The 111,808-nt window shown below is 72.2% G+C and carries 106 protein-coding genes, 1 tRNA gene and 1 pseudogene (2 of these 108 running past the window's edge); 29 read left to right on the top strand and 79 right to left on the bottom strand.

The genetic code is table 11. The annotated features are described in order from the left end of the window. The 4 genes in view from ACJ5H2_RS02700 to ACJ5H2_RS02685 are tightly spaced (each overlapping or abutting the next) and all read right to left on the bottom strand, a layout consistent with a single transcriptional unit that may run on beyond the window. Positions 1–458: the 5' portion of a 3-hydroxyanthranilate 3,4-dioxygenase gene (locus ACJ5H2_RS02700; protein ID WP_408898023.1), read on the bottom strand. Its footprint begins 67 nt before the window's first position; only the first 458 of its 525 coding nucleotides appear in the window; its start codon is at positions 456–458; its stop codon lies off the left edge, out of view. Beyond that, positions 455–883, bottom strand: a complete 429-nt coding sequence (locus tag ACJ5H2_RS02695) for a RidA family protein (RefSeq protein ID WP_408898022.1) — start codon at positions 881–883, stop codon at positions 455–457. Before ACJ5H2_RS02695 ends, ACJ5H2_RS02700 begins: the two co-directional genes overlap by 4 nt. Continuing rightward, positions 883–1,668: a 2-keto-4-pentenoate hydratase gene (locus tag ACJ5H2_RS02690; protein ID WP_408898021.1), complete on the bottom strand. Its 786-nt coding sequence runs from the start codon at positions 1,666–1,668 to the stop codon at positions 883–885. Before ACJ5H2_RS02690 ends, ACJ5H2_RS02695 begins: the two co-directional genes overlap by 1 nt. Continuing rightward, positions 1,665–3,131 (bottom strand): 2-hydroxymuconic semialdehyde dehydrogenase, encoded by a 1,467-nt coding sequence (locus ACJ5H2_RS02685; protein WP_408898020.1) that lies wholly within the window; start codon positions 3,129–3,131, stop codon positions 1,665–1,667. Before ACJ5H2_RS02685 ends, ACJ5H2_RS02690 begins: the two co-directional genes overlap by 4 nt. A gap of 93 nt (positions 3,132–3,224) precedes the next feature. On the opposite strand from ACJ5H2_RS02685, the gene ACJ5H2_RS02680 reads away from it, so the two are divergent. Next, a complete protein-coding gene (locus ACJ5H2_RS02680) occupies positions 3,225–4,148 on the top strand; it encodes a LysR substrate-binding domain-containing protein (RefSeq protein ID WP_408898019.1) in 924 nt (307 codons plus the stop codon). Here ACJ5H2_RS02680 and ACJ5H2_RS02675 read toward each other — a convergent pair. Beyond that, complete coding sequence (locus ACJ5H2_RS02675; RefSeq protein WP_408898018.1) at positions 4,113–5,378, bottom strand: MFS transporter; 1,266 nt, start codon at positions 5,376–5,378, stop codon at positions 4,113–4,115. The two genes, ACJ5H2_RS02680 and ACJ5H2_RS02675, sit on opposite strands and share 36 nt — an antisense overlap. Beyond that, positions 5,375–6,247 carry an alpha/beta hydrolase gene (locus ACJ5H2_RS02670; protein WP_408898017.1) on the bottom strand — a complete coding sequence of 291 codons (873 nt, stop codon included), beginning with the start codon at positions 6,245–6,247 and terminating at the stop codon, positions 5,375–5,377. Before ACJ5H2_RS02670 ends, ACJ5H2_RS02675 begins: the two co-directional genes overlap by 4 nt. Before the next feature lie 178 nt (positions 6,248–6,425). Between ACJ5H2_RS02670 and ACJ5H2_RS02665 the strand changes: the two genes are divergently transcribed. Next, positions 6,426–7,745 (top strand): hypothetical protein, encoded by a 1,320-nt coding sequence (locus ACJ5H2_RS02665; RefSeq protein WP_408898016.1) that lies wholly within the window; start codon positions 6,426–6,428, stop codon positions 7,743–7,745. Between the two features lie 123 nt (positions 7,746–7,868). On the opposite strand, the gene ACJ5H2_RS02660 is transcribed toward ACJ5H2_RS02665, so the two are convergent. The 14 genes and pseudogenes from ACJ5H2_RS02660 to ACJ5H2_RS02595 all read right to left on the bottom strand — a co-directional run bounded on the left by ACJ5H2_RS02660 (position 7,869) and on the right by ACJ5H2_RS02595 (position 25,000). Then, a complete protein-coding gene (locus ACJ5H2_RS02660; protein WP_408898015.1) occupies positions 7,869–8,051 on the bottom strand; it encodes a DUF3073 domain-containing protein in 183 nt (60 codons plus the stop codon). Between the two features lie 155 nt (positions 8,052–8,206). Continuing rightward, positions 8,207–9,268 (bottom strand): phosphoribosylformylglycinamidine cyclo-ligase, encoded by a 1,062-nt coding sequence (gene purM / locus ACJ5H2_RS02655; protein ID WP_408898014.1) that lies wholly within the window; start codon positions 9,266–9,268, stop codon positions 8,207–8,209. A gap of 17 nt (positions 9,269–9,285) precedes the next feature. Then, the gene (purF, locus tag ACJ5H2_RS02650) at positions 9,286–10,770 is read right to left on the bottom strand and encodes an amidophosphoribosyltransferase (protein WP_408899581.1); all 1,485 of its coding nucleotides are present in this window, start codon (positions 10,768–10,770) and stop codon (positions 9,286–9,288) included. 11 nt (positions 10,771–10,781) lie between these two features. Further along, a pseudogene (locus ACJ5H2_RS02645) lies at positions 10,782–12,169 on the bottom strand (FAD/NAD(P)-binding protein). A gap of 227 nt (positions 12,170–12,396) precedes the next feature. After that, the gene (locus tag ACJ5H2_RS02640; RefSeq protein ID WP_408898013.1) at positions 12,397–13,749 is read right to left on the bottom strand and encodes a dipeptidase; all 1,353 of its coding nucleotides are present in this window, start codon (positions 13,747–13,749) and stop codon (positions 12,397–12,399) included. 49 nt (positions 13,750–13,798) lie between these two features. Beyond that, on the bottom strand, positions 13,799–15,595 hold the full coding sequence (locus tag ACJ5H2_RS02635) for an ABC transporter substrate-binding protein (protein ID WP_408898012.1): 1,797 nt from the start codon (positions 15,593–15,595) through the stop codon (positions 13,799–13,801). Positions 15,596–15,605: 10 nt separating this feature from the next. After that, entirely contained in the window at positions 15,606–16,487 is an 882-nt protein-coding gene (locus ACJ5H2_RS02630; RefSeq protein ID WP_408898011.1) for a hypothetical protein, read from the bottom strand. Positions 16,488–16,494: 7 nt separating this feature from the next. After that, entirely contained in the window at positions 16,495–17,148 is a 654-nt protein-coding gene (locus tag ACJ5H2_RS02625) for a hypothetical protein (protein ID WP_408898010.1), read from the bottom strand. Positions 17,149–17,161: 13 nt separating this feature from the next. Further along, entirely contained in the window at positions 17,162–17,866 is a 705-nt protein-coding gene (locus ACJ5H2_RS02620) for a hypothetical protein (RefSeq protein ID WP_408898009.1), read from the bottom strand. Positions 17,867–17,913: 47 nt separating this feature from the next. After that, entirely contained in the window at positions 17,914–18,141 is a 228-nt protein-coding gene (locus ACJ5H2_RS02615; RefSeq protein ID WP_408898008.1) for a hypothetical protein, read from the bottom strand. 90 nt (positions 18,142–18,231) lie between these two features. Next, the gene (locus ACJ5H2_RS02610) at positions 18,232–18,519 is read right to left on the bottom strand and encodes a WXG100 family type VII secretion target (protein ID WP_408898007.1); all 288 of its coding nucleotides are present in this window, start codon (positions 18,517–18,519) and stop codon (positions 18,232–18,234) included. Positions 18,520–18,690: 171 nt separating this feature from the next. Then, complete coding sequence (locus ACJ5H2_RS02605; RefSeq protein WP_408898006.1) at positions 18,691–23,187, bottom strand: FtsK/SpoIIIE domain-containing protein; 4,497 nt, start codon at positions 23,185–23,187, stop codon at positions 18,691–18,693. Between the two features lie 28 nt (positions 23,188–23,215). After that, positions 23,216–24,532: an RDD family protein gene (locus tag ACJ5H2_RS02600; RefSeq protein ID WP_408898005.1), complete on the bottom strand. Its 1,317-nt coding sequence runs from the start codon at positions 24,530–24,532 to the stop codon at positions 23,216–23,218. Between the two features lie 108 nt (positions 24,533–24,640). Next, a complete protein-coding gene (locus ACJ5H2_RS02595; RefSeq protein WP_408898004.1) occupies positions 24,641–25,000 on the bottom strand; it encodes a sterol carrier family protein in 360 nt (119 codons plus the stop codon). Between the two features lie 112 nt (positions 25,001–25,112). On the opposite strand from ACJ5H2_RS02595, the gene ACJ5H2_RS02590 reads away from it, so the two are divergent. Then, entirely contained in the window at positions 25,113–26,156 is a 1,044-nt protein-coding gene (locus tag ACJ5H2_RS02590; RefSeq protein WP_408898003.1) for a hypothetical protein, read from the top strand. Positions 26,157–26,186: 30 nt separating this feature from the next. Here ACJ5H2_RS02590 and purL read toward each other — a convergent pair whose 3' ends face one another. Beyond that, complete coding sequence (gene purL, locus ACJ5H2_RS02585) at positions 26,187–28,460, bottom strand: phosphoribosylformylglycinamidine synthase subunit PurL (RefSeq protein WP_408898002.1); 2,274 nt, start codon at positions 28,458–28,460, stop codon at positions 26,187–26,189. A 43-nt stretch (positions 28,461–28,503) separates the two neighbouring features. After that, positions 28,504–28,941 (bottom strand): hypothetical protein, encoded by a 438-nt coding sequence (locus ACJ5H2_RS02580; protein ID WP_408898001.1) that lies wholly within the window; start codon positions 28,939–28,941, stop codon positions 28,504–28,506. A gap of 132 nt (positions 28,942–29,073) precedes the next feature. On the opposite strand from ACJ5H2_RS02580, the gene ACJ5H2_RS02575 reads away from it, so the two are divergent. After that, positions 29,074–30,276: a glycoside hydrolase domain-containing protein gene (locus tag ACJ5H2_RS02575; RefSeq protein WP_408898000.1), complete on the top strand. Its 1,203-nt coding sequence runs from the start codon at positions 29,074–29,076 to the stop codon at positions 30,274–30,276. Between the two features lie 28 nt (positions 30,277–30,304). Here the strand turns inward: ACJ5H2_RS02575 and ACJ5H2_RS02570 are convergent, their stop codons facing one another. Next, positions 30,305–31,846 carry a PucR family transcriptional regulator gene (locus ACJ5H2_RS02570; RefSeq protein WP_408897999.1) on the bottom strand — a complete coding sequence of 514 codons (1,542 nt, stop codon included), beginning with the start codon at positions 31,844–31,846 and terminating at the stop codon, positions 30,305–30,307. A 118-nt stretch (positions 31,847–31,964) separates the two neighbouring features. Between ACJ5H2_RS02570 and ACJ5H2_RS02565 the strand changes: the two genes are divergently transcribed. Further along, on the top strand, positions 31,965–32,423 hold the full coding sequence (locus ACJ5H2_RS02565; protein WP_408897998.1) for a nucleoside deaminase: 459 nt from the start codon (positions 31,965–31,967) through the stop codon (positions 32,421–32,423). Further along, positions 32,420–33,727 carry a cytosine permease gene (codB, locus tag ACJ5H2_RS02560; RefSeq protein ID WP_408897997.1) on the top strand — a complete coding sequence of 436 codons (1,308 nt, stop codon included), beginning with the start codon at positions 32,420–32,422 and terminating at the stop codon, positions 33,725–33,727. The genes ACJ5H2_RS02565 and codB overlap by 4 nt, the downstream gene beginning before the upstream one ends. Before the next feature lie 59 nt (positions 33,728–33,786). On the opposite strand, the gene purQ is transcribed toward codB, so the two are convergent. Together purQ and purS are read right to left on the bottom strand one after the other, a co-directional pair. Beyond that, on the bottom strand, positions 33,787–34,455 hold the full coding sequence (gene purQ, locus ACJ5H2_RS02555) for a phosphoribosylformylglycinamidine synthase subunit PurQ (RefSeq protein ID WP_408897996.1): 669 nt from the start codon (positions 34,453–34,455) through the stop codon (positions 33,787–33,789). Beyond that, a complete protein-coding gene (purS, locus tag ACJ5H2_RS02550) occupies positions 34,452–34,697 on the bottom strand; it encodes a phosphoribosylformylglycinamidine synthase subunit PurS (protein WP_139621271.1) in 246 nt (81 codons plus the stop codon). The genes purQ and purS overlap by 4 nt, the downstream gene beginning before the upstream one ends. A 75-nt stretch (positions 34,698–34,772) precedes the next feature. Here purS and ACJ5H2_RS02545 point away from each other — a divergent pair, with 75 nt between their 5' ends. Beyond that, positions 34,773–35,279 carry a general stress protein gene (locus ACJ5H2_RS02545; RefSeq protein WP_408897995.1) on the top strand — a complete coding sequence of 169 codons (507 nt, stop codon included), beginning with the start codon at positions 34,773–34,775 and terminating at the stop codon, positions 35,277–35,279. A gap of 177 nt (positions 35,280–35,456) precedes the next feature. Here ACJ5H2_RS02545 and ACJ5H2_RS02540 read toward each other — a convergent pair whose 3' ends face one another. The 5 genes from ACJ5H2_RS02540 to ACJ5H2_RS02520 all read right to left on the bottom strand — a co-directional run bounded on the left by ACJ5H2_RS02540 (position 35,457) and on the right by ACJ5H2_RS02520 (position 41,137). Further along, positions 35,457–37,013, bottom strand: coding sequence for a long-chain-fatty-acid--CoA ligase (locus tag ACJ5H2_RS02540; protein ID WP_408897994.1), 1,557 nt, complete (start codon positions 37,011–37,013; stop codon positions 35,457–35,459). A 95-nt stretch (positions 37,014–37,108) separates the two neighbouring features. Next, complete coding sequence (locus ACJ5H2_RS02535) at positions 37,109–38,011, bottom strand: phosphoribosylaminoimidazolesuccinocarboxamide synthase (protein ID WP_408897993.1); 903 nt, start codon at positions 38,009–38,011, stop codon at positions 37,109–37,111. Between the two features lie 178 nt (positions 38,012–38,189). Continuing rightward, positions 38,190–38,972: a hypothetical protein gene (locus tag ACJ5H2_RS02530; RefSeq protein WP_408897992.1), complete on the bottom strand. Its 783-nt coding sequence runs from the start codon at positions 38,970–38,972 to the stop codon at positions 38,190–38,192. A 549-nt stretch (positions 38,973–39,521) separates the two neighbouring features. Next, positions 39,522–40,550, bottom strand: coding sequence for a hypothetical protein (locus tag ACJ5H2_RS02525; RefSeq protein ID WP_408897991.1), 1,029 nt, complete (start codon positions 40,548–40,550; stop codon positions 39,522–39,524). Then, positions 40,547–41,137, bottom strand: a complete 591-nt coding sequence (locus ACJ5H2_RS02520; protein ID WP_408897990.1) for an RNA polymerase sigma factor — start codon at positions 41,135–41,137, stop codon at positions 40,547–40,549. Before ACJ5H2_RS02520 ends, ACJ5H2_RS02525 begins: the two co-directional genes overlap by 4 nt. 93 nt (positions 41,138–41,230) lie before the next feature. Between ACJ5H2_RS02520 and ACJ5H2_RS02515 the strand changes: the two genes are divergently transcribed. After that, a complete protein-coding gene (locus tag ACJ5H2_RS02515) occupies positions 41,231–42,217 on the top strand; it encodes a sulfotransferase family protein (protein ID WP_408897989.1) in 987 nt (328 codons plus the stop codon). Between the two features lie 14 nt (positions 42,218–42,231). On the opposite strand, the gene ACJ5H2_RS02510 is transcribed toward ACJ5H2_RS02515, so the two are convergent. Next, positions 42,232–43,122, bottom strand: coding sequence for a hypothetical protein (locus tag ACJ5H2_RS02510; protein ID WP_408897988.1), 891 nt, complete (start codon positions 43,120–43,122; stop codon positions 42,232–42,234). A 93-nt stretch (positions 43,123–43,215) separates the two neighbouring features. On the opposite strand from ACJ5H2_RS02510, the gene ACJ5H2_RS02505 reads away from it, so the two are divergent. Further along, positions 43,216–43,578, top strand: a complete 363-nt coding sequence (locus tag ACJ5H2_RS02505; protein ID WP_408897987.1) for a hypothetical protein — start codon at positions 43,216–43,218, stop codon at positions 43,576–43,578. Positions 43,579–43,609: 31 nt separating this feature from the next. After that, positions 43,610–43,927, top strand: a complete 318-nt coding sequence (locus ACJ5H2_RS02500; protein WP_408897986.1) for an antibiotic biosynthesis monooxygenase family protein — start codon at positions 43,610–43,612, stop codon at positions 43,925–43,927. 29 nt (positions 43,928–43,956) lie between these two features. On the opposite strand, the gene ACJ5H2_RS02495 is transcribed toward ACJ5H2_RS02500, so the two are convergent. The 5 genes from ACJ5H2_RS02495 to mptB all read right to left on the bottom strand — a co-directional run bounded on the left by ACJ5H2_RS02495 (position 43,957) and on the right by mptB (position 48,546). Beyond that, a complete protein-coding gene (locus tag ACJ5H2_RS02495) occupies positions 43,957–44,355 on the bottom strand; it encodes an SRPBCC family protein (protein ID WP_408899580.1) in 399 nt (132 codons plus the stop codon). 5 nt (positions 44,356–44,360) lie between these two features. Continuing rightward, entirely contained in the window at positions 44,361–45,779 is a 1,419-nt protein-coding gene (gene purB, locus ACJ5H2_RS02490) for an adenylosuccinate lyase (RefSeq protein WP_408897985.1), read from the bottom strand. A gap of 39 nt (positions 45,780–45,818) precedes the next feature. After that, a complete protein-coding gene (locus ACJ5H2_RS02485) occupies positions 45,819–46,331 on the bottom strand; it encodes a GNAT family N-acetyltransferase (RefSeq protein WP_408897984.1) in 513 nt (170 codons plus the stop codon). Continuing rightward, on the bottom strand, positions 46,324–46,944 hold the full coding sequence (locus ACJ5H2_RS02480; protein ID WP_408897983.1) for a hypothetical protein: 621 nt from the start codon (positions 46,942–46,944) through the stop codon (positions 46,324–46,326). Before ACJ5H2_RS02480 ends, ACJ5H2_RS02485 begins: the two co-directional genes overlap by 8 nt. Positions 46,945–47,007: 63 nt before the next feature. After that, positions 47,008–48,546, bottom strand: coding sequence for a polyprenol phosphomannose-dependent alpha 1,6 mannosyltransferase MptB (gene mptB, locus ACJ5H2_RS02475; RefSeq protein WP_408897982.1), 1,539 nt, complete (start codon positions 48,544–48,546; stop codon positions 47,008–47,010). 148 nt (positions 48,547–48,694) lie between these two features. Between mptB and ACJ5H2_RS02470 the strand changes: the two genes are divergently transcribed. The 6 genes from ACJ5H2_RS02470 (at position 48,695) to ACJ5H2_RS02445 (ending at position 56,012) form a co-directional block, all read left to right on the top strand. Further along, entirely contained in the window at positions 48,695–49,276 is a 582-nt protein-coding gene (locus tag ACJ5H2_RS02470; protein ID WP_408897981.1) for an RDD family protein, read from the top strand. 88 nt (positions 49,277–49,364) lie between these two features. Beyond that, complete coding sequence (locus ACJ5H2_RS02465; protein ID WP_408897980.1) at positions 49,365–49,832, top strand: nitroreductase family deazaflavin-dependent oxidoreductase; 468 nt, start codon at positions 49,365–49,367, stop codon at positions 49,830–49,832. Positions 49,833–49,859: 27 nt separating this feature from the next. Beyond that, positions 49,860–52,424, top strand: a complete 2,565-nt coding sequence (locus ACJ5H2_RS02460) for a non-ribosomal peptide synthetase (protein WP_408897979.1) — start codon at positions 49,860–49,862, stop codon at positions 52,422–52,424. After that, on the top strand, positions 52,421–53,425 hold the full coding sequence (locus ACJ5H2_RS02455) for an iron ABC transporter substrate-binding protein (protein ID WP_408897978.1): 1,005 nt from the start codon (positions 52,421–52,423) through the stop codon (positions 53,423–53,425). The genes ACJ5H2_RS02460 and ACJ5H2_RS02455 overlap by 4 nt, the downstream gene beginning before the upstream one ends. Before the next feature lie 62 nt (positions 53,426–53,487). Beyond that, positions 53,488–54,954, top strand: coding sequence for an ABC transporter permease (locus ACJ5H2_RS02450; RefSeq protein WP_408897977.1), 1,467 nt, complete (start codon positions 53,488–53,490; stop codon positions 54,952–54,954). Next, positions 54,951–56,012, top strand: coding sequence for an ABC transporter ATP-binding protein (locus tag ACJ5H2_RS02445; RefSeq protein ID WP_408897976.1), 1,062 nt, complete (start codon positions 54,951–54,953; stop codon positions 56,010–56,012). Before ACJ5H2_RS02450 ends, ACJ5H2_RS02445 begins: the two co-directional genes overlap by 4 nt. On the opposite strand, the gene ACJ5H2_RS02440 is transcribed toward ACJ5H2_RS02445, so the two are convergent. From ACJ5H2_RS02440 to ACJ5H2_RS02430, 3 genes are all read right to left on the bottom strand, one after another. Then, positions 56,003–57,052 carry an LD-carboxypeptidase gene (locus ACJ5H2_RS02440; protein ID WP_408897975.1) on the bottom strand — a complete coding sequence of 350 codons (1,050 nt, stop codon included), beginning with the start codon at positions 57,050–57,052 and terminating at the stop codon, positions 56,003–56,005. The two genes, ACJ5H2_RS02445 and ACJ5H2_RS02440, sit on opposite strands and share 10 nt — an antisense overlap. Before the next feature lie 146 nt (positions 57,053–57,198). Further along, positions 57,199–57,708 (bottom strand): nuclear transport factor 2 family protein, encoded by a 510-nt coding sequence (locus ACJ5H2_RS02435; RefSeq protein ID WP_408897974.1) that lies wholly within the window; start codon positions 57,706–57,708, stop codon positions 57,199–57,201. A gap of 205 nt (positions 57,709–57,913) precedes the next feature. Beyond that, positions 57,914–57,995, bottom strand: a tRNA-Tyr gene (locus tag ACJ5H2_RS02430). Between the two features lie 118 nt (positions 57,996–58,113). Between ACJ5H2_RS02430 and ACJ5H2_RS02425 the strand changes: the two genes are divergently transcribed. Then, a complete protein-coding gene (locus ACJ5H2_RS02425) occupies positions 58,114–58,605 on the top strand; it encodes a YajQ family cyclic di-GMP-binding protein (protein ID WP_408897973.1) in 492 nt (163 codons plus the stop codon). Between the two features lie 175 nt (positions 58,606–58,780). Here ACJ5H2_RS02425 and ACJ5H2_RS02420 read toward each other — a convergent pair whose 3' ends face one another. Continuing rightward, positions 58,781–60,028, bottom strand: a complete 1,248-nt coding sequence (locus ACJ5H2_RS02420; protein ID WP_408897972.1) for an NHL repeat-containing protein — start codon at positions 60,026–60,028, stop codon at positions 58,781–58,783. 87 nt (positions 60,029–60,115) lie between these two features. Beyond that, positions 60,116–61,324 (bottom strand): L-2-hydroxyglutarate oxidase, encoded by a 1,209-nt coding sequence (lhgO, locus tag ACJ5H2_RS02415; protein WP_408897971.1) that lies wholly within the window; start codon positions 61,322–61,324, stop codon positions 60,116–60,118. Between the two features lie 43 nt (positions 61,325–61,367). Between lhgO and ACJ5H2_RS02410 the strand changes: the two genes are divergently transcribed. Beyond that, positions 61,368–61,856, top strand: a complete 489-nt coding sequence (locus tag ACJ5H2_RS02410; protein WP_408897970.1) for an SRPBCC domain-containing protein — start codon at positions 61,368–61,370, stop codon at positions 61,854–61,856. Here ACJ5H2_RS02410 and ACJ5H2_RS02405 read toward each other — a convergent pair. The 5 genes from ACJ5H2_RS02405 to ACJ5H2_RS02385 all read right to left on the bottom strand — a co-directional run bounded on the left by ACJ5H2_RS02405 (position 61,807) and on the right by ACJ5H2_RS02385 (position 66,135). Next, complete coding sequence (locus tag ACJ5H2_RS02405) at positions 61,807–62,262, bottom strand: hypothetical protein (protein WP_408897969.1); 456 nt, start codon at positions 62,260–62,262, stop codon at positions 61,807–61,809. The genes ACJ5H2_RS02410 and ACJ5H2_RS02405 overlap by 50 nt on opposite strands. Before the next feature lie 65 nt (positions 62,263–62,327). Beyond that, on the bottom strand, positions 62,328–63,326 hold the full coding sequence (locus ACJ5H2_RS02400) for a sulfate/molybdate ABC transporter ATP-binding protein (protein WP_408897968.1): 999 nt from the start codon (positions 63,324–63,326) through the stop codon (positions 62,328–62,330). 67 nt (positions 63,327–63,393) lie between these two features. Then, positions 63,394–64,242 carry a sulfate ABC transporter permease gene (locus tag ACJ5H2_RS02395; RefSeq protein WP_408897967.1) on the bottom strand — a complete coding sequence of 283 codons (849 nt, stop codon included), beginning with the start codon at positions 64,240–64,242 and terminating at the stop codon, positions 63,394–63,396. After that, positions 64,235–65,104 (bottom strand): sulfate ABC transporter permease subunit CysT, encoded by an 870-nt coding sequence (gene cysT / locus ACJ5H2_RS02390; RefSeq protein WP_408897966.1) that lies wholly within the window; start codon positions 65,102–65,104, stop codon positions 64,235–64,237. The genes ACJ5H2_RS02395 and cysT overlap by 8 nt, the downstream gene beginning before the upstream one ends. Then, positions 65,101–66,135, bottom strand: coding sequence for an extracellular solute-binding protein (locus tag ACJ5H2_RS02385; RefSeq protein ID WP_408897965.1), 1,035 nt, complete (start codon positions 66,133–66,135; stop codon positions 65,101–65,103). Before ACJ5H2_RS02385 ends, cysT begins: the two co-directional genes overlap by 4 nt. A 365-nt stretch (positions 66,136–66,500) precedes the next feature. On the opposite strand from ACJ5H2_RS02385, the gene ACJ5H2_RS02380 reads away from it, so the two are divergent. Further along, positions 66,501–68,468: a 2-oxoacid:acceptor oxidoreductase subunit alpha gene (locus ACJ5H2_RS02380; protein WP_408897964.1), complete on the top strand. Its 1,968-nt coding sequence runs from the start codon at positions 66,501–66,503 to the stop codon at positions 68,466–68,468. Beyond that, a complete protein-coding gene (locus ACJ5H2_RS02375; RefSeq protein WP_408897963.1) occupies positions 68,465–69,580 on the top strand; it encodes a 2-oxoacid:ferredoxin oxidoreductase subunit beta in 1,116 nt (371 codons plus the stop codon). The genes ACJ5H2_RS02380 and ACJ5H2_RS02375 overlap by 4 nt, the downstream gene beginning before the upstream one ends. A gap of 160 nt (positions 69,581–69,740) precedes the next feature. Here ACJ5H2_RS02375 and ACJ5H2_RS02370 read toward each other — a convergent pair whose 3' ends face one another. Beyond that, entirely contained in the window at positions 69,741–70,142 is a 402-nt protein-coding gene (locus ACJ5H2_RS02370; protein WP_408897962.1) for a hypothetical protein, read from the bottom strand. A 116-nt stretch (positions 70,143–70,258) separates the two neighbouring features. On the opposite strand from ACJ5H2_RS02370, the gene rarD reads away from it, so the two are divergent. Further along, on the top strand, positions 70,259–71,167 hold the full coding sequence (gene rarD, locus ACJ5H2_RS02365) for an EamA family transporter RarD (RefSeq protein ID WP_408897961.1): 909 nt from the start codon (positions 70,259–70,261) through the stop codon (positions 71,165–71,167). A gap of 317 nt (positions 71,168–71,484) precedes the next feature. Here rarD and ACJ5H2_RS02360 read toward each other — a convergent pair whose 3' ends face one another. The 22 genes from ACJ5H2_RS02360 to ACJ5H2_RS02255 all read right to left on the bottom strand — a co-directional run bounded on the left by ACJ5H2_RS02360 (position 71,485) and on the right by ACJ5H2_RS02255 (position 95,893). After that, a complete protein-coding gene (locus ACJ5H2_RS02360) occupies positions 71,485–72,501 on the bottom strand; it encodes a polyprenyl synthetase family protein (protein WP_408897960.1) in 1,017 nt (338 codons plus the stop codon). A gap of 22 nt (positions 72,502–72,523) precedes the next feature. Further along, positions 72,524–74,125, bottom strand: coding sequence for an NADH-quinone oxidoreductase subunit NuoN (nuoN, locus tag ACJ5H2_RS02355; RefSeq protein ID WP_408897959.1), 1,602 nt, complete (start codon positions 74,123–74,125; stop codon positions 72,524–72,526). Then, entirely contained in the window at positions 74,125–75,654 is a 1,530-nt protein-coding gene (locus tag ACJ5H2_RS02350; protein WP_408897958.1) for an NADH-quinone oxidoreductase subunit M, read from the bottom strand. The genes nuoN and ACJ5H2_RS02350 overlap by 1 nt, the downstream gene beginning before the upstream one ends. Beyond that, the gene (gene nuoL / locus ACJ5H2_RS02345; protein WP_408897957.1) at positions 75,654–77,600 is read right to left on the bottom strand and encodes an NADH-quinone oxidoreductase subunit L; all 1,947 of its coding nucleotides are present in this window, start codon (positions 77,598–77,600) and stop codon (positions 75,654–75,656) included. The genes ACJ5H2_RS02350 and nuoL overlap by 1 nt, the downstream gene beginning before the upstream one ends. A gap of 10 nt (positions 77,601–77,610) precedes the next feature. Then, positions 77,611–77,904, bottom strand: coding sequence for an NADH-quinone oxidoreductase subunit NuoK (gene nuoK / locus ACJ5H2_RS02340; RefSeq protein ID WP_408897956.1), 294 nt, complete (start codon positions 77,902–77,904; stop codon positions 77,611–77,613). Next, the gene (locus tag ACJ5H2_RS02335) at positions 77,901–78,746 is read right to left on the bottom strand and encodes an NADH-quinone oxidoreductase subunit J (RefSeq protein WP_408897955.1); all 846 of its coding nucleotides are present in this window, start codon (positions 78,744–78,746) and stop codon (positions 77,901–77,903) included. Before ACJ5H2_RS02335 ends, nuoK begins: the two co-directional genes overlap by 4 nt. After that, positions 78,743–79,333, bottom strand: a complete 591-nt coding sequence (nuoI, locus tag ACJ5H2_RS02330) for an NADH-quinone oxidoreductase subunit NuoI (protein WP_408897954.1) — start codon at positions 79,331–79,333, stop codon at positions 78,743–78,745. The genes ACJ5H2_RS02335 and nuoI overlap by 4 nt, the downstream gene beginning before the upstream one ends. After that, on the bottom strand, positions 79,326–80,684 hold the full coding sequence (nuoH, locus tag ACJ5H2_RS02325; protein WP_408897953.1) for an NADH-quinone oxidoreductase subunit NuoH: 1,359 nt from the start codon (positions 80,682–80,684) through the stop codon (positions 79,326–79,328). The genes nuoI and nuoH overlap by 8 nt, the downstream gene beginning before the upstream one ends. Further along, on the bottom strand, positions 80,681–83,164 hold the full coding sequence (locus tag ACJ5H2_RS02320) for an NADH-quinone oxidoreductase subunit G (RefSeq protein ID WP_408897952.1): 2,484 nt from the start codon (positions 83,162–83,164) through the stop codon (positions 80,681–80,683). The genes nuoH and ACJ5H2_RS02320 overlap by 4 nt, the downstream gene beginning before the upstream one ends. Beyond that, positions 83,161–84,471 (bottom strand): NADH-quinone oxidoreductase subunit NuoF, encoded by a 1,311-nt coding sequence (gene nuoF, locus ACJ5H2_RS02315; RefSeq protein ID WP_408897951.1) that lies wholly within the window; start codon positions 84,469–84,471, stop codon positions 83,161–83,163. The genes ACJ5H2_RS02320 and nuoF overlap by 4 nt, the downstream gene beginning before the upstream one ends. Next, positions 84,464–85,180, bottom strand: a complete 717-nt coding sequence (gene nuoE / locus ACJ5H2_RS02310; protein WP_408897950.1) for an NADH-quinone oxidoreductase subunit NuoE — start codon at positions 85,178–85,180, stop codon at positions 84,464–84,466. The genes nuoF and nuoE overlap by 8 nt, the downstream gene beginning before the upstream one ends. Further along, positions 85,177–86,526, bottom strand: a complete 1,350-nt coding sequence (locus ACJ5H2_RS02305; RefSeq protein ID WP_408897949.1) for an NADH-quinone oxidoreductase subunit D — start codon at positions 86,524–86,526, stop codon at positions 85,177–85,179. Before ACJ5H2_RS02305 ends, nuoE begins: the two co-directional genes overlap by 4 nt. Next, positions 86,526–87,269, bottom strand: a complete 744-nt coding sequence (locus ACJ5H2_RS02300) for an NADH-quinone oxidoreductase subunit C (protein ID WP_408897948.1) — start codon at positions 87,267–87,269, stop codon at positions 86,526–86,528. The genes ACJ5H2_RS02305 and ACJ5H2_RS02300 overlap by 1 nt, the downstream gene beginning before the upstream one ends. Continuing rightward, a complete protein-coding gene (locus ACJ5H2_RS02295; RefSeq protein WP_408897947.1) occupies positions 87,266–87,820 on the bottom strand; it encodes a NuoB/complex I 20 kDa subunit family protein in 555 nt (184 codons plus the stop codon). Before ACJ5H2_RS02295 ends, ACJ5H2_RS02300 begins: the two co-directional genes overlap by 4 nt. Positions 87,821–87,839: 19 nt before the next feature. After that, positions 87,840–88,196 carry an NADH-quinone oxidoreductase subunit A gene (locus ACJ5H2_RS02290; RefSeq protein WP_408897946.1) on the bottom strand — a complete coding sequence of 119 codons (357 nt, stop codon included), beginning with the start codon at positions 88,194–88,196 and terminating at the stop codon, positions 87,840–87,842. A 182-nt stretch (positions 88,197–88,378) separates the two neighbouring features. After that, positions 88,379–89,068, bottom strand: coding sequence for a demethylmenaquinone methyltransferase (locus tag ACJ5H2_RS02285; protein ID WP_408897945.1), 690 nt, complete (start codon positions 89,066–89,068; stop codon positions 88,379–88,381). 8 nt (positions 89,069–89,076) lie between these two features. Continuing rightward, on the bottom strand, positions 89,077–89,718 hold the full coding sequence (locus ACJ5H2_RS02280) for a hypothetical protein (RefSeq protein WP_408897944.1): 642 nt from the start codon (positions 89,716–89,718) through the stop codon (positions 89,077–89,079). A 48-nt stretch (positions 89,719–89,766) separates the two neighbouring features. Beyond that, a complete protein-coding gene (locus ACJ5H2_RS02275) occupies positions 89,767–90,405 on the bottom strand; it encodes an MBL fold metallo-hydrolase (protein ID WP_408897943.1) in 639 nt (212 codons plus the stop codon). Between the two features lie 23 nt (positions 90,406–90,428). Then, positions 90,429–92,294, bottom strand: a complete 1,866-nt coding sequence (locus ACJ5H2_RS02270; protein WP_408897942.1) for a Na+/H+ antiporter — start codon at positions 92,292–92,294, stop codon at positions 90,429–90,431. Between the two features lies 1 nt (position 92,295). Continuing rightward, positions 92,296–93,921 carry a 2-succinyl-5-enolpyruvyl-6-hydroxy-3-cyclohexene-1-carboxylic-acid synthase gene (gene menD / locus ACJ5H2_RS02265; RefSeq protein WP_408897941.1) on the bottom strand — a complete coding sequence of 542 codons (1,626 nt, stop codon included), beginning with the start codon at positions 93,919–93,921 and terminating at the stop codon, positions 92,296–92,298. Beyond that, a complete protein-coding gene (locus tag ACJ5H2_RS02260) occupies positions 93,918–94,877 on the bottom strand; it encodes an o-succinylbenzoate synthase (protein WP_408897940.1) in 960 nt (319 codons plus the stop codon). Before ACJ5H2_RS02260 ends, menD begins: the two co-directional genes overlap by 4 nt. After that, complete coding sequence (locus tag ACJ5H2_RS02255; protein WP_408897939.1) at positions 94,874–95,893, bottom strand: AMP-binding protein; 1,020 nt, start codon at positions 95,891–95,893, stop codon at positions 94,874–94,876. The genes ACJ5H2_RS02260 and ACJ5H2_RS02255 overlap by 4 nt, the downstream gene beginning before the upstream one ends. A 38-nt stretch (positions 95,894–95,931) precedes the next feature. Between ACJ5H2_RS02255 and ACJ5H2_RS02250 the strand changes: the two genes are divergently transcribed. Beyond that, entirely contained in the window at positions 95,932–97,257 is a 1,326-nt protein-coding gene (locus ACJ5H2_RS02250) for an MFS transporter (protein WP_408897938.1), read from the top strand. On the opposite strand, the gene ACJ5H2_RS02245 is transcribed toward ACJ5H2_RS02250, so the two are convergent. Further along, the gene (locus ACJ5H2_RS02245; RefSeq protein WP_408897937.1) at positions 97,247–97,693 is read right to left on the bottom strand and encodes a hypothetical protein; all 447 of its coding nucleotides are present in this window, start codon (positions 97,691–97,693) and stop codon (positions 97,247–97,249) included. The two genes, ACJ5H2_RS02250 and ACJ5H2_RS02245, sit on opposite strands and share 11 nt — an antisense overlap. Before the next feature lie 56 nt (positions 97,694–97,749). On the opposite strand from ACJ5H2_RS02245, the gene ACJ5H2_RS02240 reads away from it, so the two are divergent. The 5 genes from ACJ5H2_RS02240 to ACJ5H2_RS02220 are packed head-to-tail and all read left to right on the top strand — an operon-like array spanning position 97,750 to position 102,329. Continuing rightward, positions 97,750–98,721, top strand: a complete 972-nt coding sequence (locus ACJ5H2_RS02240) for a glutamate-cysteine ligase family protein (protein ID WP_408897936.1) — start codon at positions 97,750–97,752, stop codon at positions 98,719–98,721. Further along, positions 98,718–99,683, top strand: coding sequence for a hypothetical protein (locus ACJ5H2_RS02235; protein WP_408897935.1), 966 nt, complete (start codon positions 98,718–98,720; stop codon positions 99,681–99,683). The genes ACJ5H2_RS02240 and ACJ5H2_RS02235 overlap by 4 nt, the downstream gene beginning before the upstream one ends. Before the next feature lie 5 nt (positions 99,684–99,688). Beyond that, positions 99,689–100,084 carry an MAPEG family protein gene (locus ACJ5H2_RS02230; protein ID WP_408897934.1) on the top strand — a complete coding sequence of 132 codons (396 nt, stop codon included), beginning with the start codon at positions 99,689–99,691 and terminating at the stop codon, positions 100,082–100,084. A 60-nt stretch (positions 100,085–100,144) separates the two neighbouring features. Continuing rightward, complete coding sequence (locus ACJ5H2_RS02225) at positions 100,145–101,434, top strand: MFS transporter (RefSeq protein WP_408897933.1); 1,290 nt, start codon at positions 100,145–100,147, stop codon at positions 101,432–101,434. A gap of 10 nt (positions 101,435–101,444) precedes the next feature. Further along, positions 101,445–102,329, top strand: coding sequence for a 1,4-dihydroxy-2-naphthoate polyprenyltransferase (locus ACJ5H2_RS02220; RefSeq protein ID WP_408897932.1), 885 nt, complete (start codon positions 101,445–101,447; stop codon positions 102,327–102,329). 32 nt (positions 102,330–102,361) lie between these two features. Here the strand turns inward: ACJ5H2_RS02220 and ACJ5H2_RS02215 are convergent, their stop codons facing one another. Continuing rightward, positions 102,362–102,625 (bottom strand): DUF4229 domain-containing protein, encoded by a 264-nt coding sequence (locus tag ACJ5H2_RS02215; protein WP_408897931.1) that lies wholly within the window; start codon positions 102,623–102,625, stop codon positions 102,362–102,364. A gap of 82 nt (positions 102,626–102,707) precedes the next feature. Between ACJ5H2_RS02215 and ACJ5H2_RS02210 the strand changes: the two genes are divergently transcribed. Further along, positions 102,708–102,947, top strand: coding sequence for a hypothetical protein (locus tag ACJ5H2_RS02210; RefSeq protein ID WP_408897930.1), 240 nt, complete (start codon positions 102,708–102,710; stop codon positions 102,945–102,947). A gap of 15 nt (positions 102,948–102,962) precedes the next feature. Here ACJ5H2_RS02210 and ACJ5H2_RS02205 read toward each other — a convergent pair whose 3' ends face one another. From ACJ5H2_RS02205 to hemL, 8 genes are all read right to left on the bottom strand, one after another. Beyond that, positions 102,963–104,204, bottom strand: a complete 1,242-nt coding sequence (locus ACJ5H2_RS02205; RefSeq protein WP_408897929.1) for a phospholipase D-like domain-containing protein — start codon at positions 104,202–104,204, stop codon at positions 102,963–102,965. Between the two features lie 66 nt (positions 104,205–104,270). Beyond that, positions 104,271–105,017: a helix-turn-helix transcriptional regulator gene (locus tag ACJ5H2_RS02200; protein WP_408897928.1), complete on the bottom strand. Its 747-nt coding sequence runs from the start codon at positions 105,015–105,017 to the stop codon at positions 104,271–104,273. 55 nt (positions 105,018–105,072) lie between these two features. Further along, positions 105,073–106,080, bottom strand: coding sequence for a c-type cytochrome biogenesis protein CcsB (gene ccsB / locus ACJ5H2_RS02195; protein WP_408897927.1), 1,008 nt, complete (start codon positions 106,078–106,080; stop codon positions 105,073–105,075). Next, positions 106,077–107,711, bottom strand: coding sequence for a cytochrome c biogenesis protein ResB (locus ACJ5H2_RS02190; RefSeq protein ID WP_408897926.1), 1,635 nt, complete (start codon positions 107,709–107,711; stop codon positions 106,077–106,079). The genes ccsB and ACJ5H2_RS02190 overlap by 4 nt, the downstream gene beginning before the upstream one ends. Beyond that, positions 107,708–108,469, bottom strand: a complete 762-nt coding sequence (locus tag ACJ5H2_RS02185) for a cytochrome c biogenesis CcdA family protein (RefSeq protein WP_408897925.1) — start codon at positions 108,467–108,469, stop codon at positions 107,708–107,710. The genes ACJ5H2_RS02190 and ACJ5H2_RS02185 overlap by 4 nt, the downstream gene beginning before the upstream one ends. Continuing rightward, complete coding sequence (locus ACJ5H2_RS02180; protein WP_408897924.1) at positions 108,462–109,043, bottom strand: TlpA disulfide reductase family protein; 582 nt, start codon at positions 109,041–109,043, stop codon at positions 108,462–108,464. Before ACJ5H2_RS02180 ends, ACJ5H2_RS02185 begins: the two co-directional genes overlap by 8 nt. Beyond that, on the bottom strand, positions 109,040–109,732 hold the full coding sequence (locus ACJ5H2_RS02175) for a histidine phosphatase family protein (RefSeq protein ID WP_408897923.1): 693 nt from the start codon (positions 109,730–109,732) through the stop codon (positions 109,040–109,042). The genes ACJ5H2_RS02180 and ACJ5H2_RS02175 overlap by 4 nt, the downstream gene beginning before the upstream one ends. Next, positions 109,729–111,063, bottom strand: a complete 1,335-nt coding sequence (gene hemL, locus ACJ5H2_RS02170; RefSeq protein WP_408897922.1) for a glutamate-1-semialdehyde 2,1-aminomutase — start codon at positions 111,061–111,063, stop codon at positions 109,729–109,731. The genes ACJ5H2_RS02175 and hemL overlap by 4 nt, the downstream gene beginning before the upstream one ends. Before the next feature lie 232 nt (positions 111,064–111,295). On the opposite strand from hemL, the gene ACJ5H2_RS02165 reads away from it, so the two are divergent. Beyond that, on the top strand, positions 111,296–111,808 hold the 5' portion of the coding sequence (locus ACJ5H2_RS02165; RefSeq protein ID WP_408897921.1) for a lytic transglycosylase domain-containing protein. 723 nt of this gene lie beyond the right edge of the window; the window shows 513 of its 1,236 coding nt (coding positions 1–513); it begins with the start codon at positions 111,296–111,298; the stop codon falls past the right edge of the window.

The following is a 111,808-nucleotide window of genomic DNA, read 5'->3' as shown; positions in this document are numbered from 1 at the left end:
TGCTCGAAGACCGGCGGCAGGTCGGCGACGATGTCGCGGACCTGAAGCTCCACCTCGTGCACGAGGTGGTCGCACTCCATGCAGAACCACACGAACTTCTCGAGGGTGCCCTCCTCGCGGATCCGCTCGATGACGATGCCGATCGAGCGGGGGTCGGGGCGCTGGGGCGAGTGGTAGACGTTGCGCGGCAGCATCCACATCTCGCCCTCGCGGATGTCGACGCGCTGGATCCCGTCGTCGGTCATCAGGTTGACGTGCATGTCGCCGCGGTACTGGTAGAACCACTCCTCGTAGGGGTCGAGGTGGAAGTCGGTGCGCTGGTTGGGCCCTCCGACGACCTGCACGATGAAGTCGCCCATCGGCTCCCACATCTGCCGGTTGTTGACCGGCGGCCTGAGCTGGTCCTCGTGCTCGGCGATCCAGCGCTCGAAGTCGAGGACGGGTGGGATCGTGGTCATGACTCCTCCTGGGAGGTGGGTAGGGACGCAGTCGCCTGGATCTCGATGAGCAGATGGGGGTGCGGCAGCTGGTGGACGGCGACCGTCGTCCGGGTCGGCCCGGTCTCGTCGAAGTACTCCGCGTAGACCTCGTTGTAGCCGCCGAAGTCGTTCATGTTGACCAGGTACGTCGTGACCTGGACGAGGTCCTCGAGCCCGGCGCCCACGGCGCCGAGGATGTCCCGGATGTTCTCCAGCACCGCCCGCGTCTGCTTCCGGATGTCGAGGTCGGTGACCCCGAGGTCGTCGACGCGCACGCCCTCGAAGGTGTTGTCCGGGCGCCGGCTGCTGGTGCCGGAGACGAAGACGAGCCCGCCCACCACCTTGACGTGGGGGAACCGCCCGCGGGGGGTCGCCTTGCCGGCGACGACATGGGACTCGGGCATCACAGTTCTCCGCTCGTGGCGAGGTCCACCGCGCCGAGGCCGGCTACCGTGGCCGTGACGAGCACGCCGGCCTGGAGCGGTACGGCGGCCGTGGCGGCCCCGGCGAGGAGCACGCCCCCGCGGCGCAGCGGCTGTCCGTGCCGGGCCGCCATCCGCTGGAGCGCCGGCAGGGCGGCCCACGGATCGCCGAGGATGTCGGCGGTCGAGCCGCGCGCCGCCTCGACGCCGTCGACGTGGAGCACGACGGGGAGCGCGGCCAGGTCGAGCCGGGCCCGCACGTCGGCGACCGGCACCCACTCCCCCACGACGTACGCCGAGGCCGAGGTGTTGTCCGCGACGACGTCGGCGAGGCTGAACCGGAAGTCCCGATAGCGGCTGTCGATGACCTCGAGCGCGGGCGCGACGTGGGTGACGGCGGCGGCCAGGTCCGCGTCCGGCGCTCCCGGGTCGACGTCCGAGCCGAGCAGGAAGGCGACCTCCGGCTCCACCCGCGGGTGGATCGACCGGGTCAGGTCGAGCGTTCCGGTCGCGGCCATGGTGTCGGTGAGCGTCCCGATGATCACGTCCGAGACGCCCATCTGCGCCGCCTTGGCCCTGCTGGTGAAGCCCAGCTTGGCGCCCGCGACCCGCTCTCCGCGCTGTTCGCGAAGCGCGATGCCCGCGCGCTGGATCGCGTAGGCGTCCGCGAGGTCGAGCGCGCGGCCGTCGGACAGCTGCGGCACGGCCTCCCCGGTGCGCGTCGCCTCGTCGAGCACACGTGCCAGCTCGTCGTACCGGCCGGTCACAGCTGCACGCACACGTTCGTGGGCTCGGAGTAGAAGTGCAGGGAGTGACGACCGCCCTCGCGGCCGATGCCGGAGAGGCCTGCCCCACCGAACGGCGAGCGCAGGTCGCGCAGGTACCAGGTGTTGACCCACGCCATGCCGACCCGCATCTGCTGGGCCACCCGGTGGCCACGCTCCAGGTCGCTGGTCCACACGGCCGCGGCCAGCCCGTAGTCGGTGTCGTTCGCGAGCCGCACCGCCTCCTCCTCGGAGTCGAAGGGGATGAGCGCGGCCACCGGACCGAAGACCTCCTCGCGTACCACCCGTGCGCTGTTGTCGAGGCCGACCCACAACGTGGGCTCGACCCACGCCCCGCCGGCGAGCTCCTCGCCGAGGTCGGGGACGCCTCCTCCGACGACCACGGTGGCGCCCTCCTCGACGGCCAGGTCGAGATACGCCTGTACCTTCGCGCGATGCTCCTGGGAGATGAGCGGACCGGTCGTCGTCCCCGGGGCGTCGGGGCGGCCCAGCCGCAGCGCACCGGCACGCTCGGCCAGGCCGGCGACCACCTCGTCGAAGACGGACCGCTCGACGTAGACCCGCTCGGTGCACAGGCACACCTGGCCGGTGTTGAGGAAGATCGACCGCGCGAGGCCGTCGAGGGTCCGCGGGAGGTCGCAGTCGGCGAAGACCACCGCCGCGTTCTTGCCGCCGAGCTCGAAGGAGACCGGGCGCACCCGCGGCGCGGCCGCGCGCATGATCGCGGCTCCCGTGCGCGACTCGCCGGTGAAGGTGATCGCGTCGACATCGGCGTGCGTGGTCAGCTGCTCGCCCGCGGAGTCGGGGCCGAAGCCGTGCACGACGTTGTACACGCCGGCCGGTACGCCGGCCTCGACCATCAGCTCGGCGAGCAGGGTGGCGGTCGAGGGCGTCTCCTCCGACGGCTTGACGACGACCGCGTTCCCGCACGCCAGCGCCGGCGCCACCTTCCAGGTCAGCAGCAGGAGGGGGAGGTTCCACGGGACGACGACGGCGACCACGCCCAGCGGCTTCGGCACGGCGTAGTTGAGGGCCCGGCGCCCGTCGGGGAGGTCGGTGAGGAAGGAGTCCAGGCCGGTGGCGGCGACCGTGTCGGCGAAGGAGCGGAAGTTGAGCGCGGCGCGCGCGACGTCGAGCTCGCGGACGAGGTGCTCGGGCTTGCCGGTGTCGCGCACCTCCGCGGCGACGAGCTCCTCGCGTCGCTCGTCGATCCGGTCCGCGACCCGGCGCAGCAGGGCGACCCGCTCCGCGACGGTCATCGACCCCCACGGCCCGGCCAGCGCCGCACGGGCCGCGGCGACCGCTGCGTCGACGACCTCGGGTCCGGCCTCGTGGACCACGGCGACGACGGAGCCGTCCACCGGGCTGTGCTTGACGAAGGTGGCCACGCCGGCGACGGGGGCGCCGGCCACGTGGTTCAGGACGGACGGAGGGCTGCTGGCCATGTCCGCGAGCGTAGGAACGGCGTGCCATGCCCGTCCAATGCCATTCCTGGGCTTTCCTATGCCTTTTGCTGCAGGGCGGCTAGGGTGCGGAAGGTGCCCACGCCCCGCCTCCTCGACGGCCGCCTCAAGCTGCGCCATCTCATCCTCGTGGACGTCCTCACCGAGCGCGGCAGCGTCGTCAGCGCGGCCGCGGCCCTGCACGTGACCCAGCCCGTCGTCACCCGGGGCCTGCACGACCTGGAGGCGATCTTGGGCGTCCAGCTCTACGAGCGCGGCCCGCGGGGCGTCACGCCCAACGAGTTCGGGCTGGCCTTCACCGACCACGCGCGCGCGGTCCTGGCGCAGCTGAACCAGGCGGCGCGGCACATCGAGGAGCTGGCGGACGCCACCCGGGGCGAGGTCGTCGTCGGCACCCACCTGGCGGGCTCGAACCTGCTGCTCCCGCGGGCGATCGCGCACGTGAAGCGGGACCACCCGATGCTCAGGGTGAGCGTGCGCGAGGGGCTGCCCGACGCCCTGCTGGTGGATCTCACGGCGGGCCGGGTCGACCTGGTCGTGGGCAGGCTGGGCGGCGCGGTGCCCGAGAGCCTGAGCCGGGAGGCCCTCTACGAGGAGCACATCCGCATCGTGACCGGTGCCCACCACCCGCTGGCCGGGCGCCGAGGGCTCGCGCTGGACGACCTCGCCGACTACCCGTGGATCCTGCCGGGCAGGTCGACCCGGCTGCGCGACGAGCTCGAGGCCTACTTCGCCCGGCACGGCTTCGTCGCCCGTCCCGACCAGGTGGAGGCGACGTCCTTCCTGACCGTGCGCCAGCTGCTCATCGAGACCGAGATGGTCGCCGCCCTGCCCGGGCTGATCGGCGCCGAGGACCCCCGGCTGACCGTGCTGCCCCTGTCACTGGACCTCGTCGGCCACAGCGTGGGGATCACCCGGGCCACCGACCGCCAGCTCAGCCCCGCCGCCGGCGCGCTCATCGCGTCACTGCGCGCCGTCGCGACCGGCATCGGGGAGTAGCGCCGCCCGTCCCGTGCCGGGGCGGACTCCGGAGAACGCGAGGAGGCAGGCGCAGCCCAGGGCGACCAGGACCGGGACCGCCGCCAGGAGCATGACCGTCGTCGGCGCCAGGTGGGCGCCGATGAGCACGCCCCCGATCGCCGGCCCGACCACCGAGCCGACCCGGCCCACGGCGGCGGCCAGGCCCACGCCCGTCGTCCGCAGGGCGGCGGAGTAGACCGACACCGCCATGGTCAGCTGGCCGATCTGGCAGGCGACCACACCGAGCCCGGCGCCCAGGACCAGCAGGAGGAGCGGACGTCCCGACGCCTCGAGCGTCCCCAGCAGGACGAGGAAGACCAGACCCACCACCGCGACCACCACCATCGCCCGCGCGATGCCCAGGCGCAGGGTGAGAGCGATCAGGGTGAGACCGCCGAGCACCCCGCCGACGCTGAGGAAGGTGAGGCCGATGGGGGCGTCGGACACGCTGAACCCGTAGGAGACCAGGATCGTCGGGATCCAGCTGGTGAGCATGTAGGACGTGATGAACACGAGGAACGAGAACGTCCACAGCAGCAGGGTCGTCGTGCGGTACACGGGCGCCAGGAGCGCACGGACCTCGGCGGAGGGCGCCTCCTCGACGGCGGCCTCCTCGGTGCGCGCCGGTGCCCTGCCCAGCACCGCTGCGGCGAGCACCATCGACAGCAGCGTCGCGACGGCCGCGATCCAGTACATGCCGTCGGCGCCCCAGCCCCTCAGCACGGGCCTCCCGACCGCGCCGCCGACGGCGATGCCCGAGGCGAGGCCGAGGGTGACGACGACCGCGATCCGCTGCTTGTGGCGCGCCGGGTTGAGCGAGGTGGTGATCCCGATCGCCGTGGGCAGCACGACGCCGATCCCGAGCCCGGTGAGGATGCGGGCGGCCGTGAGCAGCGTCATCGACTCGGTGGGCAGCACGAGCGCGCTGAGCGCGCTGCCGACCATGGCCAGGAGGAGCCCACCCTGGAGAGCGCGCCGCTCGCCGAGCCTGACGCAGACCCAGCCCGCGGCGACATAGCCCAACGCGACGCCGGCATTGGTCGCGGCGATCGGATAGGTGAACGCCGAGGGGGCGACGCCCCAGTCGGCGGCCAGGCGCGGGACCACGACGGAGATCGTCGCGCTGTCGAAGCCGTCCACGAGGACCAGCACGAAGCCGACCACCACGACCGGGATGCGGACCCGCGCGCGGGTCAGGGTGCTCGTCATCGGGCGACCTCCTCGTGGCTGACGGCGGTCACGGCGCGCAGCGCCCGCTCGAACAGCGGGCTCCCCGCGGTGCCGAACGCCTGGGCCGTGCGGATGTGGTCGTGGTCGGGCAGCGGAACCTCGGCGACCGTCGCTCCGTGGGCGCGCAGGGCGCTCGCGAAGGCCTCGCCCTGGTCGGAGAAGAACGACGAGGGCGCCGCCACGGCGTTCAGCTCCGGCACGCCGTAGGCCACCACGGTCTCCGGCACGGAGCCCGCGACCTGGAGGGTCGGGCTGAGCGCCTCGCCGTCGGCACCCGACTCGTCGGCGCGGATGTCGTACACGCCGCTGACTCCGACCAGCGAGCGGACCGGAGCCGACAGCGCATCCCGCAGCAGGGCCTGGCCGTGGGCGGTCGCCGCGACCATGGCCGCGAGGTGCGCTCCCGCGGAGTGCCCCGCGAGGGAGAGCCGGGCGGGATCGCCGCCCCAGTCCGCCGCCCTCGCGACGACCCGGCGTACGGCGGCCGCGGCGTCGTCGACGGCCTGGCGCTTGGTCGCCTGCGCCTCGAGGCGGTAGCCCGCCGAGACGAAGACCACTCCGGCCTCGACCCAGGGCGCCGCCAGCGCGTCGTAGTAGTCCGGGTGGCCCTCGCGCCAGCGCCCGCCGTGGAAGAACACGAGGACGGGCGCGCCCACCGCGCCGGCCGGACGGAAGACGTTGAGCACCTGGTGCTCGTCGTCGCTGCCGTACCTCTCGACCGAGTGCGCGAACCGCGCCCGGACGCCCTGGCCCTCCTTCAGCGCCCGCTCGTAGAAGCCGGGCCAGTCGACGGCGTAGGCATCCGGGTGGAGGACAGTGGCGAAGCCGCTGTGCCTGGGAGTGGTCACGAGTTTCCCTCTCGTCCGCATGTCGGCCGCGTGTTCGACCAGCTCACTGAGCGTGCCCACGTCGCGTCCGAGCGTCCAATGCCCTTTCGCGGCGCAGGCATAGTCGGAACGCAATAGCCATCCGCTCCGGGCGCGAGCCGGACGGCGCCGGCCGAGCCTCTCCACGTAGGGTGCGCCCGTGCTGCCGTCGTTCGAGATCGCCGCCCGCCATCGCCCCGTGGCGCTGGTGGCGGCACCCGGCGCGTTCCCACTGCGTGCGCCCTTCGCCGCCGTCGAGGCTGCGCTGTCCGCTGCGCCGGCCGAGCTCGCTCTGGCCCACCCGGACGGGACCCGGCTTGCGGTGCGGCACGACACGGGCCGGGCATCGCTGAGCATCCGCGTGCGCGGCGGCGACCACACGCTGCGCAGCCGCCGTCACGGCCGCACCAGCGCGCCCGCGAGCCGCCTCGGCCTGACCCTGACCGGCAGCCATCTCGCCGTGCTGTGCCTCGAGCGGGAGGCGTGGGTGGTCCGCGGGCGGATCGACCTGCGCGAGCTCGACGGGCCGGACACCCGCGACCCCGCCTGGCTGGCCGGACTCCGGCCGGACGCCTCGGCGGGGACGGGCGAGCTGCGGGCCGGGCCCTTCGGCCAGCTCGGCCTGCGCGACGTCCGTCTGGTGTCGTACGCCGACGGGTCGCCGTACCGGGTCGGGCGCGAGGTGCTCTTCACCGCGACCAGCGCCGGCCCCGGCTTCTTCGACACCGCCCACACCTCGGTGTGGTCGCTGGCCGCGGACGGCCGTGTCGCCTGGCGCAGCGATCTCTTCTTCGAGCGCCCCGACCGGCCCGGTGTGTACGGCGACCATGCCACCCACCTCGTCCGCGACGGGGACCGGTGGCTCGTGGCGACGAGCACCTGGTCGGACTTCCCGGCGCGCAAGGCCGACCGGGTGCCCGGAGCGCTGGGCGTCACCCTCGCGGAGTCGAGCGCCGACCTGACGAGCGGGCGGCACGTGCTGCCCACCCGGCGGCTGGCGCTGCCGACCCACGGCGCGAGCGTCGGCGTGTGGGACCCGCACCTGGTGCGCACGGACGAGGGCTGGCTCGTCGGCTACGTCAGCGCGAGGCGCTTCTTCGACTTCCACCCCGTGCTGGCGGCCGGTCCGTCGCTGGACGAGCTGGCGCTGCGCGGCGCGGCCACCGACCGTCGCGCGACCGAGGGCACCACGCTGCTCCGGGTCGAGGACGGCTGGCGGGTGCTCGCCAGCGACGGTAGGGACAACCGGCGCGCGGTTCGCGGGCGCTTCCCCGTGTTCGACACGGCGCTGGCGGAAGTCGGCACGCTGGCGGCGCCGTACCCGACCAACATCCCCTGGCCGACCGTGGTCCCGCCGGACCCGGACCTACCCGGGGACCGGTGGCGCCTGGTCACCTTCGACGGCACGCGGTACGGCGGCAGGCTGGCCGGCTACGGCACCCACGGTGATCTCGTGGTGATGTCCCAGCGCGGTGCCTGACCGCGGGACGAGGGCAGGCGCCGTCAGCGAGGAGGCGACGACCCTCAGGCCCGGTCGGCCACGCAGGGGGGCACGGACGGCGTCTCGGACGGCCGCGGTGCGCCCTCCGGCGTCCGAGCCGACTCAGTCGCGGCGGTCGGCGTAGTCCGACCACTTCTCGAGCACCTCGGGCTCCACCTCGTCGGAGCTGGTCGCCGGCTCTCCATGGAGCTCAGCGGCCAGAGCCGAGAGATCAGTCTCGTGAGTGCGGTACTTCAGGTCGCGAGCGACCTTGGTCTGCTTGGCTTTCGCACGGCCGCGGCCCATAGGGTCCAGCCCCCTCGCACACTTGGCCGGTAGCCCTCCGGGCCCCGGACTGCTGAATACGTAGTCTCGTGGGTCCAACGGTACATGGCCGGTGGGTGTTCCCGCACGCTGGGAGCACCTTCCCGCGAGCCGTCAGGGCACGAATGAGGCGCAGGTCACCAGGTGGGGTGCTGACCGACCAGCTCCACGGTGCCCTTCTGCTCCGGGTCGACGGCGACCTCGCCGGCGACCCAGCTGTCGATGCCGAGCTCCGCGAGCCGGGTGCGGGCGGCGTCGACGGAGTCGGGAGGCAGCACGGCGACCATCCCGACGCCGCAGTTGAGCGTGGCCTCGAGGTCGGCCTGGGGGACGTCGCCGACCCTGCGGATGACGTCGAAGACCGGCGCGGGCACCCACGTGCTGCGGTCGAGGGTCGCCTTGAGCTCCGGGGGCATGACCCGCGCGAGGTTGTTCGCGAGCCCGCCGCCGGTGATGTGGGCCATCGCGTGGACCTCGGTCTCACGGGCGATCGCCAGGCACGGCTTGGTGTAGATCCGGGTCGGCTCGAGCAGCTCCTCGCCGAGGGTGCGGCCGAACTCCTCGACATGGCGGTCGACGGACCAGCCGGCCTGGGCGAAGAAGACGTGGCGAGCGAGGGAGTACCCGTTCGAGTGCAGGCCGCTGGCCGCCATCGCGACGACGACGTCCCCCGGACGGACCCGTCCCGGACCGAGCAGGGCGTCGGCCTCGACCACGCCGGTGGTCGCGCCGGCGACGTCGTACTCGTCGGGGGCGAGCAGGCCGGGGTGCTCGGCGGTCTCGCCGCCGACCAGGGCGCAGCCCGCCTCGACGCACGCCTCCGCGATGCCCTTGACGATCGCGGCGATCCGCTCGGGCACGACCTTGCCGGTGGCGATGTAGTCGGTCATGAAGAGCGGCTCGGCACCGCAGACGACGAGGTCGTCGACGACCATGCCGACCAGGTCGAAGCCGATCGTGTCGTGCTTGTCGACCATCTGCGCGACGGCGACCTTGGTGCCGACCCCGTCGGTGGAGGTGGCGAGCAGCGGTCGCCTGTACGACGTCAGCGCGCTCGCGTCGAAGAGCCCGGCGAAGCCGCCGAGGCCGCCCAGCATCTCGGGCCGGCGGGCCTTCTCGACCCACTCCTTCATCAGGTCGACGGCGCGGTCCGCGGCCTCGATGTCGACGCCGGCACGGGCATAGGCGTTCTCAGCCACGGTTCCCCTTGGTTCGCTCACGGGTTGTTGAAGACGGGAAGCGCCTCGCCGTGCGTGCTCGGCTTGAGCGTCGCCTCGAGGAGGTGCTTGCCGAGCAGGCTCTCGTCGGGGAGCTCGATCGGGTAGTCGCCGGTGAAGCAGGCGGTGCACAGGCTGGTCTGCGGCTGGCCGGTCGCCTCGACCATGCCCTCGAGCGAGATGTAGCCGAGGCTGTCGGCGCCGACGCTGGCGGCGATCTCGTCGACCTCGAGGCCGTTGGCGATCAGCTCGGCGCGCGTGGCGAAGTCGATGCCGTAGAAGCAGGGCCACTTGACCGGCGGGCTGGAGATCCGGACGTGGACCTCGGTCGCCCCGGCCTCGCGCAGCATCCGCACCTGGGCACGCTGGGTGTTGCCGCGCACGATGGAGTCGTCGACGACGACGATGCGCTTGCCGCGGATCATGTGCTCGAGCGCGTTGAGCTTGAGCCGGATGCCGAGCTGCCGCAGGGTCTGGCTGGGCTGGATGAAGGTGCGGCCGACGTAGGCGTTCTTCACGAAGCCCTGACCGAAGGGGATGCCGCTCTCGAGCGCGTAGCCCGACGCGGCCGGCGTACCCGACTCCGGGACGGGGATCACGAGGTCGGCCTCGACGGGGAACTCGCGGGCCAGCTGGCGGCCCATCTCCACGCGGGCCTCGTGCACGCTCCGCCCGGCGATCGACGCGTCGGGGCGGGCGAGGTAGACGTACTCGAACACGCAGCCCTTGCGGCGCGGCTCGGCGAAGCGGTGGGAGCGCAGGCCGTCCTCGTCGATGACGATGAGCTCGCCCGGCTCGACCTCGCGGACCACGCTCGCGCCGGTGGTCGCGAGGGCGGCGTCCTCGCTGGCGACGACCCAGCCGCGCTCGAGGCGGCCCAGCACGAGCGGCCGGATGCCCTCGGGGTCGCGGGCGGCGTACAGGGTGTTCTCGTTCATGAACACGAACGAGAACGCGCCCTGGACCTGCGGCAGCAGCTCCAGCGCGCGGGCCTCCAGCGACTGGTCCGGGTGGTGGGCGAGCAGCGCGGTCACCAGGCTGGTGTCGTTGGTGGACGACTCGAGGTTGCGGGCGTGGATGTCCAGCTCGCCGTCGTCGCTCGGCAGCGCCTGGACCAGGTCCGCGAGGTGCGCGGTGTTGATCAGGTTGCCGTTGTGACCCAGGGCGATCGAGCCGTCCTCGGTGGGCCGGAAGGTCGGCTGCGCGTTCTGCCAGGTGCTCGCACCCGTGGTCGAGTAGCGACAGTGGCCGACCGCGAGGTGGCCGGCGAAGGACTCGAGCGTGTTCTCGTCGAAGACCTGGGAGACCAGGCCCATGTCCTTGTAGACGAGGATCTGCCGACCGTTGCTGACCGAGATGCCCGCCGACTCCTGGCCGCGGTGCTGCAGGGAGTAGAGGCCGAAGTACGTCAGCTTCGCGACGTCCTCACCCGGGGCCCATACACCGAAGACTCCGCACACGTTGCGCAAGCCTACCGGCCGGATGGGTCAATCCGTCAGTTCGCGACGACCCCGCGAGACGAGCGCCGCAGGACCGCGCTCGCGACCTGGGCCGCCTGGGCCCGGATCTCCGGGATCGCGGTGGACTCCCACAGGGTGCCCTTGCGCGACGGGCCGACCGCGAAGAGCCCGTCGACCACGGCGCCGTCCGCGCCGACGACAGCGCCGTCGAGGGTGGTGTCGAGGCCGAGGGCCAGCGGGTCGGGAGCGGCCGTCCCGCGCGCCACGAGGGCGCGCAGGAGAGGGTCCGCGCTGTGTCGCACGTCGGCGAGCGGGCCGGTGCAGTTCACGATCGCGTCGACCTCGAGGTGCGCCTGGCCGGGCGCGGTCGTGACCCGGCAGCGCTCGCCGAGGTCCTCGACCGCGTGCAGGCTGCCGGGCTGGACCGCGAGGCGGTCGTCGTACCGGTAGGCCTGGAGGCGCAGCGCGACCTCGGGCGCCATCCGGTGCCGGCGGATCTCCCAGTCGCGCGCGTGGACGTCGAGGAAGCGGCGGCGCTCGGCGGCGGGGAGCCGGCGCCACAGGGTCTGCGTGAGCGGGCGGAGGCCGTCGACGACCGCGCGCCAGTTGACGCCGCGCTCCGCGGCGGCCTGACACTCCCGGACGAGCGCCGCGGCGAGCGCGTCCGCGGTGACCGCGTCGTCGGGGACCTTGGTGACCCACGCCGTGTGCGCCTGGCCGACGTGCGGCTTGGGCAGGAGGCCGCTGCGGCTGACCATCGTCACGTGCCGCTCCGGGCCGTCCTCGAGCAGGGTGATGACCGTGTCGACGGCCGTGAGCCCGGTGCCCACGACGACGATCCGGGCGTCCGCGGGCAGGGCGCGCAGGCGGGCCAGCTCCCAGGGGTTGGCGACATGCCACGGCGCCTCGGGGAGCACCGCCCCGCCCGCCGTGGCGAGCGGGCGGGGCGGCTGGTTCCCGTGGCACAGCACCACGGTGTCCGCGGTCGAGGTCGAGCGCTCGGTCACGATCTCGAAGCCGGTGGCGGCGGGGACCACGTCGAGCACCCGCCCGGCCCTGATCCGCAGCCGGTCGTCCGCCACGTCGGCGAGCCGGTCCTGGAGGTAGATCGCATAGTCGGCCCGCGGGAGGAACCCCTGGGGGTCGCTGCTGCGACCGGTGCGCAGCGCCCAGTCGAGAAGGTCCGACGGCGCGTCCGGGAACGCGCTCATGTGCGCGCGCGCACGTTGAGCAGGTGACGCCGGTCGTTGGTGCCGTAGGCGATGCCGCGCCCGACGATCCCGCTCGCCTCGTGGACCACGACCTCGAGGCCAGGCTCGTCGGAGCGGACCAGCAGGTTGATCGCCGTCAGGACGCCGCTGGCGCCGCCTCCGATCACGGCCACCCGGGTGCGCGCACCCGGGGTCGTCCTCGTCACCGTCATGCGCTGAGTCTAGTGGACCACTCGACTTAAGTCAGATTGTTGGAGTCCCGCGTCGTGAGGGTTGAGTCGTCAGAAACGACCCGTCGAGTTGCCACTTCGTGCGCACCGGTCCCCCGCGGCGCCTCCTCGACGGGTCACTTCGGACGACTCGACGGGTCACTTCCGACGACTCGACGGGTCACCACTGACGACTCGACGGGTCACCAGTGACGACTCAACCTCGAGAGTCATCCGGCGAGGTTGCGCAGGAGCAGGGCCTCGGCCAGCAGGACCTTCTCGAACTCGGCCAGGTGCAGGCCCTCGTTCGGGCCGTGGGCGCGGGTGTCGGGGTCCTCGACGCCGGTCACCAGGACGGAGGCCTGCGGGAAGGTCTCGAGGAACTCGGCGATGAAGGGGATCGAGCCGCCGACGCCCATGTCGACCGGCGGGGTGCCGTCCCAGGCCTCGGTGAACGCCGCCCGCGCGGCGTCGTACGCCGGTCCGGTGACGTCGAGCGCGATCGGCTCGCCCGTGTCCACCACCTCGATCGAGAGCTGGGCGCCCCAGGGGACGTGCTTCTCGAGGTGGGCGCGCAGGCACGCGACGGCGTTCTCCGAGGTCTCGCCCGGCGCGGTGCGCAGCGCGAGACGAGCCCGGGCGGAGGGGATGAGGGTGTTGGAGGAGCCGTCGACCTTCGGCGCGTCGAGGCCGATGACGGACAGCGCGGGCTGCGTCCACAACCGCTCGACGGCCGGGCCGGAGCCGATCCACTCGACGCCGTCGGCCACACCGGACTCGGCGCGCAGCCGCTCCTCGGGGTAGTCGACGTCTGCCGCCGGGCCCGCGTGCAGCCCGGCGACCGCGACCTGCCCGGCGTCGTCGTGCAGCGAGGCGATCAGCCGGGACAGGGTGATGAGGGCATCGGGCACCAACCCGCCCCACATGCCCTGGTGTACGGCGTGGGTCAGGGTGCGGACCTCTACGTTGACCCGCACCAGGCCACGCAGGCTCGTGGTCAGCGCGGGCACGCCGATGTCCCAGTTGCCGGAGTCGGCGATCACGATGACGTCGGAGCGCAGCTCCTCGACGTACTTCTCCAGCAGCTGCGGGAGGGTCGCGCTCGCGACCTCCTCCTCGCCCTCGATGAACAGGCGCACGGTCACGGGCAGGTCGTCTCCGAGCATGCGCAGCGCGGCGACGTGGGTCAGGATGCCGGCCTTGTCGTCGGCGGCGCCCCGGCCGTAGAGGCGGCCGTCGCGCTCGGTGGGCTCCCACGGGGGGCTGTCCCACTCGGCGTGGTCGTTCTCGGGCTGCACGTCGTGGTGGGCGTAGAGGAGCACCGTGGGCGCGCCCTCGGGTCCCTTCTTCTCTCCGATCACGGCGGGCGGTGCGCCGTCGTAGGCGCGCACGATCTGCACGTCGACGCCCTCCGCGGCGAACAGGTCGGCGGTCGCCCGGGCGCTCACCTCGACCTGGTCGAGGCGGTCGGGGTCGGCGCTGACGGACTGGATGCGGACGAGCGCCTCGAGGTCCGATCGGACACCCGGGAGGATCTCGGCGAGGCGCGTGCGCAGGTCGGTGGTGGAGACAGGTCCGGTCATGACGGCCAATGTAGGGGCCCGGTGGAGTCCGGGCACGTTCGGCCCGGGATCAGCGCGAGGCCCGGCCCCACTCCGCGACGCCCGAGGTCAGCGAGGCGACCGGTCCGGGCCGGGGGCTCACGCCCTCCACCTCGGGGACGCGCACGGTGACCACGGGGTTCATCGCGATCGGCAGGACGACGGCGTCCTCGACCAGGGTCTTCTCGATCTGCGCCTGCAGGTCGCGGGCGTCGTACCGGTCGACGGTGCGGGCCCACTGCGCGATCAGCTCGTCGCGACGAGGGTTGGCCAGACCCGGCAGGTTCGACTTCGCCTCACCGCCCCACCACCGCGTGAGGTCGCCCGCACTGCGCGGGACGGGGACCCGGATCAGCGCGGCCTGCCAGCCGGAGGGATAGCCGGAGAGCTCGGTGAGCTCGGGGGCGCCGCAGTCGGTGAGCGTCCACCCCGCCGCAGCCATGACGTCGCGCAGCACGCCGTAGGCGTTCTGGGCGAACGAGCTCCGCCGGTCGTAGAGGAGGCAGACCGTCGCCCCCGCGGGCACACCCGCGTTCGTGCGCTCCAGCCCCGGGTCCTCGCTGACCTTGCCGAAGGCCGCCTCGAAGCCCGCGTCCTCCAAGGCGATCTCGTAGCCGTCGCTCTCCGGAGCCGCCACGACCGCGTTCGACGCCACGTAGGCGTCGGCCCAGGCCCCGCCGCCCGCCTCGGTGAGGTCGTCGCGGGGAACCGCACGCAGGAAGGCCGCGCGCGACTCCTTCCGCGCGAACGGCGGCCCGTCGGCGCGCAGGGCGAGGACCCACATGGTGCCGTCGTGGCTCGTGGACATGCCGTAGTCGCGCCGCTCCATCATGCGCACGTCCTTGCGGCGCTCGGTCGCGGGTGCGAGCTGCGCGACGTCGACGCGCTTGCCCAGGCCCTCCATCTTCTCCTCGTCGGACATCTCGAGGAGCTCGACCCGCTCGAAGGAGGGAGCCGGCTTGCCCGTGTACTCGCCGTTGGCGACCAGCTCGACCCGCATCGCCCCGGACTCCTGCTCGGAGATGTCGGTGACCCGGTAGGGCCCGCTGGAGACGAGCAGCTCGGGATCCGCACCCTCGGTCGAGAGCCGGAAGTCGCCGTTCCAGGTCTCGGCGAGCCGGGCGAGGGCGGAACCATCACGTCCGCGGATGGCATCGACGACCGCCTTCTTCGCCTCCATCGGGTCCTCGATCCCGAGGGCGAGCTGGCCCAGGACGTGCGCGGGTACGGCGACGTCGAGCGCGGTGCTCCAGTCGTTGACGGGCTGGGTGAACGCCACCTCGATCGCGCGCTCGGACTCCTCGTAGCTCGCCAGCCTCTCGCCGAGCGCGAGGCCGGTGGGGACCGCGTCGAAGCCGCCCTCGCCGTCGGAGCCGGTGGCCCAGGCGAGCACGAGGTCCGCGGCATCCACCGGGATGCCGTCGGACCAGGTCGGCTCGGCGAGGTCATAGCGGACGGTGAACGGCTCCTTGCCGGTGACCTCGACCTTGCCGAAGCTCTCGTCCGTCACCACCTCGCCGTTGACGAGCTCGGCGAACCGGCCGCGCGTCAGCGCGGCGACGTCGAGGTTGCCCGGGGTGGCGTCGGCGGCCATCGCGGCGTTCGAGCTGGTGAGCGTGCTCGACCATCCGATGGTGACCTCACTGCCCTTGACGACCGACTCCGGCAGCTGTTGCCCCCCGCAGGCCGCCAGCCCGACGCACACCGCGACCGATGCCGCGAGCGCGGCTGCGCGCCTCCCCCGATGCAACACGTTCGTCCCTTCCTCGAGCGCCGACTCCGGCGATCGGACCCGCCCGAGCGGGAAGGCCTCGACTGCTCGACCCACAAACTAGCGTTCAGCGGGAGCGCTTGAGGAACCGGAGCGAGCCGTCGAGCTTGCTGGGTCGCTCGACACGCTGGTCGGTGTAGAAGGGCACCGCGCGCTCGTCGAAGCCCGCGGCGACGTACTCCCCCGCTGCCGCCGGATGCGTCTCGCGCCAGAGCTGCGCGAGGTCGAGCATGCGGGAAGCGACGGAGAACACCCAGGCCCAGACCTCGGGATCCCTGGTCGAGACGTCTCCGTAGTGGCTGTAGGCGAGCAGCCAGCCCTCACGCACCTCGACGGTGAACGAGCGCGCGAGGTCGGCCAGAGCCGCCAGCGTCTCACCCGAGAGCAGCTCCTGCGCCTCCCCCTCACGGCCCTTCTCGGTGTGCGCGGTCACCTCCGCACCAGCGGGTAGCTCGACCCGGGTGCCCTTGGTCCTGAACTTCTCGAACGGCGAGCCGTCGCTGTCGGTGACGTCCTCGAAGTTGAGCTGGCCGACCGCGGTGATCGCGGCCGAGGCCAGGTTGAGCGGCGTCATCGCCCCGACCGCCCCAGCGAAGGAGACCAGGACGTGGGGCAGCGCCCGACCGTGCTGGACGGCGATATAGCCCTGGCGGGAGGGGACGAGGTCGTCGGACCCCTTCCAGTAGCGCCAGCCGTGGTTGCCGAACTCGACCTTCGGCTCACCGCGCGTCGCCACGACGTCCTTGCACACCGACTGGGCCCCGATGAGCAGGCTGGGAAGGTCCCCCTTCACCCCCGGGTCGTAGTCGAGGTCGTTCGCGTGGGCGAACTCCTCGATCGAACCGCCACTGCGGGGCAGCAGCCGACCCGCGACACCTGACGAGCGTCGCTCCACGAGAGGGGTGGCGTCGAACCAGAAGGAACGACCGTCGTCACCGCCGCCGAACATCGAGGCCCTAGTTCCATCCGTCCGAGGACAGGGTGAAGTCGGTCGGCTTGGTCACGCCGTCACCGACGTCCTTGATGTACTGCTTGAAGTCGTCGACCGTGATGGTCTCGCCGAACACCTCGGCGCTCGCGCCGTTCAGCTCGCCCACGATCTCGTTCAGAATGGCGTCGCGGATCTCGGGAGTGACCTCCTCGCCGACGGTCGCCTGGATCTCGTTGACCGCGCTGTTGTAGGCCAGCAGAGCCACGGATCGGGCGCCGGCGAAGCCGGGGTTGTTCCAGAGCGTGCTGAGGTCGTCCTTCGACTTCGAGTCCATCAGCGCCTGGAACTGGCTCTTGAGGTTCTTGAGCTCGAGCCAGTCCTTGAGGTCCCGGGGGCCGGCGTAGTGGTCGAGGAGCCCACCACGACGGATGAGCACGTCGACCATCTGCTTGTAGTCGTCGGTGCCCGTGCGGTTGTCCGGGTCCGTGCTGTTGTTGCGGATGCTGTCGCGGAACTGGGTCAACCGCGACGTGCTCGTGTCGGTCTCGCGGAGCCGGTCCATGTCCGTGCGATGGCGCACCGCGTGCGTCCGCATCAGGCCGGGCATGCCGACGTTGAGGTGGGTCTGCGCGAACTTGTACGAGAACTTGATGTCGTCGAAGAGCAGCTTCAGCTTCATGACTCCCATGGGGCTACTCCGTGATGTGCAGGTCGGCGATGTCGGTCATGAACTGGGTGATGATGGACTCGGCGTCGCCGGCATGCTGGTTCATGTCGGCCTCGGCCTGCTCCATCACCTGGAAGTCGAAGTAGATCTCGCCGAGGTCGGCGCCGGTGTCCTCGACGATCGGAGCGTCCAGGATCATCTGCATGGCTCCGGGGATGACGTCCTTGAGCATCTCGATGACGGGGCCGTCGACGGCCTCGATGACGCCCGAGACGGCGAGGTCGACGAGGATCCCCGTTGCGACCTTCGTCGCGATCATCCGGGCGGCGGCGGCCGCGGCCCCGAGGGGGCCGAGAGCGAGCAGCGGCACCAGGGTCGCCAGCGTGAACGCCAGCTGGGCGAGGAACTTCACCTTGAGGCCGGTCACGACGTAGCCGGCACCGTCGATGCCCATGGCGATCGGGTCGAGGCTGTCGAGCAGCTTCTGCATGTTCTGCGAGCGGTTGACGTTCCACGCGGCGAGGTAGGCCTCCCCGCTCCTGCTGCGCACCCCGGCCGCCAGGTCGGTGACGATCTTGGTATCCATCTGCTGGATGAGCGCCTCGAGATCGTCGCGGAACGTCCGCGTGAGGTCGGCGGCCTTGTGGACCTCGTCCTCGTTGATGTCCGGCCATTCCAGACCCAGCTTGTCCAGGATCCAGATCAGGTTGTCCGGCAGCATCACTGCCATGTGGGTTCTTCCTTCCAGGTCGGTCCGCCGAAGGTCGGCACCGACGGCTAGAGCTGCCCGTCCGTGGACAGCTCGCCGTACTCGTCCTTCGCCATCTCCAGGTAGCGCTGGCCCTCCTCGCTGTCGAGCCAGGCCTGCGCGTGGGCGATGAAGGTCGCCGGCGCCTCCTCGGCCTCGTCCGCGGTGCCGAAGGGTCCGAGCCATCCGTCGCCCTCACGGCTGTCGGCCTGGATCACCTGACCCGACCCGACGTCGTACCAGTAGCTCTTGGCCATCACTCACGCCTCATCATTCGTCTGCCCGTACGAGATCTGCGTCGGGCCCGATGGCACAGCCATCGGGCCCGACGCAGGAGACCACCAGGGTCAGGAGGACGCCAGGCCCGAGTCGGTGTCCTGGAACGCCGTCTTCATCTGCCGCAGCGCCGTCGCGGCCGCCGGGATCGCCTCGAGGGCGGTCTCCAGGCCGTCGCTGAGCTCCTCGTAGGAGTCGAGGAAGGCGACCGAGGCCGCCTCGGTCTTGAAGCTGCTGTCGGTCAGCTCCTGGACCAGGCTGCGCAGCTCGGTGAGGAGGCTCGCGAGGTCCTCCTTGCCGGTCTCCAGCTTGTCCGCCGCCGAGTCGATGTCGTCGAAAGTAAGCTCTTGGTCTGCCACCGAAGTTTCCCTTCTCATCAGGTCCCGACGGTCAGTTGACCGAACCGGGGATCATCGTTGCGATCCAGGGCATCCCGCGACCGCCGAGATCTGACTTCCCCACGACGAGACACCCAAACCCCGATCCTTCAAGAGCTTCCGGACCGGGACGTTCTGTTCACTCCACGAGCGTCATTCCACGAGCGGCGCCTGGATCATGAAGGCGCGCCCCGCCTGGACGAAGATGCCGCGCCCCTGCGGGAAGTCGGCGCGCTTCACCTTGCCGAAGGGCGTCTTGAAGATGGCGTCGCCGTCGTAGGTGTCCGGCTTGAACACGATGCCCTGCCGGTTCGACTTCCAGTCGCCCATGACGCCGACCCCGGCGGTCGCGCGGCTGACGTCCGCGTCGCCGACGAGCAGGTGGTCGCTGTCACGGACGGCCTTGAACATCTGCCGCACCGCACGCTCCGCCGCACCGTCGCCGAGGTGCGGCACGTCCTCGACCACGATCATGATCCGGCCCTGGTGGGCGTCGTCGACGAGCAGCGCGGCGAGCTCGGTCGCCAGCTCCTTGGCGTCGTCCTCCCGGCTGGCGCTCTTCACCCACGGGCGGAAGTCCCGCAGCTCTGCGCGGCGGCCACCGAAGTGGTAGAGCTGGACGCCGGGGTCGAAGCGCTCCAGCGACGTGATCATCGACTTGAGCATGTTCGTCTTGCCCGAGGAGGGCGGACCGGTGACCACGAAGATGCCGATCGGCTCGAAGCCGCAAGGCGCGAGCGTGTCGTCGGCGAGGCCGAGCAGGGGCTGGCCGTTCACGACGGCCGGCAGGGACGCGATCGGCGCCTTGGTGGGCAGTGCGCCGATCTCCGGGAGGTCGGCCACGCCGGCCTCGCGGAGCCGAGCGGCGAGAACGTCCAGCGCCTGCGCCTGCTCGGCGGTGTTCGAGCTGCCGCCGACCACCGCGACCTGCGCCTCGTGCTTGTCGATGATCGCGCGTCCGGGAGCCGCCTGGTCGTCCAGGATGTCCTTCGGCGCGCCGATCATCATGTACTGGTTCGCATCCGAGAGGCGCAGCACGATGCGGCGCTGGATGTTCGCCGCGATCGCCGTCGGGATCGCGTTGGCGCGGTCGGCGGTCATGATGGTGTGGATGCCGAGCTGGCGGCCCTCAACCATGATCCGCACGAAGGCGCGGTAGGCGAGCTGCCGGCCGGGCGCGTACTCCCAGTCCTTCTTGAACTCGGCGAAGTTGTCGATCAGCACCAGGATCCGCGGCATCCCGGGGTCCTTGATCCGGCGGTACTGCGACAGGTCCGCGGCGTTCACCGCGGTGAAGGCGGCCGACCGCTTGTCCATCTCCTTGTCGAGGGTCAGCAGCAGACGCTGGATGCGCTCGGTGTCGTCGCCGTCGACGATCGAGCCGACGTGCGGCAGGCGGGCCAGGACCGCGAGCCCGCCCGAGGCGAAGTCGAGGCAGTACACGTTGACCGGGCTGACCTCCGGTCGCATGCCGGCGGCCGCGGCGAGGGTCCGCAGCAGGGTGGTCTTGCCGGACCCGGAGGTGCCGTAGACGACCATCGAGCCGTCCCGGTCGGCGTCGAAGACGACCGCGTCCTGACTCTGGCTCTCCGGTACGTCGACCAGCGCGAACGGGATCCGGCTGTCGCCCTCGTTGGGCAGACTGCCCACGTCGACGATCTCGGGGAGCTCGTCGAGCCACGGACGACGAGGCTTGAGGATCCGCGCGAGCCGGGCCGCGCGGGTGAGGTTCTCGACGATCCGCTTCTGGTCGTTGAGGCCGAGGTCCTCGTCGTGGAAGTCCGACTCGTGCTGGTCGCCCGGCGGCTCCCACACCGGCGCGGCGCCGAAGCGCAGCTCGGACACCATGATCTCGGCGCGCTCCTGCTCCTCCCCGGTCCAGCCGCCGGCGTACGCCGACTGGAAGGGCACGAGGCGCCCGTGGCCGGTCTTCGCGATGGCCCGGCCCGGCAGCGAGGCGGGGAAGCTCGCCGCCACCGGGTCGTCCACGACGTCGATCGAGTCGTTCTCGTCGGCCATGCGCAGCGCGACGCGCAGGTTGGTGTTGGCGCGCAGGTTGTCCTTGATGACGCCGGCGGGGCGCTGGGTCGCCATGATCAGGTGGATCCCCAGCGAGCGCCCGCGCTGGGCGATGTCGACGACGCCGTCGACGAACTCGGGGACCTCGCCGGCGAGCGCGGCGAACTCGTCGATCACCAGCACCAGCGCGGGCGGGGTCTCCGGGTCCTGGCGCTTCTCGAGCTCCAGCAGGTCCTTGACCTTCTTGCGGTTGAACAGGTGCTCGCGACGGTGCAGCTCGGCGCGCAGGCTGGTGAGCGCCCGGCGCACCAGGTGGGGGCTGAGGTCGGTGACGAGACCCACGCAGTGCGGGAGCTCGACGCAGTCCGCGAACGCCGAACCGCCCTTGTAGTCGACGAACAGGAAGGTCACCCGGTCCGGGCTGTGGGCGGAGGCCATGCCGAGCACCCACGCCTGGAGGAACTCGGACTTGCCGGCACCGGTCGTACCGCCGACGAGGGCGTGCGGCCCCTGGGAGCGCAGGTCGAGGGTCATCGCGTCGCTCGCGCCCTGGCCGACGATGGCGCGCAGGCCGCCTGCCTTCTTCAGCCGCGGCCGCGGCGAGCTGGACCGGTCGACGATCGTGTTGTTCTGCCGCCAGCGCTCGACGACGGACTCGGGGTCGTCGGCCACCTCGGGTCCGACCAGGGTGAGGAAGGAGACCGAGGTCGGGATGTCGGAGGAGTCGTGCACGACCACGCTGGCGTCGACCACCGGCGCGAGATGGCGCGCGAACATCTGCATGTAGTCGTTCGACACGCCCTCGAGCGCGACCGACTCGTGCTGCTCGCCGTTGCGCACCAGTCCCACCCGGGCGCCGTGCAGGCCGTTGCCGACGTCGATGTAGCTGCGGCAGGACGCCGGGAGGCCTTCGACCGCACGGCCCACGAAGACCGCGTGGACGCCCGAGTCCGGGCCCCGCTCCAGCACGGACACCAGGCGCGCGCGGTCGACCGGGGCGTCGTCGGTGACGAACACGATGACCGAGACGTCGCGCTGGGTCTCGTCCTCGGAGCCGGCGCGCTTGACGTCGGTGCCGAAGAGCATCGGGTTCCAGGTCTCCGAGTAGGGACCGCGCGGCTCGACCGGCTTGCCAACCTGCGCCAGATGGGCCTCGAGCGCGCCCAGGAGGCTGGCGGCCGCGGGCGCGGAGTCGGCGAGGGCCATGTCGCGGAAGGGGCTGGTCTCGCTGGTGGTGTGGGGCAGCCACTTGAGCCACTCCAGCTCGGGGGCCCAGTCGGAGCCGGTGAAGGCCACGGTGACCACGTCGTTGGGGGCGTGCAGCCCGAAGATCTGGACCGCGAGGCCCCGCATCGCGTCCGCGGCGGCCGTCCGCTGCCCGGCGACGCCGATCGACCCTGCGCTCGCGAAGGTCTCGACGATCGGTACGTCGTCGACGTACTTGACCCGCTCGCGCAGCTTCTCGACCCGGGCGACGTACTCCGGCAGGCCGTCGGCCGCCTCCGAGCCGTCCTCGATGTAGTTGCGGGAGGGCGCGCGACCCGAGCCCAGGCGCAGCGCGAGGAAGTTCCAGTGCTCCGGGCGACGCGTCCACAGCATCGGGCCCAGGCGCATCGCCTGCTCGAAGACCTCCACCACGGCGGGGACCTCTGCGTTGCGGGCGATCTCCTCCTCCGGCTTTGCGTAGTAGAACTTCTCCTCGAGCTCCTCGAACTGCCGCTCGAACAGCTTGAACTGGTGCTGGTCCTGACCGCCGGTCTGGGTCCGCTGGTTCATGTAGTTGCCGAACGCCATGAGCGGCGTCATGCCCATCATCAGCAGCGACCGCGGGTTGCCGTTCATGAGGTACATCGCGGCGGCCATGAGGATCGGGGCGACGAGCATCACCCACGGGAAGATCTTCTTCTGGCGCTCCTTCGGCAGGACCGGCGCCTTGAACTTCGTCCCCGGATAGCGCATCTCGACGCGCGGGCTGCGGTTGAACCGGAGTCCGCCGCCCTTCTCCAGCACGGGGTCGGGCACGGCCGCGGCGAAGTTCGGGGAGAGGCTCATCACGAGCGTGGTGCCGCCGATGACGAACGGCTTGCCGGGCACCACCTTCCACCGCTGGACGTAGGCACCGTCGACGAGGACGCCGTTTGCCGAGTTGAGGTCGACCAGCTCGACGCTGCTGCCGACCTCGATGCGGGCGTGCCGCTTGGAGATCATCCAGTCGGCCATGACGATGTCGTTCTCGACGCCGCGGCCGAGCGACGCGTGGCCCACGTGCAGCGGGAACTCCTGGCCGCGCAGCGGGCCGTCCGTCGCGTGCAGAGCGCCGACGACCTCGCCGGCGCGGTGCCGCCCACCGGCGGAGCCGCCCGGCCCGAGGTTCACGACCTGCGCCTGGAATCCCGACCCGATCGGCGCCTCGCCGATCGGGACGCTGGCCTCGACCGGGACGAGGCGGTCGACGTTCGGCGCCGCGACCGCGAGGGTCAGCACGTCGTCGGGTCCTGCCTCGATGCGCTGGGCAGGGTCGACCTCCGCGATGTGGCGGGCGACGTCCTGGGCGGTCGCCGTCGAGTCCACGGTGACGACCACGTCGACCGCCTCCGCCTCCGGCCGCAGGAGGGTGAGCTTGACCTTCATGCGTCAGCCCCTCGCGTCGGTCGCGTCGTCATCCGAGCCTCACCTGCGCCGCACGCTGGCCGACCTGGATCGTGTCGCCCGGCTGCGCCAGGACCGCCTGCCCGGCGACGAGTGCGGTGCGCACGCCCTGGCGGGTCAGGGTCGTGCCGTTGCTCGACCCGCGGTCGGTCAGCTCGACGCCCTGCGCGGTCGGCCGGACGGTCAGGTGTGTCTTGGACACCGAGTACTCCTCGTCGGTGATGGCGACGGCACGCATCGACGGGTCCGTCGACTGGGGGTTCCGGCCCAGCAGCAGGAGCCCGTCGACGACGACCTCCTGGCCGGTGTCGAAGGCCAGCACAAACCGCGCCGCGGCAGGCGTGGGCGCTGCGGCCGGCGTCGGGGCGGCCGGCGTCGGCGCGGCGGGCGCCGCCGGAGCGGCCGGTGCGGCGGGAACGGGCGGAGCCGCCTGGGGAGCGGGAGGAAGAGGATCCTGCAACGAGGTGGGCACCGCCCGGCGCGGCTGGGAGGCGTGGCTCGCCGGCATGCCCGCCGTGGTGTCGTCCGAGCGCGTGGCCAGCGCCCCGCCGGCCTGGTTGCCTGCGCTCGGCGCGCGCGGGGTGAGCTCGGCGTCGCCGAGGACGCCGGCGCTCAGGCGCTCGCTCGGCCGGAAGTCGAGCAGCGCGGGCGCGCCACCGGTGCCGGTGAGCGAGGGCAGGGGAGGGCGCTCGGTCCGCGGGACCGCCGCGACGGTCTTGCGCGCGATGCGCATCCGCTTCTCGTCGTACGGGTTCAGCCCGGCGCGGACGTCGACGAGCCAGGTGGCACCGATCCGGTCGTGCCAGCCGCGACCCCGGCCGTCCTTGTCGAAGAGCGGGGAGGCGAGGAAGGCGATGGTCGCGATGGGCACGAAGAGCGGTCCCCACACCACGAGTGCGCGAAGCATCACCCGGCCGATCCCCGGTCGCTCCAGCGTCTTGACGTTGACCGAGCGGAGCCCGATCACGCCCTTGCCGAGGGTGAGTCCGCGGCGACCGTGCAGGATGAGCTGGACCAGCGCGTAGACCGTGGTCAGCCCGAGGCTGATGCCCCCCATGAGGACGGCCATGAAGTGGTCCGGGTGGTTGACGAAGCCGAACCACGTGATCCGGTCGCGCAGCAGCTTCATCAGCAGCGGCGCGGTCCAGATCCAGAACGGCAGCTGCAGGAGCACGTGGGCGCCGATGTCCACGGCCGCGGCCAGGGCACGGCGGCGGGGCGGCGCCGTGACGAGCCCCAACGCCTCCGCGTAGGCCGGATCGGGGCTGCCGTCCTCCAGCAGTCCCACGCCGGAGGTCTCGCCCCCGTCGACCTCCCAGATGTCCACCCTTGCCCCTCTTCCCCGAGACCGTCCCCGCGCGCTCGACGGCCGACTGCGGACCGCCGCGATGATGTCCGTCGACGTCGGCGCCTGTCAACGCGACGCCATGTCGCCTCACCCCAGCGGAAGGTACCTGGTCAGGTCGGTCCGCTCACCACTCGCCTGCACCCTTCCCTCCGCGACGGCGTCCACCCACGCGAGCCGCCCGGTCGCGAGGTCGATCCACGTCACGGCGTCGGTCTCGACGACGGCGGGCGGCGTGCCGCGCGTGTGCCGGACTCCCTCGACCACCTGCACGGCCGCGTACGGCGGCACGCGCACCTCCACCGAGCGCCCCGGCGCCCGGGTCTCGAGGACCGCCAGGAAGTGCTTGGTGAGCAGGCGCAGGTCCGCACGCTCGGCGGTGCCCGCGTCGACCCGGGCCACGGCCGCGGCGACGTCCTCGGGCGGTGCGAGCTTGAGGCGGGCGGGCATCGGATCCTCCTGACGGGCGGGGCGTGGTGCACCCGACCCTAGGACCAGGCTGGCCCGGCCCGTTCCGGAGTCCCGCGAACGGCGGGTGGGCTCGCCCTCCACAATGGAGCCCATGCGCCCCCGTCGTTGCTCCGCGACCGTGCTCGGTCTCCTCCTGCTCGCCCCCGCTCTCGTCTCGTGCGGGGGTGGGGGCGGTGGCGTCGAGGTGGGCGACGTGGTGCCCGCGCGCGAGGACGCGCAGTTCGCCGACCAGGGGGTCGAGTCGACCGTGGCCCTGCCGATCGGGCGGCTGGAGGTCACCACCGGAGCGGCCGTCAGGGAGATCTCGGCCTCCGACACCCGCCAGCTCGAGAGGCTCGAGGCACCCGACGGCAGCGTGTTCGTCCCCATGACCTGGCAGTACGACGCGGCGACCTTCGGCGAGCTGTCGGCCTACCTGGACACCGACGCGAGCCCGGTCATCGACCTGGTGGCCGACGGTGCGTCGTACCGGCTGCCCGCCCCTGAGGCGAGCGGCGAGGGAGCCGAGTCGTTCTACGTCCTGGTCTCGGGGAAGGGCGACGACCCGCAGCTGAAGGTCGACTTCGACGGCGTCGCCCAGCAGGTGGACCTCTCCAGTGGCGAGGTCGAGCCGGGCCGTGCCGCGGATCTGTACGACCTGGCCAAGCCGAAGGCGAAGCGGTTCCCGTGCGAGCCCGACGTCGCGTACGGCCGCACGACCTTGCGCCCGCCCGAGTTCACCTGCGGCGTGACCCGGCCGGTCCGGCTGCCGTACGCCGGGGACGCGTGGGCGGAGGACGGCCACAGCTGGCTGGTGGTGACCGTGCGGACGACCCTGGGCCGCTGGAACGAGATCGCCGACGACCTGAAGTCGGGGGCCGTCTACTACGCGGCCAGCGTCGAGAGCAGCTACCGGCTGGGCTCGACCGAGGCGAGCGAGGTGCTCCAGGACGAGGCCAACACGACCTGCCCGGACCCGGCCGCCAACGCCAGCTGCACCGCCGAGTTCCACGTCGTCTTCGACGTCGCGGGCAAGGCACCCAAGGCGCTCACCATCGAGCAGGACTACGGTCTGCTCCTCGCCACCGCGTTCGGCGGGGGCGAGCACGAGGACTCCCTCGACCTGTCCGTCACCGCAAAGGCCAGGCTGAAGTAGCGGGCGGGCCGGTCAGGCCGGTCAGGCCGGTCAGGCCAGGGCGTTCGGCAGCGTCGCGCTCCACGCCTCGCGCAGCTCGGCGAGCGGGACCTCGAACTGACCCTCCACCGCAAGCGTGTCGCCGCCCGTGGTGCCGAGCTCGGTCATCGCGACGTCGTGGCGGGCGCACAGCGCGCGCAGCTCGTCGAGGTCGCCGTCGGCGACGGTCACCACGGCGCGCGCCGCGGACTCCGAGAACAGCTCGACGAAGGCGTCGCCCTCCAGGCTGACCCGGGCCCCGATGCCACCCACCATCGCCGCCTCGGCGAGCGCCTGGGCGAGGCCGCCGTCGGAGAGGTCGTGCGCGCTGGTGGCCACGCCGACGAGATCCTTGAGCAGCCGGGCCAGGTTGCGCTCGGCGCGGAGGTCGACCTGCGGCGGCAGCCCGCCGAGGTGACCGTGCACGACGTGAGCCCACTCCGAGCCGGACAGCTCCTCGCGGGTCGTGCCGAGCAGCACGACGCGCTCGCCGGCGGCCTGGAACGACGACGGCGTGCGCCGGCGTACGTCGTCGATGACGCCGAGCACCGCGACGACGGGCGTCGGCAGGATCGCGGTCTCGCCGGTCTGGTTGTAGAGGCTCACGTTGCCTCCGGTGACCGGGATCCCGAGCTCGGCGCACCCGTCCTTGAGGCCGCGGCAGGCCTCGGCGAACTGCCACATCACGTCGGGGTCCTCCGGCGAGCCGAAGTTGAGGCAGTCGCTGACGGCGAGGGGCATCGCGCCGCCCGTGGCGACGTTGCGGTAGGCCTCGGCGAGCGCGAGCTGGGCGCCGGCGTACGGGTCGAGCTTGGCGAAGCGCCCGTTGCAGTCGGTGGCGACGGACACGCCGAGGTGGGTCTCCTCGTCGACGCGGACCATGCCGGAGTCGGCGGGCTGCGCGAGGACGGTGTTCCCCTGCACGTAGCGGTCGTACTGGTCGGTGATCCACGACTTGTCGCACAGGTTGGGGCTCGCGACGAGCGTCTTCAGCGTCTCGAGCAGCGCGGCGCCGCCCTCGGGTCGCGCCAGCCTCTCCGCGCCGTCGGCCTGCAGGGCGTCCTGCCAGGCGGGGCGGGCGAACGGGCGCTGGTAGACCGGGCCGTCGTGGGCCACGGTCCGGGGCGGTACGTCGACGACGGTCTCGCCGTGCCAGTCGATGACCAGCCGACCCGTCTCGGTGACCTCGCCGATGACCGAGGCCTCGACGTCCCACTTGGTGGTGATCGCGAGGAAGGCGTCGATGTCGCCCGGCTCCACGATCGCCATCATCCGCTCCTGGCTCTCGCTCATGAGGATCTCCTCGGGCGAGAGGGTCGAGTCGCGCAGCGGCACCTTGTCGAGAGCGACCTTCATGCCGCCGTCCCCGGCCGACGCGAGCTCGGAGGTCGCGCAGGACAGACCGGCGCCGCCGAGGTCCTGGATGCCGGCGACCACGCCGGCCTGGAACAGCTCGAGGGTGCACTCGATGAGCAGCTTCTCCATGAACGGGTCACCGACCTGCACGCTGGGGCGCTTCGCCGGGCCGTCGGCGTCGAACGTCTCGGAGGCCAGCACCGAGACGCCGCCGATGCCGTCGCCGCCCGTGCGGGCGCCGTAGAGGACGACGAGGTTGCCGGCTCCGGACGCCTTGGCGAGGTGGAGGTCCTCGTGGCGCAGGACGCCGACGCACAGGGCGTTGACGAGGGGGTTGCCGAGATAGGTCTCGTCGAAGACGGCCTCGCCCCCGATGTTGGGCAGGCCGAGGCAGTTGCCGTAGCCGCCGACGCCGGCGACGATCCCGGGCAGCACCCGGTGGGTGTCGTCGGCGTCCAGCGGGCCGAAGCGCAGCGGGTCCATGACCGCGATCGGCCGGGCGCCCATCGCGATGATGTCGCGGACGATGCCGCCGACGCCGGTCGCGGCGCCCTGGTAGGGCTCGACGTACGACGGGTGGTTGTGGCTCTCGACCTTGAAGCTGACCGCGTATCCCTGGCCGATGTCGACCACGCCGGCGTTCTCGCCGATGCCGGCCAGCATCGGGCCGATCGGGGTCTCCTGGGCGAGCTCACCGAACTGCCGCAGGTGCACCTTGGACGACTTGTAGGAGCAGTGCTCGCTCCACATGACCGAGTACATCGCCAGCTCCGCGCCGGTGGGCCGGCGGCCCAGGATCTCGCGGATCCGCGCGTACTCGTCGGCCTTCAGGCCCAGCTCGGACCAGGGCTGCTCCCGGTCGGGATCACCGGCCGCGACGGCCACGGTGTCGAGGGCGGGACGTGCGGGTGCGGAAGCGGTGTCGGCCACGGCCCCAAGGGTATCCGCGACCGGCCCGATCGCCCGCTTCGGCTCAGCTCCGTGGGACGCCTCTCACGTCGTCGACGGACGGCAGGTCGAGGTCGTCGAGCGCGTCGATGACCCCTTGCTCGCTGTCACCGCACACCGTGACCGAGTACGGCGCCGCGCGGTCGGCGTACCAGAGGGCGAGCTTGCGCCGGCAGTGCTCGCGGTCGACCGGTGTGAGCTCCACCCAGGCCGACGTCAGGTCGGAGCGGTACGCACGGTCCCGCTCCGCCCGGTCCCGGTAGTTGGCGTCCATCGCCTCCCAGTCGCGCCACTGCGCGTGGTACACCGACGCGATGCCGTCCCGGCACCAGCGCGCCCGCACCCGGGCCGACTTGGGATCGGGCACCACCGCGCAGTCACCGGCGCGAGGGAAGACCGCGACCAGGGCGTCGACCTTCGCGCCGGCGGCACCCGCCGAAGAGGCGCCCACCCGCAAGGTCACCGGCTCACCCGACGAGGGCGGTCGAGAATTACAGATCTGTAGTTCACGCCGAGGCCTGTTACTCGTGTGAATCTTGTGGTTATCGTGACTCGGCTTCCTCGCCCGCCGACCCCTCTTCCCCTGGAGTCCGAGATGCCTTCGCGGCCCGCCCTGTCCTCCCGTCCCCGGTCTCGCCGACGACTCCGCGTTCGCCTCGCGGGGGCCACCGCCGGCGTCCTCGTCGTCCTCCTGGCGCTCGCCCTGACCGGCCCGCTCGGCCCGCTCCGGCCGACCACCGAGCCCGAGACCGAGACCCCGGTCGACCTGGCCGCGACCTCGACCAACCCGGTCACCCCTGGCAACTTCACCGGCTACGGCTTCGACCAGTGCGAGACCCAGTCGCAGCGCAAGATGGACGCCTGGCTGGCCCACTCGCCGTTCCGGGCCGTCGGCGTCTACATCTCGGGGGCCTCGCGCTTCTGCAAGACGCAGAAGAACCTGACGCCCACCTGGGTCTCCACCCAGCTCGCCAAGGGCTGGCGCATCCTGCCGATCACCCTCGGCCCCCAGTCGACGTGCGTCGGCAGGTTCCCGCGCTACGGCGCCTCGATCGACCCGACGATCAGCAACGACGCCACCGGCGGCTATGCGGCCGCCCGCGCCCAGGGCAGCGCCGAGGCCGACAGCGCCGTGGCCGCGGCGCGGGCGCTGGGGATCGTGCCCGGCAGCACGCTGTGGTACGACCTCGAGGGCTGGTCGAGCTACAAGAACGCCACCTGCCGCGAGTCGGCCCTCGCCTTCCTGAGCGCCTGGACCACGCGTGCCCGGCAGCTCGGCTACGTCTCCGGGGTGTACTCCAGCGCCGGGTCCGGCATCAAGATCCTCGACGACGCCCGCCAGCAGGGCCGCGCGGACGTCGTCCTCCCGGACCGGATCTGGATCGCCCGCTGGGACGGCCAGGCGAACACCTCGACGAGCTACATCGCCGAGGACGGCTGGCGACCGGGCAACCGGATGAAGCAGTACCAGGGCGGCCACAACGAGACCTGGGGCGGCGTGACGATCAACATCGACCGCAACTGGCTCGAGCTCGGCGACTCCACCCTGCGCTGCGGCGGAGTCAAGGTCACCTTGGCGAAGTACAAGAAGATCACCCCGACCAAGGCCAAGCCCAAGCAGGTCCGAGCGCTGAAGTGCCTGCTGCAGGAGCGCGGGCTCTACGCCGGCAAGATGTCGAAGAAGTACAACAAGCGGCTGAAGGCGGGGATCCACGCCTGGCAGGCGCGCGCCGGGCAGACGGTCAAGGACAAGTGGACCAAGAAGAACTGGGCGTCGCTGCTGGCCTCCGGATCCTGACGTCGGTCGACGCCGCCCGGCCCGCAGGTCAGCCTCCGAAGCCGACCTGCGGGTCGAGACCGGTCCGCATCCGCCAGCCCAGCAGTGCGATGCCGAGGCCGGTGCGGTGGTCGGGCTCCTCGAGCGAGACGCCGAGCAGTCGCTCGATCCGTGCCAGCCGGTCGTAGAGCGACTGGCGCCGGATCCCCAGCACGGCGGCGGTGCGCGCCTTCGACAGCGAGCAGGCGAGATAGGCGTCGAGGGTGCGCAGCAGCTCGCTGCGGTGCTCACGGTCGTGGTCGATGAGCGGGCCGATCTGCTCCCGCACGAACGCCCTCATCACCACCGGGTCCACCGACGAGGAGACCAGCCGGTGCGCCGCGACGTCGCGCTCCATCACGACGCCCTCACGGCGCCCGTAGCGCCGCGCCGTGCGCAGCACCTGCCGGGCCCGGCCCACGGCCGCAGCGAGGTCGCCCGGGTCGGCGAGCGGCGTGACCGCCGCGACGAGCACTCGACCCGGCAGCCGGGCGGCCAGGCGCTCCCGGGCCGCGGTCAGCTCGTCGCGGACCTGTGCCGGCACCGGCCGCCGGCCGCCCCGGTGCACCACGACGACATGACCTCCGCTGACGCCGACGAGCACGGCCGGGTCGCCACGCTCGTCCTCGTGGAAGACCGCCTCGGTGGCCGCCACCGCGTCCGTCAGCGGGACGGCAGCGTCCACCTCGAGCGCCGCGACGACGAGGTGCCGCCCGTCCTGGGGCGGCCAGCCCAGAGCGGAGAGCCGGTGCAGGACGTCGGCCCGGGAGACCACGACCCCCGCGACCAGGTCGGAGACGAGGGACTGCGCCGGCCCCGGGCGGTGGCCGGCGCCGCTTCCGCGCCCCACCTCGAGCGCGACCGCGTGTCCCGCGACCTCCGCCAGGCGGACCAGCTCCGCGCTCTCCTCGCCGAGCAGCCGCAGCGTGCCGACCGGGCCGGCCGGGCCGCGGACCGCGGTCGCGACGCCGTCCTCCCTCGCCACCGACGCGATCCGGCTCCGCTCGACGGTCTGGCCGTCGGGGTCCCGCAGCTCGACAGCGCAGCCGGCCAGGCGCGAGACCTCGTCGAGGAGCGCCCGCAGCCCGCGTCCCTCGATCACCACCTGGGTCAGCGCCCGCCAGCCGGCGTCGCCCGCGTCCCCGCCCGACGCGACGCGGCGACGCACCAGGAGCTCGTGGAAGTCCTCGACCATCCGCTCGAAGGGCACCATCGTCGGGAACGCCAGCAGCGCCAGGTCCCGGCGTCGGGCCGCCGCCAGGATCGGGTCGGGGACCGCGAAGAAGGTCCGGCCCAGCTCCAGCGCCAGCGCCGCGACGCCGGCGTCGGCCAGCTGGTCGACGTACGACGCGAGGTGGTCGGCGGTGCGTCCGTGCAGGCCGAGCCCGGTGGTGAGGAGCACCTCTCCCCCGGCCAGCAGCGCGCCCATCTCGAAGACCTCCGAGGAGTGCACCCAGCGCACCTGCACCCGCTCGGGCTCCCCGTGCAGCACCTCCGTGCTGGCAGCACGGAACGACGGGAGGGCCAGTACCTCGGCGAGACTTGCTCCCATCAGGACGCTCCGTCCCCGCACTCGTGCTTCATGCCGGACAGTATGTCCCTTGTCGCGCACCAGTGCCTCTGGTGATGTGAGCCCCGACACACACCCTCACATCACATGCGGAGGCCCCATGATCACCGACGACGACCGCAGGTTCCTCGACCTCGCGATCGAGCAGGCCCGGACCGGCTGGGAGGAGGGCGGGATCCCGATCGGTGCCGCCCTCGTCCACGAGGGCGAGGTGCTCGCCGTCGGCCGCAACCGCCGGGTCCAGCTGGGCTCCGCCATCCGGCACGGGGAGACGGACTGCATCGAGAACGCCGGGCGGCTGCCGGCGAAGGTCTACCGCGCGAGCACGCTCTACACGACCCTGTCCCCCTGCTTCATGTGCGCGGGAACCTCGGTGCTCTACGACATCCCGCGCATCGTCGTGGGCGAGAACGTGAGCTTCGAGGCCTCCGAGTCGTGGCTGCGCTCGCGCGGGGTGGTCGTCGACGTGGTCGACGACCCGGCCTGCAAGGACCTGATGGCGACGATGATGCGCGAGAAGCCGGACCTGTGGGCCGAGGACATCGGGGAGGAGTCGTGAGCACCTCGCCGGCGGTGCAGGCCGCCGACGATGCCGCCGTGGTCGACCCCGACTACCCCGTCACCCCGGTCCCGGCCCACGCCCGCAAGTCGTTCGTCTCCCTCGCGGTCGTGCTCCTCGGCTTCACCGTCTTCACCCCGACGATGCTCGCGGGCGCTCAGCTCGGCTCGGCGTTCGCGCTGGGCGAGCTGGTGCGGGTGATCCTGCTCGGCTCGCTCATCCTCGGGACCTATGTCGCCGTGCTCGGCTGGATCGGCGCACACACCGGGCTCACCACGGTGGTGATGGCCCGCTACGTGCTCGGCCACCGCGGCAGCAAGCTCGGCTCGATCCTGCTGGGCGGCACCCAGATCGGGTGGTACGGGGTGGTCATCGGCACCATCGGCGACCTGACGGCGCAGGCCTTCGAGTGGGAGTCCGACGCGGCCAAGGCCGCGGTGATGATCGCGACGAGCGTGCTCATGTGCCTGACCGCCTGCTACGGCTACCGCGGCATGTACTGGGTCTCCGCGATCTCGACCCCGCTGATCCTGATCCTCGCCTTCTGGGTGCTCTTCCGCTCGCTGGAGGAGGTCGGCGGCTGGTCCGGCCTGGCCGACGTCGAGCCGAACGGCTCGATGACCATGGCCGTCGCGATCACCACCGTGGTCGGCACCTTCGTCTCCGCCGGCACCCAGGCACCGAACTGGACCCGGTTCGCCCGCACCGGCAGCCAGGCGCTGCTCGCCTGCGTGATCGGCTTCCTCATCGGCAACGGTCTGATGATCTTCTTCGGAGCGACCGGCGCGATGACCTTCGGGCAGGGCGACTTCGTGCTCGTGCTCTACGACCTCGGGCTCGTCGTGTGGGGACTGGTGCTGCTGTTCGGCAACCTGTGGAAGTCCAACGCGGACACGGCGTACGCCTTCGGCGTCGCCGGGGCCGAGCTCTTCGAGAAGCCCTCGAAGACCCCCTTCGTCGTCGGCGGCTCGATCATCGGCACCGTGCTGGCCCTCGTCGGCGTGCAGAACCATCTGGTCGACTACCTGGTCCTGCTCGGCGTGTTCATCCCGCCGCTCGGCGGTGTCGTGATCGGCGACTACTTCGCCCGGTGGCGCCGGGGCGGGATGCCCGAGGGCGAGCAGCTGCCCGCACTCAACATCCCCAACCTCGCGGTCTACGCACTCGCCAGCGGCGTGGCGTGGGTCGCCAAGGAGACCGAGTTCGGCGTGCCGCCTGTCATCGGCGTCGTGCTGGCCGCGTGCGGCTCGTACGCCGTCGGGCGCGCCGGGCTCAACCGCCGTCTCACTCCCACCGGGAGCTGAGGCGGCTCCCGGCTCCGGGCCCCACTGGGGCGGGTCCGGGGCCGGGACGGTCCCGAGCGTCAGGCGAAGCTCGCCTCGACGAGCGAGGTGAAGAAGCCGAGCCCGTCGAGGCCGCTGCCGGTGAGCTCCTCGACGGCGTGCTCGGGGTGCGGCATCAGGCCGACGACGTTGCCGCGCTGGTTGGACACGCCGGCGATGTCGTTGAGCGAGCCGTTGGGGTTGTCCTCGAGATAGCGGGCCACGACCTGGCCGTCGCCCTCGATCCGTGCCAGCGTCTCGGCGTCGGCGACGAAGCCGCCCTCGCCGTTCTTGAGGACGATCCGGACCTCCTGGCCCTGCGCATAGGCGGAGGTCCACGGGGTGCGGTTGTTCTCGATGCGCAGCAGCTGGTCGCGGCACACGAACTTGCGGTGGTCGTTGCGGATCAGCGCACCGGGCAGGAGGTGCGACTCGCAGAGGATCTGGAAGCCGTTGCAGATGCCGAGCACGGGCATGCCGGCCTGGGCGGCCTCGACGACCTTCTCCATCACCGGCGCGAACCGGGAGATGGCGCCGCAGCGCAGGTAGTCGCCGTACGAGAAGCCTCCGGGCAGGACGACGGCGTCGACGCCGTGCAGATCGGCGTCTCCGTGCCAGAGTGCGACGGCCTCGTTGCCGCCGATGCGGACCGCGCGCCGCGCGTCGACGTCGTCGAGCGAGCCCGGGAAGGTGACGACGCCGACCTTCACTGCTCCACGCTCACGGTGTAGTTCTCGATGACCGGGTTGGACAGCAGCGTCTCGGCCATCTTCTCGACCTCGGCGAGCAGCGCGTCGGTGACCTCGCCCTCGAGCTCGATCTCGAACCGCTTGCCCTGGCGGACGTCGGTCACGCCGGTGAAGCCCAGCCGGGGCAGCGCGCCCTGGACGGCCTTCCCCTGGGGGTCGAGGATCTCGGGCTTCGGCATGACAGCTACGACGACTCGGGCCACGGCCCGCAGTCTAGTGGCCGGCGCGGTCGCGGCCGATTCCGCGGGCCCCTCGTGGACGAGGGGCAGACTGGGGAAATGAGCAACCCGACCCCCGGCACTCCCGGGCGCGCCCTGCTGGCGCTCGAGTTCCCCCAGTCCCTGGCGGTGTACGACGACTACGCGACTGCGCAGCGCACCGTCGACTTCCTCTCCGACGAGGGCTTCCCGGTGCAGAACTGCATGATCGTCGGCACCGATCTCAAGCAGGTCGAGCGGATCACGGGCCGGCTGACCAGCGGCCGGGTCGCGGCCGGCGGCGCGATGAGCGGGCTGTGGTTCGGCCTGTTCGTCGGCGTCCTGTTCAGCTTCTTCGGCACCGGCGACACCCTGCCGATCATCCTGTCGACGGTGCTGCTCGGCGTCGCCTTCGGCGTGATCTTCGCCCTCGCCGGCTACGGCCTCACCCGCGGCCACCGGGACTTCTCCTCGGTCAGCTCCGTCGTGGCCACCCGCTACGAGGTCCTCGTCGAGCACAAGGTCGCCGCCCAAGCCCGCGAGACCCTCGCGAAGCTCCCCGGCGCCCTGCCCAACCCCTTCGCCTGACCTCGCCGCCCCACGAGGTGTGAGGCTTGGTGGCGCGAGGTGTGAGGTGTGGTGGCGCGAGGTGTGAGGTGTGGTGGCGCGAGGTGTGAGGTGTGGTGGCGCGAGGTGTGAGGTGTGGTGGCGCGAGGTGTGAGCCCTGGTGCCACGAGGGCGGCCAGGGCTCACACCTCGACCCGATCAGCTCAGCTCGCGCTTGAGGATCTTCCCGGTCGCGGTCATCGGGAGGCTCTCGACGATCTCCACGATCCGGGGGTACTTGTACGCCGCCATCTGCTCCTTGCTCCACGCCACGATCTCGTCCGAGGTGGCGCTGGCGCCGGGCTTGAGGATGACGAACGCCTTGATCTCCTCGCCGTGGCTGTCGTGGGGTACGCCGATGACCGCCGCGAGCGAGACCGCCGGGTGGGTGAGGAGGACCTCCTCGATCTCCCGGGGGTACACGTTGAAGCCGCCGCGGATGATCATGTCCTTGGAGCGGTCGACGATGTAGTACCAGCCGTCGGCGTCCTTGCGACCGAGGTCGCCCGAGCGGAACCAGCCCTCGTCGTTGATCGCCTCGGCGGTGGCCTCGGGGCGCTTGTAGTAGCCCTTCATGATGTTGTGGCCCTTGATCGCGATCTCGCCGATGCCATCGGGGTCGGTGATCTCGTCCCAGCCGTCGGGGTCGATGAGCTTCATCTCCACGCCCGGGATGGGCGTCCCGATCGAGCCGACCCGCACGGGCGAGCCGAGCCGCGAGAAGCTGGCGACGGGCGAGGTCTCGGAGAGGCCGTAGCCCTCGAGGATGACCACACCGAAGCGCTCCTCGAACTGGTGGTGCACCTCGACCGGCAGCGCCGCACCGCCGGCGACCGCGACCCGCAGGCTCTCGGCGAGCGCCTTGACGTCCACCGTGTCGTCGAGGGCGTTGAGCAGGCCCCAGTACATCGTGGGGACGCCGGCGAAGAAGGTGACCTTCTCCTTCAGCATCAGGCCGATCGCGGGGGCGGCCTCGAAGCGCGGAAGCATGACGACGGTCCCGCCGAAGGCGAAGCCGCCGTTCTGGATGACGGTCTGGCCGAAGGAGTGGAACAACGGGAGCACGCACAGGTAGGTGTCCGGGTCGGCCGGGTCCGCGCCGAAGAGCTCCTCGCCCGCCAGCGCGTTGTCACGCATGTTGCGGTGCCGCAGCTCGGCGCCCTTGGGCTGCCCGGTGGTGCCGGAGGTGTAGAGGATGACGGCGGTGTCGTCGTCGTCCACCTCGACGGTGTCGAAGGACGGAGCCTGGCCGGCCAGTCCCTGGCCCAGGGTCTCGGTGCCCTCGATCGGCGACGGGGCGGCGGGGTCGGCGGTGATGACGAAGAAGTGCTCGCAGCCGTCGGCCTCCTGGAAGCCGGCCCACGCCTCGGCGCCGATGGGCAGCTCCGGGGTGCCCTGGAAGGCGAAGTACGCCTTCGCGTCGGAGTCCCCGAGGTGGTAGGCGACCTCGCGCCCCTTGAGCAGGACGTTGAGCGGCACGACCGTGGCGCCGGCCTTGAGGATGCCGTAGTAGACGATCGAGAAGTACGGCAGGTTGGGGCAGCTGAGCGCGACCTTGTCGCCGGGCTTGATGCCGCGGGAGACCAGGAGGTTCGCGACCTGGTTGGCCGCGCCGTTGACCTGCGGGTACGACAGGCGGGTGTCCCCGAAGACGATGGCCGTGCGGTCGGGGTAGCTCTGGGCACTGTTCTCGAGGAACGCGGCGAGGTTCGTCATGCGGCACAACCTACTTGCCGCTCGTGACCGTGGTCACTGGTCACGGGACCAATCCCACCTCCGGGCCCTTGTGCGCGGGCTCAACCCGGACGCTGTCAGAACCGCTCGCCCGTGAGCCGCTCGTAGGCCTCGACGTACCGGCTGCGGGTGCGCTCGACGACCTCGGCCGGCAGCGACGGCGGCGCCTCGCCCGACGCCTTGTCCCAGCCGCTCTCCGGGGAGAGCGCCCAGTTGCGCACGATCTGCTTGTCGTACGACGGCTGGGCGCGGCCCGGCCGCCAGTCGTCGGCGGGCCAGTACCGCGAGGAGTCGGGCGTGAGCACCTCGTCGGCGAGGACGATCCCGCCTCGGGCGTCGGGGACCACGCCGAACTCGAGCTTGGTGTCGGCGAGGATGATCCCGCGCTCGCGGGCCACCTCCTCGGCCCGGGCGTACACCCGGAGGGTCAGGTCGCGCAGTGCGGCTGCGTCGTCGGCGCCGACGGTGGCGACCACTGCGTCGTACGAGACGTTCTCGTCGTGGTCCCCGAGCTCGGCCTTGGTCGCGGGGGTGAAGATCGGCTCCGGGAGCCGGCTGCCGTCCTCGAGCCCGTCCGGCAGGGCAATGCCGCACACCTCGCCAGTTGCCCGGTAGTCGAGCAGCCCGGAGCCGGTCAGATAGCCGCGGGCGACGCACTCGACGGGGAACATGTCGAGCCGCTCGCAGACGACGGCTCGGCCGCGGACGGCCGCGGGTACGTCGGTCGAGACGACGTGGTTTGGCACGAGGTCGGCCAGCTGGTCGAACCACCACAGCGACATCCGGGTGAGGATCTCGCCCTTGTCCGGGATCGTCGTCTCCAGCACGAAGTCGAAGATCGACAGCCGGTCACTGGCGACCATCAGCAGCTTGCCGGCGTGGGGGCCCTCGGTGAGCTCGTAGAGATCACGGACCTTGCCGGAGTGCAGGTGGCGGGCGCCGGGGAGCTCCGGGGCGGGCGGGATGTTCGCGAGCGTCACGGACGACAGCCTATTGAGCCGAGCGCCGACCGCGACGCGCCACCACCGATGTCGTGGCCTGGTACACCCCGAGGGCGAGCCGGGAACTCGTTCCGCGACGCGTACCTCCGCGGCGTCCCGAGTGAGCCACGGGATCGCCACCCGTCGTGATCGCAGACGGAGTCACGGCCGCCTGCGCCTACTCCTCTGCGGTCCTGGCTGTCTCGTCGACGAGCCTGCTGAACGTATAGCCCGGCCACCCGGACACCGGCCCACCAGGCTTCGTCTCCACAGCGAGCGCCTGAGGATGCAAGCCGCTCACGAACGGCGCGCTCGTCAGCGCATCTCCGCTCGCGGCAGGAACGACCCGCTGGCCGGGCAGGGCCGCCCAACGCTGGCCCATCACCATCACGCGCGTGCCGATGGGTAGTGCCTCGGCGAACGCGTCGAGATCGGTGACGGTCGAGCGCGAGCCGGGGGACCGCACGGGTTCTCCCTTCTCATCGACAGCCTCGACGCCGCGCGACAAGGCGACATAGACGTACGGCGACCGGCGAAGATCCGACTCGCCGCGGTAGGCGACGTCGACCTTGACCCGAACCGCTGCGAACGACTCCCGCAGGTCCGGGTAGCCGAGCCCGGACTCCGACTCGAGGACCGTCGGCCCCTCTTCGATTCCGTCGATCGTGCCTTGCGCCGCGAGCTGGGCATGTGGGGACCTCAGCAGCTCCGCGGGCGTTCCAAACACTCTCGCGTCGACCCTGCCGCCCGCCTCGAGAATCGAGAGGTCGACTGTCGAGCTGGGGCTGGCCACACCATGGCGGACACCGGCCGAGCCGTCCGCAGCGCGGGGATCTGGAGCACAGCCTCCGCCGAGCACCGCTACCAGTGCGATGGCGACGAGCTGGGCTCGGCTCGAACGCATCGTGAACTGCACCTCCACGGGCTGATCGCTCATCCACATCGTGCTCACCACCACCATGCCGCGACGTGGGACAAATGGTGCGAGCCGTAGCTTCGCGTCCATGCCTGGCCATCTCCGAAGTAGCCGGACCGCATGGAGCCATGCGTAATGTCCGGCGGGTAGAGATAGGGATCACCGGTGCGGCTGGAAGCCCGGGTACGGCCAGGCATCAGCCTCGGACGGCCTGCTGCCCACCGGCACGAGAGGTGCGACCGGCAGCAGTAGTACGAGGACAGTAGACGAGAGACGCCCACCCCTTGCCGGGCTTGGTTCCTTCATCATCACTCCTCCGGAGGCCTAGCGGATCGCGGCACCGTAGTTCGACGCGCGGCCGGCACCAGCGGTTCCGTCAAAAGTGCGTAGAGGATCGGTCGCGCGTCCGAAGTGAACCCGTCGCGGCGGAGTGGACCGAGTGCGCTCGCCACTGCGATGCGCCACTCTCCCAACACCGCTGACGAGCGGACCCGGCAGCCTCACCCGGTCTGGCCATTGGCGACCCCAGCAGGGTGTCAGCTCCCGAAGTGACCAGGCAGGAGGAGTCTCCCGAGCCGACAGTCCCCATGGCTGCTATCCGCAGCCCAGGCCGCCCTCCCTGCCGCCGAGGATCTCCTCGTCGCGCGCGGTGGGTACGCCGGCGACCACGATGTCGGCGTACTGCCAGATCGCGTCGGACCAACCGCCCTCGTCGGCGATCACCCGCAGCGCCGGCCAGTCGCGCGCGGTGCCGAGCGCCTCCTGTGCGGCGCCGGCCGCGGCCGCGTCTCCGGCGGCCCGCGCGGCGACGTACTCGTCGATCCACGCGCAGGTGACCGCGCCGGTGACGTCGGCGACGACCTCGTAGCGGGTCAGGCCGGTGCTCAGCACGTGGGCTCGGCTCAGCGACGGGGGAAGGGGGATCCCGGTGAGCGCCTCGTCGATCGCGGCGGCCCGCTCGTCGTCGAGGATGGCCTCGTCGGGCAGGTGCTGCTGCAGCTCGTCGCGGCCGATCAGCTGCAGCTGACCGAGGACCTCGCGGAACGCGGCCTCGTCCATGCCGGAGCCGCGGACCTCGAGCGAGAACTCCTCACCCGCGGGGCGGATGACGGTGTGGTCGCTCGGGTCGTAGGCCCACATCAGCGAGGTCCGGCCGAGGAGGTCGACCTCGACCGGCGTCCCGATGTCGTTGCGGTCGGCCACATAGGAGTCGTGGAGCTTCGCGCGCCGCCACATGATCTCCAGGGTGCGGTCGTCCCGGGCGTACTCGTAGCTGAGCTCGCCGCCGCGCTTCGGGTCGTCGGTGACATAGGTGACCGCCCAGCCAGGAGCGTCCAGGACGGCGAGCTCACCGCTGGGCGGCTCGGCGGCCGGGGCGGGCGTGCTCGGGGCTGCATCGCGCTGCTGGCCCAGCCAGCCCGATCCGGCGATCACCGCGGCCACCGCGGCCGCCGCCACGGCGACGGCCAGGGCCGGGACGAGGCGGCGCCGTCCGGTGCCGTCCGTCCGGGTCGGTTCGGGGGACTCGACGGGGGCGAGGGTCATGATCTCCTCCAGCAGCTCGGCGCGACCCTCGTGGACGGCGAGACGGGCGACGCCGGCGTCGGTGATCGTGCGCTTCATCGGGGCCCCTCCTTCGGGATCGACGTGACGGGTTCTGCAGGGAGATGTCCGCCCGCTGGCGGATCGTTGCCGAGGAGGGCGCGCAGCCGGGCTCGCGCCCGCGACAGCCGAGGTCGTACGACGGTCGCCGGCAGGCCGAGCACCTCGGCGATCTCCCGCGGCTCGAGGCCCTCCCACAGGTGCAGCTGGAGGACCTCCTCGTCGCGGGCGCTGAGCCGGCGCATCGCGGCGGTCACGTCGGCACGGTGGACGACGTCGTCGGCGAGGTCCGCGACGGCGTGGGCGATCTGCAGGCGCAGCCGCTCGCCCAGCGCGACCCGGCGGCCCTCGCCGCGGCGCTGGTTGGCCAGCGTGCGGCGCGCGACGGCGTAGAGCCACGGCCGCGTCGCCTCGCCTGGCGGCACGTGGCGCAGCCGACGCCAGGCGACGAGGAAGGTGTCCGCGGTGACGTCCGCGGCGTCCTCGGGCCGGTCCGTGCGCCGCAGGGCGAAGCCGAGCACTGCGTCGAAGTGCGCGGCGTAGAGGCGACGGAAGTCACCCTCCCGGTCGCCGTCGAAGCGTGCGTCGCCCTGCCCGAAGTCCCTCATGCCTCTCCCATGTCCGGATGGGAGCTGATCGTTGCACTCTCCGCTCTCGTCTAACTAGACTGACTTACCAGACTTAATCGACCGGAGCTGCCGATGTCCCGTGACCCCCGCCCCGACTTCCTGCTGGTGGGCGCGCCCAAGGCGGGCACGAGCGCGCTCCACCTCGCGCTGGCCGCGCATCCCGACGTCTTCGTCACGACGCCGAAGGAGCCGAAGTACTGGCTGTGCGAGGACGCTCCCCCACCTCACTGGGGCGGCCCAGGAGACCGGCACTCCCAGCAGGAGTGGATCTGGCGGGCGGAGGCGTACGCCGACCTGTTCCGCCCTGCTCCCGAGGGCACGCTGCGCGGCGAGAGCACGCCGTTCTACCTGTGGCATCGCGGCGCGCAGCGCCGCATCGCCGACGCGCTGCCCGAGGTGCGCCTGGTCGCCGTGGTCCGCGACCCGATCGACCGCGCCTACAGCAACTGGATGCACCTGTGGTCCGACGGCCTCGAGCACGAGGCCGACTTCGAGACGGCGCTCGGCCGCGAGGCCGAGCGGGTGGCCGCCGGCTATGCGCCGTTCTGGCGCTACCGCGAGCTCGGCCTGTACGGCGAGCAGCTGCGCGACCTGGTCAAGCTGGTCGACCCCGCGCGGATCCTGGTGGTCCGCTACCGCGACATCGTCGACCACCCGGTCGAGACCGTCGACCGGACCTGCCGCTTCCTCGGCATCCGCGAGGGCATGGTCCAGCAGATCCCGCGCGACAACTCGCGGCCCTACGTGTCGCCGGGGTGGCGCCCACGTGTCCTCGGCCCGGTCGTGCGCGGCGGCGCCTGGGCCGGCCAGTTCGCGCCGCCCGAGCTGTGGCGCCGCGCGAGCGCACCCCTCGTGGCGCTCCTGCAGAGCAGCGAGGCGCACCGGCCCTCGTTGAGCGCCGAGCAGCGCGCGCGGCTGCTGCCCGCCTTCGCCGAGGACATCGGGCTGCTGTGCGAGATCACCGGCGAGGACTTCTCCGACTGGCTCTCGACCCGCGACCGCGGCTCGTTCGCCCAGCGCAGCGTCCACCGGACCCCCGGGTCGCGCGAGGCCGGCTGAGCGGCCCCGGCCGGTCAGCGCACCACGGTGACCAGGTCGTGCGCGCCGTCGGCGCGGGCGGCCTCCACGTAGAAGCGAGTCCTGCCGTCGGGCAGCGGCACGGCACACGCGTAGCGCCACGCGCCGTCGCCGTGCGGGGACGCGATCGGAGGACCGTCGGCCGCCACCAGGCGATGCCCGTCCCAGGTGGCGATCCCGGTCGTCTCGAACCAGTTCGAGGCGGCGTCGGCGCGGCCGTCGTAGAGCACGACCAGCGTGCCGTTCCCACCCGGCAGGACCGCGGTGACCCGCGCACCGCGGGCGTCCCACGCACCGGGCCGGCCCGCCAGCACCTCTCCGCGGTCGACCCACTCCAGGCCGTCCTCGCTGGCGAGCAGGCGCGTGGTCATCCGGTCCTCGTGACCCGGCTCGGTCAGGGGATGGCAGCACAGCCACATCCGCCAGCCCTCCGGGCCGTGGGTGACGACGGGGTCCTTCACGCCGGTCGCCTCGTCGCCAGCGTGGACGACCTGGCGCCGACCTTCGGGGAGCGCGGCCGGGGTGGCGGCGGTGAGACTGTCGACCCACCAGTGCTTCGACCCGGGCGTCGCGCACGAGAGGTAGAGCCGCCAGCCGCCGTCGGGCAGGGGGACCAGGGCCGGCCGCTCGAAGGACTCGCAGCCGAAGGCGTCGCGGTGCACCTCGGCGACCGGAGCGAAGGACTCGCCGTCCTCGGAGCGCGCGACGACGACACTCACGCCGCGGCCCTCGTCGAGCGGACGGCGCACCCGGTAGGCCAGCCAGAAGGCGCCCTCGGCCAGCACCGCGCTGGCGGCGCCGGCCCAGTTGCCGGCGCCCGCCGCGGGTGCCGGGACGACCACCCGTGGGTCGTCGTACGTCGGGACGGCGGGGGCGCGCAGGCTCATGGGTCGAGGATACTTCATAAAGTCGAGCGACTTTCACGACACGTGGACAGGGGTGCCGACTCTCACCGGAACCACGGGTGGCAGAGTGGGGCCATGACGGAGTCCGCGCAGCCGCTCATCGACAGCTCGACCTTCGCCCCCGGCCCGGTGGTCTGGGAGGACGAGATCTGGGTCCTGGCCCGCCACGACGCGGGCGGGCCACTCGGCCTGAGCCTCCTCCACCGCGAGCCCGAGGGGCTCGGCCAGCTCGACGACGAGCACGCCTCGCAGCTGGGCCGGATCGGCAACCGGCTGATCCGGATCATCGAGCACCTGCCGGAGTCCGGCACGGTGGCGCTCGGACGGATCGCCGGCGAGCGCGTGTGCCTGACCTTCGAGGTCACCGGCGTCCCCGAGGAGCGCCTCCACGACATCGCCGTGAAGCTGGCGAACTGGGGCGGCACGGCTCGGGTCTGACGCGGCCTCGCGGGCGTCCTAGCGTGGCTCCATGTCCGTCGTGAAGATCAACGCCATCCAGGTCCCCCCGGGCGCCGGCCCGGAGCTGGAGAAGAGGTTCGCGGCCCGCGCCGGCGCCGTCGAGGGAGCGGCCGGCTTCCTCGGCTTCCAGCTGCTGCGGCCCACGGCCGGCGAGGACCGCTACTTCGTCGTCACCCACTGGGCCGACGAGGCGTCCTTCGCCGCCTGGCGCGACGGCGATGCCCGAGCAGCCCACGCCACCCCCGCGGGCGAGGCGCCGCGCAAGCCGGTGTCGACCGGCGCCGACCTCCTGGAGTTCGAGGTCGTCCTGGACGTCAAGCCCTCCTGAGACCGCCGTCCGGGCGGGGCGCGGGGCGCTCAGCTCCGGGCGAGCAGTCGCGCGGCGCGGCGCAGGTCGGCCGCGACCGTCGAGCGGCTGCCGAGCGTGACCGCCCGGCCGACGCCGAGACCGCGCACGGCGAAGTCCGCCATGACCCGGCAGACGGTGGGCACGTCGGGGTCGGGCTCGAAGCTCAGCTCCAGGCGCGCCCGGAACGGCCCGCAGCGGCCCTCCTCCACCCAGCGCCGCGGCCGCTCGGACACGGTCGTCCGCATCCGCGGGCGGATGCCCGGGACGACCGTGACATCCGTCCACGCGCCGTGGTCGTCGCGCACGTCCGCGACGGCGCGCAGCGTGGACTGCCAGGCCGGCCGGTTGCGGGGGTCGGCGAGGTAGTCGAACGCCCGGTCCACCGGGACCGGGAAGCGGACGACGATCGCGGTCAGAGGATCGCGCCCGGGGAGTACGCCGCCGCCTCCGGGTGAGCCTCCACGACCGCCGCGACCCGGCGGCAGACCTGTTGGGTCTGCTCGACGGCAGCCCCCGTGAAGGTGATCGGCTCGGCGACGAGCGACTGCAGCTGGTCGGCGGTCAGGCCGAGGCGGTCGTCGGCGGCGAGCTTGGCGAAGACGTCGTTCTCGGCCTGGCCCTGGCGCATCGCCAGCGCGGTGCCGACGGCGGCCTCCTTGATCGCCTCGTGCGCGCTCTCCCGCCCGACCCCGTTGCGGACGGCCGCCATCAGGACCTTCGTGGTCGCGAGATAGGGCAGGTAGCGGTCGAGCTCGCGCTGGATCACCGCGGGGAAGGCACCGAACTCGTCGAGCACGGTGAGGAAGGTCTGGAAGAGGCCGTCGACGGCGAAGAAGGCGTCCGGCAGCGCCACCCGGCGTACGACGGAGCAGGAGACGTCGCCCTCGTTCCACTGGTCGCCGGCGAGCTCGCCGACCATCGAGAGGTAGCCGCGGGTGACGACCGCCAGCCCGTTGACCCGCTCGCAGGATCGGGTGTTCATCTTGTGCGGCATGGCGGAGGAGCCGACCTGGCCCTCCTTGAAGCCCTCGGTCACCAGCTCGTTGCCGGCCATCAGGCGGATGGTGGTGGCGAGGTTGGACGGCGCCGCGGTGAGCTGCACCAGCGCGGACAGCACGTCGAAGTCCAGGGAGCGGGGGTAGACCTGCCCGACGCTGGTGAGCACGCGCTCGAAGCCGAGGTGGCCCGCGACCCGCTGCTCGAGGTCGGCGAGCTTCGCCGCGTCCCCGCCGAGGAGGTCGAGCATGTCCTGCGCGGTCCCCATCGGTCCCTTGATGCCGCGCAGCGGGTAGCGGCCCAGCAGGTCCTCGATCCGCTCGACCGCGATCATCAGCTCGTCGGCCACCGTCGCGAACCGCTTGCCGAGCGTGGTGGCCTGCGCCGCGACGTTGTGCGAGCGGCCCGCCATGACGGTGGCCTCGTGCTCGGCGGCCAGCCGGCCGAGGCGGGCGAGGGTCGCGATCGCGCGGTCGCGCAGCAGGGCGAGGGACTGCTTGACCTGGAGCTGCTCGACGTTCTCGGTGAGATCGCGGCTGGTCATGCCCTTGTGGATGTGCTCGTGGCCGGCCAGGGCGGCGAACTCCTCGATCCGCGCCTTCACGTCGTGCCGCGTGACCCGCTCGCGCGCGGCGATGCTCGCCAGGTCGACGTCCTCGACGACCTTCTCGTAGGCCTCCACCACGCCGTCCGGGACGTCGATGCCGAGGTCGCGCTGCGCCTTCAGGACGGCGATCCACAGCTGCCGCTCGAGCACGATCTTGTGCTCCGGGGACCAGATCGCGGTCAGGTCGGCGGCGGCGTAGCGAGTGGCCAAGACGTTGGGAACGGTCACGGTGGGCAATCTTCCCACGTCTCGGTCGGTCGCCCGAACTCAGCGACCGGGGCGGACCAGGACCAGCTCGCCGTCCTCGGTGCTGCCGCGCACGCCCGTGAACCCGGCCTTCGCGGCCACCCGCAGGCTGGCCGCGTTGTCCGGCGCGATCGAGGCGCGTACCCGGACGCCCGCGGCGTCGGCGCGGGCGAGCACCGCCCCCAGCGCCTCGGTGGCCAGGCCGTAGCCGCGCGCCGGCGCGACGAGGCCGTAGCCGACCTCGGCCTCCGGCACGCCGTCCTCCGCCGGTGCCGGCGGCCCGAAGAAGCCGATCGAGCCGACCACGACCTGCTGCTTGAGCGAGACGATCGAACGCGGGCCCCAGGGGTCGCCGTCGCGCCACAGCGCGGCGGCCCCGCGGTCGTCCTCGCGCGGGAAGTCCGGGTGCCAGCCCGGCAGCCGCGCACCGTCGCGGATCGCGGCCACCGTCGCCTGGTCCCACAGCACGAGCAGCAGCCGCTCGGTCGTGATCCCCCGCGGCGAGGCGGCGGGGCGGACGTCGTGCTCAGGCATCGCGCGCCACCGCCCGTCCGTCGTACGACGCCAGCCGCTGCGCGACGGTCGCCAGGTCGGCGCGCCAGACGTCCTCCGGCCCGGGCGGCAGGATGTCGTCCCAGTCGACGGCGAACGAGCCCCGGATCGATGGCAGGTCGGCGGTGCGCGCCATGAACCAGATGTGCAGGTGCTCCGCGCCGTCGCCGATCCGCTGGACGTGGCAGCGCGCGACGTGGGGCAGGTCCTCCACGACCCGGGCGATGCGGACCGCCAGCACGCCGTACTCCGCCGCGAGGGTGTCGTCGAGGTCCGGAAGGTCGAGATGCTCCGCGGACTCCAGGATGAGTACGAGTGGCAGTCCGCTGCGCTCGGAGAGGTGACGCAGCCGCCACCGGTCGTTCGCCCAGATGACGCCGCGGCCGGCGTCGGCGCAGGCACCACAGTCCACGCCACCCGCGCCCTCGCGCGGCTCCTCGGGACGCGGCGCGGCCAGCGGCTTCGCCGCCAGCACGCCGTCGACGACCTCCCACGGGAAGACGTCCCACTGCGCCACCGACGGCAGCGGCAGCCGTCCGCGCTCGTCGGCGACGGCCATCACCCGGGCATGGACCTGTTCGGCGGACTCAGCCATGGCGCCACTGTGCCATCAGACGCCGGGATGGGCGGACATCGGCTCACAGGCCGCCGCCGTGCCCTACCGGGTCGCCGCTGCGGCGCTGGTCCCACGGTCCTCCAGGTCCGCCAGAGGCGGAGCGAGCGGCGCGACGATCCGTGCCAGCCGCTCGCGGGCCGGCGCCGTGAGGAGCAGGACGGGCAGGAGCAGCGCGACGGTCATGCAGCCCAGCACGATCGCGTAGTACGCGCCGTGCAACGAGGAGTCGAGCGGGGCGACGAGACCCAACAGCACCGATACGGCGACCAGGGCTCCGGTGGCGTGGCGCGGAAGGCGCTGGGTGGCCAGGAAGGGCGGCAGGAGCAGGAAGTACCACAGGTGCACCACCGGCGAGAGCAGCACGAAGGCGGCACCGACGGCGGCCACGGCCGCGACCGCCGTACGGCGGGAGCCGGTGCGCCAGCGCAGGGCGACCCAGGCGCCGGTCCCCGTGGCGGCGAGCAGCCCCAGCGCGCGGACGAGGTCGCGGAAGAGCGCGGGGCCCGTGTCCAGCCCCAGGTGCAGCGCGACCCAGTCGAGCACTCCGCCGACCAGCGTCGTGGCCGACAGCGGCGTGTTGACCTCGCCCGGCACGGTCAGGGCGCGCAGCCAGCCGTTGCCGATCCCGGTCACGACGCCGAGGCCGAGCAGGCCGCCGACCGAGACCGCGGCGACCGAGCCGAGACGGCGGACCCGCTCCCCCAGCGAGGCGCCCAGCGGCAGCGAGACCAGGACGATCCCGACGGCCACCAGACCGCCGGGGACCTTGACGCCCGCGGCCAGTCCCGCAAGCAGCGCGCCCCAGGCCCACCCGCGCTCGACGGCGACGACGAGGGCGGCGGCCATCAGCCCGACCATCAGCAGGTCGTTGTGCAGGCCGGCCACGCCGTTGGCCATCATCAGCGGAGACGCCACCACGAGCGCCGTCGCGACCGCCGGGTTCGCGCCGCTCCACGCCGCCAGCCGAGGGACGGCCCACGCCAGGAGGACCAGCCCGACCAGGGCGAAGCCGCGGTGGGCCACCACGAGGATCCACGGGTTGCCGGTGATGCTGGCGACGACCGCCCCCAGGAAGACCGGCACCGGCCCGTACGGCGTCGCGGTGTCCCACCACATCGGGTCGACCGCCTGCACGATCGGCGGGCCGGTGAGCCAGCCGGGCAGGGGGAGGAAGGTGTCGGGGGCGAGCGCGCCCGGGCCCCATTCGTACGGCGAGAGGCCGACCTCGGCGAGCTTGCCCTGGGCGGCGTACGACCAGCCGTCTCGGGAGAAGAGGGGCGGAGCCAGGAGCAGGGGCGCCGACCACACCACGGTCGCGAAGCGCACCAGCGCCACGCCCTCCGCCGGGTCGGCGGTCTCCCGATCTCCGACCGCGACCGTGCGACACAGCCGCAGCCACGCGTTGGCGAGCAGGCCGAGACCCACCAGGACCACGACCAGACCGGTCATCCGGCCGATCTCGTGGGCGCGCATCGCCCCGAGCATCCCGAGCCGCAGCGCCGGCGTCGAGGGCGGCAGGGTCGCCGTGACGAGCCCTCCGACCAGCACCAGCAGGCTGCCGAGCGTTCCGCGAGCGATCACGGTCGGAAGGTAGGGCGACCCGGCGTCACCCGGCTGAACGGTCGGGCAACGGGGCACGAACGCTCGCAATCGCCGCTCGCGGCCGTCGATCCGCACTACATTGCTTGCCATCCCGGTGCGCTCGCGCACCTCGACCCGAGGAGCACCCATGTCCGACAACCAGCCGCCTCCCCCGCCGCCGCCCCCGCCGGGCGGCTACGGGTCCCCTCCCCAGCCCGGCCTCGGCGCCACGCCCACGGGCGTCCCGCGTCCCGGAGAGCTACTCAACCGCTTCCTGGCGCGGCTGATCGACCACGTCCTGCTCGGAGTCGTGTTCGGCATCCTGTGGGGCGTCTTCACCGCGATCTTCCTGACCGGCTTCGTCCACTCGACCGGTGAGTGGTTCCTGTTCTACCTCTTCCTCTCGCTCGCCTCGGTCGCGGTCAACCTGGCCTACTTCGGGCTCCTGGAGTCCAGCCGCGGGCAGACGGTCGGCAAGATGCTGCTGAAGCTGCGCACCTACGGCCCCGACGGCGCCTCCAACCCCACCCTGGAGCAGGCGCTCAAGCGCAACGGCTACGTGGCGATCAACCTGATCAGCGTGATCCCGTTCATCGGCCCGCTCATCGCGAGCCTGGGCGTCCTCGCCGCGGTCATCTACATCGCGGTGACGCTGAACAACGACGTGCCCGCACACCAGGGCTGGCACGACAAGTTCGCCGGCGGCACCCGCGTCCTGCAGATCGGCTGACCGACCGCCGTACGACGGGGCGCCCTCCGCCACGGAGGGCGCCCCGTCGCCTTCCCGGCCGTCGAGAACTGGTTCTACCCTCGTGCCCATGGGTCTCCTCACTCCGCTGGCCGTCCGGATCGGTGCGCAGCCGTGGATGCCGCGGCTGCTGCCGCAGGTGACATGGACCGACACGCGGCTGCAGCGCCTCACAGGCGGGCGGGTCACCCTGCTCGACCTCGCCGGCCTGCCCAACCTGATGCTCACCGTGCCGGGTCGCAAGAGCGGCGTGCCCCGGACGACGCCCCTGCTCTGCGTCCCCTGGCAGGGCGGCTGGCTGATCGCGGGCTCTCACTTCGGCGGGCCGAAGGCGCCGGCATGGACCCACAACCTGCGCGCGGCCGAGACCGTCGAGGTCCGCTACAACGGGCGCACGGCCCGGTGCACCTGGCGGGAGCTCACCGGGGCGGAGAAGGAGCGGGCGTGGGGGCACATGCTCACCATCTGGCCCAACTACGCGAAGTACGTCGAGTGGACCGACCGGGTCATCCCAGTATTCCTGCTGACTCCGCAGTAAGGGCAGGCTTGCTTTAGCCTTCCCCTCATGGGGGAAGGCACAGCGCGCGCCCAGGCGACGGCGGGCATCGCCGCCGACCTCGCGCGCCACGGCGAGCGCGCGGCCCTGCGCACGGCGTCGGCGACCCTCTCGTACGCCGAGCTCGCCCGCCGCGTCGCCGCCGCGCGGCGCGAGCTCGACGCCCTCGGTCCCGGCACTCGCCAGCTGGTCCGACTGCGGCCCGCGGCGACCGCCGACTTCGTCGTGGCCTGGCTCGCGGCCTACTCCGGCGGCCACCCGGCCCTGTTCACCCACGACGACGGCCTGGCCCGCGCGTACGGCGTCTCGGCCGAGCACGACGGCGGCTGGCGGCAGACCGGCACGTCCGCCCCCGACCTCCACCCCGACCTCCGTCTGCTGCTGAGCACGTCGGGCTCGACCGGCTCGCCGAAGCTGGTGCGCCTCTCCGCGGCGAACCTGGAGTCCAATGCCGCGTCGATCGCGGACTATCTCGGCCTCACCGGGGACGACGTCGCCCTCACGACGCTGCCGCTGGACTACTGCTACGGCCTCTCCGTGCTGCACAGCCACCTGCTCGTCGGCGCCGCGCTCGTCCTCGACGACCGCTCGGTGACCGACCCCGCGCTGTGGGAGCGGGCGCGGGCGGAGGGCGCGACGTCGTTCGCGGGCGTGCCCTACACCTTCGACCTGCTCGGCGCGGCCGGCTGGCCCGCGCTGCCGACGCTGCGGCAGGTGACCCAGGCCGGAGGGCGGCTCGCCCCGGAGCGGGTGAGGGCACTGGCCGAGCAGGGCACGCGCGAGGGCTGGGAGCTGGTCGTGATGTACGGCCAGACGGAGGCCACCGCCCGGATGGCCTATCTGCCGCCCGCGCTCGCCGCGTCCCACCCGGGGGCGGTGGGTGTCCCGATCCCGGGCGGGTCGCTGCGGATCGACCCCGTCGACGGCGCCGAGCCCGGCGTCGGCGAGCTGGTGTACTCCGGGCCCAACGTGATGATGGGCTACGCCGAGAGCCCGGCCGATCTCGCCTTCGGCAGCCTGCTCGACGAGCTGCGGACCGGCGACCTGGCCCGGCTCACGCCGGAAGGGCTCGTGGAGATCGTCGGGCGCCGATCCCGCTTCGCGAAGCTGTTCGGGCAGCGGATCGACCTCGACCGGGTGCAGACCCTGCTCGGCCTGGGCGGGTACGACGTCGGGTGCGCCGAGACCGCCGACGGCAGCCATCTGGTGGTGGCGGTCCCCGGCTCCCCGGACGCCGCCACCCTGGCCGAGGTGGCGCAGGCCGTCGCCACCGGCACCGGGCTGCCGGCGCACGCGGTGCTCGTCGTACCGGTGGCGGCTCTGCCCCGCCTGCCCAACGGCAAGCTGGACCAGCAGGCGATCGCCCGCCTCGAGGTCCCGCCGACGCCGGTGATGGGCACGCCCGAGGCGTCCGTCGCGCGGCTCTACGCGCGGGTCCTCGGCCGCGACCAGGTCGACCCGGGGGCGTCCTTCGTCAGCCTGGGTGGCGACTCGCTGTCCTATGTCGAGCTCTCGCTGCGCCTGGAGAGCCGGGTCGGTCGGCTGCCGGCCGACTGGCAGACCTGGTCCGTGGCCGCCCTCGCCGCGCTGGTCGAGCGGGCCGACGACCCGGCCGGAGAGCCGCGTCGACGCCGGGCGTGGGCGCGCGTCGACAGCACCATCGTGCTGCGCGCCCTGGCCATCGTGCTCATCGTCGGCTCGCATACGAACCTCTGGGTCGTCCTGGGCGGCGCACACGTGCTGCTGGCGGTCGCGGGCGTCAACTTCGCGCGCTTCCACCTCGCCGACGAGGGGCCCCGCGAGCGGGTGCGGCGCGTCGCGCGCGCAGCGGCGCGCGTCGCCGCCCCCGCGGTCGCATGGATCGGCGCGGTCGCGCTCCTGACCGGCTCCCCGGGCTGGCGCAGCGTCCTGCTCCTCAACGACCTGCTCGGCTCGCGGAACTGGTCCGAGCCGGCCTGGCACTACTGGTTCGTCGAGGTCGTGCTGATCCTCGCCGTCGGCGCCGGCCTGCTCACCGCGGTCCCGCGGGTCATGGCGCTGGAGCGGCGGCACCGCTTCCCCCTCGCCCTCGGCCTGACCACGGCGGCCCTGGTGCCGCGCTGGGCCGCCGAGCTGACGTCGTACGGCGGGGACGTGGTGCACTCCTCGCTCTTCGTCGCCTGGCTCTTCCTCGGCGGGTGGGCCGCGGCCGTCGCCCGTCGCCGTCGCGACCGGGTGCTCGTGACGGCGGTGCTGCTCGCGGGCTGCTGGGGCTTCACCACCAGCGACCTGCGCGACCTGCTGATCGCGGCCGGCGTGGTCGTGCTGGTGTGGTTCCCCACGGTGCCATGGCCGCGGGTGCTGGTCGGGCCCGCCGGTGTGGTTGCCAGCGCCTCGCTCTACGTCTACCTCACGCACTGGCAGGTCTACCCGTGGTTCGAGACCCGCTGGCCCCTCGGTGGGCTGCTCGCCTCGCTCGCCGTCGGCGTGCTCGCCTGGCAGGTGGTCCACCGGGCTCCCGGCTGGGTCCGCCGCCGGCGCCCGGTCCGACGTCACTATTCTCCCGTCCCACCACTCCGACAGGAAGCCCGATGAAGAAGCAGCTGGCCCTCGGCCTCACCGCCCTCACCCTGGTCTCGCCCCTGCTCGCCGCGTGCGGCGAGGACGAGCCCACGCTGGTGATCTACAACGCCCAGCACGAGCCCCTCCTCAAGGAGCTCGCGCCGGAGTTCACCGAGGAGACGGGCATCGAGGTCGAGCTGCGCAACGGCAAGGACCTCGAGCTGTCCAACCAGCTCGTCCAGGAGGGCGACGCCTCCCCGGCCGACGTCTTCCTGACCGAGAACTCGCCCGCCATGTCGCAGGTCGAGGCCGCCGGCCTGTTCGACGAGCTGCCCGCCGACATCCTGGACGTGATCCCCGCGCAGTACCGCCCCACCAGCGGACTCTGGACCGGCTTCGTGGCGCGCTCCACCGTGCTCGTCTACAACACCGAGCAGGTCCAGGAGTCCGACCTGCCCGCCTCGATCCTCGACCTCGCGAAGCCGGAGTGGCGCGGCCGGATCTCCTTCTCCCCCACGGGCGCGGACTTCCAGGCGATCGTCGCGGCGATCCTCGAGCTCCAGGGCGAGGAGGCCACCCGGGCCTGGCTCGAGGGCATCAAGGCCAACGGGACGGTGTACGACGGCAACAACCTGGTCCTCGAGGCCGTCGACTCGGGCGAGGTGGAGGTCGGCATCGTCTACCACTACTACTGGGAGCGCGACCGCAAGGAGAACGGCGACGTCAGCGACCAGAGCGCCCAGCACTACTTCACCGGCGGCGACCCGGGCGCCTTCGTCAGCGTCTCCGGTGCGGGCGTGCTCGCGTCGAGCGACATGAAGAAGGAGGCGCGCGAGTTCGTCGAGTTCCTCGTGAACGAGAAGGGCCAGCAGGTCCTCGCCGAGAGCTATGCGCTGGAGTACCCGCTCAACCCGGCTGTCCAGCTCGAGGGCGTGACGAAGCCGTTCAGCGAGCTGCAGCCGCCACAGGTGAACGTCTCCGACCTCGACGCGGAGGCCGTGGTCGACCTGATGACCGAGGTCGGCTTCCTCTGAGGAACACCCGCTCGACTCCCGCGCTCCTCCTCGTCGGCCTGGCCATCGCCGGGCTCGCCCTGGTGCCACTGGCGTACGTCCTGGTGACCACGGCCGAGCTCGGCCGGGAGGAGGCCGTCGACTTCCTGTGGCGACCTCGGATCGGCGAGCTGCTCTGGAACACCACCCGGCTGCTGGTCGCCGGTGTGGCGACCAGTGCGGTGGTCGGCGTGGCGGGCGCCTGGGTGGTCGAGCGGACCGACGTCCCGGGACGCGGCTGGTGGCACGGCCTGCTGTGCGCGCCGCTCGCCGTACCCGCGTTCGTCAACGGCTTCGGCTGGGTCTCGACCACCCACGCCGTGCAGTCGTTCCCGGGCGCGGTGATGGTCGTGACCCTGTCCTACTACCCGCTCGTCTACCTGCCGACGGTGGCGGCGCTGCGCCGGCTCGACCCCGCGGTCGAGGAGGTCGCGACCGCGCTGGGCAAGGGGCCCTGGCAGGTCTTCCTGCGCGTCACCCTGCCGGCGATCAGCCCGGCGGTGCTGGGCGGCGCGCTGCTGGTGGGCCTGCACCTGCTGGCCGAGTACGGCGCCCTGCAGCTGCTGAACTACCCGACCCTGACCACCGCGATCCTGCAGCAGTACGCCACGGTCTTCAACGGCCCCGAGGCCACCTTGCTGGCGCTGGTGCTGGTGGCCTTCTGCCTGCTCCTGCTGGGCATCGAGCTCCTGGTGCGCGGACGCCGCCCCCGCTCGCGGGTGGGCGCCGGCACCAGCCGGGAGTCGCGGCGGATCCGGCTCGGCCGGCGCCGCCCGCTCGTGGTCGCGGGCCTGGCCGGGCTGGCCGCGTGGGCGCTCGGGGTCCCGCTCGCCAGCCTGGTCCGGTGGCTGGTGCGCGGCACCTCGACCGGCCTGGAGGTCGGCGAGCTGGGCGGCGCCCTGGGCCACACGCTGCTGCTGGCCGTCCTCGGGGGTGTGGTCACGACGGCCGCGGCGATCCCCGTGGTGTGGCTGGCGGTGCGCCATCGCGGGCTGCTCACCACGGCGATCGAGCGCAGCGTCTACACCGCGAGCGCGATGCCGGGCATCGTGATCGCGCTGGCCCTGGTGACCGTGTCGATCCGGGCGATCCCGGACCTGTACCAGACCATGGCCCTGCTCATCGCGGGCTATCTCATCCTGTTCCTCCCGCGCGCGGTGGTCGCCGTGCGCGGGACCTTCGAGCTGGTGCCGCCCGGGCTCGAGGACGTCGCACGCAGCCTCGGCTGCACCGGAGCCGAGGTCGCGCGGCGGGTGACGCTGCCGCTCGTCGTACCGGGGCTGGCGTCGGGCGCCGCACTCGTCGCGCTCGCCATCTCCACCGAGCTCACCGCGACCCTGCTGCTCGCCCCGCTGGGCACGGAGACCCTGGCCACGAAGTTCTGGTCCTACGGCTCCTCCATCGCGTACGGCGCCGCGGCGCCGTACGCGCTCGCGCTGATCGTCCTGTCCGTCCCGTCCACCTGGCTGCTGGCCCGGCTCAGCATCCGGGAGTCGAGGAGCAACCGATGACCGCACTCGAGATCCGCGACCTGGCCGCGGGCTACGGCCGCACGACCGTGCTGCAGGGCGTCGACCTCCGGGTCGCCGCGGGCGTCACCGCGATCCTGGGCTCGTCGGGCTGCGGCAAGACGACCCTCCTGCGCGCGGTCGCCGGATTCGTGGAGCCCACCGCCGGCACCATCGACGTCGCCGGGACCCGGGTCGTCGGCGGCCCCCGCAGCGTGCCCGCGCGCAGCCGCGGGATCGGCTACGTCCCGCAGGAGGGCGCGCTCTTCCCCCACCTGAGCGTCGCCCGCAATGTCGCCTTCGGCCTCCCGCGTGCCGAGCGCCGCGATGCCGCCGCCGCGGTCGCGGCGGCGCTCGAGCTGGTCGAGATCGACGCCGGGCTCGCCGAGCGCTATCCCCACGAGCTGTCCGGCGGCCAGCAGCAGCGCGTCGCGCTGGCCCGGGCGCTCGCCCCGCGGCCGGCGCTGGTGCTGCTGGACGAGCCGTTCTCGTCGCTCGACGCCGGGCTGCGCGAGGAGACCGGGCGAGCAGTCGTCCGCGCCCTGCGCGCGGCGGAGGCCGCCGCGGTGCTCGTGACCCATGACCAGGGCGAGGCGCTCTCGCTGGCCGACCAGGTGGCGGTCATGTCGGGCGGCCAGTTCCTCCAGGTCGCGCCGCCGGCGGAGGTCTACCTGGCGCCCGCCGACCCGCGGGTCGCGTCGTTCATCGGCCACGCCTCGCTGCTGGCCGGCGAGGTCACCTCCGCGAGCCGCGCCCACTGCGCGCTCGGCGAGCTGGAGGTGCGCCCCGGCTCGGCGGGCGTGCCCGGGCCGGCCCGGATCGCCGTACGCTCCGAGCAGCTGCAGGTCCGCGCCGCGGAGCTCGCGGACGGAGGTGTCACGGGTGACGTGCTCGACGTCAGCTTCTTCGGCCACGACGCCACGATCCGGGTGCGCCTGGGCTCCGGGGAGGTCGTCACCGCCCGCACGCCCGCCGGCTCCGTGCCCCAACCCGGGGACCGGGTGCGGGTGGCCGTGGTCGGCGAGGTCATCGCGTTCGCCGGCGGGCCGGCTCAGTCGTAGTCGGCCCACACCCGGCGCGCGGCGCCGTCGACCGTCATGAGGCCGCCGTGGGGCAGGATCCACTGCGGGCGGGTGTGGCCGAACGGGATGCCGACGCACACCACGGCGTCAGGGTTGTAGCGGCCCACCTGCTCGAGGACGACGTCACGCTGCTCGGCCCGCAGCCGGGCGCGCTCCGCCGGCTCCGGTCGCCGCTCGAAGTCCGAGACCGGCGGCCGGGCCAGGAGGACGGCGTCGGCCGCGGCCAGCAGGCCGCGCTCCCCGAGGATCCGGACGATCCAGCCGACCTCTCGCGCCGGCAGCAGCTCCTCGGACGTCTCCAGCAGGAGCACGCCTCCCGCCAGCGCCTCCGGCGGCTCCCGGAAGCGGCCCGCGGCCAGCACCCACTGCAGCGCCTCGACGCAGCCGCCCCAGGTGCGGCCGGTGACCGACCGCGCCGGGCCCGCCCAGACCCACGGCTCGGTGGGCTCGCGCTCGCCGTACTCCGTCAGCGCGCGCGGGTCGTTCCAGTCCCTCCCCACGTCCTCGGACTCACCCGGTTCGGTCACCTCGATCCGGCCGCCCTCGAGCAGGGCGGCGCGCAGGGACGCCGCGTGCACCGGGTCGACCGCAGGACCCGCGCCGATGTGCACCTGGGTGGACCCACCGTAGAAGCTGGCGAGGCCCAGCGACCACAGCCACTGGTGGAGGTTGGTGTTGTCGCTCGTGCCCAGGAACGGCTTCGGGTCGCGCAGCGCCGCGTCCGCGTCGAGGTGCGGGATGACGGTGATCTGGTCCTCGCCGCCCACACTGGCCACGATCGCGCGCACCTCGGGGTCGGCCAGCGCAGCGTTCACGTCGGCGGCCCGGTCCTCGGCGGTGGCACCCAGCCGACGGGTCGTGGGGTACTCGACGGGCACCATCCCGGTCAGCTCCGCCAGGCGGCTCATCGCCTGCTCGTGCACCGCGGGCGCGAACCCCGGCGCGGCGAAGGACGGAGAGAGCACGGCGATCTTGTCGCCGGGTCGGGCCTTGGCGGGATGAACGAGATCACGGGGCATGGGGGCCAGCAGACCACGCGGGTGACCTCGGAGGCACGCCCTTTCTCGTCGAGGCCGGCTCGTCGCGGCCGGCTCGTCGAGGTCGGCTCGTCGCGGCCGGCTCGTCGCGGCCGGCTCGTCGCGGCCGGCTCGTCGCGGCCGGCTCGTCAGAGGCCGGCGTCGCCCAGCACCGCGCGACGCAGGACGACGAGCGGGTCGCCGTCGTCGCGGCGCCCGCGGGGTCCGGCACCCTCCGGGCTGAGCAGCCGGCCCGCGTCGCTCCGGGTCCACTCCCGCACCGCGAAGCGCTCCCGGATCCGCCACCCGGCCGGCGTACGGACGAAGTGGTCGACGTAGCGGAAGCCGGAGGTGAAGTTGAGCCGCTCGTCGGTCGACGGCGTGCCCCAGTGCACGGCCGTGCCGTAGGTCTCCGCGACCGCTTCGTCGCCGACGACCTCGGCGAGATGGTTGCCGACGATGTGCATCGTGCCGTCCAGGCGCGGCAGCAGCCCGCGCAGCCACCCGACGTACTCGTCCGCGGGTCCGCTGAACCCGGTGTGGTGGTCGACCCCGTCGTCGGCGTACACGGCACGGATGGCGTCGTAGTCCAGCCGGTCGACGGCGCGGCAGTAGCGCAGCACCGTGTCGTGGATCGCGCGGCGGTCGGCGTCGGTCATCTCCGGTCGTCCTCTCGCGTCACTCGGGCAGCATCGCACGGCGTAGCTCTGGCGAGGGCTGGCCCGGTCCCGTGCGCAGGGATCCGCCCTGGCATCCATGCGCAATCGCCACGGGACCGCGGCCTTTCCCGACGCTGGTGACCGGCACGTGAGAACGGCCCGCGACCTGCGTCTCCGCTGGTCACGGGCCGTTCTCATGGTGCCGTGGCAGGTAGTGGATTCGAACCACTGTAGGCAATGCCGGCTGATTTACAGTCAGCTCCCTTTGGCCGCTCGGGCAACCTGCCGGGCTGTCTCCGCGTGCCTTCGAGGCTCCGGAGGGAGCCCTGAGTTGGCGCGGCGGCGACGACGCGAAACAATAGCGCAGCAGCCCCGCCGGACCGAAAACAGCGCAGGTGACCCCACATGGCCGACTCCTCCTTCGACATCGTCAGCAAGATCGACCGCCAGGAGGTCGACAACGCTCTCGGGCAGACCGCCCGCGAGATCGCGACCCGCTTCGACTTCAAGGGCACGGGCGCGACGATCGAGTGGAAGGGTGAGCACGCGATCGAGATCACCGCGTCCGCCGACGACCGCGCCAGCGCCGTGCTCAGCGTCTTCCAGGACAAGCTGATCAAGCGCAACCAGTCGCTGAAGATCCTCGACGCCTCCGAGCCGCGCCAGTCCGGCCAGGTGTCGAAGATCGGCATCACCCTCAAGGAGGGCATCAGCTCCGAGGACGCCAAGAAGGTCTCGAAGCTGATCCGCGACGAGGGACCCAAGGGCGTCAAGGCGCAGATCCAGGGCGACGAGCTCCGCATCTCCTCCAAGAAGCGCGACGACCTCCAGGCCGTGCAGGCCCTGGTGAAGGCGCAGGACTACGACTTCGCGGTGCAGTTCACCAACTACCGCTGATCGCGCTGGCCGCCGTCCCCGCCCCGACCGCTACCTGGCCGATGCGGTGCCCGACACGGACGGCGGCGTGCTCGACGGCGACGCCGATCCTCATCAGATCGACGACGCCCTCGCCGAGCTCGCGAGCTGCTCTACGCCCGCGCTGGCCTGCTGACCCGCGCCGCTCGTCGTGGGACTAGCGGCGAATCTTGATCTTCCGCTGGCCGCCGTAGACCGTCACGACGGCCTTGGTGACCGCCTTCTTGCGCAGCACCTTGCGGCCCGGGCCGGTCGCCTTGGCCGTCACGACCTTGGTCTTGCCCGGCTTGATCGAGTAGGCCTTCGGCTTCGTGACCGCCTTGCCCTTGACCAGCACCGTCAGCGTGCCGGTGCACGTGGTGCCCTTGGCGCACTTGACGGCGATCCGGAGCTTGCGGCCCTGCAGCTTGACCGCCCCGCTGGGCTTGACGACGCTCGCCTTGCCCGTGCCCACCGGTCCCGGGGCGAAGGGAGCGAAGGTGGTCACGGCGTTGCCGAGCGAGGCCACCCGGCTGATCACGTGCACCCGGCCGCTGGCGTCGACGTCGACACCCCGCGGGCCGTAGCTCCCGAACGGAGCCGCGTTGAAGGCGCCGATGCTCGTCAGGTAGCCGCCGGTGCCGGTGAAGACCTGCACCCGTCCGCCCTGGGCGGCGCCGTCGGCGTAGTCCGCGACGTACACGTTGCCCTGAGCGTCGACGGAGAGGCCGCGCGGCCAGTGGAAGCTGCCCGGGCCGGTGCCGAGCTGGCCCCACTTGCCCAGGAAGGTGCCGGTGCCGCTGAACCGCGAGACGCGGTTGTTCCAGCGCTCGCCCACGTAGACGTCACCGTTGGGCGCCACGGCGATGGTCTGCGGACTGCTGAGCTGTCCGTCCGCGCTCCCCGGGCTGCCCCACGAGCGGATCACCTCACCGGTCGGCGTGTAGTGGAACACGCGGCTGCCGACCACGTCGGTGGCGTACACCTCTCCGCTCGGCGTCACCGCGACGTCGGTCAGGCCGACGATCTCGTGGGGGAAGTAGGCCCGGTTCGCCAGATCCGGGGTGAAGACCGTGACGCCGTCGTAGTCGGCGAGGTAGACGTGGCCCTGAGGCCCGACGTCGATCCCGTCCGCCTCGCCGACATCCACGCTGCCGAGGAGGGCCCCTGACGAGCTGTAGCGCTTGACGCGGTTGAAGACGGACTCCGCGACGTACACGTCTCCCGTCGCCGGGTTCACCGCGACGTCGTTGTCGCCGTCGACCACGAACTGGCGCACCGGCTGGTACTGCTGTCCTGGCGTGACGGCCTCGCCGGGCGCGACCGGGCCGAGCACGGCCAGGCCGAGGCCGGTCGCGCCGGCCACGGCCAGGGTCAGGGTTCGCCGGATCCGTCCGGCCATCGTTCGCTGGGGGTAGGTGCCCACTTCTCCTCCTGGGACAGGCATGGGGGGTGTGCGACCGGAGACTCGGCGCACCCCGGGGCCCTGCCCTCGAAGAACGGTCACCAAACCTCAGCGCCGGTCAAGAACCCTGTCGACGACGTGCTCGGCGATCGCGAGGCTGGAGGTCGCCGCGGGCGAGGGCGCGTTGCGGACCGCGGTGACGGCGTCGCTGCGGTGGATCACGAAGTCGTCGACCAGGGAGCCGTCCGGCTCGACGGCCTGGGCGCGCAGGCCGAGCCGGGCGCGGGTGACGTCGTCGACGCCGATGGCGGGCACGTACCGCTGGGCCGCGCGCATGTACGCCGCCCGAGAGAGCACGCCGTGCAGCTCGCCGAGGCCCGTACGCCAGTTCCTCCCGGCGAAGCGCCAGAAGCCGGCGTAGCCCAGGGTGTCCGTGAGGTCGCGCCAGCGCACCGAGGCCCGTCCGTAGTCGTCGCGGCTGAGGGCGAGGAAGGCGTTGGGACCGACCTCCAGCCCGCCGTCGACCCGCCGCGTGAAGTGCACCCCGAGGAAGGGATAGGCCGGGTCAGGGACGGGATAGACCATGCCGCGTACGAGATCCTGCTTGGCGGCGCCGACGGCCATGTACTCGCCTCGGAAGGGCACGATGCGCGGTGTCGCGGGTCCGCCCACCAGCCGTCCCACCCGGTCGGACTGCAGCCCGGCGCACACCACCAGGTGGTCCACCCGGTACGACGTGTCGGGCGTGCGTACGTCGAGCCCACCGCGGACCCGCGCCACGCCGGTCACCTCCGCCCCGAGGTGGACCGCTCCCCCGGCCTCGACGATCTCGCCGGCGAGCGCGTGGGCGACGGCGACGAAGTCGGTGATCGCGGTGCGCGGCGAGTGCAGCGCGGCCAGACCCGCCGCGTGCGGCTCCACCTCCCGCAGCGCGCCCGGGTCGAGGCGGCGCAGGCCCGGGACCCGGTTCTCCGCGGCGGTGCGCGCGAGCGCCTCGAACCGCGGCAGCTCGGACGCGTCCACGGCGACGACCAGCTTGCCGCACTCGTCGTACGCGATCGCATGCTCGGCGCAGTACTCGCGCATCAGGTCGCGCCCGCGCGCGCACAGCCGTGCCTTGAGGCTGCCGGGCCGGTAGTAGATCCCCGCGTGCACGACCCCGGAGTTGTGGCCGGTCTGATGCGCGGCGAGCCGCCGCTCCCGCTCCAGCACGACGACGGTGAGGCCCGGCCGGCGACGGACCAGCTCGCGGCCGACGGCCAGGCCCACGATGCCACCCCCGACGATGCCGACCGTGCCGACCGAACCTGTGCTCACGAACCCATCATCGCGGGCCGGGGTGCTCGGCCATGATGGGCCCGTGAACCCCACCGCCCGGATCGACATCCACGCACCGCTCGACGTCGTGTGGGAGATCATGACCGACACCGACGGCTACGGCGAGTGGAATCCCTTCGTCGAGCGCGCCGAGACCGCGCAGCCGCCCGCCGTGGGCAACCCGATCGTGCTCCACGTCGTGTGGGCCAACGGCCGGCGCGCCCGCTCGCCCGAACGGATCACCGCCCTGGACGGGCCCGCCACCGACCCGCGGAGCGGTACGACGACCGCAGTGATGTCCTACGTCTACGAAGGGCTGCCGTCGCGGCTCGGCCTGGTCAAGGGGGTCCGCCACCAGCGGCTGACGCAGCGACCCGGTGGCCCCACGTCGTACGAGACCGTGGAGGAGTTCCGCGGCCCGCTGGTGCGGTTGGCCGGACCCTCCCGGGTGGCGGACGGCTTCCGGCGCCACGCCGAGGGGCTCAAGAGGGCTGCCGAGGCCCGCGCGGCGTCTTCGCCGCCGGCGGGATGAGGTCGTCGGAGTTCTTCGCCGCCCACAGCGCGAACCCGAAGACCGCCGCGCCGCAGACGATGTCGGTGAGCACGTGCGCCTGGCGCCACCAGACCATCTCACCGGCGCCGGGCACCGTGTAGTGGGCGATGCCGACCAGACCCGAGAGCGAGTACGCCGTCAGCGCGACCGCCGCCGACGTGATGTGGCGCCGCAGCCAGAGCAGCAGGCCGAGCGCCCCGAACGCGGTGAACACGAACCAGCCGACCGCCACGAGCGTCGCCGACGGCGCGGGCACGGCCGCGTCGGGGTCGGGCACCGGGTAGTCGTCGTAGTTGACGTAGTTGTCGAGGTAGTGGACGACCGACACCAGCACCGCGATCCCGAGCAACCAGCACAAGACCTGTGTCGCCCGCAGATAGCTCACGCGCTCCAGACTAGGAGATGGCCCGACCGGCGGCGGCCGCTACGCGCCGCCGCCGGCCCGGGGTCTCAGGAGACGGCCGCCTCGGGTCGGCGCGCGCCGAAGACGGGCACCGAGGTCGCGCCGATGGTCGGGCTCAGCCAGACCCGGCTGCCGAGCTCGAGGTCCAGCGCCCGCGCGTGGGTGCGGGAGAGGACGACGAGCACCGGCTCCTCCTGGCCCTCGACGTCGACGGTGAGGCGGACCTCGAAGCCGACGCGCAGCGCCCGGGTGACGACACCCGGGCTCGAGCCGGGGACGCCGGGCTGGACCGCGACCTCGATGTCGTGGGGTCGCAGCCGCAGCGGCCCGAGCCGGGTCACCGCGCCGAGGAAGCCCATCACGAAGTCGTTCGCCGGCTCGTCGTAGAGCTCGTCGGGACTGCCGATCTGCTCGATACGTCCCTCGTTGATCACCACGATCTCGTCGGCCACCTCGAGGGCCTCCTCCTGGTCGTGGGTCACGAAGACCGTCGTCACGTGCACCTCGTCGTGGAGCCGGCGCAGCCAGTCGCGCAGCTCCTTGCGGACCTTGGCGTCCAGCGCTCCGAACGGCTCGTCGAGCAGCAGCACGGTCGGCTCGACGGCGAGGGCACGGGCGAGCGCGAGGCGCTGACGCTGCCCGCCGGAGAGCTGGGACGGAAGCCGGTGCGCGAACTGCGAGAGGTGCACGAGCTCGAGCAGCTCGGCGACCTTGGCCTTGACCTCGGCCTTGGGCCGCTTGCGGATCTCCAGCCCGAAGGCGACGTTCTTGGCGACCGTCATGTGCTTGAACACCGCATAGTGCTGGAACACGAAGCCCACGTTGCGCTTCTGCGGGGGAAGCCGAGTCGCGTCGGTGCCCTCGATCTCGACCGTCCCGCTGTCGGCCGACTCGAGGCCGGCGATGATCCGCAGCAGGGTGGACTTGCCGCCGCCGCTGGGGCCCAGCAGCGCCGTCAGCTGCCCGGTGGGCAGGGAGACGTTGATGTCGTCGAGTGCGACGAAGTCGCCGTAGCGCTTGCCGACACCCCTCACCTCGATGCTCATCGCGGGGTCCCCGATCCGTCGTGCGCGCAGGAGCGAAGCGGGAGAGCGGAGAACGGAGTGGGGTGGTTCATGCGTGATCCTCCTTGCGGATCAGGGACACCACGACGAGCGCGAGCACGGAGGCCAGCACGAGCACGAACGCGGCGGCGTACGCCGTGGGCTCCTCGTAGTTGGTGTAGCGGTTCTGGATGAGAAGGGTCGCGGTCTCCCCGCGGAACTCGGCGCCAGGGCTGACGATCTTGACCGCCCCGAACTCGCCGAGGGAGCGGGCCATGCTCAGCACGACGCCGTAGACGACCGCCCACTTGATGCTGGGCAGGGTGATCCGCCGGAAGGTCTGCCACCCGCTGGCGCCCAGGCTGCTGGCGGCGAGCTCGGCGTCGGTGCCGATCTCCTGAAGTACCGGCACGATCTCGCGGATCACCAGCGGCAGGCTGACGAAGGCGGTGGCCATGATCAGGCCCGGCGTGGTGCCGATGACGTAGAAGCCCACCGACGCCAGCGCCTCGCCGAACCAGCCCTTGCCGGTGCTGTAGGCCAGCACGAGCGCGAGGCCGACGACGACGGGCGAGACCGACATCGGCAGGTCGACGAGCACCGAGAGGATGCGCCGGCCCGGGAACCGGTAGCGGACGAGCAGCAGCGAGATCCCCACGCCGAACAGCGTGTTGATGACCACGGCCCAGAAGGCCACCGTGAGGGTGAGGTTGAAGGCGTAGGTCACCGACGGGTCGCTGAGGCGCTCCCAGAAGGCACCGAAGCCGCCCTCGGCGTCCCGGCCGGCCGGGGAGAAGGTCTGCTTGCCGACCTCGTACAGCGGCCAGATCACCAGGACCGCCAGGTAGGCGATCACGAACGTCCGCAGGACATAGGCGACCGGGCCCTTGCGTGCGCGGATCTGTCGGGTGTCAGCCACGGCGCGCCACCCTTCGCGAGATGACGTCGAGGAGCACGATCGTCACGATCGCGACCGCGAGGAGCAGGACCGCGACGGCCGCGGCCCCCGCCTGGTTGTCGCCCTCGAGGAACTTGAGGATCTTCAAGGACGCGACCTCGGTCTCGTAGGGCGTGTTGCCCGAGATGAGGACGAGGGACCCGAACTCGCTGATCGCGCGGGCGAAGCCGAGCGACGAACCGGCGGCGATCGCCGGGACCAGGCTCGGGAGGATCACCCGGCGGAAGGTCGTCATCCGCGAGGCCCCGAGCGAGGCCGCGGCCTCCTCGACGTCGGCGTCGAGCTCGATCAGGACCGGCTGAACGGTGCGGACCACGAACGGCAGCGTCACGAACAGCAGCGCCAGGAAGATGCCCTGCTGGGTGTTGACGATGTTGATGCCGACCGGGCTCTCCGGGCCCCACAGGCTCAGCAGCACGAGCCCCGCGACGATGGTCGGGAGCGCGAACGGGATGTCGATGACGACGTCGAGGATCCGCTTGCCGGGGAACTGGTCGCGGACCAGAACCCACGCCACGATCGTGCCGATGACGGCGTTCACCGCGGTGACCGCGAGCGCCTCGAGGACGGTGAGCCGCAGCGCAGCGAAGGTCTGCGCGTCGGTGAGGGTGCCCCAGAACCGGTCGAGGCCGCCCTCGGCCGCGGCGCCGACGACGGCGGCGAGCGGGAGCAGCACCAGGACGCTGAACCACACCAACGCCACCCCGAGCCCGAGACTCGAGGTGGGGGTGAGCCGGAGCAGACCCGCGCCGCCCTTGGCCGTGCCCGAGGGCCGGCTCCCGGTGGGAGCCGGCCCTGGGGGTGCGACGAGGGTGTCGGTCACTGCTTCGTGGCTTCGGCGTACAGGTTGTCGAAGCGCAGCTTGACGCCGTCCTTGCCGAACCACTCGCTGTTGATCGCGTCCCAGCCACCCAGGTCGGCGGCGGTGCTCAGCGAGGCGGGCGTCGGGAACGGGTCGGCGGGGTCGTTGGCGCCCTCGACCTCGATGTCGGAGATGTCGAGGTCGGTGACCGGGCGGAATCCCTTGGAGACGAACGCGGCCTGCCCGTCGTCGCTGAGGATGAAGTCGAGCCAGTCCTGCGCGGCCGGGGTGGCGTCCTCGAGCACCGCGCCCGGGTTCTCGATCAGGAAGGTGTGGTCGGGGACGATGTAGTCGAGGTCCTCGCCGTTCTGCTTGGCCAAGATGGCCTCGTTCTCGTAGGTGAGCAGCACGTTGCCGACGCCCTTCTTGAACGCCTCGGTCGCCTCGCGCCCGCTGGCCGCCCAGGTGGTGACGTTCTTGAACACCTTGGTCAGGAAGGCGTCCGCCTGCTCCTCCGTCGCGCCGTTCTGCTTGGCGTAGGTGTAGAGCGCGAGGATGTTCCACTTCGCGGAGCCCGAGCTGGCGGGGTCGGGCGTGACGATCTTGACGTCGTCGCGGGTCAGGTCGTCCCAGTCGTCGATGCCCAGGGGGTTGCCCGCCTCCGTCGCGATCACGGCGACGGAGTTCGACACGATGCCCTTCGTCGGGCCCGCGTTCCAGTCGTCAGCCACGAGACCGGCGTCGACCAGGCGGGTCATGTCCGGCTCGAGCGAGAAGACGACGTAGTCGACGTCCTTGCCCTTGGTGTCGGCGACCTTGCGGCTCTGGTCACCGGAGGCGCCGTAGGAGCCGGAGAAGGTGACGTCCTTGCCGGCGTCGGTCTTGTTGAACTCCGCGGCGGCGGCCTTGTTGCCGGCCTCGGGAACGGCGAACCCGACGATGTTGATCGTCTCGCCGTCGCCGTTGCCGTCGCCACCCTCGGCGCTGGCGCACGCCGTGAGCGCCAACGCGCCGGTGACCGCCAGGGCCGCAGCCTTGATGACTCGCTTCATTGCACCCATTCCTTGCTGCTTCGGCCGGTCTCTCGGGGACCGGTTCCATCAAACTAGATCGGAATAATACACATTAGCGAGATTGTGGCCTTCGATTCAGACAAATCGACGAGACGACATGGCGGACATCACAGCGCCGGGCGGGCCGCCGAGCGGCCCATCAGGCGGCGCGGGGCGGGGTGCGCCGCCGCGGCCGACTATCGTGGGGAGCAGTGGCGCGAGCCGTGCCGACGGGCGGGCGGACGCGAACACGACAGGTGTTCACCGAAAAGTGGAACGTGTTCTAGATTGCTTCTAGACTCGGCTCACCGAAGCCTGTCGTCGCGTCCGCGGTCGCCGTCGACGTCGAGAGAAGTGGAGCAGGTGTGAGCCAGACCAAGCAGGTCAAGCAGCTGGACCGGGTGATCATCCGGTTCGCGGGTGACTCCGGCGATGGCATGCAGCTGACCGGTGACCGGTTCACCCAGGAGTCGGCCGTCTTCGGCAACGACCTGGTGACGCTGCCGAACTTCCCCGCCGAGATCCGCGCCCCCCAGGGCACCATCCCGGGCGTCTCGTCCTTCCAGATCCACTTCGCCGACCACGACATCCTCACGGCCGGCGACCGGCCCGACGTCCTCGTGGCGATGAACCCTGCGGCGCTGAAGGCCAACCTGGGCGACCTGCCGCGCGGCGCGACGATCATCGTCGACACCCACGACTTCACCAAGCGCAACCTCGACAAGGCCGGCTACACCTCCAACCCGCTCGACAAGCTGGGCGAGGTCGACGACATCCTGGCCGGCTTCCAGGTCCAGCCCGTCGACCTGACCGGCATCACGGTCGAGGCGGTCAAGGAGTTCGGCCTGTCCCGCAAGGACGCCGCGCGCGCGAAGAACATGTTCGCGCTCGGCCTGCTGTCGTGGATGTACGGCCGCCCGACCGAGCCGACCATCGCCTTCCTGGAGAGGAAGTTCGCCAAGGTCGCCGACATCCTCGGGGCCAACATCGCCGCCTTCAAGGCCGGTTGGAACTACGGCGAGACCACCGAGACCTTCGTCGTCCAGTACGAGATCAAGCCGGCGAAGATGAAGGTCGGCACCTACCGCAACATCACGGGCAACCTGGCGCTCTCCTACGGCCTGGTCGCCGCGGGCGTGCGCTCGCAGCTCCCCGTCTTCCTCGGCTCGTACCCGATCACCCCGGCCTCCGACATCCTCCACGAGCTCAGCAAGCACAAGGCGTTCGGAGTGACCACGCTGCAGGCCGAGGACGAGATCGCCGGCATCGGCGCCGCGATCGGCGCGTCGTTCGCCGGCCAGCTGGCGATCACCACGACCTCGGGTCCCGGCATCGCCCTGAAGTCCGAGGCCATCGGTCTCGCGGTGATGACCGAGCTGCCGCTGGTGATCGTCAACGTCCAGCGCGGCGGCCCCTCGACGGGACTGCCGACCAAGACCGAGCAGGCCGACCTGCTGCAGGCGATGTACGGCCGCAACGGCGAGGCTCCCGTGCCGATCGTCGCGCCGCAGTCGCCCGGCGACTGCTTCGCCGCGGCCGTGGAGGCCGCCCGCATCGCGATCACCTACCGGACCCCGGTGTTCCTGCTCTCCGACGGCTACCTCGCCAATGGGTCCGAGCCGTGGGCGATCCCGGCGATCGACGACCTGCCGACGATCGATGCCGACTTCGCCACGGCAGCGAACCACACCTCCACCAACGCCAAGGGCGAGCAGGTCGAGGACTTCTGGCCCTACCTGCGCGACGAGGAGACCCTCGCCCGCCCGTGGGCCGTGCCCGGCACAGCCGGCCTCGAGCACCGCATCGGCGGCCTCGAGAAGGGCGAGGGCCACGGCAACATCTCCTACGACCCGGCCAACCACGACCGGATGGTCCGCATCCGCGCCGAGAAGGTGCAGCGGATCGCCGACTCCCTGCCGCCGCTGGAGGTCGACGACCCGTCGGGCCAGGCCAAGGTCCTCGTGATCGGCTGGGGCTCGACGTACGGCCCGATCGGCGCCGCGTGCCGCCGGGTCCGGCGCGCCGGCTACAACGTCGCGCAGGCCCACCTGCGGCACCTGAACCCGTTCCCGAAGGATCTCGGCGAGATCCTGAAGCGGTACGACAAGGTCCTCGTCCCGGAGATGAACCTCGGCCAGCTCTCGAAGATGCTGCGCGCCGAGTACCTCGTCGACGCGCAGGGCTACAACCACGTCTACGGCCTGCCCCTGAAGGCGGCCGAGCTCGCCGAGGCCATCGGCCGTCTCGTCGGAGACGCCGAGGGCACCGATGTCGACCTCGGGGAGCACGGACTCAACCCGCCTGCCGACCACGAGGAGGCTCCGCACGCATGAGCACCCCCACCACGACCGCCGACCTCCCCATGCCGCAGCTCGGCACCGCGCTCGTGCCCCGCCTGGAGGAGGGCGCGACGCAGACCGCGAAGGAGTTCTCCAGCGACCAGGAGGTCCGCTGGTGCCCCGGCTGCGGCGACTACGCCGTCCTCAAGGCCGTCCAGTCCTTCCTCCCCGACCTCGGACTACGCCGCGAGAACATCGTCTTCGTCTCCGGCATCGGCTGCTCCAGCCGCTTCCCCTACTACCTCGACACCTACGGCATGCACTCCATCCACGGACGCGCACCCTCCATCGCCACCGGCATCGCCACCGCCCGCCAAGACCTCTCCGTCTGGGTCGTCACCGGCGACGGCGACGCCCTGTCCATCGGCGGCAACCACCTCATCCACGCCCTGCGCCGCAACGTCAACATGACGATCCTGCTCTTCAACAACCGCATCTACGGACTCACCAAGGGCCAGTACTCCCCCACCAGCGAAGTCGGCAAGATCACCAAGTCCACCCCCGTCGGCTCCCTCGACCACCCCTTCAACCCCGTCTCCCTCGCCCTCGGCGCCGAAGCCACCTTCGTCGCCCGCACCATCGACTCCGACCGCAAGCACCTCACCGCAGTCCTCGCCGCAGCCGCCGCCCACCGCGGCACCTCCCTGGTCGAGATCTACCAGAACTGCCCCATCTTCAACGACGGCGCCTTCGACGCCATCAAGGACCGCGACAACACCCACGCCCTGATCCCGCTCGTCCACGGCGAGCCGATCACCTTCGGCGTGCGCGACGAGGCGACGGGCCTCGGTGACAAGGCCCTGGTGCGCGGAGCCGGCGGCGGCGTGGACGTGGTCGACACCGCGTCCGTCGCGATCGAGGACATCATCGTCCACGACGCGCAGAACCCGGACCCCTCGACGGCCTTCGCGATCTCCCGGCTCACCGACGCCGGCTACCTGAACCGCAGCCCCATCGGCATCTTCCGCCAGGTCGAGCGCCCGACGTACGACGACCAGGCCCGCGCCCAGGTCGCCGAGGCGAGCGAGGCGGCGGCCGCCCAGGGCAGCCCGGAGGAGCGGCTCACCGCCCTGATCAACGCGGGCGACACCTGGACGATCGCCTGAGCCGTGGGGTGGTGCTGTAACTAGCTGTTCGTGTCACTCGGCTACCCGTCTACGGGTCAGGTAGTGACAAGAACAGTTAGTTACAGCACCACCGCGGGCCCACACGCACCGAAGGGGCCCCGCCGACGGCGGGGCCCCTTCGTTCGTGCTGTCGCTGAGGTCAGCGGCAGGTGATCTGACCGACGTACAGCTTGGTCTTGTCGTAGCCGTTGGCGGCCTTCAGCACCAGGCGGTACTTGCTCCAGCAGGGGCCGTCGAACTTGATCTTGAAGTAGCCGTCGCCGACGCGGGCACGGTCCTTCTTGAAGTTGTTCCAGCTGCCGCCGCGACGCTTCTGCTGCAGCTTGATCTTGCCGCCCTGGTAGGTGGTGGCGTTGCCGGAGACCTTGAACCGGCCGGTGTTGCGGATCTCGCCGCCCGAGTAGGTGACCGGGTGCGGGCCGAGGGACCGCTCGGCCGCGACACCGGTCGAGGCGGTGGCGCCACTCGGAGCGACGGTGAGACCGAGCAGGGCGGCGGTAAGGACCGCCACCAGCACGGAGATGGTGCGAGCGAATCGCATGAGGGACTCCCCTTCGAGATCGGGATCGTTGGTGGACACGTGCTCCGTGCCCATCTGGCCACGACCTGAAACCACCTCGGCGGGCGAGCCGGGATCACGTCGCTAGGGTCCCTAGTGTGTCCGACCAGCGCCGAGGATTCACCCTCGGGTTCCTCGCCTACCTGATGTGGGGGGCGTTCCCCCTGTACTGGCCCCTGCTCGAGCCCAGTGGCGCGGTCGAGATCCTCGCCCACCGGATGGTCTGGTCGCTGGTGGTGATGGGCGTTCTGGTCTTGCTCCTGCGCCGCACCGCGGCCCTGCGCGCCATCCTGCGCGAGCGTAGTACGGCGCTGCTGCTCGGCGTGGCGGCGGCGACGATCACCGTCAACTGGGGCACCTACATCTACGGCGTCAACAGCGACCGTGTCGTCGAGACCTCGCTGGGCTACTTCATCAACCCGCTCGTGACAGTGCTCATGGGCGTGCTGATCCTCGGCGAGCGGCTGCGCCCCGTCCAGTGGACCGCGCTGGGGATCGGCCTCGCCGCGGTCGTCGTGCTGACCGTCGACTACGGGCGCCCGCCGGTGATCGCGCTCGTCCTCGCCTTCTCCTTCGGCACCTACGGCCTCGCGAAGAAGTCTGCCGGGGTCGGCGCGATCGAGAGCCTGACCTTCGAGACGGCCGTGATCGCACCGTTCGCGGTGGGCTACCTGGTGTGGCTGGGCAGTACCGGCCACGGCCACCTCACCGGCCACGGCGCCGGGCACGTCGCCCTGCTCGTCGCCAGCGGCGTCGTCACCGCCGTCCCGCTGCTGTGCTTCGGGGGCGCGGCGACCCGGGTCTCGATGACGACCCTCGGTCTGCTGCAGTACCTGGCGCCCGTGCTCCAGTTCGCTCTCGGCATCACCGTCCTCGGCGAGCGGATGCCGCTGGGCCGGTGGATCGGCTTCGGCCTGGTCTGGCTGGCGCTGGTGATCCTCACCATCGAGGCGCTGCGCCACCATCGCCGCCAGCTCGCCCTCGCCGCGGAGGCGTGCGCGGTGTGAGGCGGCCGCGGTACGTCGTACGCCACGCGCGGCGGCCGCGGGGTGCACGCCGCCGCCGCGCGGGACGTCCTCAAAGTTAACCCGCCCACTCGTCTTTCCCGAGGGCTCGGCGCGAGGATTCGGTGAGTGCCGTGACAGTCGGCGCCGATCAGGGGTGCGGTGGCGGTGTCGACGCGGTGGCGGATTCACCACGGCATGTAGCCGAAGCCGCGCTTCTGTAGTGGAGCTCCGCTACAGAAGTGCGGATCGACCTACATCCCGTGGTGAATCCGCCCCCGGCCAGGGTGAACCCACCCCCCCGCCCAGGCCCCGCCAGCTCAGGCCGACCGCACCGCCACGACATCGGCGAACGCCTCGAGCGCGGTCCGGACCGAGCCGGAGGGCAGCGCGGCCAGCAGCTCCTTGGCCTCCTGGGCCCGCGCGACCACATAGGCCTGCGCCTGCTCCATGGCGGGGTGCTTGCGCAGCAGGTCGAGCGCCTCGGCATGCAGCTCGGCATCGCCGGCCAGGTCGGTGCGCTCGGGGTCCAGCAGCTCCAGCAGACGCGCGTCGGCCGGGTCGGTGGAGGCGCGGGCGATGAGCACGGGGAGGGTCGGGACGCCCTCCTTGAGGTCCGTCCCGGGGGTCTTGCCGGACTCCGCGCTCTCGGAGGCGATGTCGAGGATGTCGTCGGAGAGCTGGAAGGCTGTGCCCACCAGCTCGCCGTACGCCGTCAGCGCGGCCACGACCTCCGGGGAGGCGCCGGCGAACAGGGCGCCGTAGTGGGCGGAGGTCGCGATGAGGGAGCCGGTCTTGCCGGCCACGACCTCGAGATAGTGCGCCAGCGGGTCCTCGCCCGGCCCGGGCTTGACCGTCTCGAGGATCTGGCCCTCGACGAGCCGGGTGAAGGTCTCCGCCTGGATCCGCACGGCCTCCGGGCCGAGCTGGGCGGTCAGCTCGGAGGACTTCGCGAACAGCCAGTCGCCGGTCAGGATCGCGACGAGGTTGTCGTAGCGCGCGTTGGCGGAGTCCTCGCCGCGGCGCAGCGCCGCCTCGTCCATGACGTCGTCGTGGTAGAGCGAGCCGACGTGGGTGATCTCCACGACGCAGGCGGCCGTGAGGACCTCGTCGGCGTCGGGGTGAGGACCGGCCTCGGCCGCGAGGAGCACCAGCAGGGGGCGGAAGCGCTTGCCGCCGGCGGCGAGCAGGTGACGCGCCGCCTCGGTGACGTACGGCGCCCGGCTGGACGCGTGCTCGTACAGCGCCTCCTCGACCCTGGCCATGCGGGCCCGCAGGCGGTCGGCGAGGTCGGTGTCGTCGATCGGCAGTGCAAGGTCGGCCCCAGGTGCGCTCATGCGGGGGTCCCCGTGGGTGTTCTCACCTGATGAAGTCTCCCGCACTGGTGACGAGATCGAGAACCGGCCCCGGCACGACGCCCATCACCAGGGTCGCGACCAGGCACACGACGATGGTGCCCGAGGTGAGCAGCGACGAGCGCGTCACCACGCCGGAGCCGTCCGCCGACGGGTCGGTGAAGAACATCAGCCGGATGTGCCGGACGTAGAAGGTGATGGCCAGGATGCTGCAGGCGATCGCCACCAGGACCACCGGCCACGCGCCCGCGGACAGGGCCGAGGTGAACACCGCCCACTTGCCGATGAACCCGGCCGTCAGCGGGATCCCGGCCATCGACAGCAGGAAGAAGGCGAAGGCGCCGGCGACGAGCGGCGAGGTCCGGCCCAGTCCGGCCCAGCGGTCGTACGCCGTGGCCTCGCCGCCGGCGTCGCGCACCAGCGTCACGATGGCGAAGGCGCCGATCATGGCGAAGCCGTAGGTGGTCAGGTAGAAGAGCACGCCCTCGAGCGAGGTGTACTGGCCCTCGGCCAGCTCCCCCGCACTCTGCACGCCGAGGACACCGACCAGGATGAAGCCGGTGTGCGCGACGGAGGAGTAGGCGAGCATCCGCTTGACGTCGTTCTGCACGATGGCGAGCACCGCGCCGAGCACCATCGAGGCGATCGCGATCACCCACAGCATCGGCTGCCAGCTCCACCGCTCGCCGCCGAACGCGACGTACAGCAGCCGCAGCAGGGCACCGAAGGCCGCGACCTTGGTGCCGGCCGCCATGAACGCCGTGACGGCCGTGGGCGCGCCCTGGTAGACGTCGGGGGTCCAGGCCTGGAAGGGCGCGGCGCCGACCTTGAAGAGCAGGCCGACGGCCAGCAGGCCGATGCCCGCGAGCAGCAGCCCGTGGTTGGCCGAGCCGGCGCGGACCGCCTCGTTGATCCCCGCGAAGCTGACGCTGCCGGCGTAGCCGTAGACCAGCGCCGCGCCGTAGAGGAAGAACCCGGAGGCGAAGGCGCCGAGGAGGAAGTACTTCATCGCCGCCTCCTGGCTCAGCAGCCGGCGCCGACGCGCCAGACCGCAGAGCAGGTAGAGCGGCAGCGAGAGGATCTCGAGGGCGACGAACATCGTCAGCAGGTCGCCGGAGGCGGGGAACAGCAGCATGCCGCCCACCGCGAACAGCAGCAGCGGGTAGACCTCGGTGTGCTCCAGACCGCGGGTCGACGCCTCGCGCTCGCCCTCGGAGCCCGGCAGCGCGGCGGCCTGGCCCGTGAACGCCGAGACGCCGCCCTCGAGGCGCTGCTCGGCGAAGAGCGCGACGCCGGCGATCGCGAAGACGAGGAGCAGGCCCCACAGGTAGACCGTGGGCCCGTCGACCACGACGCTGCCCATGGCCCCCACGAGCCCGCGGCCGTCACCGCCGGATGCGGCCGTGTGCTCCTCGAGGTCCGCGCCGACGACGATCGTCGCGACCAGGGCGCCGACGAGCGTGACGAGGGACAGCCCGACCTGCGGCAGCCGGCGGGTGCCGCGCGGCAGGAAGGCCTCCAGCGCAACGCCGACGCACGCGCCGCCCAGGACGATGAGGAGCGGCAGGAGCTCGGCGTACTCGAGCTCGGGCTTCACGAACTCCATCAGTGAGCCTCCTCCGACTCGTGTTCGGCATCGACGTCGGCGTGCACGACCGTGGGACCGTCGTCGTGGATGCCGACCTGCTCCATGAGGTCGCCGACCGTCGGGTTGCTGACGTCGAGCAGCGGCGCGGGGTAGAACCCGAAGAAGACCAGCGCGACCATGAGCGGCGCGACCGCGGCGATCTCGCGGACCGCCAGGTCCCTGGTGCCCGCGACCTCGGGAGGCGTGGGCCCGGTCATCGTGCGCTGGTACATCCACAGCACGTAGATCGCGGACAGAACCACCGCGGTGACCGCGATCGCGCCGACGTACCAGGCGTGGTCGAAGGCCGCGACGAACACGAGGAACTCGCTGACGAACGGCGAGAGGCCGGGCAGCCCGAGTGTGGCCAGGCCGGCCACGAGCAGCAGGCCGGCCAGGACCGGGGCGACCTTCTCGACGCCGCGCATCTCGCGGATCGAGGCGGTGCCGGTGCGGTCGTAGAGATAGCCCGCGACGAGGAACAGCGCCGCCGTGCCGAGGCCGTGGTTGACCATGTAGAGGATGGCGCCGGTGCCGCCCTCGCTGGTCATCGTGAAGACGCCCAGCGTGATCAGGCCGAAGTGGCTGAGCGAGGTGAGGCCGATGAGCCGGAAGATGTCGTCCTGGCCGATCGCGACGAAGGCGCCGTAGACGACGGAGATCAGCGCCAGCGTGATGACGAGCGGGGTCGCCCACTGGGACGCCTCGGGGAAGATCCCGAGGCAGAAGCGCATCATCCCGAAGGTCCCGATCTTGTCGAGGATGCACACCAGCAGCACACCGGTGCCCGGGGTCGCCTTCTCGGTGGTGTCGGCCAGCCAGGTGTGCAGCGGGAAGAGCGGTGCCTTGATCGCGAAGGCGATGAAGAAGCCGACGAACAGCCAGCGTCCCGCCTCCGTGCCGATCTCGAGGCCCTCGAGGTCGGAGAGGAGGTACGACGGCTCGCCCTGCTGGGCGGAGACGACGTACAGGCCGATCACCGACGCGAGCAGGATCAGGCCGCCCGCGAGCTGGAACATGAGGAACTTCAGCGCCGCCGCGCCCCGACCCTCACGGCCGAAGCCGCCCACGAGGAAGTACGCGGGGATCAGGGTCGCCTCGAACACGACGTAGAACAAGAACACGTCGGTCGCGCAGAAGACCGCGAGCGAGAGGCCCTCGAGGGCGAGCGTCCAGGCGACGAAGGAGCGCGCCCCGGCCGAGCCGGTCGCGTCGGCCTTGAACCACTCGGCGCCCAGCACCAGCGGGACGAGCAGGACCGTCAGCAGGACGAGCAGCAGGCCCAGGCCGTCGACGCCGAGGGCGTAGTGCACCCCGAACGCCTCGATCCACTCGCGCTCCTCGGTGAGCTGGCGCCCGCCGTCGAGCTCGTACGACACGGCGACCGCCGCGCCCACCACCAGGGTCGCCAGCGCGACGCCGAGGCCGACGGTCTTGCTGAGCGTGCGGGGCAGCAGCGCGACGGCCACCGCACCGGCGAGGGGCAGCCAGACGAGGAGGGACAGCATCAGTTCACCACCACCAGGGTCAGGACGAGGAGCAGTGCGCCGCCGAGGATGCCGAGGGCGTAGGAGCGGACATAGCCGTTCTGCAGCCGGCGCAGCAGCTCACCGGTGCCGGCCAGGACCGTCGTACCGCCGGTGAACAGCCCGTCGACGATGCTGCGGTCGGCGCCGACGAGACCGCGAACCGTGGCGCGGCCCGGGGCGACGACCAGGCCCTCGTTGATGGCGTCGCCGTACAGGTCGGCGCGCGCGGCCCGCGTCGCGAACGACACGTCCGTCGGCGCCACCCGCGGGACGTCCCGCTTGCCGACGAGCACCCACGCGAGAGCGACGCCCGCGGCGACCACCGCGACGGTGATCAGCGTGATCACGATGACCGGGAGCGGCGGCTCGTGGTGCTCGGCGTGACCGACGACCGGGCTGAGCCAGTCGACGATCCAGTTGCCCGTGAGCATCAGGCCGCCCAGGACGGAGAGCGCGGCCAGGACGACCAGCGGGATCGTCATCACCTTGGGGCTCTCGTGCGGGTGGACGTCCTTCTCCCAGCGCTTCTGCGTGAAGAAGGTCATCAGCATCATCCGGGTCATGTAGAAGCCGGTGATGCCGGCGCCCAGCAGCGCGCAGATCCCGACGAGCGGGCTCTCGACCAGGGCGGTCTCGATGATCTTGTCCTTCGACCAGAAGCCCGCGAACGGCGGGACGCCGATGATCGCGAGATAGCCCATCGCGAAGGTCAGGAAGGTGACGGGAAGCATCTTGTTGAGCGCGCCGTAGTGGCGCATGTCGACGTCGTCGTCCATGGCGTGCATGACCGAGCCGGCGCCCAGGAACATGTTGGCCTTGAAGAAGCCATGGGTCAGCAGGTGGAAGATCGCGAACGCGTAGCCGGCGACGCCGAGCCCGGCACCGAGCATCATGTAGCCGATCTGGCTCATCGTGGAGCCGGCGAGGCCCTTCTTGATGTCGTCCTTGGCGCAGCCGATGACGGCTCCCCACAGCAGCGTGACGGTCGCGACGATGACGACGGCGGTCTGCGCGGTCGGGGCGAGCTCGAAGACGAAGTTCGAGCGGGTGACCAGGTAGACGCCGGCCGTCACCATGGTCGCGGCGTGGATCAGGGCCGAGACCGGCGTCGGACCCTCCATCGCGTCCAGGAGCCAGGCCTGGAGCGGGACCTGGGCGGACTTGCCGCAGGCGCCGACGAGGAGGAGGACGCCGATCCAGTTGAGCGTCGTCTCGCTCGCACCCCCGGCGAGCTCGCTGACCCCGCTGAAGCTCGTCGTGCCGAAGGTGACGACCATCAAGAAGATGGCCAGGCCCATGCCCATGTCGCCGACCCGGTTGATCACGAACGCCTTCTTGGCGGCGGCCGCGGCGGAGGGCTTGTGCTGCCAGAAGCCGATGAGGAGGTACGACGCGAGGCCGACGCCCTCCCAGCCCAGGAACAGGCCGACGTAGTTCTCCGACAGGATCAGCATCAGCATCGCCGCGACGAACAGGTTCAGGTAGGCGAAGAATCGTCGCCGGCGCGGGTCGTGGGCCATGTAGCCGATGGAGTACACGTGGATCAGCGAGCCCACGCCGGTGATGAGGAGCAGGAAGAGCGCCGCCAGGGGGTCGTAGAGCAGGTCCAGCCCGACGTGCAGGCCGCCCGTCTCGATCCAGTCGTAGAGGTGCTGCACGACCTGCCGGTCGTCCTCGTCGCGCCCGAGCAGGCTGACGAACAGCACGAGGCTGATCACGAAGGAGGCCGCCGAGGTCGCCGTTCCGAGCAGGTGGCCCCAGCGGTCGGTGGAGCGGCCACCGAGGAGCAGGACGGCCGCGCCGAGGAGCGGCAGCGCGATGATCAGCCACAGCAGCACGAACGGTCCGTCGGCGTCGGTCGGCGAGACCACCGGCACGTGGGTCGTCTCGCTGGCCTTGAGGGTCAGCGCGGAGAGTGCGTTCATCGAGGGCCTCTCAGAACTTCAGCAGGCTCGCGTCGTCGACCGAGGCCGAGCGACGGGTCCGGAAGATGGTCATGATGATCGCGAGCCCGACCACGACCTCGGCCGCCGCGACCACCATCACGAAGAACGCGGCGACCTGGCCGTCGAGGTTGCCGTGCTGGTGGGCGAAGGCGACGAACGCGAGGTTGCAGGCGTTGAGCATCAGCTCCACGCACATGAACACCACGATCGCGTTGCGGCGGGTGAGCACCCCGACCGAGCCGATGGTGAAGAGGATCGCCGACAGGACGATGTACTCGGTCATTCCTCGACCTCCTGCGCGGCGGAGCCGAGCGGCGCCGCGTTCTCCTCGCTCGAGCCCGTGGCCGCGGCCTTCCCGGCCGTGCCGGGCGCGCTCTCGGCGTCCACGCCGAGCTGGTCCTTGATGGCCTCGATGTCGCGCAGGCCGGCCGAGCGCATCGTCCCGCGGGCCGCCAGCACGCGAGAGACAGAGGCGGGGGCCGGGCTGCCGTCGGGCAGCAGGGCCGGGGTGTCGACCGCGTTGTGGCGGGCGTAGACGCCCGGCGGGGGCAGCGGGCCGAGGTGCGCGCCGGTCTCGCCGTACGCGCGGATCCGGTCGGCCGCGATGCTCGCCTGGGTCCGCTTCGGCGTGAGCCGCTCCCGGTGGGCCAGCACCATCGCGCCGACCGCCGCCGTGATCAGCAGGGCGCTGGTGGCCTCGAAGATGAAGACGTAGCGCGAGAACAGCAGGTCGGCCAGCGCCTCCACGTTGCCGCCCGCGTTGGCCTCCTCGAGCCCCACCGCCGTACCGAAGGTCAGCTGGGTCAGGCCGACCACCAGCACCACCGCGAACGCCAGCCCGGCGACCCAGGCCAGGATCCGCTGGGCCTTGATCGTCTCGACCAGCGAGTCGGAGGCGTCGACGCCGACGAGCATGAGCACGAACAGGAAGAGCATCAAGATCGCGCCCGTGTAGACGATGATCTGCACGGCGAACAGGAACGGCGCCTCGAGGACGGCGTACAGCACGGCCAGGCTGATCATGACCACCGCCAGCAGCAGCGCGGCATGGACGGCCTTGCGAACGAACAGGATGCCGAGCGCGGCGAGCACCATGACCGGCGCGAGGACCCAGAACGCGGTCACTGCTCGGCCCCCTTGAACTCTCCGCGGTAGTAGTCGTCGTCGTTGCCGAGCAGCTGCGCGTGCGGCGGCTGCTCCATGCCCGGCAGCAGCGGCGCGAGCAGGTCCGACTTCTCGTAGATCAGGCTGGCGCGGCTGTCGTCGGCGAGCTCGTACTCGTTCGTCATCGTCAGCGCGCGGGTCGGGCAGGCCTCGATGCACAGCCCACACAGGATGCAGCGCAGGTAGTTGATCTGGTAGACGCGGCCGTAGCGCTCACCGGCAGAGAAGCGGCCCGAGCTGTTGCCGCTCTCGTCGGGCGAGCCGGTGTCGTCGACGTTCTCCGCGCCCTCGACGTAGATCGCGTCCGCCGGGCAGGCCCACGCGCACAGCTCGCAGCCGACGCACTTCTCGAGCCCGTCCGGCCAGCGGTTCAGCTGGTGCCGGCCGTGGAAGCGCGGCGCCGTGGGCAGCTTCTCCTTGGGATACTGCTCGGTCACGACCTTGCGGAACATGGTGCGGAAGGTCACCCCGAACCCGGCGACCGGGTCCCACAGCTGCTCCTTGAGCGTGGGTCCCTTGGCCGGCTTCGAACTGGGCTGGTCAGCCATTGCTCACCCCTGAGTCGCGGACATGGTCACGGGCACCTGCTGTGTCGCCGGCGGTGTCGCCCGCGGTGTCGCGGGAGGTCTCGTGGGAGGACCCGAACACCAGCGGTGCCGCGGCTCCCCGGACGGCGCCGCCCGCCGGCATCGGCGGGACCGGGAAGCCACCGGCGCGCGGCGCCGCGGTCGCCAGCTCGGCCTCCTCGTCCTTGCCCTCGGGCACGAGGAAGGTCACCAGCAGCACGGCGAGCACGACACCGGCGACGACGAGCCAGAACTGCGGGTTGCCGCTGAGCCCCTCCTCGAAGACGCCCTCGTTGCGCGCGGCCCGCATGGTCGCCACGGCGATGATCCACACCAGCGAGATCGGGATCAGCCGCTTCCAGCCGAACGCCATGAACTGGTCGTAGCGCAGCCGCGGCAGCGAGCCGCGCAGCCAGATGAAGATGAAGATGAAGAACAGGACCTTGCCGAAGAACCACAGCACCGGCCAGTAGCCCTCGTTGGCGCCCGCCCAGACCTCGTCGATCCAGAAGGGCGCGTGCCAGCCTCCGAGGAAGAGCGTGGTGGCGAGGGCGGAGACGGTGGCCATGTTGATGTACTCGGCCAGGAAGAAGAGCGCGAACTTCAGGCTGGAGTACTCGGTGTGGAAGCCGCCCACCAGCTCGCCCTCGGCCTCCGGCAGGTCGAACGGGGCGCGGTTGGTCTCGCCCACCATGGCGATCGTGTAGATGATGAACGACGGAAGCAGGATCAGCCCGAACCACAGGTCGTCCTGCGCGGCCACGATCTCGCTGGTCGACATCGAGCCGGCGTACATGAACACCGAGACGAGGGCGAGGCCCATCGCGACCTCGTAGGAGATCATCTGCGCGCTCGAGCGCAGTCCGCCGAGCAGGGAGTACGTCGACCCGCTGGACCAGCCGCCCAGCACGATGCCGTAGATGCCGATCGACGCGATCGCCATCACGAAGAGCACGGCGACCGGCATGTCGGTGAGCTGGAGCGGCGTCCGCTCGCCGAAGAAGCTGACCTCGGGGCCGAACGGGATGACGCTGAAGGTCACGAACGCCGGCACCACCACGATCACCGGGGCGAGGACGAAGACCACCTTGTCGGCCGCCTTGGGGATCAGGTCCTCCTTGAAGGCGAGCTTCACGCCGTCGGCCAGCGACTGCAGCAGGCCGAACGGGCCGTGCACGTTGGGGCCGATCCGGTGCTGCATCCGCGCCACGACCCGGCGCTCCCACCAGATGTTGAACAGGGTCAGCAGGACCAGGATCACGAAGATCAGCAGCGTCTTGAGGCCGACGACCCACCAGGGATCGTGGCCGAACGCGCCCAGCGGGTCGCTCATCCGTGCACCCCTTCCGCTCCGGTGATGGTGACCGTCGCACCGGGCGAGGCCAGGTCGGCCAGCACTCCGTTGCCGACCGAGTTGGCGGGCACCCACACCACGCCCTCGACGAGGTCGTCGCCGATCTCCGCCGGCAGGGTCATCGAGCCCCGGTCGCCCGTCAGGGTCACCGTCGGTCCGTACCGGTCGTAGTCGGCCGGCGTCACCAGGGCGACAGGGGTCCGGGCGGTCGCCTTCAGGTACTTGTCGCCGTCCTGCATCGAGCCGTTGTCGAGCAGCTGCCTCCACGTGGCCAGCCGGCGGATGACGGTGCCGCCGTCGGTCTCGAGGCTCGCTGGCGCTCGCACCTCGACCAGCGGGCCCGCCGGCTCAACCAGCGCGCTCGGCTCACCGTCCCACGGGCCGAGCTGGGCGATCTCGGCGCGGACCTCCTCGACCGTGCGGAACCCGAGCGATCCCCCTTCGCCGAGGCGGGCGAGCTCCTCGGCGATGCCGGCCAGCGCGCGCAGCTCGGGCAGCGACGCCGGGTTGTGCAGGGCCGCCTCCCAGCTGCGGACCCGGCCCTCCCAGTTCACGTAGGTGCCGGACTTGTCGGTGGTCGGCGCGACCGGGAACACGACGTCCGCCCGGTCCGTGACCTCGGTACGGCGCAGGTCGAGGGCGACCACGAAGCCCGCGGCGTCGATCGCCGCACGGGTCGCGACCGGGTCGGCGGTGTCGTCGGGGTCGACGCCCGCGATCACCAGGCCGGCGAGCTCGCCGGCCGCGAGCGCGGCGACGATCCCGTCGGCGTCGCGCCCCTCGGCACCCGGCAGGGCGTCGACGCCCCAGGCCGTCGCGACGTCGACGCGGGCACCCGCGTCGGCGACCGGACGTCCGCCGGGCAGCAGGTTCGGCAGGCAGCCGGCCTCGACGGCCCCCCGGTCACCGGCGCGGCGCGGCACCCAGGCCAGGCGCGCGCCGGTCGACGCGGCGACCTCGGCCGCGGCGCTCAGGGCGCCAGGGACGACGGCCATCCGCTCCCCCACCAGCAGCACGCTCGTCGCGTCCAGCTCGTCGGCGAGGGAGCGCAGCGCGGCCGGCTCGTCACCGGGGACCGTGGGGACCAGGCGCGCGGACAGCTTGCCCAGCCCTCGGCTGGTGAACGGCGCCAGGGCGAGCACCTCGGTGCCGCCGGCGCGGACCGACTTGCGCAGCCGCAGGAAGACCGCGGCGGCCTCGTCCTCGGGCTCGAGGCCCACGAGCACGACCTTGGGGGCCGACTCCAGGTCGGCGTAGGTGACGCCGCCGGCTCCGGGACCGGACAGCGCGACGTGGCTCGCGAGGAAGGACGCCTCCTCGGCCGACAGCGGCCGCGCGCGGAAGTCGATGTCGTTGGTGCCGAGCGCGACCCGGGCGAGCTTGCTGTAGGCGTAGGCGTCCTCGATGCTCAGGCGGCCTCCGGTCAGCACGCCGACCCCGCCGGCCGACTTGGCGGCGGCGAGGCCGCGAGCGGCGACGGCGAAGGCCTCCGGCCACGAGGCCGGCCGCAGGGCGCCGTCCTCCGGGTCGCGGACCTGCGGGTAGGTGAGCCGGTCGTCGGCCTGCGCGTAGGCGAAGGCGAACCGGTCCTTGTCGCTGATCCACTCCTCGTTGACGGCCGGGTCGTCGCCGGCCTGGCGGCGCAGCACCTTGCCGCGGCGGTGGTCCACGCGGATCGCGCAGCCGCAGGCGTCGTGCTCGGCGATGCCGGGCGTGGAGACGAGGTCGAACGGCCGGGACCGGAAGCGGTACTGCTCGGAAGTGAGGGCGCCGACCGGGCAGATCTGGATGACGTTTCCCGAGAAGTACGACAGGAAGGGCGCGTCCTCGGCGATGCCGATCTGCTGGTCGGCGCCGCGCTCGACCAGGGCGATGAACGGGTCGCCCGCGATCTCCTCGGCGAAGCGGGTGCAGCGCTGGCACACGATGCACCGCTCCCGGTCGAGCAGGACGGTCGGCGAGAGGTTGATCGGCTTGGGGAAGGTGCGCTTCACGCCGCGGTTGCGCTCGTCGGAGAAGCGGGACTCGCCGCGACCGTTGGACATGGCCTGGTTCTGCAGCGGGCACTCGCCGCCCTTGTCGCAGACCGGACAGTCGAGCGGGTGGTTGATGAGCAGCAGCTCCATCACGCCCTGCTGCGCCTTGTCGGCGACCGGGCTGGTGACCTGGGTGCTGACGACCATGCCCTCGGCGACCGGGAGGGTGCAGGAGGCCTGGGGCTTCGGGAAGCCCCGACCGTTGCCCGCGTCGGGCACGTCGACGAGACACTGCCGACACGCGCCGACCGGCGCGAGCAGCGGGTGGTCGCAGAAGCGCGGGATCTGTACGCCGATCTGCTCGGCGGCGCGGATCACCAGCGTGTCCTTCGGGACGCTGACCTGGACGCCGTCGATGGTGACGGTGACCAGGTCGGTCCGCTCGACGGTCTTGTCCGCCGAGGTGTCGGGGGTCGCGGTCATGCGGACACCTCCTGCCCGGCCCAGGCCGTGGACCGGGCGGGGTCGAAGGGACACCCGCCGTGGGTCAGGTGGGCGAGATACTCGTCGCGGAAGTGCTGGATCGAGCTGGAGATCGGGCTGGTCGCGCCGTCGCCGAGCGCGCAGAACGAGCGGCCCAGGATGTTGTCGCACTGGTCGAGCAGCTGGTCGAGGTCCTCCTCGCTGCCCTGCCCGTTCTCGAGCCGGGTCAGCGCCTGGACCAGCCACCAGGTGCCCTCGCGACAGGGCGTGCACTTTCCGCAGGACTCGTGCTTGTAGAACTCCGTCCACCGCAGCACCGCGCGGACCACGCACACCGTCTCGTCGAAGACCTGCAGCGCGCGGGTGCCGAGCATCGAGCCGGCGGCGCCGACGCCCTCGAAGTCCAGGGGCACGTCGAGGTGCTCGGCCGTGAGCAGCGGCGTGCTGGACCCGCCGGGGGTCCAGAACTTCAGCTGGTGGCCGGCGCGGACCCCGCCCGCGAGGTCGAGCAGCTCGCGCAGCGTGATGCCGAGCGGCGCCTCGTACTGGCCCGGCTTCCGCACGTGGCCGGAGAGCGAGAAGATGCCGTGGCCCTTGGACTTCTCGGTGCCCATCGAGGCGAACCAGGAGGCGCCGTTCTTGACGATCGCGGGGACCGATGCGATGGACTCGACGTTGTTGATCACCGTCGGGCTGGCGTAGAGACCGGCGACGGCGGGGAACGGCGGGCGCAGGCGGGGCTGGCCCCGTCGGCCCTCCAGGCCCTCGAGGAGGGCGGTCTCCTCGCCGCAGATGTAGGCGCCCGCGCCGGCGTGGACGACGACGTCGAGGTCGTACCCGGACCCGTGGATGTTCGTGCCCAGGTGGCCGGCCGCGTACGCCTCGGCGACGGCGGCCTGCACCCGGCGGATCACGTGGACGACCTCGCCGCGGATGTAGATGAAGGCCTTGTTCGCGCGGATCGCGTACGAGCTGAGGATGACCCCCTCGACGAGCACGTGCGGGTTGCCCATCATCAGCGGGATGTCCTTGCAGGTGCCCGGCTCGGACTCGTCCGCGTTGACGACGAGATACTTCGGCTTCGGGTTGTCCTGCGGGATGAAGGACCACTTCATGCCGGTCGGGAAGCCGGCGCCACCGCGGCCGCGCAGGCCGCTGTCCTTCACCGCTGCGATGACGTCGTCGGGGCTCATCGCGAAGGCGACGTCGAGCGCGTCGTAGCCGCCGCGGCTCGCGTAGGTCGCCAGCTTCCAGGACTGCTCGGCGTCCCAGATGTCGGTCAGGACCGGGGTCAGCACGTCAGCCATCGGTGCCCTCCGTCTGCGGTGCGGCCTCGACCGCGGGGGTGGCGGCCGGGGCAGGTGCGGTCCACCCGCGCTCGCGGGCGATCTCGAGGCCGGCAAGCGAGGCGGCGCCCGCGGACGGGCCCTCGTCGACGCGTCCGTCGGGGAACCCGGCCAGCACCCGCTCGGCCTCGCGCCACGTGCACAGCTTGGGGCCGCGGGTGGAGCTGACCTCGTGTCCCGCGCGCAGGGACTCGACCAGCTGCACCGCCGAGTCGGGGGTCTGGTTGTCCATGAACTCCCAGTTGACCATCATCACCGGCGCGTAGTCGCAGGCCGCGTTGCACTCGATGTGCTCGAGGCTGACCGTGCGCGAGTCGCCCTGTCGTTGGACCGCGACCTCGTCGTTGCCGATCCCGAGGTGCTCCTTGAGCCGGGCGAAGATCGCGTCGCCGCCCATCACCGCGCACAGGGTGTTGGTGCAGACGCCGACGTGGTAGTCGCCTACGCCGTGGCGCTTGTACATCGTGTAGAAGGTCGCCACGCCGTTGACCTCGGCGGCGCTGATCTCGAGGATCGCGGCGCAGGCCTCGATGCCCTCGGGGGTGATCCGGCCCTGCGCCGACTGCACGAGGTGCAGCATCGGCAGCAGGCCGGAGCGCGGCTCGGGATAGCGGGCCGCGATCTCCCGCAGCTCGGCGATCGTCTTGTCCTCGAGGGCCGGGGTGCTCATCGGTCGACGCCTCCCATCACGGGGTCGATGCTCGCGATGGCGACGATGACGTCGGCGATCTGGCCGCCCTCGCTCATCACGCCCATCGCCTGGAGGTTGTTGAACGACGGGTCGCGGAAGTGCGCCCGGAAGGGACGCGTGCCGCCGTCGGACACGACGTGCGCGCCGAGCTCGCCGCGGGGGGACTCGACGGGCACGTACGCCTGGCCGGCCGGGACCCGGAAGCCTTCGGTGACCAGCTTGAAGTGGTGGATGAGGGCCTCCATCGACTCGCCCATGATGTGACGGATGTGGTCGAGGCTGTTGCCCATGCCGTCGCTGCCGATGGACAGCTGGCTGGGCCAGGCGACCTTCTTGTCGGCGACCATCACGGGTGCGCCCTCGAGCCGCGCCAGGCGGTCCGCGGCCTGCTCGATGATGCGCAGGGACTCGTGCATCTCGTTGAGCCTGACCCGGAACCGCCCGTAGGAGTCGGCGGTGTCCCACGTCTGCACGTCGAAGTCGTAGGTCTCGTAGCCGCAGTACGGCTGCGCCTTGCGCAGGTCGAAGCCGTAGCCGGTGCTGCGCAGGACCGGCCCGGTCAGGCCGAGCGCCATGCAGCCCTCGAGGTCGAGATGGCCGACGTTCTCAAGGCGGGCCTTGAAGATCGGGTTCGCGTTGCACAGCGCGGCGTACTCGGGCAGCCGCTTCTTCATGAGCGCGACGAACGACCGGATCTCGTCGAGCGCGCCGGGCGGCAGGTCCTGCGCCACCCCGCCGGGACGGATGAACGCATGGTTCATCCGCAGCCCGGTGATCAGCTCGAACAGGTCGAGCACCAGCTCGCGCTCGCGGAAGCCGATCGTCATCACGGTCAGCGCGCCGATCTCCATGCCCCCGGTGGCGATGCACACGAGGTGGGAGGAGATCCGGTTGAGCTCCATGAGCAGGACCCGCATGACCTGGGCCTTCTCCGGGATGTCGTCCTCGATGTCGAGCAGCCGCTCGACGCCGAGGACGTAGGTCATCTCGTTGAAGAACGGCGAGAGATAGTCCATCCGGGTGCAGAACGTGACGCCCTGCGTCCAGGAGCGGAACTCCATGTTCTTCTCGATGCCGGTGTGCAGGTAGCCGATGCCGCAGCGGGCCTCGGTGACCGTCTCGCCCTCGATCTCGAGGATCAGGCGGAGCACGCCGTGCGTCGAGGGATGCTGCGGCCCCATGTTGACGACGATCCGCTCGGCGGCGTCGCTGTCGCCCATGTCGGCGGCGATCTCGTCCCAGTCCTGGCCGGTGACGGTGAAGACCTTGCCGTCGGCCGTGTCGGTCGAGTCGGCGTAGAAGTCCTGGTCGGTGGTCGAGCTCATCAGCTGTAGCTCCTCCGCTGGTCGGGCGGCGGCACACTGGCGCCCTTGTACTCGACGGGGATGCCGCCGAGCGGGTAGTCCTTGCGCTGGGGGTGGCCCGGCCAGTCGTCGGGCATCAGGATCCGGGTGAGGGCCGGGTGGCCGTCGAACTGGATGCCGAACATGTCCCAGGTCTCGCGCTCGTGCCAGTCGGCCGCCGGGTACACCGCCACCACGCTCGGGACGTGCGGGTCGCTGTCGGGGGCGCTGGTCTCGACCCGGACCCGGCGGTTCCAGGTGTAGGACATCAGGTGGTAGACGACGTGCAGCTCGCTGCCGGCGTCGCCCGGGTAGTGCACGCCGCTGACGCCGGAGAGGAGCTCGAAGCGGAGGGCGGGGTCGTCACGCAGCGTCCGCGCCACCTCGAGGACGTGGTCGCGGTGCACGTGGAAGGTGATCTCACCGCGGTGGATGACGACCTGCTCGAGGAACGGGTCGAGCACGTCGGCGACCGCGTCGAACCAGCCGCCGTACGGCCGCTGCGCGGCACCGGGCAGGACGACGGGGGCGACCAGGCCGCCGTACCCGCTGGTGTCCCCGGAGCCCTTCACCCCGAACATGCCCTGGCGCTCGCCGACGGCGCGGACCTCCAGGCCCGGCTCGCCCAGGGCCTCCGGGGCGTTCTCGGGCGACTGGTCGACGGCGGGCTGCTCGACGGCGGCGGCGGGCTTGTCGACGGGCTCGTCGACGGGCTTGTCGCTCATCGCAGCATCCCCCTCATGTCGCTCGTCGGCAGGGCCGCGAGGCCCTCCGCCTCCAGCTCGCGGATCTGGGCCTGACGGTTGGCGCCGAGCGGCGTCGCCTGCACCTTGTCGTGGAGCTTGAGGATCGCGTCGATGAGCATCTCCGGGCGCGGCGGGCAGCCGGGAAGGTACATGTCGACGGGGACGACGTGGTCGACGCCCTGGACGATCGCGTAGTTGTTGAACATCCCGCCGCTGCTGGCGCACACGCCCATGGCCAGCACCCACTTGGGCTCGGCCATCTGGTCGTAGATCTGGCGCAGCACCGGCGCCATCTTCTGGCTCACCCGGCCCGCCACGATCATCAGGTCGGCCTGGCGCGGGCTCGCCCGGAAGACCTCCATGCCGAAGCGGGCGAGGTCGTACTTCGGCCCGCCCGAGGTCATCATCTCGATCGCGCAGCACGCCAGGCCGAAGGTCGCCGGCCAGAAGCTGGCCTTGCGCATGTACCCGGCCAGGCCCTCGACCGTGCTCAGCAGGACTCCGCTGGGGAGCTTCTCCTCGATGCCCATGGGCTGTCAGTCCCTCCGGTCAGTCCCAGTCGAGGCCGCCGCGCCGCCAGACGTAGGCGTAGGCGACGAAGACGGTGGCGATGAACAGGACCATCTCGACCAGCCCGAACCAGGCCATCGCGTCGAAGCGCACGGCCCACGGGTAGAGGAAGATGATCTCGATGTCGAAGACGATGAAGAGCATCGCGGTGATGTAGTACTTCACCGGGAAGCGGCCGGTCAGCGCCTGGGGGGTCGGCTCGATGCCGCACTCGTAGGAGTCGGACTTGGCGCGGTTGTAGCGCCGCGGCCCCACCATCGTGCTCATGACGACCGACCCGACCGCGAACAGCGCGGCCAGCGCCGCCAGCACCAGCACCGGCGTGTAGAGCTCCATGAGCCTCCCTCTCGTGATCTTGTGAACAGAATCACTAGTGGCGTGGAGCACATATTGCCACCCATCCGAAGCGACGTCACAGGGGGGTGGCCAATGCCACGGTGTCGCCGCCGGGAGCAGCGAAAACCGCCGCTGACCTGGGGATTTAACGCACGAGAGGGTTGCGTAATTCGCAGGCCGGGTCAGGCGGTCGCGCGGTGCAGGGCGACGATGCCGCCGGAGAGGTTGCGCCACTGCGGGCGAGACCAGCCGGCCTCGGCGATCAGGTCCGCCAGGCCGCGCTGGTCGGGCCACGCCCGGATCGACTCGGCGAGGTAGACGTAGGCGTCGGGAGCGGACGAGACCGCGCGCGCCACCGCGGGCAGCGCCTTCATGAGGTACTCGATGTAGACGGTGCGCCAGGGACTCCAGGTCGGGTGGCTGAACTCGCAGACCACCAGCCGCCCGCCCGGACGGGTGACCCGGCGCATCTCCGCGAGACCGGCGAGGGGGTCGACGATGTTGCGCAGCCCGAAGGAGATGGTGACGGCGTCGAAGGTGTCGTCGCGGAACGGGAGGCGGGTGCCGTCGCCCGCGGTGAACGGCAGGTGCGGCAGCTGGGCCTTGCCGACCTGCAGCATCCCGATCGAGAAGTCGCACGGGACCACCTCGGCCCCCGCGTCGCGGAAGGGCTGGCTGGACGTGCCGGTGCCGGCCGCGAGGTCGAGCACCCGGTCGCCGTACGACGGGTCGACGGCGGCGAGCACCTCGCGGCGCCACCGGCGGTCCTGCCCGAAGGACAGGATGTCGTTGGTCAGGTCGTAGCGCCGGGCGACGGTGTCGAACATCCGGCGCACGTCGGCGGGCTGCTTGTCGAGCGCGGCACGGGCCATCGGCGTGCTCAGCCCTTCTCGGTCAGCTCGAGCACGCGGTCGAGATAGGAGGCGACCTCCTCGGGCGTGAGCCCGTTGGTGTAGAGGTCGTAGGTCAGGCCGTCGCGCTCCGTGCGGCACTGGACGCGGTAGTCGGCACCGGTCGGCTCCTTGCCGGTCGGCATGCCGGTGGAGTCGTCGACGGGCTCGCTCCAGGCGACCGCACAGCGGTAGCCGTCGACGACCTCGAGGTCGTAGTGCGCGCCGGACTCGTCGACCGGGAAGGGGCCGCTGGGGTTGACCAGGCCCGTGTCACCAGGGACCACCGTCACGGCGATCTGCGCGGGCATGCCCTGGCTGCCCGGGTCGGGGACGTCGATGTAGGCGCGCACCACGGCGTCGTCGTACTGGGACGCCAGCACCTTCTGCGCCGCGGCCTCGGACTCCTCGGTCTCCTTGATGAAGGTCGCGTAGCGCTCGTCGTCCGCACCGGTCACCTCCTGGCTGACCGTCTGCAGCGCGACGAACCGGTCGTCCAGCTTCAGCGGCAGCGTCGGCACCGCGGAGGCGTCGTCGACGAGCTCGGGCAGGCCCACGCCGAAGCCCACGGCTCCGGCGAGGAGGAGGGCGCCCGTGGCGGCGCCCACGACAGTGGAACGAGCGATCGGCATCGGGCCATCATGCCCGGTCCGCCTGAGCGTCGGCTGACCGGGCTCGGATCAGAGATCGGAGCCGTCGGCCAGCCGCACGTACTCCTGGCCGCCGGCCTCCAGGAAGCGCGAGAACTGGGCGTCCGCGACGCCCAGCCCCTCGGCGGAGAACACCTTGTCGTGGATGGCGACATTGCGGGCGGCCCCCACCTCGCGGGCGAACTCGACACCCTCGGAGACCCGCATCCACGGGGCGCACACCGGCGCCAGCAGTACGTCGACGGCGACGCCGGGCGCCGTCAGGGTGTCCCCGGGATGGAAGATCGTGCTCTCCCCGGTGGTGAGCAGGTAGCCGCTGTTGTGGAAGCGCGGCAGCTCCGGGTGGATCACGGCGTGCAGCTCCCCCACGGCCCGCACCCCGATCGCGCCGACCGACCAGCTCTGCTCCGGCGTCACGACCGTGACCCGCTCCACGAGGTCGGGAGCGCCCTCGCGGATCTGCGCGGCGACCGCGTCGATGGTGAAGATCGGTGCGTCGGTGGCACGCAGGTGGTCCGGCGCGTAGTGGTCGGGGTGCTCGTGGGTGACCAGCACCGCGTCGACGTCCTCCACGGACTCGCGCTGGCTCCACACGCCGGGGTCGACGACGAGCGTCGTACCGTCGTGCTCGATCCGGACCGCGGAGTGGCCGAACTTGGTGAGGCGCATGGCCCCACGGTAGCCCGGACGGCTCAGCCGGTCTGGTGGTGCACGAAGCACCACCGCCAGTCCTCACCGGGCTCGACCGAGCGCATCACGGGGTGCTGCGTGGCGCGGAAGTGGGCGGTGGCGTGGCGGCTCGGCGAGGAGTCGCAGCAGCCGACCTCGCCGCACGTCAGGCACATCCGCAGTGCGACCCACCGGGTGCCCTCGGCGAGGCACGCGGCGCACGCCAGCTCGGCGGGCGGGTCGAGCAGCGGCGTGCTCGCGAGATGCTCGCAGCCGTCGTTGCGCTGCATCCGGCTGGTGGTCCGCAGGTCGGCCCGAGCGGCGTCGGCCGCGTCGAGCATGGACTCCTCCACGTCGAGCATCGCGAGCACCTCGCTGACGATCTCGGAGGGGACCGCGCCGGTGGAGCGGATCTCCAGCACCCGGCGGCGCTCGGCCTCGATCATGTCGCCGCGCCAACGGGAGTACAGGTCACTCGGGCTCTCCTCGCCCTCGGTCGTGCCGAGTCGCTCCCACGCCGCGAAGTTGCGCTGCTCGATGCGCTGCACGATCAGGGCGCGCACGTTGTGCGGGTCCTCGCTCTGCGCGGCCAGCTCGTCGAGCCGGTGGATGCCGGCCTTCGCGGCCTGCTGCAGCAGGGTCGCGCGGGCCAGCGCGTCGTCGTGCGGGTCCGGTGAGGGGACCCGGAGCCGGCGGGCGACCCACGGCAGCGTCATGCCCTGGCCGAGCAGGGTGCCCGCGACGACGGTGAAGGCGACGACGAGCAGGACCTCGCGGTGAGCGGTCTCCTCCGGGACCGTGAACGCCGCGGCGAGGGTCACTACGCCCCGCATGCCGGCCCAGCCCACCAGGAACGAGTAGCGCCATGACGGGGGCTCACCGGTGACGGGGTCCGGTCCGCGGCGCAGCAGGAAGGCCTGCCCGGCGAAGACCCACAGCAGCCGCAGGACGACCACCGCGCCGAGGGCTGCAGCGCAGGCCGCCGCGATCGTCGCGCCGCCGAACTCGCTCTCGCCCACCTCGCCGAGCAGCCAGTCGGCCTGGAGGCCGATGAGCAGGAAGACGGTGTTCTCCAGGACGTAGGCGATGGTGCGCCAGTTCATCCGCTCGGCGATCCGCGACTGCGCGGTCTGCAGCACCGGCGCGACGTGGCCCAGCGCAAGCCCCGCGACGACGACGGCGACCACGCCGGAGGCGTGGATCTCCTCGGCGAGGATGTACGCCGCGAAGGGGATCACCAGCGAGATCGCGGTGTCGAGCAGCGGGTCGGTGACCTTCTTGCGCAGGAAGCCGACCACGACGAAGGTGAGCGCGCCGATCGCGAAGCCGCCCCCGGCGGCGAGGAGGAAGTCGGTGCCGACCTCCCACACGGTCACGGTCGCGCCGATCGCCGTGACAGCCGCGCGCAGGGCGACGAGGGCGCTCGCGTCGTTGAACAGGGACTCGCCCTCGAGGATGGTCACGATCCGCCGGGGCAGCCCGATCCGGCGCCCGATCGCGGTCGCCGCGACGGCGTCGGGAGGCGCGACCACGGCGCCGATCGCCAGTGCCAGCGGCCACTCGATCTCGGGGATGACCAGCCGGATGACCGCGGCGACGCCGAAGGTCGTGAACGCGACCAGTCCGACCGAGAGAAGCAGGATCGGCCGCCGGTTGGCGTTGAAGTCGACCAGCGAGGTGTTGACCGCCGCGGAGTAGAGCAGGGGCGGCAGCAGGCCGAGCAGGACGACCTCCGGCTCGAGCCGGATCTCCGGCACGCCCGGCACGTACGACGCAGCGACGCCGACCACGACGAGGGTCAGCGGCGCCGGGATCTCGAAGCGCTCCGACACCGCGGTCACGGTGAGCACGGCTGCCGCGATCGCGACCAGGAGGAGGGCGATCTCCACGTCAGGCTCCTGTCGGGAGGGGGAGGTCGGCCGCGAGCGCGCGGATCCGCAGGTCCAGGTCGCGTCGGCCGGCGCGGTCCACGACGGCCTCGACGACGTCGATCCCACCGTTGGGGCTGGCCAGGGCCTGGTCGAGCTCCGGGCGCGAGCCGACGCGCAGGTGGGGGATGCGCGCCGCGGCGCACAGGGCGGCCAGGTCGTGGCCGTGGGGGGTCCCGAAGAGCCGCTCGAAGGACTGCGCGTGCGCCGGCGCACCCTGCTCGAGCATCGAGAAGATGGATCCGCCGTCGTCGTTCGGCACCACGATCGTCAGGTCGGGCCGGGGCTCCTCGGGCCCGAGGACGAGCGCGGTCTGGTCGTGCAGGAAGGTCAGGTCGCCCATCAGGGCGAGGTTCCGGGTGCCGTCCGGACGGCCGAGCGCCGCGCCGATCGCGGTGCTGATGGTGCCGTCGATGCCGGCCAGGCCGCGGTTGGCCACCACCTTGCGCCGGGTGCCGACCGCAGGGGGGCGGACCATGACGTCGAGATCGCGGATCGGGCTCGAGGCGCCCACGACAAGCAGCCCTCCGGCGGGGAGGGCGGCGTGGGTCGCCGCCGCCACGTCGTACGGCGTGAGGGCGGTCTCCTCGGCCAGCAGCCGGTCGACGCGCCGCCCGAGCTCGCGGTCGGCCGACCGCCAGGCCTCCAGCCAGGCCGGGTCGTCCGGCTCCTCCTCGGCCCAGCCGGGCCCCTCGACCGTCGACGACCCCGGTGGGCGGACCGGCCACACGCCGCGGCCCGAGACGACCAGCACCTCCACGTCGTCGCGCTCGAGGAGCCGGGTCACGGGACGGGAGAGCGTGGGGCGCCCGAACACGACGACGCGCTGGATCCGCTCCCCGAGGGGGGTCGCGAGCAGCAGCCGGTAGGTACGCAGGGCGTTGTCGCCCGTCCGGGCTCCGCTCGACGGCTCGGCCAGCAGCGGCCAGCCCGCGGTCTCGGCGAGCCGGCGCGCCGGGGGCCCGGCGTCGTCGCCGGCGACCACGACCGTCCGGGGCCCGCGCGCGAGCGGGCTCACCCGGCACGGCTCGGGCTCCGGGCGCGGGTCGGCCGTCGAGGCCTCGTCGGCGGCGACCGCGGCGGCGACGGGCAGGTCCGGCACGAGCGGCGCGTCGAGCTGGACGTTGAGGTGCACGACCGCGTCCCCCGGCGCCGGAACGGCGGCGAGCTCCGCGACCGAGGACACGTCGACGGTCGTGACGAGGGGACCGAAGATGCCGACCTGGTCGGTGGTCTGGTTCGCTCCGGTCCCGCGCAGCCGCGCGGGCCGGTCGGCGGAGACGACGACCAGGCCGACGCCCGCGTGCACGGCCTCCAGGACGGCGGGGTGCAGGTTGGCCACGGCGGTCCCGGACGTGGTGAGCACGGCGGCCCGCGCGCCGGACCGGGTCAGTCCCAGGGCCAGGAAGCCGGCCGTCCGCTCGTCGATGCGGGTGTGCAGCCGGAACGCGCCCTTGCGGGCCGCCGCCCACAGTGCCATCGCCAGCGGGGCGTTGCGCGAGCCCGGCGCGATCACGACCTCGCGCACGCCGGCCTGCCGCAGCCGGGCGACGAGGGCGTCCGCGAGCGCGAACGAGCTGTCCGTCATGGACGTCGATCCTTCCGCACGGCACGCGTCGCCGCGAGGCGGGCCTCCCAGTGCGCGACCCGGTCGGGCGGGGCGGCGAGGGCCGTGAGGCGCGCCTGGTCCACCGTCGGCCGGACGACGGGCAGCGCGCCGTCCACGGGAAGGAGCGGGTCGGCGGTCACGTCGGCGGTCAGCAGCTGCACCGTCGCCAGTCCGCAGGCATAGGGAAGCTCGGGCAGCGCCGCCGCGAGGGCGACGCCGGCGGCGATCCCGACGGAGGTCTCCAGTGCGCTCGACACCACCACGGGCAGCCCGATCCGATCGGCGATCTCCAGGCAGGCGCGCACGCCGCCGAGGGGCTGCACCTTGAGGACGGCGATGTCGGCCGCCTCCAGTGCCCGCACCCGGAACGGGTCCGCAGCGCGGCGGATGGACTCGTCCGCCGCGACCGGTACGGCGACCCGCCGGCGCACCGCGGCGAGCTCCTCGACCGTGGCCGCCGGCTGCTCGACGTACTCCAGGCCTCCGGCGGCGCGGTCCAGCCGGCCGATCGCCGCGACCGCGGCGTCGACGGACCAGCCGCCGTTGGCGTCCACCCGGATCGCGCCCCCGGGACCGAGCGCGTCTCGGACGGCCTCCAGCCGCGCCTCGTCGGCGGCGAGGTCCTGCCCCGGCTCGGCGACCTTGACCTTGGCGGTGCGACAGCCGCCGGCGCGGACGATGGCGTGAGCGCGCTCGGGGCCCACCGCCGGGACCGTCACGTTGACCGGCACCCGGTCGCGCACCGGCGCCGGCCAGTCGTCGGTGGCGGCCTCCTCGGCGCACCGCAGCCAGGCCTCCGCCACGTCGGGCGGGTACTCCAGGAACGGACTCCACTCCCCCCATCCGGCAGGCCCCTCCACGAGGGCGGCCTCGCGCACGGTGATGCCCCGGAAGCGCGTGCGCATCGGGACGGAGACGACCCGCACCGCGCTCATCGCGCGATCTCCGGGTGGCGGAGCAGGGCCTGGCGGTCGGGCTTGCCGTTCTCGAGCAGGGGGATCTCTCCCAGACGCACCACCTGACGCGGCGCCCACGCCCGCGGGTGCGCAGCGGCGACCCAGTCCCGCAGCGCCGCGGCGTCCGGCCCGCCCACCACGAAGGCCACGACGCGGTTGCCCCACTCCGGGTCCGGTACGCCGAGCACCTCCGCGCCGCGCACGCCCGGGTGCGCGCGCAGCCGCTCGGCGACCGCCGGGCCCGGGACGTTGAGGCCGCCGCTGACGATCACGTCGTCCACGCGACCGATGACGGCCAGGCGCCCGTCCTCGTCGAGGCGGCCCGCGTCGGAGGTGTGGAACCAGCCGTCGACGAGCACCTCGCGGGTCAGCTCCGGTCGGCCGTCGTAGCCACGGAAGAGGACCGGCCCGGCGACCCGGATCCGTCCGCCCGTCCCCAGAGCCACCGCCACGCCGTCGAGCGGAAGACCGTCGTACACGCAGCCGCCCGCGGTCTCCGCCGAGCCGTAGGTCGCCACCGTCCGCACGCCCGCCTCGGCAGCCCGGGCGCGCAGCGTCGCGCCGACCGGGCCACCGCCCACGAGCACGGTGTGCGCCCGGCGCAGGGCGTCGAGGTCACCGGGACCACCGGCCCCGTCGAGGATCCGGGTCAGCTGGGTCGGCACCAGGGAGACGAACCAGCCCTCGCCCGGCGGCCATCCGTCCCGCTCGAGGAGGGTCGGCTCGTGGCCGGCCACGAGCGAGCGGACGACGACCTGGAGCCCGGCGACGTAGGTCGGCGGCAGCGCCAGCACCCACGGCCCGCTGGACCCCAGCCGGGCCGCGGATGCCTGGACCGAGGCCAGCACGGCGGCCCGCGCGAGACGGACCCGCTTGGGCTGCCCGGTCGAGCCCGACGTGGCGACGACCAGGTCGACGCCGTCCGGGCCGTCGAGCCAGGCGCGTGCCTCGGCGACGACGCTGTCGGCGCGGCCGCCGGGAGACCAGAAATCCACGCGACAGAACCTAGCCCCCGACGGGAGGATGTCCGTCGATGAGCACTCCTGTCTCGGGCGACCCGCGCGGCTTCTTCGCCCGTCTCATGCCACCCGTCGGACTCCCGCGGCGGCTCGCCACCCAGGGCATGGTGTTCGCGCTGGGTGAGAGCGCCTTCATGACCGGCAGCGCGGTCTTCCTGACCAAGGTCGTCGGGATGTCGGCCGGGCGCGCCGGCCTCGCGCTGACGATCATGGGCCTGGCGCAGTTCGCGCTCTCCTACCCGGCGGGGCGGATCATCGACCGGGTCGGTCCCAAGCGGGTCTGGGCGGCCCAGGCGGTCGCCCGGGCACTGGTGTTCCTGGCCCTCCCGTTCGTCGAGGGCTTCGGCCAGTACGCCGTCGCGGCCGCCCTCATGGGCGCCTTCACCGCGTTCGGCCGGTCGAGCCACCAGGCCTACGTGTACGACGTGCTCCCGCGCGAGACCCGGGTCCAGACGCAGTCCTACATGTACTCCTGGCTCAACATCGGCCACACCCTCGGCGCGCTGGTCGGCGGCCTGGCGCTCGCGACCGGCAGCCTGGACGTGATCCGCTGGACGCCGGTGGTGACGGCCGCGCTGATGCTGCTCAACGCCGTGGGCATCGCCCGGCTGCCCGCCGCGCCGCACGACCTGCGTGCCTCGAGCGGCGCCACCCGCGCCCGGCCCGCCGGTCCGGGGCCGCTGCGCAACATCGGCTGGATCCTCACGACCTTCTTCATGGGCGTGATGTGGACCAACCAGATCCTGCTCAACGTGGTGATCCCGCTGTGGCTGGTCGACGCCACCGACGCGCCGCATGTCCTGCTGGCGTGGCTGTTCGGCACGAACACCGTGCTGTGCATCTTCCTGCCGGCGTACACCTCCCGGGGTGTCCGCACGCTCGACGACGCGCTGCGCTATGTCTGGATCTCGGGCGCCTTCTTCGTCGTCTCGTGCCTCATCACCATGGTCACCCACTCGACGGTGGGGCTGATCACGGTCCTGCTGGTCTGGCTGGGCCACGTCACCGTCACCGGCGCCGAGCTCGCCATCTCCGCGGCGAGCTGGTCCTTCGAGGCCGAGCTGTCCGACCCGGCTCGGCGCGGGGAGTACCAGGGGGTCCAGGAGGTCGCGGGTGCGCTGGGCTTCCAGTGGTCCCCGGCCGTCTACACCGCGCTCGCGCTGACCTGGGGCGCCGAGGGCTGGCTGGTGATCGCCGCGATCATCCTGGCGGCCACCGTCGGCCTCGGGCCGTCGGTGCGCGCCGCGCGGAGGTTCGCCGAGCGGCACTTCCCCGCGACGGACGGCGCGACGACGGCGGACGGCGCGGGAACTGACCTGGCGACGCGCCCTACGGCGTGAGCCGCTCGCGGACCCGGAGGAGGACGCGGCGCGCGGCGTCGTAGTCCTCGTCGCCGAGCTCCTCGCGGAGCTGGCGGTCGAGCGCGACGATGTGGTCCATGCCGGCCTGCGCGACCCTCGTGCCGTAGTCGGTGTACGTGACGACCTTCGCCCGCCGGTCGACCGGGTCGGGCACCATCGCGAGCATCCCGAGCCGAACCATGTCGCGCACCACCTCGCCCATCGACTGACGGGTGATCCCCGCCCGGGCCGCCATGTCCGCGGCGCGGGCGCCTTCGGGCGGAAGGGTCGCGAAGACGGCGTTGTGCGCCGCCACGACCTCCGTGAACCCGGCGCGGTGCGCGCTCTCGAGCATGTCGGCCCGCAGCACGCGGGCCGCCTTCTCCACGAGCGCGATGAACGGCTCGCGGTCGGGGCGGACCAGGTCTCTTGACATATCGACAGGTTACCTTCCATTATCTGACAGGTAGCCTTACGTTATCAGGAGATGCCATGGACCCCCGCCTGCTCCGCTCCCCCGTGGCCGCGCTGTTCGGCCCGCAGGTCCCCGGCAGCGAACGCACCGTTCGCGTGGCCGTCGAGCAGGAGCTCTTCGCGATGGACCTGTACAGCGGCGGCAGCGTGGCTCCCGCCCCGGTCCGGGCCGCGACGGCAGGCGGCTGGTACGCGCTGTGGCTCGGCTTCGAGCCGGGTGGGCAGGTCGAGCTCAGCCTGCCGCCGTCGCCGACGCCCGCCGCCGCGGCCGGGCGTCTCTCGGCGGCGACCGCCGCCCTCGGGCGCGATCTCCTGGCCCAGGGGATCGTGCTCGACGCGCGTCCGGTGCGCCGCTGCGACCCGGCCACCCCGCGCCACCTGCACACCCCGCGGTACGACGCGATGGAGCGCCACCTCGACACGGTCGGTCCGGCGGGCCGGCGGATGATGCGGGCCACCGCGTCGACGCAGGCCTGTCTCGACTGGTGGCCCGGCAGAGCCGGCGCCGAGCAGTGGCGCCTGCTGCTGGCGGGCCCGTTCCTCGCGGCCGCGACCACCCGCACCACCGGTCCCGCGGGGCGGCTGGCCACCTGGCTCGCCGTCGACCCGGGACGGACCGCCTTCGACGACCGCCTGCTGCACGGCGACGACCCGGTCGCAGCCTATGTGTCCTTCGCGGCCGGGGCGACGGACTTCCTGCGCCAAGGACCCGCCGCACACCTGAGCACGCTGTTCCCACCCGTGCGCCCGCGCGGGCGCTATCTCGAGATCCGCTTCCCCGACGCCCGGCCGGCCCGGGAGGTCGGCGCCCTGCTGCACGGCCTGGCCGCCCTCCTGTACGACGACGAGCGCCGTCGTACCGCCCTCGCGTCGCTGGGACCGGAGCGACCCCGCCTGGCCGAGCACTGGGCGGCAGCGGCCGCGGGGACCGGTGATGCCGAGCGCGGCCGGGCGCTGCTCTCCGACGGGCCGCGGAGGGCCGCCGCATGAGCATCCTGGTCGTCGCGGACGACTGGTCGACCCTCGACCCGGCGGTCGACGCGACCGTCGGCCTGGTCGCGGCGGCCCAGGACCTGGGCGTCGCCGTCCAGGTCTGCACCCCCGAGGACCTCTCGGTGGTCGCAGGCCGGGTGCTGGCCCGGGCGACGCCGGTGACGCTCGGCCCCCGCGCCCGCGGAGACGACCACCGATGGCTGGTCAGCACACCCTGGTGCCGTCTGGGTCTCCCGCACACCGTCGACGTGGCCGCGACCGCACAGCTGGTGCTGCTGCGGATCGACCCGCCGGTGGATGCGCGCTATCTCCACACGACGTACGTCCTCGACCTGGTCGAGGCCGCCGGCACCCGGGTGGTCAACCGACCCGAGGGCGTGCGCGCCCTGCACGAGAAGCTGGTCGCGCTGCACTTCCCCGAGCTGTGCCCGCCGACCTTGGTGACCCCGGACCCCGCGCAGGTACGCCGGTTCGTCGCCGAGCACGGCTCGGTGGTCCTGAAGCCGGTCGACGGCTTCGGCGGCCTCGACGTGTGGCTGCTCCGTCAGGACGCCTCCACCCGAGCGCTCGCGGAGTCCGCGACCGCCGGTGGTCGTCGGCACGTGATCGCCCAGGCCCACCTGTCCGGCGTGGCCGCCGGGAACAAGCGGCTGTTCCTGGTCGACGGTGAGGTGATCGGCGCCGTGCTCCGCCATCTCGACCCCGGTGACTTCCGGATCGGGCCACCGTCCGCGCGCGCGGTCGTCGACGACGCCGACCGGCGCATCGTCGCCGCGGTCGCCCCCCTGCTCGCCCACCACGGCATCGCGACCGCCGGCATCGACGTCATCGACGGCCGGCTGATCGAGGTCAACGTCACCTGCCCCGGCGGGACGAGCAAGACCGACGCCCTCCTGGGCACCGACCTGTCCGGCGCGACCGTGCGCCGGCTCCTCCCGAGAGTCGAGGCCAACGCATGAACCCGATGAGCACCACCGTGATCACCTGCATCGCCGTCATGGGCATCCTGCTGTTCGTCCTCGGCGCGAACGTCACCCGGCACCGGGCGGTCCGCGGCGCCGACGGGCCGCAGCTGCCCACCGACCCGGCCGACCGGCTGCTCATCGCGCAGCGCGCGCACGGCAACGCCGCCGAGTACGTCCCGACCCTGGTCGTCCTCCTCGTGGTCTGCTCCACGCTGACCGACGGCTGGTGGCTCGACCTGCTCGCGATCGCCGCGACCGCGGCGCGCCTCCTGCACGCCTCCGGGATGCTGTCCGCCCCGAGCCTGGCGGAGCACGGCCCGGTCCGCGACGCCGGAGCGATGCTCACCTACCTGTCCGGCGTCGCGCTCGGGGTGACGGCACTCTTCGCGATGTGACCGGCGCCCCGCCGGAAGTCCTTCGACAGCGACGGCGACCGCGACGTAGGTTCTCTCTTGATGTCAAGAAGGATCTCGGAGCGCGTCGTCCGCCTCGCCGGCCCCACCCCGCTCGTCCGCCGGCTCTCGGGCCAGTCGGTCCTCTCCGCCTTCGGCGACGGGGTCTTCCTGACCGGGAGCGCCGTCTTCTTCACCCAGATCGTCGGCCTCTCAGCGGCCCAGGTGGGCCTGGGCCTCTCCATCGCAGGGCTGGTCACGTTCCTGCTCGCCGTCCCGCTCGGCAGGCTCAGCGACCGGTACGGCGCCAAGCGGGTGTGGGCGCTGGCCTCCCTCGCGGAGGCGGTGCTCTACCTCGCCTGGCTCGTGGTCGGCGGCCTGCTCGCCTTCGTCGCGATGATGGTCGTCCTGGAGAACGTCGCGGCGACCAGCCGCTCGGCCCGCAACGCCTACCGCTTCGACGTCTTCCCCCGCGAGGAGCGCGTCGCGTCCAATGCGTACTTCCGTGCGGCGCGCAATGTCGGCTACACCTTCGGCGCACTGCTCGCCGGAGTCGCCCTGGCGACCGACGACGACACCGTGATCCGCGCGGTCCCGATCGCCACGGCCGCCCTGCTGACCCTCAACGCCGCGCTGGTCGCGCGGCTCCCCTCGGTCGTCCACCACGCCGAGGAGGCACCACTGGAGGCGGTCCTCGAGACCGTGGTCGACGGCTCCACTCCCGACCGACGCAGGGCCCTGCGCAACCGGGGCTATGTCGCGATGGCGGTGTGCGGCGGCGTCCTCGGCACCCATCAGGTCCTGCTCAACGTCGTCATCCCGCTGTGGCTGGTGGACGAGACCGACGCCCCGCGAGTCCTGCTCGCGTGGCTGTTCGGCACCAACACCCTGATGGCCGTGCTGCTCCAGGTCGCGGCCGCGCGCGGGGTGACCACGGTCGCCGACTCGCTGCGCGCCCAGCGCCGCGGCGCCTTCTTCTTCGTGCTCTCCTGCGGGATCGTGCTGGTCACGCACGACACCGTGGGCTGGGTGACGATCGCGCTGGTGTGGATCGGCCACGTCACCGTCACCGGCGCCGAGCTCTTCCAGTCGGCCGGCGAGTGGGGGCTCCAGGCCGAGCTGTCCGACCCGGCGCGGCGCGGCGAGTACCAGGGCGTCTCGCAGCTGGGCTACACGCTCGGCACGGTCTGGGCTCCGGCCGCCTACACCTTCCTCGCCATGGAGTGGGGCACACCGGGCTGGCTGGTGATCGCGGCCATCGTCGTCGTCGCGGCCGTGGCCATCCACCCCGCCGCGCGTGCCGCGGAGCGGCACCTGACCCGGCTGGACGCACCGGCCACGCAGCCTGCTTGAATCGACGGCTATGGCCACTGCAGCGCACTGGATCGCGGGCGCCCGCGTCCGCACCCTCCCCGCGGCCGTCGCGCCGGTCGTCGTGGGCACCGCCGTCGCGGTGTGGGACGACCGCGGCGTGGCCTGGAAGGCGCTGCTCGCCGCGGTCGTCAGCCTCGCGCTCCAGGTCGGGGTCAACTACGCGAACGACTACTCCGACGGCATCCGCGGCACCGACGACGACCGGGTCGGCCCGCTGCGCCTGGTCGGCTCGGGCCTCGCCAGCCCGGGTGCGGTGAAGCGGGCGGCGTTCGCCGCCTTCGGCGTCGCGGGGGTGGCCGGCCTGGTGCTCGCCGCGACGACGTCCTGGTGGCTGGTCCTCGTCGGCGCCGTCAGCGTGCTGGCGGCCTGGTACTACACCGGCGGCTCGAAGCCCTACGGCTACCTGGGCCTCGGCGAGGTGATGGTCTTCGTCTTCTTCGGCCTCGTCGCCGTCGTCGGCACCACGTGGGTCCAGACCGAGCGCTGGGGCACCGCGGGGTGGGCGGCCGTGGCGGCCGGCGCCGGTGTCGGCGCCCTGGCCTGCGCCATCCTCGTCGCGAACAACCTGCGCGACATCCCCACCGACCGGGTGGCCGGCAAGCTGACGCTCGCGGTGCGGCTGGGCGAGCGTCGTACCCGCGGGCTCTACGCCCTCCTGGTCGCTGCGTCCGCGGCGGCCGTCGTGGTCCTCGCCGCCCTCACCACGTGGTGGGCGCTGCTCGGCCTCGGCTTCCTGCTTCCGGCGGCCGCCGCCGCCCGGGTGGTGCTGGGCGGCGCCCAGGGACCGGCGCTCATCCCGGTGCTCCAGCGGACCGGGATCGCGGAGCTCGCGTGGGCCGTGCTGGCGGGTGCGGGGCTGCTCGTCGGCGCCTGACCGTGGCTCGGCGCGGGCTCCCGCGACCCGCCTCAGTCCTCGGTGTCCTCCTTGGCGCGTATCTCCTCGTACCGCTGCGACATCCGCTGGGCGCGGCCCTCGACCTTGGCCGCGAACGCCGAGCGCTGCCGCTCGAGCAGGACGTACGACGCGACGCCGCTCACGAGAAAGGCGATCACGATGACCAGCAGCACGTTGACGGTGTCGGCGAGCAGCAGCCAGATCCCGCCCACGAGACAGAACGCGCCGACGAACAGCCCGGCCCGGAGGGCCGTGTAGATCCAGAACTCCTTCACGTCGCCAGGGTAGGCGCGACGCCGCGGTCCGCGGTCATCGGCACCGGCCGCCGGGCAACCGGCGGGGGCCTACCCTGGAGACGTGAAGCTGTTGCTCGTCGTCCTCGTCTTCGCGGCCGTGACCTATCTCGCGGTCCGCTGGCTCCAGGACCGCGGCCACGGCGACCAGCCCGCCGTCCGGCGTACGCCGAGGCCGAAGCCCCCGACGCGCCCGGTCGCGCCGGACGACGACGAGAGCTTCCTGCGCGACCTGGAGTGGCGCCGCCGCCAGCAGGAGCGGCGCAAGGAGAAGCCCCAGCCGCCGGACGGCCCCGACGCCTGACCGACCCGCCGTCCCTCAGCCGGGGGTCGACAGCGACCAGAGCCTGTTGAAGTACCGCACGTAGGCGTCGTGGGTGGTCGACGAGCCGAGGCGGAGCACGATCTCGTCGGCGATCCGGCCCGGCGGCGTCCACACCTCCGAGCCCATCCAGGTGCGGTAGACGCGGCCGCCGGCGGCGTTGTCCCACGACGCCGTCATGAACTTGTGATGGTGGAAGTGATGCTGGCCGGCGGCGTCGTTCCAGTCGTAGTTGCGGAACTGGATCCCTGCCCGCTTCATGTCCGCCTCCGCGGTGCCGTCCGTGGGGCTGGAGTCGATGTAGACGATCCTGGCGCCGGCCCTGGCCTTCGCGATCAGCGCGTCGGCGATCGCGCCGGCGCGCGCGCCGAGCAGCGCCGACATCGAGATGCGGATGACCAGGTTCCGGGTCGGCAGCGCGTTGATGCGGTTGACGACGGGGTCGGTCTGCCCGGGGTTGTTGGGGTTGACGTAGACCTGGGAGACGCCCTCGGTGAGCGTGCGGAAGGGGTTCGTGACCGGGTCGTCGGCCATCAGCTGGTTGTGGATGCCGACCCAGAACGAGTAGAAGGTGGACCACCCGACGGTCTGGTAGGCGTCGTTCGCCTGGTACTCCCGCGCGTGCTCGGTGAGATTGGAGGAGGTCACGATGACGACCTGCCCCTTGCCACCGGTCTCGGAGAAGGACACGGCCTTGATGTGCTGGGTCCCCGACGTGTAGGCGTCGGACCCGCGCGCGCTGTAGACGGCACAGGTGAGCCGGACGTCCGCCGCGCGCAGCGTCGCGACCGCACCCGAGGTACAGGTCTTCCTCGCGACGACGACCCTGACGTCGACCCCACGCCTCGCCGCGGCCGCCAGCGCGCCGGCCACCGCGGGGTCGGTGAACGTCATGGACGCGACCCGGATCTGGCCGCTGCTCGGGGTGGCGTTGATGTTGGCCACGATCCGGTCCAGGATCGCGTCGCCGGTGCCGTCGTGCGCGTTGGCGAAGATCGGCCCGGCCACGGGCGCCGCGGCGGCCGCTCCGGTCTGGACGGACGGCGCGCGGTCCACCGCGCGCGCGGCAGCACCGTGGCCTGCCGAGGCCAGGGACACGGTCGCGAGGACCAGCGCAGCGACCCCCGTCCACCGCGCGGGTCGAACAATCCTGTGGTTCAGCACCTTCACCGTCTCCCGTCTCGAACGCTCTCCTCGGCGCCGCCCGGCGACCAGCAGGTCGGGGACGGCACCGCCCATGTCCGCGACAGGCTAGGAGCGCCCGCGGGCCGTCACGGTGGTGGTTGCGGGTTCCCGCAACGGCCGTCAGCGGTCCGCCGCGGGGCCGCGGTGGCTGTCGAGTGCGTACGCGAACCCGAGCGCGAACCGGGAGCCCGCGCCGTAGCGTGCCATCAGGGCGGCCACCTCGGACTGGACCGTGCGCGTGCTGATGGACAGCAGCGAGCCGATCTGGGTGTCGGTGTCCCCTCGCCGCAGCAGCTCGAGGATCAGCGTCTGGCGGACCGTCGGTCGGGACGGCTCCCCAGCCCCGTCGAGATCGCGGCACGGTCGGGCGTGCGCGGCGACGGCGCGCCAGTAGCCCAGGGCCGCCTCGACCGCCGTGGGTGAGGACAGGCGCAGGATCGACCGCGTGCCGACCGGTCCGCTCATCAGCACGAAGCGGTAGTCGACGATGCGCATGAGCACGGGCGCGAAGCTGGCGAAGTAGATGTCCTGGGAGCCCGGCTCGGCGGCGAGCAGGCCCCAGACGGCGGCCTCGGTGCCACCGAGGTCGAAGACGCTCTTCATCCTCAGGCCGCGCTCGACCATCGCCCGGTTGTTCGACAGCGAGCGCGCCAGCTCCGACGCGGAGGCCGCCGGGGTCGTCGACAGCAGGTGCGACCACCGCTGCGACTGACGGATCGTCCACCGCGCGAGCTCGCCGTCGGACGCCACGATCTCTGCGCCGGACCCGGCGACGTCCACGACCTCGAGGGCCTGGATGCGACAGGCGAGCAGGCGCAGGGCGGCGTCCAGCACCTCCTGGTGCGCGACGAAGTCGCCGACAGGCATCCGGCCTCCCCTCCGCGCCGCGCGGCCTACCGGAGCGCGGGTGCGTCCGCGGCCGTCATCGCGACGGTGAGTGGACCGGCTCGACGACCCGCTCGACGGCGTACGCGTGCTGGCTCGTGGTCGAGAAGTAGTTGATCCCGATGAAGTTGAACCACAGCGTCGCGAGGCCGACCAGCGCGAGCATCGCGGCCTTGCGGCCCTTCCAGCCGGCGGTCGCGCGGGCGTGGAGGTAGCCGGCGTACACGACCCAGGTGATGAACGCCCACACCTCCTTGGGGTCCCAGTTCCAGTAGCGCGACCACGCCTCGTGCGCCCAGATCGGGCCGGTGATGAGCACGGCGAAGGTCCAGACCGGGAAGGCGAACGCGTGCACCCGGTAGGCGAGCCGGTCGAGGGCGTCCAGCTGCGGCACCCGGGCCAGCCAGCCGGACAGCTCGCGGCCCGCGGCGCTCGCGCGGCGCTCGGCGCGCATCCGGACGAGGTACATGATCGAGGCGATGCCGCCGAGCGTGAAGGCGCCGGTGGCGATCACCGCGGAGACGACGTGGATGACCAGCCACGGCGAGTTGAGCGCCTCGGTCAGCGGCGCCACGGCGTCGTAGAGCCAGATCACGGCGACCATCAGCGTGGCGACGACGAATCCCACGACGATCGGGCCCATCCAGCCGAGCGCGAACCTGCGGTAGAGGACCAGGTAGAGCAGCGCGACGACGAAGGTCCCGGAGAGGGTGAACTCGTACATGTTGCCCCAGGGCACCCGGTTGGGCTCGGCGGCCATGCCGCGGCCGACCAGGCCGACGAGGTGCGCGGTGCAGGCGATCGCGGTCAGGATCAGGCCGAGGCGCCCCAGGAAGGCCGCCCGGCTCGCCCGGCTCGCCTCACCCTGCTGGCGGCTCTCGTCGCCCGGGACCTCCGGCGCTCCGGCGCCGACCAGCTGGCGCTCGGTGGCCGGCTGGCGCAGCGAGGCCCACTCGGCCAGATAGACGACGAGGGCGAGGAAGTACACGATCCCGGCCGTCGCGACGCCCTGGTTGCTCAACGTCTCCCACGCGGTGTTGCTCACGGCTGCCTCACGTTCTGCGGTGTCTCCTGGAGCTGGGCCAGGACCGAATCCAAGATCTCGTCCATCTCGCCGTTCCCGGAGCGGTCGAGCACGGCGACCTCCACGCGGGTCCCCCCGGCGCCGTCCATTGTGCCCTCGGCCCCCGCGGCCAGCGGCACGGCCCGCACCCAGACCCGCCGGGGCCGGATGAAGAGCGAGGCGCAGAGCCCGACCAGGGCGAGGATGACGCCCGCCAGGGCGATCCCCTTGCCCGGGGTCTGGCTGATCTGGACGCGGATCCATGGCTCGACCCGCTCGAAGGTCACCGACCCCAGCCCGTCGGGCAGCGTCACGGTGTCCCCGGGCTGCAGGTCCAGGCGCAGCGGCTTGCCGTCCTCGTCGACGACCGGCGTCGCCTTGCTCTTGTCGAGGACGTAGACCGACTGGGAGCGCCCCTCCTCCATCCCCAGGTCGCCGGTGTAGGCCAGCATCGACAGGGTGGGGTTGAGGTCGTCGCCGAAGACGGTCACCGGGTTGCCGTCGACCATCTCGAAGCTGGGGAAGAACAGCCCGTCCAGCCCGACCCGGCCCGGCTTCTCCGAGGGCGGCTTGACCACGCCGTACGACAGGAAGCTCGCGTCGCGCGGGAGGAAGACCGTCGGTCCGGTGGAGACGATCTCCCCGGCCGCGTCGCGCACGGTGATGACCGGCGCGTACCCGTGGCCGATGAGGAAGACCTCGGTGCCGTCGATGTCGAGAGGATGGTTGACCCGCAGGTCGTACTTCCGCTCCGGGCCGTCGCCCACGCGGTAGGTGAGCGCCGCCTCGAACTTGCGCGCCTGGCCGAACCGCGGCCCCTCCTGCAGCCAGTCGACGGAGAACTCGTCGACGGAGAACCGGAAGCTGTCGAGCTGGTCCGGGCCGAAGAGACCGCCGGGCTTGAAGTCGTCGTACTGGGTCAGGGTGTTGCTGAAGGTCGAGCCCTGGACCACGATCACGCCGCCCTGGTAGCCCCACAGGCTGCCCATCCCGACGCCTGCCAGCACGACCAGCAGGGAGAGGTGGAAGACCAGGTTGCCCGCCTCGCGGAGGTAGCCGCGCTCGGCCGCGACGAAGTCGTCTCCCGGGGCCCCGGAGGTCGCGCCTGTCGAGGCACGGAGCCGGTGGCGGCGGCCGAGGACGGTCCTGGCGCGGTCGAGGACCTCGGTGGGCGTGAGCTCGGTCGTGTACGACGCGTGCACCGGGAGCCGGGTCAGGTTCCTCGGGGCTGCCGGCGGCTGGGCGCGCAGCGCGCGGTAGTAGACCAGCAGCCGCGGGATGATGCAGCCGACCAGCGAGAGGACCAGCAGCAGGTAGATCGCCGAGAACCACGGCGAGCTGTAGACCGAGAACAGGTCGAGCCGCTCGTAGACGGGCGTGAGCTTCGGGTGCTCGTCCTTCCACCGCGTCACGGCGAGCGAGTCGACGCCGGCCTGCGGGATCACCGAGCCGGGGATGGCGGCGAGGGCGAGCAGGAGCAGCAGGATCAGTGCCGTGCGCATGGACGTGATCTGCCGCCACGCCCAGCGACCCAGCTCGCGGGCGGTCAGCTCGCCGGGGCGCCGCTCGTCGGTGCGCCGCTGGGCGACCTGCCGGTCCTCGCTGGTGCTCACAGCGACACCTCGAAGTTCGCCACGAGCTGGATCTGCACCCACTGCACGAGGTGGTCCCACCACCCGGTCAGCATGAGGACGCCGATGAGGACCAGGAAGCCTCCGCCGATCCGCATCACCCACTTCTGGTGGCGCCGCACGAAGCCGGTGACGGCGAGGGTGCGGCGGTAGGCCAGCCCGGCGACGATGAACGGGATGCCCAGGCCGAGGGCGTAGCACAGCGAGAGCAGCGCGCCGCGCATCGCCGTGGCGTCGGTGTAGGTGAGGTTCAGGATCACGCCGTAGGTGGGGCCGACGCAGGGCGACCATCCGATGGCGAAGAGCGCACCGATGAGGGGGGCGGCGCCGAGGCCGACGGCCGGGATCCTGTGGACCCGGAGGTCCCGCTGGAGCCAGGGCAGCGCGCCGGCGAACACCAGGCCGAGAACGACCAGGACCAGGCCCAGCCCGATCTGGATCTCGTCGTCCCAGCGACGCAGGGAGCGGCCGACCGACCCGAAGGCCGCACCCATGAGGACGAACACGACTGCGAAGCCGAGCACGAAGAGCACCGACCCGAGCAGCATCCGCCCGCGGCGCCGGCCACCCTCACCCGCGACGATGTCCGCGCCGGACAGACCGGTCGCGTAGGAGAGGTAGCCCGGCAGCAGGGGCAGCACGCACGGCGAGAAGAAGGAGACCAGGCCGACGAAGAGGGCCACGGGCACCGCGATGCCGAGGGAGCCGGCGACGGCCTGCTCCTGGAGCCACTCAACCATCGGACTCCGCCAGGGCGTCCTCGACGAGGGTGGTCAGCGTCGTCTTGGACGGGACCGGGCCGTTGATCAGCGCGGCCACCCGGCCGGACCGGTCGAGGAGCACCGTGGCGGGCATCGACGGCGGCGCGTACCGGCCGAGCTCGAGCAGGGTCTCGCTGCCCGGGTCGTAGAGCGAGGGGTAGTCGACGCCGCGGTCGCGCTCGAAGGCGGCGGCGTTCTCCGGCGCGGCGTCCCGGATGTTGATGCCGACGAAGGCCACCTCGCCCGGCTGGTCCCGGCCCAGCTCGTCCTCGGCCTCGACGAGCATCGGCATCTCGCTGCGGCAGGGCCCGCAGCCGGACCACCACACGTTGAGGACGACGACCTGGCCGCGCAGGTCGGTGACGTCGAGCGGCGCGCCCTGCACCGTCGTACCGCTGATCTCGACGGGCTTCTCGCGCTCGTCCGCCTCGACCGAGACGACCGCTCCGGTCCCCGCCACGTAGTCGAGGTCACCGGTCCCGCCGACGTCCGAGCACGCGGTGGTCAGGGCGAGCAGCGCGGCGAGGACCACCGCGCGGGCGGTGCGGGTCATGCCGAGGGCGTCCCCTCGGGCCGGTTCTCCTCCGGCGCGTCACCGGCCGAGAACGGCGCGGCGATGTCTCCGGTCGGGATCAGGTCGATGGCGGGCTCGGCATAGGAGATCTCGACCAGCTCCTCCCCGTGGAACCCGAACGACGTGATCGAGCACAGGGTGCACTGCCGCTTGCGCGGGTCGTGCAGGAAGGAGCGCTTCTCCGCGGCCAGGCGGGTGGTCCAGATCGGCAGCTGGTGGGACACGAGCACCGCCTCGTGCCCGGCGGCGTCCCGGCGCGCGTCGTGGACGGCCGCCATCATCCGCTCGACGATCGCCCGGTACGGCTCGCCCCACGACGGCCTGAACGGGTTGTAGAGGTGGCGCCACAGCAGCGGGTTGCGCAGCGCGTTGTTGCCCTTGCCGAAGGTCAGGCCCTCGAACCGGTTGGTCGACTCGATCACCCGCGCCTCGCGGCCGACCTCGAGGCCGAGCGCGGACGCCAGCGGCGCGGCGGTCTCCTGCGCGCGCTCGAGCGGCGAGGACCGGATGACGGTGATGTCGTTGCGCTTGAGCGCCTCGGCGACCCGGTCGGCCATGGCGCGGCCGCGCTCGGAGAGGTGGAAGCCGTCGCGGCGCCCGTACAGGATGCCCTTGGGGTTGTGGACCTCCCCGTGGCGGACGAGGTGGACGGTCGTGTCGGGGGTCATGCGCTCTCCTCCAGGACGGACGCCGCGGCGCGGGCGGCGGCGGGCAGGGCGTCGAGGACCTGCTGGACGGCCCGGTCGTCGTGCGCGGACGAGACGAACCACGCCTCGAAGGCCGACGGCGGGAGATGGACGCCCTGGTCGAGCATGGCGTGGAAGAGGGCGCCGTACGCCGGCACGCTCGTGCGCTGGGCGTCCGCGAAGCTGGCCACGGGGTCCTCGGTGAGGAAGACGGAGAACATCGATCCGGTCGACTGGATCACGTGCGGAAGCCCCGCGGCGGCGAAGGACTCGGCGATCCCGGCGCGCAGAGCGTCGGCGACCACGTCGAGGCGGGCGTAGACCTGGTCGTCGGCCGCGGTCAGCGTGGCGAGGCCGGCGGCGGTGGCGACCGGGTTCCCGGCCAGCGTCCCGGCCTGGTAGACGGGGCCCTCCGGCGCGAGATGGGCCATCACCTCGGCGCGCCCACCGAAGGCCGCCGCCGGGAAGCCGCCGCCCATCACCTTGCCGAAGGTCATCAGGTCGGGCACCCATCCCTCGACCGCGCCGTCGGTGCCCCACTGGCCGGCGGCGGAGACCCGGAAGCCGGTCATCACCTCGTCGCTGACGAACAGCGCGCCGTGGGCCCGGCAGGTCTCGGCCAGGAACCGGTTGAAGCCGGGGGCCGGCGGGACGACGCCCATGTTGCCAGGGGCCGCCTCGGTGATGAGGCAGGCGATGCGGTCGCCGTGCTCGGCGAAGGCCGCGGTGACCGCGTCGGCGTCGTTGTAGGGCAGGACGAGCGTCAGCTCGGTGGAGCTCGCGGGCACGCCCGGCGTGCCCGGGATGGAGAAGGTGGTCAGCCCCGAGCCGGCCGCCGCGAGCAGCGAGTCGACGTGGCCGTGGTAGCAGCCGGCGAACTTCACGACGATGTCACGGCCGGTGAAGCCGCGCGCGAGCCGGATCGCCGACATGGTCGCCTCCGTGCCCGAGGACACCAGGCGCAGCCGCTCCACCGGCGTGCGGGCCACGATCGCCTCGACCAGCGCGACCTCGCCCTCGGTGGGAGTGCCGTACGACGTCCCGCGGCTCACGGCCGCCTGGACCGCCTCGAGCACCGCGGGGTGGCCGTGGCCGAGGAGCATCGGTCCCCAGGAGCAGATCAGGTCGACGTACTCGTTGCCGTCGACGTCGGTCAGCCACGGTCCGGTGGCGGACCGGATGAAGCGGGGCGTGCCGCCGACGGCGTTGAAGGCCCGGACCGGGGAGTTGACGCCACCGGGGGTCACCGCGCGGGCCCGGGCGAAGAGGGCCTCGGAGGTCGGTGTGGCTGGTCGGGTCAGGGGTGCGGGCACCGCGCCATTGTCGCCGATGGCCCCCAATCGCCCGACATCGCGGTCCGCCCCACGCCGCGGCCCACGGGCGCAGCCGATGGCGCGGCCCATAGCACGCGCGCATACTTGTGCGCGGGATCATGTGACACCCGTAACGTCGGTGTGTCACGATTCGTTGACTCGGTGCACAGGTGGGCACTGAGGGAGAGCCCGCGCGATGGGGCCACTCGTGGCCAGGGGAGAGAGTCAGGACATGTCGAGGAAGCGTCTGGGGCGGCTGCAACGCGTCGCCACCATCATTCCGCTCGCTCTGCTGTCGGCAGCCTGGACCGCATCGGTCGCCGGCATCGGCGGCGTCGGGTCCCCCGTCCAGGCGGCGGAGACGCCCGGCCAGGTGACCGACGGCACCAGCGTGCCCGAGGAGTCCATCGAGGACCCGGCGAGCCTCTCCGACCCGTCCGCGGTCGAAGGCCTCGAGGACGGCAACGAGGCGGGCATCGTCTCCGCCGCGTCGACCAACGCGATCCCGGCGGCGGCCCTCGCCGCCTACCAGCGGGCCGAGACCGTCATCAACTCCGCCGACGAGTCCTGCAACATCACCTGGCAGCTCATCGCCGCGATCGGCCGCGTGGAGTCCAACCACGGGCGCTTCGGCGGCAACGTGCTCGACAACGACGGCGTCGCCACCCCGGGCATCTACGGGCCGGCGCTCAACGGCCAGGGCAACGTCAAGGCGATCTCCGACAGCGACGCCGGCGTCTACGAC

The organism is Nocardioides pymetrozini, assembly GCF_046058985.1.
Classification (GTDB): Bacteria; Actinomycetota; Actinomycetes; order Propionibacteriales; family Nocardioidaceae; genus Nocardioides.
The sequence above is the reverse complement of the archived record's forward strand: the minus strand, read 5'-3'. Positions and strand labels throughout refer to the sequence as shown.

Excerpts from the sequence above, each read along its gene's own strand:
- ACJ5H2_RS02685 (WP_408898020.1), bottom strand. The coding sequence starts at position 3,131 with ATGGCCAGCAGCCCTCCGTCCGTCCTGAACCACGTGGCCGGCGCCCCC.
- ACJ5H2_RS02460 (WP_408897979.1), top strand. The coding sequence starts at position 49,860 with ATGGGGGAAGGCACAGCGCGCGCCCAGGCGACGGCGGGCATCGCCGCC.
- ACJ5H2_RS02515 (WP_408897989.1), top strand. The coding sequence starts at position 41,231 with ATGTCCCGTGACCCCCGCCCCGACTTCCTGCTGGTGGGCGCGCCCAAG.
- nuoF (WP_408897951.1), bottom strand. The coding sequence starts at position 84,471 with ATGGCTGACGTGCTGACCCCGGTCCTGACCGACATCTGGGACGCCGAG.
- ACJ5H2_RS02445 (WP_408897976.1), top strand. The coding sequence starts at position 54,951 with ATGACCGCACTCGAGATCCGCGACCTGGCCGCGGGCTACGGCCGCACG.
- ACJ5H2_RS02235 (WP_408897935.1), top strand. The coding sequence starts at position 98,718 with ATGAGCATCCTGGTCGTCGCGGACGACTGGTCGACCCTCGACCCGGCG.
- ACJ5H2_RS02305 (WP_408897949.1), bottom strand. The coding sequence starts at position 86,526 with ATGAGCTCGACCACCGACCAGGACTTCTACGCCGACTCGACCGACACG.
- nuoI (WP_408897954.1), bottom strand. The coding sequence starts at position 79,333 with ATGGCTGACCAGCCCAGTTCGAAGCCGGCCAAGGGACCCACGCTCAAG.
- nuoN (WP_408897959.1), bottom strand. The coding sequence starts at position 74,125 with ATGGAGTTCGTGAAGCCCGAGCTCGAGTACGCCGAGCTCCTGCCGCTC.
- ACJ5H2_RS02590 (WP_408898003.1), top strand. The coding sequence starts at position 25,113 with ATGCGCCCCCGTCGTTGCTCCGCGACCGTGCTCGGTCTCCTCCTGCTC.
- ACJ5H2_RS02575 (WP_408898000.1), top strand. The coding sequence starts at position 29,074 with ATGCCTTCGCGGCCCGCCCTGTCCTCCCGTCCCCGGTCTCGCCGACGA.
- ACJ5H2_RS02660 (WP_408898015.1), bottom strand. The coding sequence starts at position 8,051 with ATGGGCCGCGGCCGTGCGAAAGCCAAGCAGACCAAGGTCGCTCGCGAC.
- ACJ5H2_RS02540 (WP_408897994.1), bottom strand. The coding sequence starts at position 37,013 with ATGACGAACCTCGCCGCGTTCCTCGAGAACAGTGCCCAGAGCTACCCC.
- ACJ5H2_RS02630 (WP_408898011.1), bottom strand. The coding sequence starts at position 16,487 with ATGTTCGGCGGCGGTGACGACGGTCGTTCCTTCTGGTTCGACGCCACC.
- ACJ5H2_RS02615 (WP_408898008.1), bottom strand. The coding sequence starts at position 18,141 with ATGGCCAAGAGCTACTGGTACGACGTCGGGTCGGGTCAGGTGATCCAG.
- ACJ5H2_RS02465 (WP_408897980.1), top strand. The coding sequence starts at position 49,365 with ATGGGTCTCCTCACTCCGCTGGCCGTCCGGATCGGTGCGCAGCCGTGG.
- ACJ5H2_RS02205 (WP_408897929.1), bottom strand. The coding sequence starts at position 104,204 with ATGGGCGGTGCCGTCCCCGACCTGCTGGTCGCCGGGCGGCGCCGAGGA.
- menD (WP_408897941.1), bottom strand. The coding sequence starts at position 93,921 with ATGACGGACAGCTCGTTCGCGCTCGCGGACGCCCTCGTCGCCCGGCTG.
- ACJ5H2_RS02675 (WP_408898018.1), bottom strand. The coding sequence starts at position 5,378 with ATGACGAGCACCCTGACCCGCGCGCGGGTCCGCATCCCGGTCGTGGTG.
- ACJ5H2_RS02455 (WP_408897978.1), top strand. The coding sequence starts at position 52,421 with ATGAAGAAGCAGCTGGCCCTCGGCCTCACCGCCCTCACCCTGGTCTCG.
- ACJ5H2_RS02565 (WP_408897998.1), top strand. The coding sequence starts at position 31,965 with ATGATCACCGACGACGACCGCAGGTTCCTCGACCTCGCGATCGAGCAG.
- ACJ5H2_RS02290 (WP_408897946.1), bottom strand. The coding sequence starts at position 88,196 with ATGGAGCTCTACACGCCGGTGCTGGTGCTGGCGGCGCTGGCCGCGCTG.
- ACJ5H2_RS02245 (WP_408897937.1), bottom strand. The coding sequence starts at position 97,693 with ATGTCAAGAGACCTGGTCCGCCCCGACCGCGAGCCGTTCATCGCGCTC.
- ACJ5H2_RS02230 (WP_408897934.1), top strand. The coding sequence starts at position 99,689 with ATGAGCACCACCGTGATCACCTGCATCGCCGTCATGGGCATCCTGCTG.
- ACJ5H2_RS02570 (WP_408897999.1), bottom strand. The coding sequence starts at position 31,846 with ATGGGAGCAAGTCTCGCCGAGGTACTGGCCCTCCCGTCGTTCCGTGCT.
- ACJ5H2_RS02260 (WP_408897940.1), bottom strand. The coding sequence starts at position 94,877 with ATGAGCGCGGTGCGGGTCGTCTCCGTCCCGATGCGCACGCGCTTCCGG.
- ACJ5H2_RS02695 (WP_408898022.1), bottom strand. The coding sequence starts at position 883 with ATGCCCGAGTCCCATGTCGTCGCCGGCAAGGCGACCCCCCGCGGGCGG.
- ACJ5H2_RS02360 (WP_408897960.1), bottom strand. The coding sequence starts at position 72,501 with ATGAGCGCACCTGGGGCCGACCTTGCACTGCCGATCGACGACACCGAC.
- ACJ5H2_RS02220 (WP_408897932.1), top strand. The coding sequence starts at position 101,445 with ATGGCCACTGCAGCGCACTGGATCGCGGGCGCCCGCGTCCGCACCCTC.
- ACJ5H2_RS02640 (WP_408898013.1), bottom strand. The coding sequence starts at position 13,749 with ATGACCGGACCTGTCTCCACCACCGACCTGCGCACGCGCCTCGCCGAG.
- ACJ5H2_RS02285 (WP_408897945.1), bottom strand. The coding sequence starts at position 89,068 with ATGGCCCGTGCCGCGCTCGACAAGCAGCCCGCCGACGTGCGCCGGATG.
- ACJ5H2_RS02530 (WP_408897992.1), bottom strand. The coding sequence starts at position 38,972 with ATGGTGGTGGTGAGCACGATGTGGATGAGCGATCAGCCCGTGGAGGTG.
- ACJ5H2_RS02225 (WP_408897933.1), top strand. The coding sequence starts at position 100,145 with ATGTCAAGAAGGATCTCGGAGCGCGTCGTCCGCCTCGCCGGCCCCACC.
- ACJ5H2_RS02295 (WP_408897947.1), bottom strand. The coding sequence starts at position 87,820 with ATGGGCATCGAGGAGAAGCTCCCCAGCGGAGTCCTGCTGAGCACGGTC.
- ACJ5H2_RS02485 (WP_408897984.1), bottom strand. The coding sequence starts at position 46,331 with ATGCCTGAGCACGACGTCCGCCCCGCCGCCTCGCCGCGGGGGATCACG.
- ACJ5H2_RS02435 (WP_408897974.1), bottom strand. The coding sequence starts at position 57,708 with ATGACCGACGCCGACCGCCGCGCGATCCACGACACGGTGCTGCGCTAC.
- ACJ5H2_RS02520 (WP_408897990.1), bottom strand. The coding sequence starts at position 41,137 with ATGAGGGACTTCGGGCAGGGCGACGCACGCTTCGACGGCGACCGGGAG.
- ACJ5H2_RS02545 (WP_408897995.1), top strand. The coding sequence starts at position 34,773 with ATGAGCAACCCGACCCCCGGCACTCCCGGGCGCGCCCTGCTGGCGCTC.
- ACJ5H2_RS02320 (WP_408897952.1), bottom strand. The coding sequence starts at position 83,164 with ATGACCGCGACCCCCGACACCTCGGCGGACAAGACCGTCGAGCGGACC.
- ACJ5H2_RS02525 (WP_408897991.1), bottom strand. The coding sequence starts at position 40,550 with ATGAAGCGCACGATCACCGACGCCGGCGTCGCCCGTCTCGCCGTCCAC.
- ACJ5H2_RS02240 (WP_408897936.1), top strand. The coding sequence starts at position 97,750 with ATGGACCCCCGCCTGCTCCGCTCCCCCGTGGCCGCGCTGTTCGGCCCG.
- ACJ5H2_RS02480 (WP_408897983.1), bottom strand. The coding sequence starts at position 46,944 with ATGGCTGAGTCCGCCGAACAGGTCCATGCCCGGGTGATGGCCGTCGCC.
- ACJ5H2_RS02175 (WP_408897923.1), bottom strand. The coding sequence starts at position 109,732 with ATGACCCCCGACACGACCGTCCACCTCGTCCGCCACGGGGAGGTCCAC.
- ACJ5H2_RS02425 (WP_408897973.1), top strand. The coding sequence starts at position 58,114 with ATGGCCGACTCCTCCTTCGACATCGTCAGCAAGATCGACCGCCAGGAG.
- nuoL (WP_408897957.1), bottom strand. The coding sequence starts at position 77,600 with ATGAACGCACTCTCCGCGCTGACCCTCAAGGCCAGCGAGACGACCCAC.
- ACJ5H2_RS02510 (WP_408897988.1), bottom strand. The coding sequence starts at position 43,122 with ATGAGCCTGCGCGCCCCCGCCGTCCCGACGTACGACGACCCACGGGTG.
- ACJ5H2_RS02180 (WP_408897924.1), bottom strand. The coding sequence starts at position 109,043 with ATGACCCGCACCGCCCGCGCGGTGGTCCTCGCCGCGCTGCTCGCCCTG.
- ACJ5H2_RS02595 (WP_408898004.1), bottom strand. The coding sequence starts at position 25,000 with ATGCCCGCCCGCCTCAAGCTCGCACCGCCCGAGGACGTCGCCGCGGCC.
- ACJ5H2_RS02200 (WP_408897928.1), bottom strand. The coding sequence starts at position 105,017 with ATGCCTGTCGGCGACTTCGTCGCGCACCAGGAGGTGCTGGACGCCGCC.
- ACJ5H2_RS02440 (WP_408897975.1), bottom strand. The coding sequence starts at position 57,052 with ATGCCCCGTGATCTCGTTCATCCCGCCAAGGCCCGACCCGGCGACAAG.
- ACJ5H2_RS02605 (WP_408898006.1), bottom strand. The coding sequence starts at position 23,187 with ATGAAGGTCAAGCTCACCCTCCTGCGGCCGGAGGCGGAGGCGGTCGAC.
- ACJ5H2_RS02375 (WP_408897963.1), top strand. The coding sequence starts at position 68,465 with ATGAGCACCCCCACCACGACCGCCGACCTCCCCATGCCGCAGCTCGGC.
- ACJ5H2_RS02400 (WP_408897968.1), bottom strand. The coding sequence starts at position 63,326 with ATGAGCATCGAGGTGAGGGGTGTCGGCAAGCGCTACGGCGACTTCGTC.
- ACJ5H2_RS02300 (WP_408897948.1), bottom strand. The coding sequence starts at position 87,269 with ATGAGCGACAAGCCCGTCGACGAGCCCGTCGACAAGCCCGCCGCCGCC.
- ACJ5H2_RS02505 (WP_408897987.1), top strand. The coding sequence starts at position 43,216 with ATGACGGAGTCCGCGCAGCCGCTCATCGACAGCTCGACCTTCGCCCCC.
- ACJ5H2_RS02620 (WP_408898009.1), bottom strand. The coding sequence starts at position 17,866 with ATGGCAGTGATGCTGCCGGACAACCTGATCTGGATCCTGGACAAGCTG.
- ACJ5H2_RS02250 (WP_408897938.1), top strand. The coding sequence starts at position 95,932 with ATGAGCACTCCTGTCTCGGGCGACCCGCGCGGCTTCTTCGCCCGTCTC.
- nuoE (WP_408897950.1), bottom strand. The coding sequence starts at position 85,180 with ATGAGCACCCCGGCCCTCGAGGACAAGACGATCGCCGAGCTGCGGGAG.
- ACJ5H2_RS02275 (WP_408897943.1), bottom strand. The coding sequence starts at position 90,405 with ATGCGCCTCACCAAGTTCGGCCACTCCGCGGTCCGGATCGAGCACGAC.
- ACJ5H2_RS02280 (WP_408897944.1), bottom strand. The coding sequence starts at position 89,718 with ATGCCGATCGCTCGTTCCACTGTCGTGGGCGCCGCCACGGGCGCCCTC.
- ACJ5H2_RS02350 (WP_408897958.1), bottom strand. The coding sequence starts at position 75,654 with ATGCTGTCCCTCCTCGTCTGGCTGCCCCTCGCCGGTGCGGTGGCCGTC.
- ACJ5H2_RS02625 (WP_408898010.1), bottom strand. The coding sequence starts at position 17,148 with ATGAAGCTGAAGCTGCTCTTCGACGACATCAAGTTCTCGTACAAGTTC.
- ACJ5H2_RS02370 (WP_408897962.1), bottom strand. The coding sequence starts at position 70,142 with ATGCGATTCGCTCGCACCATCTCCGTGCTGGTGGCGGTCCTTACCGCC.
- nuoH (WP_408897953.1), bottom strand. The coding sequence starts at position 80,684 with ATGAGCGACCCGCTGGGCGCGTTCGGCCACGATCCCTGGTGGGTCGTC.
- ACJ5H2_RS02385 (WP_408897965.1), bottom strand. The coding sequence starts at position 66,135 with ATGAAGCGAGTCATCAAGGCTGCGGCCCTGGCGGTCACCGGCGCGTTG.
- nuoK (WP_408897956.1), bottom strand. The coding sequence starts at position 77,904 with ATGACCGAGTACATCGTCCTGTCGGCGATCCTCTTCACCATCGGCTCG.
- ACJ5H2_RS02185 (WP_408897925.1), bottom strand. The coding sequence starts at position 108,469 with ATGGTTGAGTGGCTCCAGGAGCAGGCCGTCGCCGGCTCCCTCGGCATC.
- ACJ5H2_RS02500 (WP_408897986.1), top strand. The coding sequence starts at position 43,610 with ATGTCCGTCGTGAAGATCAACGCCATCCAGGTCCCCCCGGGCGCCGGC.
- ACJ5H2_RS02470 (WP_408897981.1), top strand. The coding sequence starts at position 48,695 with ATGTCCGACAACCAGCCGCCTCCCCCGCCGCCGCCCCCGCCGGGCGGC.